106 protein-coding genes (2 of these 106 only partly in view) are annotated in these 113332 nt (G+C 61.6%); 46 read left to right on the forward strand and 60 right to left on the reverse strand.

The features are described 5' to 3' along the window. Window positions 1–245, reverse strand: partial view of an alpha/beta hydrolase gene (locus tag F8A88_RS08545; RefSeq protein ID WP_151150732.1) — the 5' end (the start) only. Its footprint begins 589 nt before the window's first position; 245 of the gene's 834 nt are visible here — the first part of the coding sequence; the start codon lies at window positions 243–245; its stop codon lies beyond the left edge, outside the window. Between the two features lie 135 nt (window positions 246–380). Between F8A88_RS08545 and F8A88_RS08550 the strand changes: the two genes are divergently transcribed. Together F8A88_RS08550 and F8A88_RS08555 are read left to right on the forward strand one after the other, a co-directional pair. After that, window positions 381–1055 (forward strand): CBS and ACT domain-containing protein, encoded by a 675-nt coding sequence (locus tag F8A88_RS08550; RefSeq protein WP_151150733.1) that lies wholly within the window; start codon window positions 381–383, stop codon window positions 1053–1055. Between the two features lie 223 nt (window positions 1056–1278). Further along, window positions 1279–1680 (forward strand): hypothetical protein, encoded by a 402-nt coding sequence (locus F8A88_RS08555; protein ID WP_151150734.1) that lies wholly within the window; start codon window positions 1279–1281, stop codon window positions 1678–1680. Window positions 1681–1752: 72 nt separating this feature from the next. On the opposite strand, the gene F8A88_RS08560 is transcribed toward F8A88_RS08555, so the two are convergent. Beyond that, the gene (locus F8A88_RS08560; RefSeq protein WP_338325289.1) at window positions 1753–2517 is read right to left on the reverse strand and encodes a flavin reductase family protein; all 765 of its coding nucleotides are present in this window, start codon (window positions 2515–2517) and stop codon (window positions 1753–1755) included. Between the two features lie 201 nt (window positions 2518–2718). Between F8A88_RS08560 and F8A88_RS08565 the strand changes: the two genes are divergently transcribed. Continuing rightward, the gene (locus tag F8A88_RS08565; protein WP_151150735.1) at window positions 2719–3609 is read left to right on the forward strand and encodes a DMT family transporter; all 891 of its coding nucleotides are present in this window, start codon (window positions 2719–2721) and stop codon (window positions 3607–3609) included. A 64-nt stretch (window positions 3610–3673) separates the two neighbouring features. Here F8A88_RS08565 and F8A88_RS08570 read toward each other — a convergent pair whose 3' ends face one another. Next, on the reverse strand, window positions 3674–5647 hold the full coding sequence (locus F8A88_RS08570; protein ID WP_151150736.1) for a methyl-accepting chemotaxis protein: 1974 nt from the start codon (window positions 5645–5647) through the stop codon (window positions 3674–3676). A 221-nt stretch (window positions 5648–5868) separates the two neighbouring features. Between F8A88_RS08570 and F8A88_RS08575 the strand changes: the two genes are divergently transcribed. Then, complete coding sequence (locus F8A88_RS08575) at window positions 5869–6276, forward strand: hypothetical protein (protein ID WP_151150737.1); 408 nt, start codon at window positions 5869–5871, stop codon at window positions 6274–6276. Continuing rightward, on the forward strand, window positions 6273–6485 hold the full coding sequence (locus F8A88_RS08580; RefSeq protein ID WP_151150738.1) for a hypothetical protein: 213 nt from the start codon (window positions 6273–6275) through the stop codon (window positions 6483–6485). The genes F8A88_RS08575 and F8A88_RS08580 overlap by 4 nt, the downstream gene beginning before the upstream one ends. On the opposite strand, the gene F8A88_RS08585 is transcribed toward F8A88_RS08580, so the two are convergent. Then, window positions 6482–7426, reverse strand: a complete 945-nt coding sequence (locus tag F8A88_RS08585) for a tetratricopeptide repeat protein (protein ID WP_161598363.1) — start codon at window positions 7424–7426, stop codon at window positions 6482–6484. The two genes, F8A88_RS08580 and F8A88_RS08585, sit on opposite strands and share 4 nt — an antisense overlap. Before the next feature lie 58 nt (window positions 7427–7484). Here F8A88_RS08585 and F8A88_RS08590 point away from each other — a divergent pair, with 58 nt between their 5' ends. Together F8A88_RS08590 and F8A88_RS08595 are read left to right on the forward strand one after the other, a co-directional pair. Continuing rightward, window positions 7485–8789, forward strand: coding sequence for a terminase large subunit domain-containing protein (locus F8A88_RS08590; protein ID WP_151150740.1), 1305 nt, complete (start codon window positions 7485–7487; stop codon window positions 8787–8789). Next, window positions 8786–9241 (forward strand): hypothetical protein, encoded by a 456-nt coding sequence (locus tag F8A88_RS08595; RefSeq protein ID WP_151150741.1) that lies wholly within the window; start codon window positions 8786–8788, stop codon window positions 9239–9241. The genes F8A88_RS08590 and F8A88_RS08595 overlap by 4 nt, the downstream gene beginning before the upstream one ends. 123 nt (window positions 9242–9364) lie before the next feature. Here the strand turns inward: F8A88_RS08595 and F8A88_RS08600 are convergent, their stop codons facing one another. Then, window positions 9365–11197: a hypothetical protein gene (locus F8A88_RS08600; RefSeq protein ID WP_151150742.1), complete on the reverse strand. Its 1833-nt coding sequence runs from the start codon at window positions 11195–11197 to the stop codon at window positions 9365–9367. A 340-nt stretch (window positions 11198–11537) separates the two neighbouring features. On the opposite strand from F8A88_RS08600, the gene F8A88_RS08605 reads away from it, so the two are divergent. From F8A88_RS08605 to F8A88_RS08630, 6 genes are all read left to right on the forward strand, one after another. Further along, window positions 11538–12368 carry a phage capsid protein gene (locus tag F8A88_RS08605; protein ID WP_151150743.1) on the forward strand — a complete coding sequence of 277 codons (831 nt, stop codon included), beginning with the start codon at window positions 11538–11540 and terminating at the stop codon, window positions 12366–12368. 60 nt (window positions 12369–12428) lie between these two features. Further along, entirely contained in the window at window positions 12429–12677 is a 249-nt protein-coding gene (locus tag F8A88_RS08610; RefSeq protein WP_151150744.1) for a hypothetical protein, read from the forward strand. 66 nt (window positions 12678–12743) lie between these two features. Further along, window positions 12744–13037: a hypothetical protein gene (locus F8A88_RS08615; protein ID WP_151150745.1), complete on the forward strand. Its 294-nt coding sequence runs from the start codon at window positions 12744–12746 to the stop codon at window positions 13035–13037. Window position 13038: 1 nt separating this feature from the next. Then, the gene (locus tag F8A88_RS08620; RefSeq protein WP_151150746.1) at window positions 13039–14736 is read left to right on the forward strand and encodes a portal protein; all 1698 of its coding nucleotides are present in this window, start codon (window positions 13039–13041) and stop codon (window positions 14734–14736) included. Further along, on the forward strand, window positions 14720–14953 hold the full coding sequence (locus F8A88_RS08625; RefSeq protein WP_151150747.1) for a Bbp19 family protein: 234 nt from the start codon (window positions 14720–14722) through the stop codon (window positions 14951–14953). The genes F8A88_RS08620 and F8A88_RS08625 overlap by 17 nt, the downstream gene beginning before the upstream one ends. Next, window positions 14946–15776: a hypothetical protein gene (locus F8A88_RS08630; protein WP_151150748.1), complete on the forward strand. Its 831-nt coding sequence runs from the start codon at window positions 14946–14948 to the stop codon at window positions 15774–15776. Before F8A88_RS08625 ends, F8A88_RS08630 begins: the two co-directional genes overlap by 8 nt. A 111-nt stretch (window positions 15777–15887) precedes the next feature. On the opposite strand, the gene F8A88_RS08635 is transcribed toward F8A88_RS08630, so the two are convergent. Both F8A88_RS08635 and F8A88_RS08640 read right to left on the reverse strand, forming a co-directional pair. Continuing rightward, window positions 15888–17222 carry a histone deacetylase family protein gene (locus tag F8A88_RS08635; protein ID WP_151150749.1) on the reverse strand — a complete coding sequence of 445 codons (1335 nt, stop codon included), beginning with the start codon at window positions 17220–17222 and terminating at the stop codon, window positions 15888–15890. Between the two features lie 11 nt (window positions 17223–17233). After that, a complete protein-coding gene (locus F8A88_RS08640) occupies window positions 17234–18934 on the reverse strand; it encodes a hydantoinase/oxoprolinase family protein (protein ID WP_151150750.1) in 1701 nt (566 codons plus the stop codon). A gap of 282 nt (window positions 18935–19216) precedes the next feature. Here F8A88_RS08640 and F8A88_RS08645 point away from each other — a divergent pair, with 282 nt between their 5' ends. Together F8A88_RS08645 and F8A88_RS08650 are read left to right on the forward strand one after the other, a co-directional pair. Continuing rightward, window positions 19217–20509 carry an alpha/beta hydrolase fold domain-containing protein gene (locus tag F8A88_RS08645; RefSeq protein WP_151150751.1) on the forward strand — a complete coding sequence of 431 codons (1293 nt, stop codon included), beginning with the start codon at window positions 19217–19219 and terminating at the stop codon, window positions 20507–20509. Next, window positions 20506–21303: an MlaA family lipoprotein gene (locus tag F8A88_RS08650; protein ID WP_151150752.1), complete on the forward strand. Its 798-nt coding sequence runs from the start codon at window positions 20506–20508 to the stop codon at window positions 21301–21303. Before F8A88_RS08645 ends, F8A88_RS08650 begins: the two co-directional genes overlap by 4 nt. 178 nt (window positions 21304–21481) lie before the next feature. On the opposite strand, the gene F8A88_RS08655 is transcribed toward F8A88_RS08650, so the two are convergent. Beyond that, entirely contained in the window at window positions 21482–22249 is a 768-nt protein-coding gene (locus F8A88_RS08655; protein ID WP_151150997.1) for an exodeoxyribonuclease III, read from the reverse strand. A 228-nt stretch (window positions 22250–22477) separates the two neighbouring features. On the opposite strand from F8A88_RS08655, the gene F8A88_RS08660 reads away from it, so the two are divergent. Then, window positions 22478–23755 (forward strand): BaiN/RdsA family NAD(P)/FAD-dependent oxidoreductase, encoded by a 1278-nt coding sequence (locus tag F8A88_RS08660; RefSeq protein WP_241667397.1) that lies wholly within the window; start codon window positions 22478–22480, stop codon window positions 23753–23755. A 97-nt stretch (window positions 23756–23852) separates the two neighbouring features. Here F8A88_RS08660 and F8A88_RS08665 read toward each other — a convergent pair whose 3' ends face one another. The 10 genes from F8A88_RS08665 to F8A88_RS08710 all read right to left on the reverse strand — a co-directional run bounded on the left by F8A88_RS08665 (window position 23853) and on the right by F8A88_RS08710 (window position 33591). Then, window positions 23853–25937, reverse strand: a complete 2085-nt coding sequence (locus F8A88_RS08665) for a methyl-accepting chemotaxis protein (protein WP_241667398.1) — start codon at window positions 25935–25937, stop codon at window positions 23853–23855. Window positions 25938–26075: 138 nt separating this feature from the next. Then, window positions 26076–26597, reverse strand: coding sequence for a cupin domain-containing protein (locus tag F8A88_RS08670; protein ID WP_151150753.1), 522 nt, complete (start codon window positions 26595–26597; stop codon window positions 26076–26078). Then, window positions 26594–26806 (reverse strand): SlyX family protein, encoded by a 213-nt coding sequence (locus F8A88_RS08675; protein ID WP_151150754.1) that lies wholly within the window; start codon window positions 26804–26806, stop codon window positions 26594–26596. The genes F8A88_RS08670 and F8A88_RS08675 overlap by 4 nt, the downstream gene beginning before the upstream one ends. 58 nt (window positions 26807–26864) lie before the next feature. After that, window positions 26865–27476, reverse strand: a complete 612-nt coding sequence (locus F8A88_RS08680) for an FmdE family protein (RefSeq protein WP_151150755.1) — start codon at window positions 27474–27476, stop codon at window positions 26865–26867. A 13-nt stretch (window positions 27477–27489) separates the two neighbouring features. After that, the gene (locus F8A88_RS08685) at window positions 27490–28311 is read right to left on the reverse strand and encodes an ABC transporter ATP-binding protein (RefSeq protein ID WP_151150756.1); all 822 of its coding nucleotides are present in this window, start codon (window positions 28309–28311) and stop codon (window positions 27490–27492) included. Continuing rightward, entirely contained in the window at window positions 28308–29378 is a 1071-nt protein-coding gene (locus F8A88_RS08690; RefSeq protein WP_151150757.1) for a FecCD family ABC transporter permease, read from the reverse strand. Before F8A88_RS08690 ends, F8A88_RS08685 begins: the two co-directional genes overlap by 4 nt. 11 nt (window positions 29379–29389) lie before the next feature. Further along, a complete protein-coding gene (locus F8A88_RS08695) occupies window positions 29390–30574 on the reverse strand; it encodes an iron ABC transporter substrate-binding protein (protein WP_151150758.1) in 1185 nt (394 codons plus the stop codon). Window positions 30575–30828: 254 nt separating this feature from the next. Continuing rightward, window positions 30829–31728, reverse strand: a complete 900-nt coding sequence (locus F8A88_RS08700; RefSeq protein ID WP_151150759.1) for a DMT family transporter — start codon at window positions 31726–31728, stop codon at window positions 30829–30831. Next, entirely contained in the window at window positions 31725–32405 is a 681-nt protein-coding gene (locus F8A88_RS08705; RefSeq protein ID WP_151150760.1) for a cyclase family protein, read from the reverse strand. Before F8A88_RS08705 ends, F8A88_RS08700 begins: the two co-directional genes overlap by 4 nt. Before the next feature lie 49 nt (window positions 32406–32454). Next, complete coding sequence (locus F8A88_RS08710) at window positions 32455–33591, reverse strand: tRNA dihydrouridine synthase (RefSeq protein ID WP_241667399.1); 1137 nt, start codon at window positions 33589–33591, stop codon at window positions 32455–32457. A 101-nt stretch (window positions 33592–33692) separates the two neighbouring features. Here F8A88_RS08710 and F8A88_RS08715 point away from each other — a divergent pair, with 101 nt between their 5' ends. Genes F8A88_RS08715 through F8A88_RS08735 form a run of 5 tightly spaced genes read left to right on the forward strand, consistent with a single transcriptional unit; the run spans window position 33693 to window position 39113 of the window. After that, the gene (locus tag F8A88_RS08715) at window positions 33693–35780 is read left to right on the forward strand and encodes a phage tail protein (RefSeq protein ID WP_151150761.1); all 2088 of its coding nucleotides are present in this window, start codon (window positions 33693–33695) and stop codon (window positions 35778–35780) included. A gap of 15 nt (window positions 35781–35795) precedes the next feature. After that, the gene (locus F8A88_RS08720; RefSeq protein WP_151150762.1) at window positions 35796–36206 is read left to right on the forward strand and encodes a hypothetical protein; all 411 of its coding nucleotides are present in this window, start codon (window positions 35796–35798) and stop codon (window positions 36204–36206) included. Next, on the forward strand, window positions 36203–37132 hold the full coding sequence (locus tag F8A88_RS08725) for a hypothetical protein (RefSeq protein ID WP_151150763.1): 930 nt from the start codon (window positions 36203–36205) through the stop codon (window positions 37130–37132). Before F8A88_RS08720 ends, F8A88_RS08725 begins: the two co-directional genes overlap by 4 nt. A gap of 2 nt (window positions 37133–37134) precedes the next feature. Further along, complete coding sequence (locus tag F8A88_RS08730; protein WP_151150764.1) at window positions 37135–38619, forward strand: SPRY domain-containing protein; 1485 nt, start codon at window positions 37135–37137, stop codon at window positions 38617–38619. Between the two features lie 11 nt (window positions 38620–38630). After that, window positions 38631–39113: a tail fiber assembly protein gene (locus F8A88_RS08735; protein ID WP_241667400.1), complete on the forward strand. Its 483-nt coding sequence runs from the start codon at window positions 38631–38633 to the stop codon at window positions 39111–39113. 49 nt (window positions 39114–39162) lie between these two features. Here the strand turns inward: F8A88_RS08735 and F8A88_RS08740 are convergent, their stop codons facing one another. The 4 genes from F8A88_RS08740 to F8A88_RS08755 all read right to left on the reverse strand — a co-directional run bounded on the left by F8A88_RS08740 (window position 39163) and on the right by F8A88_RS08755 (window position 43629). Beyond that, window positions 39163–39720 (reverse strand): thermonuclease family protein, encoded by a 558-nt coding sequence (locus F8A88_RS08740; protein ID WP_151150765.1) that lies wholly within the window; start codon window positions 39718–39720, stop codon window positions 39163–39165. Further along, window positions 39710–42253 carry an EAL domain-containing protein gene (locus F8A88_RS08745; protein WP_151150766.1) on the reverse strand — a complete coding sequence of 848 codons (2544 nt, stop codon included), beginning with the start codon at window positions 42251–42253 and terminating at the stop codon, window positions 39710–39712. The genes F8A88_RS08740 and F8A88_RS08745 overlap by 11 nt, the downstream gene beginning before the upstream one ends. Window positions 42254–42349: 96 nt before the next feature. After that, entirely contained in the window at window positions 42350–43147 is a 798-nt protein-coding gene (locus F8A88_RS08750; protein ID WP_151150767.1) for a GGDEF domain-containing protein, read from the reverse strand. 2 nt (window positions 43148–43149) lie between these two features. Continuing rightward, window positions 43150–43629, reverse strand: a complete 480-nt coding sequence (locus F8A88_RS08755; protein ID WP_151150768.1) for a hypothetical protein — start codon at window positions 43627–43629, stop codon at window positions 43150–43152. 99 nt (window positions 43630–43728) lie between these two features. On the opposite strand from F8A88_RS08755, the gene F8A88_RS08760 reads away from it, so the two are divergent. Beyond that, window positions 43729–44181, forward strand: coding sequence for a hypothetical protein (locus F8A88_RS08760; protein WP_151150769.1), 453 nt, complete (start codon window positions 43729–43731; stop codon window positions 44179–44181). A gap of 19 nt (window positions 44182–44200) precedes the next feature. Continuing rightward, complete coding sequence (locus F8A88_RS08765; RefSeq protein ID WP_151150770.1) at window positions 44201–44761, forward strand: hypothetical protein; 561 nt, start codon at window positions 44201–44203, stop codon at window positions 44759–44761. A gap of 183 nt (window positions 44762–44944) precedes the next feature. Here F8A88_RS08765 and F8A88_RS08770 read toward each other — a convergent pair whose 3' ends face one another. Then, a complete protein-coding gene (locus F8A88_RS08770; RefSeq protein ID WP_151150771.1) occupies window positions 44945–45442 on the reverse strand; it encodes an RlpA-like double-psi beta-barrel domain-containing protein in 498 nt (165 codons plus the stop codon). Window positions 45443–45719: 277 nt separating this feature from the next. Between F8A88_RS08770 and F8A88_RS08775 the strand changes: the two genes are divergently transcribed. Both F8A88_RS08775 and F8A88_RS08780 read left to right on the forward strand, forming a co-directional pair. Beyond that, the gene (locus F8A88_RS08775; RefSeq protein WP_151150772.1) at window positions 45720–46853 is read left to right on the forward strand and encodes a glycosyltransferase; all 1134 of its coding nucleotides are present in this window, start codon (window positions 45720–45722) and stop codon (window positions 46851–46853) included. Window positions 46854–46912: 59 nt separating this feature from the next. Further along, window positions 46913–47266, forward strand: coding sequence for an Hpt domain-containing protein (locus tag F8A88_RS08780; RefSeq protein WP_161598364.1), 354 nt, complete (start codon window positions 46913–46915; stop codon window positions 47264–47266). A gap of 66 nt (window positions 47267–47332) precedes the next feature. Here the strand turns inward: F8A88_RS08780 and F8A88_RS08785 are convergent, their stop codons facing one another. After that, window positions 47333–47887: an OmpH/Skp family outer membrane protein gene (locus tag F8A88_RS08785; RefSeq protein ID WP_151150774.1), complete on the reverse strand. Its 555-nt coding sequence runs from the start codon at window positions 47885–47887 to the stop codon at window positions 47333–47335. A 306-nt stretch (window positions 47888–48193) separates the two neighbouring features. Between F8A88_RS08785 and F8A88_RS08790 the strand changes: the two genes are divergently transcribed. Then, window positions 48194–49783 (forward strand): flagellar hook protein FlgE, encoded by a 1590-nt coding sequence (locus tag F8A88_RS08790; RefSeq protein ID WP_151150775.1) that lies wholly within the window; start codon window positions 48194–48196, stop codon window positions 49781–49783. Between the two features lie 229 nt (window positions 49784–50012). Beyond that, window positions 50013–50876 (forward strand): tetratricopeptide repeat protein, encoded by an 864-nt coding sequence (locus tag F8A88_RS08795; protein ID WP_151150776.1) that lies wholly within the window; start codon window positions 50013–50015, stop codon window positions 50874–50876. Here the strand turns inward: F8A88_RS08795 and F8A88_RS08800 are convergent. Beyond that, the gene (locus F8A88_RS08800) at window positions 50867–52594 is read right to left on the reverse strand and encodes a glycosyltransferase family protein (RefSeq protein ID WP_151150777.1); all 1728 of its coding nucleotides are present in this window, start codon (window positions 52592–52594) and stop codon (window positions 50867–50869) included. The two genes, F8A88_RS08795 and F8A88_RS08800, sit on opposite strands and share 10 nt — an antisense overlap. A 345-nt stretch (window positions 52595–52939) precedes the next feature. On the opposite strand from F8A88_RS08800, the gene F8A88_RS08805 reads away from it, so the two are divergent. Both F8A88_RS08805 and F8A88_RS08810 read left to right on the forward strand, forming a co-directional pair. Beyond that, window positions 52940–53152, forward strand: coding sequence for a flagellar biosynthesis anti-sigma factor FlgM (locus F8A88_RS08805; protein ID WP_241667401.1), 213 nt, complete (start codon window positions 52940–52942; stop codon window positions 53150–53152). Between the two features lie 239 nt (window positions 53153–53391). Then, window positions 53392–54564 (forward strand): methyltransferase, encoded by a 1173-nt coding sequence (locus tag F8A88_RS08810; RefSeq protein WP_151150778.1) that lies wholly within the window; start codon window positions 53392–53394, stop codon window positions 54562–54564. Window positions 54565–54653: 89 nt separating this feature from the next. On the opposite strand, the gene era is transcribed toward F8A88_RS08810, so the two are convergent. The 4 genes from era to F8A88_RS08830 form a co-directional block, all read right to left on the reverse strand. Continuing rightward, window positions 54654–55568 carry a GTPase Era gene (gene era, locus F8A88_RS08815; protein WP_151150779.1) on the reverse strand — a complete coding sequence of 305 codons (915 nt, stop codon included), beginning with the start codon at window positions 55566–55568 and terminating at the stop codon, window positions 54654–54656. A 109-nt stretch (window positions 55569–55677) separates the two neighbouring features. Continuing rightward, window positions 55678–56007 (reverse strand): carboxymuconolactone decarboxylase family protein, encoded by a 330-nt coding sequence (locus F8A88_RS08820; RefSeq protein ID WP_151150780.1) that lies wholly within the window; start codon window positions 56005–56007, stop codon window positions 55678–55680. 90 nt (window positions 56008–56097) lie between these two features. Further along, a complete protein-coding gene (locus F8A88_RS08825; RefSeq protein ID WP_151150781.1) occupies window positions 56098–56619 on the reverse strand; it encodes a cyclic nucleotide-binding domain-containing protein in 522 nt (173 codons plus the stop codon). After that, window positions 56597–59128, reverse strand: a complete 2532-nt coding sequence (locus F8A88_RS08830) for an ABC transporter ATP-binding protein (protein ID WP_151150782.1) — start codon at window positions 59126–59128, stop codon at window positions 56597–56599. The genes F8A88_RS08825 and F8A88_RS08830 overlap by 23 nt, the downstream gene beginning before the upstream one ends. Before the next feature lie 112 nt (window positions 59129–59240). On the opposite strand from F8A88_RS08830, the gene F8A88_RS08835 reads away from it, so the two are divergent. Both F8A88_RS08835 and F8A88_RS08840 read left to right on the forward strand, forming a co-directional pair. Then, entirely contained in the window at window positions 59241–61829 is a 2589-nt protein-coding gene (locus F8A88_RS08835; RefSeq protein ID WP_151150783.1) for a SpoIIE family protein phosphatase, read from the forward strand. A gap of 14 nt (window positions 61830–61843) precedes the next feature. After that, window positions 61844–62176, forward strand: coding sequence for an STAS domain-containing protein (locus tag F8A88_RS08840; RefSeq protein WP_151150784.1), 333 nt, complete (start codon window positions 61844–61846; stop codon window positions 62174–62176). A 3-nt stretch (window positions 62177–62179) separates the two neighbouring features. Here F8A88_RS08840 and F8A88_RS08845 read toward each other — a convergent pair whose 3' ends face one another. Continuing rightward, on the reverse strand, window positions 62180–63652 hold the full coding sequence (locus F8A88_RS08845) for a PP2C family protein-serine/threonine phosphatase (RefSeq protein WP_151150785.1): 1473 nt from the start codon (window positions 63650–63652) through the stop codon (window positions 62180–62182). A 6-nt stretch (window positions 63653–63658) separates the two neighbouring features. Next, window positions 63659–63838, reverse strand: coding sequence for a hypothetical protein (locus F8A88_RS08850; protein WP_151150786.1), 180 nt, complete (start codon window positions 63836–63838; stop codon window positions 63659–63661). Here F8A88_RS08850 and F8A88_RS08855 point away from each other — a divergent pair. The 3 genes from F8A88_RS08855 to F8A88_RS08865 are packed head-to-tail and all read left to right on the forward strand — an operon-like array spanning window position 63837 to window position 65701. Then, window positions 63837–64442 (forward strand): hypothetical protein, encoded by a 606-nt coding sequence (locus tag F8A88_RS08855; RefSeq protein WP_151150787.1) that lies wholly within the window; start codon window positions 63837–63839, stop codon window positions 64440–64442. The genes F8A88_RS08850 and F8A88_RS08855 overlap by 2 nt on opposite strands. Window position 64443: 1 nt before the next feature. Beyond that, window positions 64444–65334: a hypothetical protein gene (locus F8A88_RS08860; RefSeq protein ID WP_151150788.1), complete on the forward strand. Its 891-nt coding sequence runs from the start codon at window positions 64444–64446 to the stop codon at window positions 65332–65334. Beyond that, window positions 65321–65701 (forward strand): PqqD family protein, encoded by a 381-nt coding sequence (locus tag F8A88_RS08865; protein WP_151150789.1) that lies wholly within the window; start codon window positions 65321–65323, stop codon window positions 65699–65701. Before F8A88_RS08860 ends, F8A88_RS08865 begins: the two co-directional genes overlap by 14 nt. Window positions 65702–66025: 324 nt before the next feature. Here the strand turns inward: F8A88_RS08865 and F8A88_RS08870 are convergent, their stop codons facing one another. Next, the gene (locus F8A88_RS08870; protein ID WP_151150790.1) at window positions 66026–66943 is read right to left on the reverse strand and encodes an ACP S-malonyltransferase; all 918 of its coding nucleotides are present in this window, start codon (window positions 66941–66943) and stop codon (window positions 66026–66028) included. A gap of 137 nt (window positions 66944–67080) precedes the next feature. Continuing rightward, on the reverse strand, window positions 67081–67692 hold the full coding sequence (locus F8A88_RS08875) for a tetratricopeptide repeat protein (protein WP_161598366.1): 612 nt from the start codon (window positions 67690–67692) through the stop codon (window positions 67081–67083). Between the two features lie 159 nt (window positions 67693–67851). Between F8A88_RS08875 and dapF the strand changes: the two genes are divergently transcribed. Further along, entirely contained in the window at window positions 67852–68703 is an 852-nt protein-coding gene (gene dapF / locus F8A88_RS08880) for a diaminopimelate epimerase (RefSeq protein WP_151150792.1), read from the forward strand. Window positions 68704–68802: 99 nt separating this feature from the next. Here dapF and F8A88_RS08885 read toward each other — a convergent pair whose 3' ends face one another. From F8A88_RS08885 to F8A88_RS08895, 3 genes are all read right to left on the reverse strand, one after another. Beyond that, window positions 68803–70794 carry a monovalent cation:proton antiporter family protein gene (locus tag F8A88_RS08885; protein WP_151150793.1) on the reverse strand — a complete coding sequence of 664 codons (1992 nt, stop codon included), beginning with the start codon at window positions 70792–70794 and terminating at the stop codon, window positions 68803–68805. Between the two features lie 153 nt (window positions 70795–70947). Then, entirely contained in the window at window positions 70948–72222 is a 1275-nt protein-coding gene (gene serS / locus F8A88_RS08890) for a serine--tRNA ligase (protein ID WP_151150794.1), read from the reverse strand. A gap of 84 nt (window positions 72223–72306) precedes the next feature. Beyond that, window positions 72307–72774, reverse strand: coding sequence for a hypothetical protein (locus F8A88_RS08895; protein ID WP_151150795.1), 468 nt, complete (start codon window positions 72772–72774; stop codon window positions 72307–72309). A 42-nt stretch (window positions 72775–72816) separates the two neighbouring features. On the opposite strand from F8A88_RS08895, the gene F8A88_RS08900 reads away from it, so the two are divergent. The 5 genes from F8A88_RS08900 (at window position 72817) to F8A88_RS08920 (ending at window position 77509) form a co-directional block, all read left to right on the forward strand. Beyond that, window positions 72817–73302 carry a CinA family protein gene (locus F8A88_RS08900; RefSeq protein WP_151150796.1) on the forward strand — a complete coding sequence of 162 codons (486 nt, stop codon included), beginning with the start codon at window positions 72817–72819 and terminating at the stop codon, window positions 73300–73302. 250 nt (window positions 73303–73552) lie between these two features. Continuing rightward, window positions 73553–73927 (forward strand): phosphoribosyl-AMP cyclohydrolase, encoded by a 375-nt coding sequence (gene hisI, locus F8A88_RS08905; RefSeq protein ID WP_151151003.1) that lies wholly within the window; start codon window positions 73553–73555, stop codon window positions 73925–73927. After that, complete coding sequence (gene hisG, locus F8A88_RS08910) at window positions 73924–74805, forward strand: ATP phosphoribosyltransferase (protein WP_194163283.1); 882 nt, start codon at window positions 73924–73926, stop codon at window positions 74803–74805. The genes hisI and hisG overlap by 4 nt, the downstream gene beginning before the upstream one ends. Window positions 74806–74948: 143 nt before the next feature. Then, window positions 74949–75617, forward strand: coding sequence for a nitrite/sulfite reductase domain-containing protein (locus F8A88_RS08915; RefSeq protein ID WP_151150798.1), 669 nt, complete (start codon window positions 74949–74951; stop codon window positions 75615–75617). Between the two features lie 89 nt (window positions 75618–75706). Beyond that, window positions 75707–77509, forward strand: a complete 1803-nt coding sequence (locus tag F8A88_RS08920) for a 6-hydroxymethylpterin diphosphokinase MptE-like protein (RefSeq protein ID WP_151150799.1) — start codon at window positions 75707–75709, stop codon at window positions 77507–77509. A 39-nt stretch (window positions 77510–77548) separates the two neighbouring features. Here the strand turns inward: F8A88_RS08920 and hemW are convergent, their stop codons facing one another. From hemW to F8A88_RS08945, 5 genes are read right to left on the reverse strand one after another with little or no spacing between them, the layout of a single operon-like run. After that, window positions 77549–78769 carry a radical SAM family heme chaperone HemW gene (hemW, locus tag F8A88_RS08925; RefSeq protein ID WP_194163279.1) on the reverse strand — a complete coding sequence of 407 codons (1221 nt, stop codon included), beginning with the start codon at window positions 78767–78769 and terminating at the stop codon, window positions 77549–77551. A gap of 2 nt (window positions 78770–78771) precedes the next feature. After that, complete coding sequence (locus F8A88_RS08930; protein WP_151150800.1) at window positions 78772–79170, reverse strand: hypothetical protein; 399 nt, start codon at window positions 79168–79170, stop codon at window positions 78772–78774. A gap of 2 nt (window positions 79171–79172) precedes the next feature. Further along, complete coding sequence (locus F8A88_RS08935) at window positions 79173–79715, reverse strand: epoxyqueuosine reductase QueH (RefSeq protein ID WP_151150801.1); 543 nt, start codon at window positions 79713–79715, stop codon at window positions 79173–79175. Window positions 79716–79745: 30 nt separating this feature from the next. Beyond that, a complete protein-coding gene (locus F8A88_RS08940) occupies window positions 79746–81218 on the reverse strand; it encodes an Rne/Rng family ribonuclease (RefSeq protein ID WP_151150802.1) in 1473 nt (490 codons plus the stop codon). Between the two features lie 48 nt (window positions 81219–81266). After that, window positions 81267–82217, reverse strand: a complete 951-nt coding sequence (locus F8A88_RS08945; RefSeq protein ID WP_151150803.1) for a radical SAM protein — start codon at window positions 82215–82217, stop codon at window positions 81267–81269. A 190-nt stretch (window positions 82218–82407) separates the two neighbouring features. Here F8A88_RS08945 and F8A88_RS08950 point away from each other — a divergent pair, with 190 nt between their 5' ends. Further along, entirely contained in the window at window positions 82408–83286 is an 879-nt protein-coding gene (locus tag F8A88_RS08950) for a tRNA (adenine-N1)-methyltransferase (protein ID WP_194163280.1), read from the forward strand. Between the two features lie 259 nt (window positions 83287–83545). On the opposite strand, the gene F8A88_RS08955 is transcribed toward F8A88_RS08950, so the two are convergent. The 12 genes from F8A88_RS08955 to F8A88_RS09010 all read right to left on the reverse strand — a co-directional run bounded on the left by F8A88_RS08955 (window position 83546) and on the right by F8A88_RS09010 (window position 99882). After that, window positions 83546–86431 (reverse strand): DEAD/DEAH box helicase, encoded by a 2886-nt coding sequence (locus F8A88_RS08955; RefSeq protein ID WP_151150804.1) that lies wholly within the window; start codon window positions 86429–86431, stop codon window positions 83546–83548. A 28-nt stretch (window positions 86432–86459) separates the two neighbouring features. After that, entirely contained in the window at window positions 86460–87605 is a 1146-nt protein-coding gene (locus tag F8A88_RS08960; protein ID WP_151150805.1) for an ATP-grasp domain-containing protein, read from the reverse strand. Then, window positions 87602–88981, reverse strand: a complete 1380-nt coding sequence (locus tag F8A88_RS08965) for a sigma-54-dependent transcriptional regulator (protein WP_151150806.1) — start codon at window positions 88979–88981, stop codon at window positions 87602–87604. Before F8A88_RS08965 ends, F8A88_RS08960 begins: the two co-directional genes overlap by 4 nt. Window positions 88982–89054: 73 nt before the next feature. After that, a complete protein-coding gene (gene radA, locus F8A88_RS08970) occupies window positions 89055–90374 on the reverse strand; it encodes a DNA repair protein RadA (RefSeq protein ID WP_151150807.1) in 1320 nt (439 codons plus the stop codon). A gap of 566 nt (window positions 90375–90940) precedes the next feature. Then, a complete protein-coding gene (locus F8A88_RS08975) occupies window positions 90941–91231 on the reverse strand; it encodes a hypothetical protein (RefSeq protein WP_151150808.1) in 291 nt (96 codons plus the stop codon). Between the two features lie 575 nt (window positions 91232–91806). Beyond that, on the reverse strand, window positions 91807–93072 hold the full coding sequence (dsrP, locus tag F8A88_RS08980; RefSeq protein WP_151150809.1) for a sulfate reduction electron transfer complex DsrMKJOP subunit DsrP: 1266 nt from the start codon (window positions 93070–93072) through the stop codon (window positions 91807–91809). Window positions 93073–93083: 11 nt separating this feature from the next. After that, window positions 93084–93857 (reverse strand): sulfate reduction electron transfer complex DsrMKJOP subunit DsrO, encoded by a 774-nt coding sequence (gene dsrO / locus F8A88_RS08985; protein ID WP_151150810.1) that lies wholly within the window; start codon window positions 93855–93857, stop codon window positions 93084–93086. Then, window positions 93857–94234 (reverse strand): sulfate reduction electron transfer complex DsrMKJOP subunit DsrJ, encoded by a 378-nt coding sequence (dsrJ, locus tag F8A88_RS08990; RefSeq protein WP_151150811.1) that lies wholly within the window; start codon window positions 94232–94234, stop codon window positions 93857–93859. Before dsrJ ends, dsrO begins: the two co-directional genes overlap by 1 nt. 12 nt (window positions 94235–94246) lie before the next feature. Further along, window positions 94247–95905 (reverse strand): sulfate reduction electron transfer complex DsrMKJOP subunit DsrK, encoded by a 1659-nt coding sequence (gene dsrK / locus F8A88_RS08995; protein ID WP_151150812.1) that lies wholly within the window; start codon window positions 95903–95905, stop codon window positions 94247–94249. 44 nt (window positions 95906–95949) lie between these two features. Beyond that, window positions 95950–96984, reverse strand: a complete 1035-nt coding sequence (gene dsrM / locus F8A88_RS09000) for a sulfate reduction electron transfer complex DsrMKJOP subunit DsrM (RefSeq protein WP_151150813.1) — start codon at window positions 96982–96984, stop codon at window positions 95950–95952. Between the two features lie 54 nt (window positions 96985–97038). After that, a complete protein-coding gene (locus F8A88_RS09005; protein WP_151150814.1) occupies window positions 97039–97560 on the reverse strand; it encodes an RsbRD N-terminal domain-containing protein in 522 nt (173 codons plus the stop codon). Between the two features lie 237 nt (window positions 97561–97797). Beyond that, window positions 97798–99882 (reverse strand): sensor domain-containing diguanylate cyclase, encoded by a 2085-nt coding sequence (locus F8A88_RS09010; RefSeq protein ID WP_151150815.1) that lies wholly within the window; start codon window positions 99880–99882, stop codon window positions 97798–97800. 86 nt (window positions 99883–99968) lie between these two features. Between F8A88_RS09010 and F8A88_RS09015 the strand changes: the two genes are divergently transcribed. Next, window positions 99969–100568, forward strand: a complete 600-nt coding sequence (locus tag F8A88_RS09015) for a VOC family protein (RefSeq protein WP_151150816.1) — start codon at window positions 99969–99971, stop codon at window positions 100566–100568. On the opposite strand, the gene F8A88_RS09020 is transcribed toward F8A88_RS09015, so the two are convergent. The 3 genes from F8A88_RS09020 to F8A88_RS09030 form a co-directional block, all read right to left on the reverse strand. Beyond that, a complete protein-coding gene (locus tag F8A88_RS09020) occupies window positions 100565–103081 on the reverse strand; it encodes a response regulator (RefSeq protein ID WP_161598367.1) in 2517 nt (838 codons plus the stop codon). The genes F8A88_RS09015 and F8A88_RS09020 overlap by 4 nt on opposite strands. A 22-nt stretch (window positions 103082–103103) precedes the next feature. Beyond that, on the reverse strand, window positions 103104–104333 hold the full coding sequence (locus F8A88_RS09025; RefSeq protein WP_151150818.1) for an HDOD domain-containing protein: 1230 nt from the start codon (window positions 104331–104333) through the stop codon (window positions 103104–103106). A gap of 68 nt (window positions 104334–104401) precedes the next feature. Then, window positions 104402–106984 (reverse strand): PAS domain-containing hybrid sensor histidine kinase/response regulator, encoded by a 2583-nt coding sequence (locus tag F8A88_RS09030; protein WP_151150819.1) that lies wholly within the window; start codon window positions 106982–106984, stop codon window positions 104402–104404. A gap of 77 nt (window positions 106985–107061) precedes the next feature. On the opposite strand from F8A88_RS09030, the gene sfsA reads away from it, so the two are divergent. From sfsA to F8A88_RS09050, 4 genes are all read left to right on the forward strand, one after another. Beyond that, window positions 107062–107775, forward strand: coding sequence for a DNA/RNA nuclease SfsA (gene sfsA, locus F8A88_RS09035; RefSeq protein WP_151150820.1), 714 nt, complete (start codon window positions 107062–107064; stop codon window positions 107773–107775). Next, window positions 107772–108650: a DMT family transporter gene (locus F8A88_RS09040; protein WP_151150821.1), complete on the forward strand. Its 879-nt coding sequence runs from the start codon at window positions 107772–107774 to the stop codon at window positions 108648–108650. The genes sfsA and F8A88_RS09040 overlap by 4 nt, the downstream gene beginning before the upstream one ends. Before the next feature lie 140 nt (window positions 108651–108790). Then, window positions 108791–109984 carry a hypothetical protein gene (locus F8A88_RS09045; RefSeq protein ID WP_151150822.1) on the forward strand — a complete coding sequence of 398 codons (1194 nt, stop codon included), beginning with the start codon at window positions 108791–108793 and terminating at the stop codon, window positions 109982–109984. Window positions 109985–110480: 496 nt separating this feature from the next. Then, on the forward strand, window positions 110481–110900 hold the full coding sequence (locus tag F8A88_RS09050; RefSeq protein ID WP_241667402.1) for a TIGR03905 family TSCPD domain-containing protein: 420 nt from the start codon (window positions 110481–110483) through the stop codon (window positions 110898–110900). 96 nt (window positions 110901–110996) lie between these two features. Here F8A88_RS09050 and F8A88_RS09055 read toward each other — a convergent pair whose 3' ends face one another. The 4 genes from F8A88_RS09055 to F8A88_RS09070 all read right to left on the reverse strand — a co-directional run. Then, window positions 110997–112046 carry a DUF1848 domain-containing protein gene (locus F8A88_RS09055; protein WP_151150823.1) on the reverse strand — a complete coding sequence of 350 codons (1050 nt, stop codon included), beginning with the start codon at window positions 112044–112046 and terminating at the stop codon, window positions 110997–110999. Then, window positions 112043–112555 carry an acyl-CoA thioesterase gene (locus tag F8A88_RS09060; RefSeq protein WP_151150824.1) on the reverse strand — a complete coding sequence of 171 codons (513 nt, stop codon included), beginning with the start codon at window positions 112553–112555 and terminating at the stop codon, window positions 112043–112045. Before F8A88_RS09060 ends, F8A88_RS09055 begins: the two co-directional genes overlap by 4 nt. 2 nt (window positions 112556–112557) lie before the next feature. After that, on the reverse strand, window positions 112558–112800 hold the full coding sequence (locus F8A88_RS09065) for a hypothetical protein (protein WP_151150825.1): 243 nt from the start codon (window positions 112798–112800) through the stop codon (window positions 112558–112560). Between the two features lie 93 nt (window positions 112801–112893). Beyond that, a protein-coding gene (locus F8A88_RS09070; RefSeq protein ID WP_151150826.1) for a THUMP domain-containing class I SAM-dependent RNA methyltransferase crosses the window boundary here: on the reverse strand, window positions 112894–113332 show its end. 743 nt of this gene lie beyond the right edge of the window; 439 of the gene's 1182 nt are visible here — the last part of the coding sequence; its start codon lies off the right edge, out of view — the gene reads right to left on this strand; the stop codon is at window positions 112894–112896.

The raw sequence follows: 113332 nt of genomic DNA on the forward strand, positions 1-113332 counted from the left end.
CCGTTGCCGTGGCAGAAGAGCAGGGTGGCCCGAGGCTGCGCATGGGGCAGCCACCACGCGTGCAGGTGCGTGCCCTGCGATGTGATCAGTTCCACGTCCGTGAAGGGCAGGCCCATGTCCCGGGGCGTGGCCTCCATGTCCCGCGAGGGGTTGAAGACCATGGACTGCTGGGAAAAGTATACGGTGGCGGCCAGCAATCCGTAACCGATGCAGAGCAGGAGAAGGAGTATTTTGAGCACGATCATGGGGTGCAGGATACCATGCGGCCCGGCCGCGGAAAAGCTATACTAGCCAAGCAAAGAATTTATTCATATAAGGGTATTATCAGGGAACGACAACTATCCCGGTCTTTCCGGGGCACACCAAGGAGGATGTTATACATGCTGGCCAAGAACTGGATGACCAGGGACGTCATCACCCTCACCCCGGACCGCTCCATGATGAAGGCATCCAAGCTGATGAAGGACAAGACCATCAGCTGTCTGCCCATCGTGGATGAACAGGGCCGTATCGTGGGCATTGTTTCGGACCGCGACATCAAGGACGCCTCGCCGTCCAAGGCCACCACGCTGGACATGCACGAGCTGTACTACCTGCTTTCCGAGATCAAGGTGGGCGACATCATGACCAAGCGGCCCGTGACCATCCGGGACGACGAGACCGTTGAAAAGGCCGCGGCCCTGATGCTGGAAGGCCATTTCGGCAGCCTGCCGGTGGTGGATGACGAGGACCGTGTGGTGGGCATCATCACGGATACGGACGTGTTCAACGTGCTCATCGACATCACGGGCGTGCGCTCGGGCGGCATGCAGGTCTGCCTGCAGATATCCACGGAGCGTGGCAGCCTTGCCCCGGTGTTGGATGCACTTCAGGACAACGGTGCGCGCATCATGTCCGTGCTGACCCGCAACGTGGAAGATCCCGAGGCGCTCAAGGACGTATACATCCGCTTCCGCGACATGGACAAGCCCGCGCTCAAGAAGATGCAGCAGGAAATGGAATCCAAGTTTCAGGTGCAGTTCTGGGTTACGGACCACGTGCATCCCGTGGTCTAGTTCGGATTCACAAATGACTTCCAAGGGGAGGCCGCACGGCGGCCTCCCCTTTTGTTTGCGTATGGTGTCCGGTAAGTTTTCGATTTTCATATTCCCTTTGTTTTCAAGTGTTAAAAAATACAGTTTTTACGAAACCGCATGAATTTACATCCAGGGCGGCATGAACGGTAATGTAAATGCCCCAAACTGCCGAAAAGAGGTCATAGCCAGAGAAGGAGGATTCATGGGAACTGTTGTCGCGTTGGACCATTTCCGTCACCTGCGGGAGGAGTGTGTTGACGCTCCGGGATTCCGTACGCCGAAGAGGCCGCGCATCGTGGGGTCGCAGATATGGGGAGCGGATTACACCTCGGCGGACGGCATTGTCTTCGGGTTGCTCAAGGTACGGGAGATCGCATCCTACTACTTCGGCACCTATGACGAGGAGTTCGACCAGTTGCTGATGGAGGCCCTGGAAAAGGCGTATTATCACGACCTGCTGGGCCATGAGGAACTGGTTCGGGCCATTGCGCCGCTCAAGGAAATTCTGGCGGAGATGATCAATGACGACAACCGCAAGCCCCTGTCCATCGGTTTGGTGGTGCTGGACCTCATGGAAAAGGCTCCGGTGCACGTACGCAAATAGTTTTTGCCGTGGAACGAGAAAAGCCCCGCAGCCGATATGGTTGCGGGGCTTTTTTCGTTTTGTCCGGCCGGATTATTTTTTTCTGTATTCCAAACCCATGGAAAAAGCCTTGCCCACGAGCTGGCCGAGGCCGTGGTAGGTGCGGGCGCCGGGGGTAAAGATCAGGGGCTGGATTGCCTCGGGCAGGGGCGCGCTGCCCGACATCTTGTCCTCGTCCACCTTCACGTCTGCGATTTCGCCGATGAACTGCACGTGCACGCCCACTTCCAACACGTTGGTCAGGGTGCATTCCACGATCAGGGGAAATTCGTCGATGTAGGGCGCGTCCACCAGTTCGCTGCGCACCGGGGTCAGACCCGTGGCCGCGAATTTGTCGATGTCCTTGCCCGAATCTATGCCCAGGTAATCGGCTTGCGCCGCATGGGCCACGTCGGCCACGCTCACGGTAAAGGCGCGGTGCTTGAGGATTCCGGCATAGGTGTGCCGGGCCTTTTGCACGGAAACCGCGATGCTGGCGGGTTTGGAGCTGACAATGCCGCCCCATGCCGCGATCATGGCGTTGGGTTTTCCTTCCAGATCATACGCTCCCACGGCCCAGACCGGTGCCGGGGCTGCCAGCGGCTTTTTGCCGAGCGATTTTTTCATGACGTCTCCTTGGCGTTTGTATTGGGTGGCGGTGTCGCCTTCAATGCCTATGCCCCTTGGAGCACCTCCGGCATCCCTGCCAGGTGGTTTTTTGGGCTGGCGGCTGACGATCAACGAGGCCCTGATCTTGGAAAACGTGATCATGCGGTCCGGGGCGCCGTCGCCGCAGTGCGAAGTTTTTTGTTTTCGCACATTTTCTCGAGATTTTCGCCGTGCAGCTCAATCCGGATGCCGGAGGACCTTTTTGGAGGTCCCGGATCGGGCCGGCAGGGCCGGAAAAGTGCGGCCGTGACGAAAATGGCGAGCGTTCGTTCCACGAGAGAGAGTGCTTCAAAATGCTTGGAAGCAAGTGTAGTCATTGCCTTTGCCCAAGTAAAGGAGTAGCTGCCGGGAATGGACAGCGAGTTTTTCAGCGCAGGAATGTTGCCCCTCGTCGCCCTTGCCGGGCGCATCATTCTGTTGGGTTTCGAGCGCATCGTGGTCAAGCGGTTGGGGTCGGATAACGATCCCTTTGCTGCCACGGTGCTGTTTTTCGGGCTGGGTGCGCTGCTGTTGGCGCCCTTCGTGCCGTGGGACACGCCGTGGTCCCAGTGGAGCCGCATGGGCACCGCGTTCGGCGCGGGCGTGTTCTATGCCGCCGCCTTTGTGTGCTACGTGCGTTCCCTGTCCATGGGCGAGGCCTCGCTGGTCAGCCCGCTGTATAATGCCAATGTGCTGTTTCTGGCCGTGCTGGCCTTTGTCTTTCTGGGCGAACCGCTTACCGTGCTCAAGGTGAGCGGATTGGTCCTGCTGGTATACGGGGCCTCGCGCCTGAGTCCGCAGGGCAGTTTCCTGCGGTCCATGGCCGCCGTGGTTTCGGACCCGGCCTGCCGGTTCATGATCGCGGCCTCGCTGCTCATCGCCTGCGGCCGTGTGGTGGACACGGCCATGGTTTCGGACTCGGGGCGGGACCTTGACCCGGTGGCCTACTGCTTTGTGCTGTATTCGGTGATCGCCGTGTACGTGTTTGCGGCTGCCGCGGTGCGCGGTCATGCCCGGGACGTATTCCACCTGCTGCGCACCCGGCCTGCGGAGTCCTTTCTTGCCGGTGGCATCAACGGCTACTCCTATCTTTTTCTGCTCATGGCCCTGACCCGCATCGACGTGAGCGTGGCCGAACCGGCCTCCATGCTCAGCGTGCTGGTGACCCTGCTGCTGGCCCGGCGTTCCTTTGGCGAGCGCATAGGCGCGCGCATGAGCGCCGCCGTGGTCATGGTGGCCGGGGCGTGGTGTCTCGTGCTTTGAGCACGCAAAAAGGCCGCGCCCGGCACTGACGGCAAGGCGCGACCCTGTTTCATGTTGCTTCCGTTCAGAACCGGTCGAACTCGTCGTCCTCGGCATCTCCCTGCGGCAGGGCCTGCGGTGCGTGCGAGGCGGTGATCGTCCCTGTTCCGCGGTGGTGGCCGATGTTGAAGAAGGCCATGGCCTGCTGCAGGGCGTTGGCCTGATTGGCCAGCTGGTCGGCCGTGCCCGCCATTTCCTCGGAAGCTGACGCGTTTTGCTGAATGGTGCTGTCCAGTTGCTGGACAGCGGTGTTGATTTCCTGTGCCCCGGCGTTCTGCTCGTTGCTGGCCGAGGTTATTTCGCGCACCAGTTCGGCTGTGCGGGCTATGTCCGGCACCAGCTTGTCGATCATGGTTCCGGCCCTTCCGGCAATGTCCACCGTGGACGAGGACAGTTCCCCGATTTCCGCGGCCGCCGTGCCGCTGCGTTCCGCAAGCTGGCGCACCTCGGCCGCAACCACGGCAAAGCCCTTGCCGTGCTCACCGGCCCGGGCCGCCTCGATGGCCGCATTCAGGGCCAACAGGTTGGTCTGCCGGGCGATTTCCTCGATGACCAGAATCTTTTCCGCAATGGTTTTCATGGCATCCACGGTTTCCTGCACGGCACGTCCGCTTTTTTCCGCCTCGGACGCAGCAGAGGACGCGAGCGTTTCGGTTTCCTGCGCATTGGTGGCGCTGGCCTGGATGTTGGCGGTCATCTCTTCCATGCTGGAGGAAACTTCCTCCACCCCGGCGGCCTGTTCGGTTGCTGTCTGCGAGAGAGTTTCCGACGATGTGGCCATTTCCCTGCTGCCCGAGGACACGTTGTCCGTGGACGAGAGGACTTGCGAAACAATGCCGCGCAGTTTGCGAACCATGTCGTTCAATGCATGGGCCAGCTGGCCGATTTCGTCCTTCTGGTCCACGTCCAGTTCCGTGGTGAAGTCGCCGTCCGCCATGCTCTTGGCGAAATTGACTCCCTTGAGGATGGGGCCGGTGATGGCCCGGGTCAGCAGTATGCCCATGGCCAGGGCAAGTATCACGCCCACGGCCATGCCGATGATGACCGAGCTGTTGGCCCGGGTGGCCATGGCCTGGTTTTCGGCCGCGTTTTCGGCGGCCAGTTCGGTGTTGAAGTTCAGGATTTTTTCCAGTGATTCGTTGACCGCACGTTGACTTGTGCCTGCCTCGGTGTTGAGCACCTCGGTCATGTCGTTGAAGAGACCCTGCACCCGTGCCGCCTCCTGCCGCATTTCGCGGAACAGGGAAAAGACTTCTTCCTCGGCCGGCTTCATGTCCGCGAAAAAGGCGTTCATGGCCGACGTGTTGTCGTTTCGGCCCATGGCCGCCTTGATGGTTTTTACGGCCTCATGGAAACGGTCGTGAGGAACGCGGATTTTTTCCAGCAATTCCGTCATTTTCGGGTTGGAGGTGTCCAGCGAAGCCATCCATTTGCCGAATGCGCATTGGGTGGCGTCGTCGCCTCCATCGAAGGCCTCGTCTGTCAGGATGAGGTTGGCGGTCTGGGATTCCAGCTTGTAATGGTCGCCCCGGAATTGCTGAAGGTTGCCCATGAACGCGTCCGGGTTGAGGATGTCGCTTTCGCCCACCTGACGCGAAAGGCCGACGACCTTTGCGTTGGCTGCCTCAAGCTCCATGATGTGCTGTTCGTAGTTTTCCGAGAGTGCGGCCTCCTCGGATGCCTTGGGCAGTGTCTTGTATTTTTTAAATGCTTGACCAAGCGCCTTGTTGTGCTCCTCGGCCTGTGCATAGAGCCCTGTGCGCTCCTGCCGGGAAAGGGCCGGACTGAGCAGCACGCTCATGGTTTCAGCCTCACTGCCGAGGTGCTTGGTTATCTCGCACAGGGTTTCGATGGCCGGCAGGTTGCGTTCCGTGACCGCCTTGCAGGAGCGTTCCAGCTCCGAAACCGCCCAGATTCCGATGAGCCCGATGATCAGCGCGATGCACGCGCTGAGGACGAATCCGCCCACGAGCTTGTACGAAAGACGAATGTTTTTCATGGGACCTCCGCTATACTGTTTGCCGCAACCATGACCGCTTTTTCGTCTTTCCGTTATTATTATCAGAATTGCCAAGGCGTCTTTTGTTAAAAAGGTGTCAATGGGGATAAGTCTTCCTTTTTTTTGCCGGAGTCATGCCCGTTTTATTCGTGCATGCCATGCCGTGTCATACTCTGTGGACCGGTGCGCTTGTGCCCGGCATGCACAACAGGAGGAAAGGCATGGCAATACCGATCATTGCTGCCGTTGCCGGGTTGGTCGGCACGGTGGTGCAGGGGATATCCGATTATGTCGGCCAGAAGCAGGCCGTGCGCAAGGCGGTCATGGAGAACCGGCTGCGTCTGGCTCGTTCCGACCGCGAGTTCAACCATGAATGGGAGATGCGCCAGCTGGAAAATGCGGGCTGGAAGGACGACGTTCTTTTTTTCGCATGGATCGGTTTTTTCGTGTGGAGCGGTTTTTGCCCGGAACAGGCGCACGAGGTGCTGGCCTCGTGGGAGGCCCTGCCCGAGTGGTTTTTGCGCATCACCTTCTGGATCGTGGCCGCGGTGCTCGGGGTCAAGAAGGTGGGCGACTATCTGCCCGGAGCGGTCAAGGGCATCCGCGATGCGCTGGGAGGTGAGCGATGAGCCCTGCGGAAAACCGGGAGCTGCACGACCTGCTCATCCGCATCGACGAGCGCGTGTGCGCGGTGCAGGAAGACATCCGCTCCATCAACGGCCAGCGCAAGTGCCCGGAACATGCAGAAAAGATCCGCACGCTGGAGCGGCTGGTCTGGGGATGCTGCGCGTCCATGCTCGGGGTGGCCGCGCGCATGGTGTACGATGTGTTTCGCTAGGGAATCAGCGGTTCGGGATGCAGGAATCTGGCCGTGTATTCCGCGTTGAGGCGTTCCATGATGTCCACGCGGTCGGTGATGTTCCTGGCGCGGGCCAGCGCCAGTGCGCGCCTGATGGCCTTGAGGGCCGAGGCGTAGTCCTCGCGCCCGGCATAGGCGCGGGCCAGCATTTCCAGGTATTCGGGAGCGCCGGGGTCCATCTGCGCGGCCTGCCTGAGGTCCTGAATGGCTCTGCCGAACACGTTCAGGCGCAGATAGCTCTTGCCCCGCTGGGCAAAGGCCCGGCTGGACGAGGGGTCGGCGCCGATGGCGTTCGAGAAGTCCTGCGCGGCCTGATAATGCCTGCCAAGCGCCTCGTTGGCCAACCCCCGCTGATAATACGAATCGAACCGTCCCGGGGCCATGCCGATGGCCTGCGTGAAATCATCAATGGCCTTTTGGTGCTGGCCGGCCCTGTTATGCAGGAATCCGCGCTGCACATAGGCGTCCACGCGGGTGTCGTCCAGCTCGATGCAGCGGGTCAGGTCCTGCAGCGCTGCCGTGTCCTTGTTTTGCCGCAGCCGTGCAAAGCCGCGCAGGTAAAAGGCGCGGGGCATGTCCGGGTCCAGCTCGATGACCCGGTCCAGATCCAGTTCGGCCCCGGCCCATTTTTCCTGCTGTATGCGGGCCACGGCGCGGTAAAGAAAGGCGTCGGTCAGTTCCGGGTCCAGCTCCGCGGCTTTTGTCAGGGGCGTTTCCGCTTCCTCGGGGGCCAGGAATCGGCCGTCGTGCATGTCCTGCATGGCCGTTTGCAGATATCCGGCCGCCATGGAGTCCTGTTTTTCCTCCCGGGCCTGTTCCGGGGTGAGCGCTGGCCCGGGTTTGGGCGTGCAGCCGTATCCGGCCGTGAACAGGACGGACAGTGTGAGGGCAAGGGCGAGAGCGGGCAGTCGGCGCATCATCGGACACGGATACCGGGGCGGGCGCGGTCCGTCAACATGCACAAGGAGAAAATCAACCATGAATGAGTGTTATGTGCCTCGTACGCATCAGGCGGAAATCGAGCGCAACCTGCGCCGGTTTTCCGTGCTGGTCTGCCATCGGCGTTTCGGCAAGACCGTGCTGTGCGTGAACAGGCTGGTGGAGTGTGCGGCGAATTCGGCCCGCCCGGACTGGCGCGGGGCGTACATCGCGCCCCTGTACCGGCAGGCCAAGGCCGTTGTCTGGGACATTCTCAAGCACCATTGCCGCATGCGCGGGGAGAGTGGGGTGAAATTTCACGAGGGCGAATTGCGGGCCGACTTTGCCAACGGCGCGCGCATCCGGCTGTTCGGGGCCAACAATCCCGATTCCCTGCGCGGCCTGTATCTGGACGGCGTGGTTTTCGACGAGGTGGCCCAGATGCCCTACCGGGTCTGGTCCGAGGTGGTGCGTCCCGCGCTTTCGGACCGCAGGGGCTGGGCCGTGTTCATCGGTACGCCGCGGGGCAGGAACGCCCTGTACCGGCTCTGGAACATGGCCCGCAACGATCCGGATTGGTTTGCGGCCATGTACCGCGCCTCGGAAACCGGGGTGCTGGACCCGGGCGAACTGGACGCGGCGCGCCGGGAGATGAGCCCCGAGGAATTTGATCAGGAGTTCGAGTGTTCGTTCAGCGCGGCCGTGCAGGGCGCGTATTTCGGCCGTCTGGTGGCCGAGGCCGAAAAACAGGGCCGCATCTGCGCCCTGCCCCACGACCCGGATTTGCCCGTGCATACGGCGTGGGATCTGGGCATGAGCGATTCCACGGCCATATGGTTCGTGCAGATGGGGCCGGGCGGCGAGTGCCGGGTCATCGACTATTACGAGGCGCAGGGCATGGGGCTGGACCACTACGTGCGCGAACTGCAGGCGCGCGAGTATGCCTACGGCAGGCACATCGCGCCCCACGACATCCGTGTGCGCGAGCTGGGAACCGGCAAATCGCGGCTGGAGGTGGCCCGGTCGCTGGGCATCCGTTTCGATGTCTGCCCGAATATCCCGGTGCAGGACGGCATCAACGCGGTGCGCTCCCTGCTGCCGCGCTGCTGGTTCGATGAAAAACGCTGCCAAGCCGGGCTGGAGGCATTGCGCCACTACCGCCGCTCCTTCAACGAGCGGGCCGGGGACTTTGGGGCACGGCCCGTGCACGACTGGACCAGCCATGCCGTGGACGCGTTCCGGTATTTCGCGGTGGGTTTTCGTCAGCAAACAGACCGGCCCCGGCCCTGCCGTGCCGAAAATCGTTACGACCCTTTTGAACGGCTTGCCGGGCGGGATGATTATGCAGGGAGGCAGCGCTCATGAGCGTGCAACGGGTACGGGAACGCCCGGAACGGCTGCGCACCCTGCCGGACAACGGCCGGTACGTGTGGCTGCGGCTGGTGGACGCTGCCGGGGAGTATGGACAGGCCGCAGTGGCCGAGGCCGGGGATTGTCTTGAGGTGCACCTGGAAATGACGCGCTGGGGACCGCGGGCCATGCGCTCCCTGCAGCGGGACATGGGCTGGCTGCATGCCGAGGCCCGCAGGCTGGGCAAAGCGCGTATTCTGGGTATCAAGGGAGTGTCCGGCGAATCCTGCCTTGGTACGGAAAACGGTTCGGGCCGGTGTTCCCCGGACGGGCCGGACAACTCGGTGGACGGGCTGGACGTGGACCGCACATGGGTGCGTTTTACCGCGCGGCTCGGATTTCGCGATCACGGGCTGGTGCATACGGCGGTGCTGCCTGTGCCGAGCGCGGAATCGTCACCGGTATAATAGTTTGTAATAGATGAAAATAACGCGGTCGTCGGGTGCCGATAATTGTGTATAAATGTGACCCGCGACAGGGGCGGCCGGAGTTGGTGCCAAGAAGGGCGGCAGCAGTGGGGGGGGGGCGGGTCAGGCGTTGGCGACCATGATGTCGCCGCCCGAGCGTTCGGGCGCGCCCATGAAATTCACCAGCGTATAGTTGGTGGTGTTGTCGAAGTTGTAGACCGTTTCGCTCTGCTGCACCAGTTGCAGGCGCGAATCGTCCACCATGGTGGTGCGCGAGTTGTCCTGCTGATGGAAATTGTAGACCGTGCGGTCATCCACGTTGTTGCTGGTCTCGCTGACGATGGTGCGCGAAAAGTCGTTGTGCACGTTCTGGCGGTTCTGGTCCACGATGTTGGTCACGGAGTTGTCGGTCTGGATGACGTTGTGCACGTCCTGCTGGTGGACGGTTCTGGATTCGTCCACGTTCTTCACTTCCGTGTTTTCCTGCACGTTGCTCACCGCATGGTTTTCATTCAGTTCGGTGTTGTGCTCGGTCTGTTGCACCGTGGTCTGGTTGGTGGTGTTCACGGTGTTCACGTCGTTTTCCACATTTGTTTCGCTGTTGGTGACGTTGTTCACCGTGCGCTCCACGCTCATGTCGGTCTGCGGATTGCGCGAGTTGTCCTGATGGATGTTGTTGGTCTGGTTGTCCTCGAACACGGTCTGCATGTTGTCCACGTTCTGGATGTTGGTGGTTTCCTCGCGGCTGGTGATGTCGTCGTTGTCGATGGTGATCTGCGTGGACGCGTCGGTTTCGGAATTGATGGTCTGGCTGAAGTCGAGGGCCTGTCCTTTCTGTCCGTTGACCATGTCCATGAACCCGTCGACCTTGGTGTCCACGGTCATGGGCTCGGCATAGCCGTTGGATGTGGGAATCCAGCCCGGGTCTACCTTGGTGGGTTCCCATCCCTTGGATTCGCGGGTGGTGGTGTGGTTGATGGCCGGAGGATTGCTGGTATGGCCGATGCTCGGCCCGTGCCACGACGTGAGCTTGCCGGGCATGACGAATCCGCCGGGCTGTACCGGAACGAATCCGGAGAGCGTGGGCGCGGAAAGACCGATGGACGGGGCAATGGGAACGTGCGCGGATTCCACGGGCATGGAAATGCCCATGGCCGGGACTATGGGTACCGAGCCTGTGGGGTTTTCCGTCATGGCCACCCGTCCGGCCCCGCCCCCGCCGGGCAGGTTGTAGGAAACATTGCCCCCGGCAACCGGCGAAACCGGGCCGCCGCCCGAACCGGTAGCCGAAGAACCGCCGCCCGAGACCGCAGCGGGAGAGCCGCCACCGGACCCGCCGGACGTGGTCCCGCCTGACCCTGAAGACATGCCGGAAATTATGGATGTGCCGCCCCCGCCGGAAACGATGCCGCCTGCTCCGGCGCCGGAAACAATCGTGGGGCCGCCGCCCGAGACCGTTGTTCCCGCGCTGCTGCCCGCTGTTCCTGCCGGGCCGATGCCGCCTGATCCGCCTGACGATCCGCCGCCGGACCATCCGCCTGCGGCCAGCCCCGCAGAGCCCCCCACGTTGGTCGAGCTGCCCGTACTGCCGCCCACGTTGACGCTGGCCGAACTGCCGCCGCCTCCGCCGGACATGACGCCCGAGGAGCCGCCCACGTTGGCGTTGGGATTGGAGAAGCCGCCGGTGTTGGCCGCGCCCGAGGAGCCGCCCACGTTGATGTTGGGGTCCGGGCTGACGCCCGTGCCGCTGACCGGAGCCGGGCCTGTGTTGGCGGAATAGGGGATTCGGGCCGGGGAAGTGTCTATGGGAACATGGGCCGGGGTGGTGTCTATGGGCACGTGGCCCGCTTCTCCGGGCGTGACGTGACCAGCCTCGCCGGCCATGAAATGACCTGCGGGGCCTGCCGTGGTGCTGCCGGCCGGTCCGGCCACGATGAAATCGGTGAATCCTTCCATGGTGTCTCCCCAAGGCGGTTTCCCGACAGTCCCTTGCTTCCCGTGGAAACGCTGTTTCCTACCTTTTCACTCTTTATCAATACGCCTGCCGGAAATCCCCGTCAAGCCGAACCCGCGTGGGCGTTTCGCGGTTTTTTATCCCTGCCCCTGTCAACAGGGAAAAAGCGTCCTTTTGTTTCCTGCGCGGTGGTCTCAGGCCTCCGGGCCGCAAAACACGGGCTAGGATGGTGTCCGGCCCCGTTGCCCCAAGGCCGGTCCCGGCGCGATTCGCCGGGATACCCGCGTCATCCGGGTCCGGGAGACCCGCATTTGCAACGAACAACAAGGAGAACGCGAGAAAATGTCCATGTTCATCGAAGAGAGTTTTGTGACCCAATACTGCACGGATGTGCATCTTGCCTACCAGCAGCGCGGGTCCAAGCTCCGCAACACCGTGCGGCTCAAGACCGGAATCAAGGGGTCCAAGTGCGTGTTTCAGAAAAACGGCAAGGGAACCGCGGGCAAGAAGACCCGCCACGGCAACGTGCCGCTCATGAACCTCGATCATTCCACGGTGTCCTGCACGCTGGAGGACTGGTACGCCGCGGAATACATCGACCGCCTCGACGAGGTGCGCACCAACACGGACGAGCGCCTTGTAGCCGCCAATGCCGGAGCATGGGCCCTGGGCCGCAAGGTGGATGAGCTGGTCATCACCCGCATGGGCAAAGGGTCCAATGTGGTGGCCGAGGATGCCACGGGCCTGACCAAGGGCAAGATTCTGGCCGGGTTCGGCATGCTCAACGGCGCGGACGTGCCCGACGACGGCAACCGCTTTGCCGTGGTGGGGCCGCACCAGTGGAATGAGCTGCTGAACATCGAGGAATTCAAGAGCGCGGACTATGCGGGCGACCGCTACGCGTGGCTCAAGGGCACGGAATCCCGCTGCTGGCTGGGCATCACCTGGATGTTCCACACGGGCCTGCCCCTGGACGGGGGCGCGCGCCGCTGCTTCATGTACCACAAGAACGCGGTGGGGCTGGCCGAGGCACAGGAGGTCAAGGCCTACATGGACTGGGTGCCGGAAAAGGCCGCGCATCTGGTGGACCACCTGCTCTGCGCCGGGGCCTGCCTCATCGACCCGGACGGCGTGGTGGAGATTCGCTGCGATGACGATGCGGCCATCGTCTAGCTTTTGCTGGGCCGTTGCGCCTTAAAATCGATAACTTTGCGAAAATGAAAAGGAGTTCATATGGCTTATAAATCCGAAGATATGCGTCTTATGGGTGGCGTGCCGGGGCAGCAGTTGTTTCTGTACCGCTGCGAGGACGCGGCCGCCGATGTGAAGGTGGCCGGGTACTTTGACGCGGCCGTGGACGAATACCATCTGGACACCGGCGATGTGGTCATCGCCTGTTCCGGGGCTGCCCATGCCGGGGCCGTGGAGCTGTTGGTGGTGGCGGTGGACGGCGGCGTGGCCAGCGTGGTCGGCGCGGCCTAGCATTTGAACCCGGGCGGTGCGGCTTCCCAAGGGTTGCCGTGCCGCCCGCAAGCAAAGGAGTGGCCCATGGGCGGTTCCATGAGCGGCGCTGTTGTTTCCTCGGTGATTTCTCTGGTGGGGGGCGGGTCGTCCTCCCGGGGCGATTCGCTGGAAGAGGAACGCAGGCAGCGGCAAAAGGAAAAGCAGAAGGAGGAAGCCCGGGAGCGGCGCAAGGAGCGCATCCGGGTCCGCGAGGCGCGCAGCGTCGAGGCTGCGCAACTGCAGAAGAAGCAACCGGAAACGCTGGTCAACGGCGGCTCCGGGGTGCAGGGCCGGGCCACGGTGTCCGGCGCGGCGCTCAAGACCCGGCTGGGGGAATGACATGAGCGCACAACTGGCAGATGCCGTGTTGCGGCGTTTCGATTCGCTGGAACGGGAGCGCACGCCGTGGGTTCCGGTCTGGAAGGAATTGGCGGAGTACATGCTGCCGCGCAAGAACGGACGGTCCATGGACGGGGTCACCGCCGCCCTGCCCGGCGACGAGCGCATCTATGATTCCACGCCGCTGAACGCGCTGGAGCTTCTGGCCTCGGCTCTGGGCGGCTTGCTGACCAGCCCGTGCCAGCCGTGGTTCGAGTTGCGGGCGCGGCCCGGCCTTGAAGCCGGGGAGTCGCCCCAGGTCAGGGCCTTTCTGGCCGATGCCCGCGAACGCATGGCGCGCGCCTTCAATGACGACGACACCGGGTTTCAGGCCCACATCCATGAGTTGTATCTGGACGTGGCTTTGCTCGGCACCGGGGTCATGTACGTGGAGTCGGACCCGCAGACCGTGGTGCGTTTTGCGTCCCGTCCCTTGGGCGAGGTGCGCGTGGCCGAATCCGCGCGGGGCATGGTGGACACCGTGTTCCGCAAGTACGAGCTGACCGTGCGGCAGGCCGTGGCCGAATGGGGCGAGGCCTGCTCATCGGAGCTGGTGGCGCGTCTGGCCGAGCACCCGGACGATTCGGTGGAGATCGTGCACGCGGTGTTTCCGCGCCGGGACCGTGACCCCGGAGGCGTGGGCGTGGCCCATTTTCCGTGGGCCTGCGTGTATCTGGAGGCGCAGACCCGGCACGTGCTTGAGGAATCCGGGTATCTGGAAATGCCTTTCATGGTGCCGCGCTGGGCCAAGGCCTCGGGTGACGTGTATGGCCGCGGGCCGGGTTTGACCGCGCTTTCGGACGTGCGCGTACTCAACGCCATGTCGCGCACCGCGCTCATGGCCGCGGAAAAGATGAGCGATCCGCCCCTGATGGTGCCGGACGACGGTTTTCTCGGCCCGGTGCGTTCCGGTCCGGGGGGGCTGTCCTATTACCGGGCCGGTTCGCCGGACCGCATCGAGCCGCTGCCCGTGCGCTGCGACCTGCATGCGGCCGAAACCATGATGGCCCAGCGCAGGGAGGCCATCCGGCGTATCTTCCTCAACGACCAGTTGCGCACCGAGGACGGCCCGGCCATGTCCGCCACCGAGGCGGTCATCCGGCAGGGCGAGCGGTTGCGCGTGCTCGGTCCGGTGTTGGGCCGTTTGCAGACCGAACTGCTCGGGCCGCTGGTGCAGCGGGTATTCATGGTTATGCTGCGCGCCGGGGCCTTGCCGCCGTTGCCCCAAGGCCTGTCCGCCACGGACATCTGCGTGCGCCACAGCTCGGTGGTGGGCCGCGCCCAGCGCGAGTACGAGGCCCAGGGCCTTGCCCGGGTCATGGAGTATGTGACGCCGCTGGCCGGTGCGGACGAGTCGGTCATGGACAACTTCGACACGGACCGGGTGGCCCGCCATGCCGCGGACCTGTTCGGTGTGCCCGTGGACCTGCTGCGTTCGCAACAGGATGTGGCGGCCATGCGCCATGACCGTCGGCAACAGTCGGAGCAGGAGCGCTCGGCGGCCATTATCGACAGACTGGCCGGGCTGGCCCATACCCTTTCGCAAACCAAAACCGACGGTCCCAACGCCCTGACCGAGCTGGCCGGCCTTCTGGCCGCCGTTGTTCCGGACTCCGGTGCGCAGGAACCGCAGGAGGAGAATCATGCAGGAGACGGTTGAGCTGCATCGCGCCTATCGGCGCGCGCTGGACAACGAGGACGGCCGAAGAGTGCTGCACGATCTGGAACAGCGGGGCTGCCTTGCGCGCTCCACTTTTTCCACGGATCCGGGCCGCACTTTCTACAACGAGGGCAGGCGCAGCATGGTGCTGCACGTGCGGCACATGTTGGACGAGAATAACTTTAAGGAACTCATGGAGAAGAAACGCCATGGCTGAACACAAAACAGTGAATACGGACTGGCGCAGGAGTCTGCCCGCAGAGTGGACCGTGCCGTGCACGGGCGAGGACGGGGGCTGCCGCGACATTCCCCTGCGCGAGCACCCGGCGCTTGCCAAGTATGCGAGCAAGGACGAGGCGGTCAAGGCCTTGGTGCATGCCCAGCGCATGCTGGGCCGCAGGCCCGAGGGGTATGTGCGCGTGCCCGAATCGGGCGAGGACGCGGATCAGTGGGAAGAACTCTGGACCGCGCTCGGCCGCCCGGAATCCCCGGACAAATACGCCATGCCCGAACTGGAACTGCCCGAGGGCATGGCCGTGGACGAGTCGTTTCTGGCTGAATTTGCGCAGACCGCGCACGGCTTGGGCCTGAGCAGTGATCAGGCCGCCGGGCTGTACGGCTGGTTCGTGCCCCGCGTGGTGGAGCTGGACCGCGAGACCGGCCAGGCCGCCGAGGAATTGCGGCACAGCGAGTTCGAGGCCCTGCGCGGCCAGCACATGGGCCGGACCTCGGACGTGCTGGAGCGTGCTCTGCAGTCGGCCCGCGCCATTGGCGGGGACGGGCTGGTGCAGGCCTTGGACGAGACCGGAGCCGGGGACCGCGCCGCCGTGATCAGCGCGTTTGCGCGGCTGGCGCCGCTGGTGCTGGAGGGGCGTTTTCGCAACGAGCGCGCGGCCTCGGGCGTGCCGTTGGACCGTGCGCAGCTGGAGGCCATGATGCGCGACCCGCGCTATCACGATCCGCTGGAGCGCGATCCCGAGTGGGTGCGGCGCATCGAGGAGGGCTTTCAGACCCTGTATCCCGGTGCAAAGAAACGGTAGTTTCGTTTATTTGATCTATTGGCGCGGCATGTCCGAAAGGGCGTGCCGCGTTTTTCGTGGCTTGTACCGTCTTGCGCATGGAAAGCGGCAGGAACCCGGAGAGCAATGCCGCTAGAATCCGTAGCGCATGTATTCCTTGTCCAGCCGGTTGATGAGCTGCACGTAACGGTACGCGCCCTTGATCTGTGCATCCTCAATGAGCTTGTAGCCTTTTTTCCGGCAGGCCGGGCAGGCGCTCTGCGGAATTTCCACCCCGAGACACAGGGGATTGTTGCTGGAGCGCGATTCGCAGGAGAGCAGGCCCCGGCAATGGTCACACAGGTACAGGGTTTCGGTCTGGGCCTCGGTGATGCCGTCCGTATCGTAGAAGATGTCCTTGTGCCGGATGGCACGGTCGCCCGCGATCACGCCCTGCGCGGATTTTTCCGAGCCGTCAAAGGGCGGCGGATTGAAATATATCTGTGGGAGCACATCGCAAAGCTGTTCGATGTAGGCCGTGGTCCGTGCGTCCTGCTTCCATTTTTCCGGGGTGTAGTCCGGTTCGCGCACATGGCTGAAATCGGCCCCGGCCATGGCCAGACAGATGCCCAGGTTCAGGTAGGGCAGCGCGCCCTGAATGGCGTATCCGCCTTCGAGCACGGCGATGTCCGGGTTGAGCATGCTGTTGAGCTTGGCATAGCCCTGTGCGGAAACGTTCATGTTGGTGATGGGGTCGGAATAGTGGTTGTCCTGCCCCGCGGAATTGATGATCAGGTCCGGCTTGAAGTCCTCGAGGATGGGCAGCACGATGCGTTCCACGGCCATGAGGTAGCCTTCGTCCGAGGTGTTGGGCGGCAGGGGAATGTTCAGGGTGCGGCCCAGCGCCGACGGCCCGCCCATGTCCTTCGGGAAGCCCGTGCCCGGGAACAGGGTGCGCCCATCCTGATGCAGGGAGATGAACAGGGTGTCCGGGTCATGCCAGTATATGTCCTGCGTGCCGTCGCCGTGGTGGCAGTCCGTGTCCACGATGGCCACGCGTTTGGGCCCGTAATGCTCGCGTATCCATTCGATCATCACGGCTTCGATGTTGATGTTGCAGAACCCGCGCGAGCCGTGCACCACCTTCATGGCGTGGTGTCCGGGCGGGCGCACGATGGCAAAGCTGCGGTCGCGCTCGCCTTCCATGACCAGTTGCGCGGCGCGGATGGCCCCGCCTGCGGAGACGAGGTGCGAGCGGGTGACAACGGACTGGGGTTCCGGAAAACAGAAATGCACGCGCTCCACGTCCTCGATGTCGGCCACCAGCGGTTTGTATTCCGCGATGCCCTCCATGTCGAAAAGCCCTTCCTCGCGCAGTTGGTCCTGCGTGTAGAGCAGGCGTTCCTCGCGTTCCGGGTGCGTGGGCGAGATGGCCCAGTCGAATGCCGGGAAAAAGATGATGCCGAGGGATTTTTCGGATTTGAGCATGGGTATGGTTCCTATGAGGCCATGGTGCGGACCACGCCGGGGCGCACCTGGCTTTTGACGCGAATGTTGCGGCCCACGGTGTCGTAGCCCTTGACCATGTTGAAGGTCGAAGCCTCGGTGACCTGGGCCTTGTCCGGTTCAAGGTACACGCCGAGCTTGTCCAGATGGATGATCAGGTTGTTGACCGCGTCTTCGCGGGCGTTGTCCAGCGTATAGGAAGTGGGGATGTTTTCGCGGTAGGACAGGGACGGGATGAACAGCACGTGCCGTTCCGTGTCCGCAAAGAGTTCCAGTTCCCACGTGGTGCGGGTCAGGGCCGCGCCGATGGCGTTGGCCACCCCGAAGTTGGACGGCACTTCCGTGGACAGCTTGAAGCGCTGGAACATGTGGTCCTTGAGGGCCTGTGCCGGGCCGCCCACAACGTATACCTTGCGCGGGATCACGCGTTTGCCTTCCAGCAGTTCGTGGATGGTGTACACGGGTTTGGAGTTGATGTCGTGGACCAGTTCGCCCGTGGCCTTGTGGATGGCTGTGGCGGCGGCTTCTATGGCGCGCTGTGCCAGCAGGGCGGCGGGCATGGTGTGTTCGGCGGCGAATTGTTCCAGTGCCCGGCGCGAGGCGTTCACGTCGCCCAGCTCGCAGTCCCCGGTCATGTTCAGGGCGTCCGTGAGCGTTGGGTGGGTGCCGCCCATGCAGGCGGACGGGCCGAGCCTGCGGGGTCCCACGCGCACGTCCTCGCCCAGCATGGTGATGGCGGAATCACCGCCCACGCCGATGGAGCGGACCTTGAGCGCGCGCACCAGCGTGGGGTGCGAGCCGATGGCGATGCCGTCGCGCTCCACAAGGGGGGCGCCTCCGGCAAAGACCGCGATGTCCGTGGTGGTGCCGCCGATGTCCAGAATGACCGAATCGTGCACCACGTCGCACAGGGCCACAATGCCCATGACGCTGGCCGCCGGGCCGGAAAAGATGGATTGCACGGGCATGGAACGCGAGGCCTCCAGCGGCATGGTGCCGCCGTCCGCCTTGAGCATGTTCACCCGCACGTGCCCCAGCCCCATGGCGGACAGGGATTCGGAAACCGCGGTGGCGAACTGGTTGTAGACCCGCCAGACCGCGCAGTTGAAATAGGCCGTGGCCAGACGGCGGGGGAAATTGAGCGTGCCGCCCAGTTCGTGGCCCATGGTCACGAAATCCGCGTTTTCGCATTCCGTGTCCGAGTCGCAGCGGCAGATGGTGCGGCGCATGAGGTTTTCGTGGCGCGGGTTGCGGGTGGAGAATTTGCCCACGGACGCAAACACGCGGATGTTGTTTTCGCGGCAGGCGTCCACGGCCCGCTGCACCTGCGACACGGGCAGGGCGCGCACCTCGTTGCCCCGGTGGTCGATGGACCCGTCCAGCACGTGGAAATCGCGGCAGGGCCGGAAGTGGTGCGGATCGATGCCCGGCCCGGCGCTGACCAGCAGGCCCACGTCCTCGGTGCGGCCTTCCACGATGGCGTTGGTGGAAAGGGTGGTGGAAAGGTTGAGCTGGCGCACCCTGGTTCGGTTCACGTCCGCAAGGATGGTCTCAAGGGCCGCGTTCACGGAGGCGAGCAGGTTGTCGTGGTCCGTGGGCACCTTGCACGAAGCGGCCACGTCCACGCGGTCGTTTGTCAAATCCAGAGCCACGGCATCCGTGTGCGTGCCTCCGACGTCGATTCCAAGCAGCATGCGATCTCCCGGTATTTCAATGTGCCAATGCGGTTTTTTACCACCCGGACCATGACAGCGTCCATGCGCAATCCGGCCAACGGCACGATTTCATCGGGGAATGGTCGACGGCTGAGCCGCAAGGAGCAAAAAAGGCCGGAAAAGCGGCGCACGCCATGGCGAGAATGTTCCATGCGCATTGACGAGACAATGCCGGGCATGTATAGGCGGGGAGTGTATTCGTCCGTTTTTTGGGGAATTTGTGCGGACGGAGCTTCAAACAAACATTCCAAGTGGGTCCTTGTGGCACGATTCGATTTGCAACGCATTGTCGCGCTGTCCGTTCTGGCGGTTTGCCTGTGGGCGACAGGCTCGGCCGTTGCCGCGGACAAGCCGTATCCGTTCACCGACCCGTACAAGGCCACTGTTTTCGGCACCCCGCCGGATATCATGTATCCGGTGCAGCCCGTGCCCCGGGTCTCCATGCGCAGCTTCGAGGTGGAATCCCGCCCTGTTCCCGATGTGTTCTGGTATGCGGACGAGTTGGAATATTCCGTTGCCCTGCAGAGAAAGCCCGCCCCGCTCATGTTCCTGATCGCCGGAACCGGCGCGGACCACGACGCGGGCAAGATGCGTTTTTTGCGCGCCCTGTTTTATGAAGCAGGCTATCATGTGGCCTGCCTGAGCTCGCCCACACACTACAATTTCATTGTTAGCGCCTCGCGGCACGCCGCCGCCGGATACGTGCCCCACGACGTGGAAGACCTGTACCGGGTCATGCGCTGGGTGGCTGAAGACGTTCGGGACGATGCCGAAGTGACCGGCTACAGCGTGGCCGGGTACAGCCTCGGCGGCATGCACTCCGCGTTTCTGGCCCGTATGGACAGTGAAGAAAAACACTTCAATTTCGACAAGGTCCTGATGCTCAACCCGGCCGTGAACCTCTACGGCTCTGCATTGCGTTTCGATTCCTGGCTGGACCCGAACAATACGGGCGGCAAGACCGTGATGGAAGTCATGGACGAGTTCTACCGCCAGTTTGCGGAGTTCTACAAGACGCGGGAAATCGAATCGCTGGACAGCGAAGTGCTCTACCAGCTTTCGCAGTATGTGGACGCCTCGGAAGCGGACTTCAAGATTCTCATCGGCACGTCGTTCCGGGTCACGGCCGCATCCATGATTTTCACCTCGGATGTCTGTCTCAGCGCCGGATACGTTGTTCCGTCCGACACCTTCCTGACCACGACCGACCCGTTGCTCCCGTATTTCACGGCCGCTTCCAAGCTGACGTTTGAGCAGTATTTCGAGGAATACCTGTATCCGTACCTGCGGTATCTGGGGCCGCCCATGACCGAAGGCGAGGCCATCTACAACTGCAGCCTCATGAGCATCGAGGAGTACCTGCGGTCGGCAGAGAACATCTACGTGGTGGGCAACCTCGACGATCCCATCCTGAGCGGCGACGAAGTGAAATTTTTGCAGGACGTGTTCGGGGACAAGGCCTATTTCTTTGAACACGGCGGCCACTGCGGCAACATGATGTATGCGCCATATGTACGGCGTATGCTTGAATTCACGGGCGAGGTGCAGCAATGATCAATGCCGTTGTTCGTATCGCCGCGCTCGGTTGCCTGCTGATGACGCTGTGCGCCTGCGTGACCACCAAAGTGGCCCCGGAACTGACGCTGGACGACAGGAGCTTCCGCACGCAGGTGAGCCATGCGCCGTCGCCCGAGGAGATCACCTACGCCACCGAGGATTCCTACATTGGCGTGGACGATCCCCTGCACAAGTTCAACCGCACCATGTACGCGTTCAACTCCCGGTTCGACACCTACGTGTTTCTGCCCGCGGTTTCCGTGTACGAGGCCGTGTTCATCCCGCCCCTGCGCAAGGGTATTTCCAACAGCATCGACAACCTCAACGAGGTGCCCAACTTCGTGAACTCCGTGCTGCAGGCCAAGCCCGAGCGTGCCTTCAAGGTGCTGGGGCGTTTTCTGGTCAACTCCACGCTGGGCGTGCTGGGCCTCTTTGACGTGGCCACGGAGATGGGCATTGACCGGCGCAAGGAAGATTTCGGCCAGACCCTCGGGGTCTGGGGCGTCGACGACGGCCCGTATCTGGTGCTGCCGGTTCTCGGGCCTTCCAACGTGCGCGACACCGCAGGGCTGGTGGGTGACTACTTCATCACCTACTACGAGATGGAAGCCATTTACGACGTTGCGGACGTGGAAGACAGGGACACGGCCCGCAACGTGAACACGGGCGTGCGCGCCCTGAACGCGCGGTCCACCACGCCGTTCCGCTATTATTCCACGGACACGCCGTTCGAGTACGAATTCGTGCGCTTCCTGTACACCAAGAAGCGTGAGCTGGACGTAGAACGCTAGCGGACGGTTTCCCCTTTCCCGTTTTGTTTTTTCGCAGGCAGCCGGACTCTTGGTGTCTTGGCCGTGTTCGCGGTCCGGAGCGGTTGCAAAGCCAAATGAAAAACCCGGCGCGAGCATTGGCTGCGCCGGGCGGAATCGTTTTGAAGCCGCAGCAAGTCCGCGTTTGCCGGGGCGTCGGCTATATGTCGATCTCCACGCCGATGGGGCAGTGGTCCGAACCGAACACGTCCGGCTCGATCCATGCGCGCGTGACCTTGTCCTTCAATTCATCGGAAACAAAGAAATAGTCGATGCGCCATCCCGCGTTGTTCTTGCGGGCGTTGAAGCGGTACGACCACCACGAATAGTGGTGCGGGCCGGGTTCGAACAGGCGGAAGGTATCCACGTATCCGTGCTCGATGAAGGTGTCGATCCATGCGCGTTCAACGGGCAGGAACCCGGAACGGTCCGCATTGGATTTGGGGTTCTTGAGGTCGATTTCCGTGTGCGCGGTGTTGAAGTCGCCGCCCACCACGATGGGCTTGGTCTGCCGCAGCTCTTCGGCGTGGCGCAGGAAGCTGTCGTAAAAGCCCATCTTGTACTCGAGGCGTTCGTCCGACATCTGGCCGTTGGGAAAATAGATGTTGAAGAGGTGGAAATCCGGATATTCCAGATGCAGCACCCGGCCTTCGTCCCGGTATTGCGGGTCGGGCAGGCCCGTGTTCACGGCCAGCGGTTCGGGGTTGGCAAAACAAGCCACGCCCGAATAGCCTTTCTTTTTCTTGGACGAATTCCAGTAGTGGTGGGAAAAGGAGTCCGGCTCGCTGTCCTCTTGGGAAACCTGCGATTTTTCGGCCTTGGTTTCCTGCAGCATGACCACGTCGGCGCCGCAGGCATCCAGCCACGAGCGGAAATCCTTTTTGAGCACGGCCCGGTAGCCGTTGACGTTCCACGAGTAGATGATCATGACCAATCCCCGGGATGCATGGTTCATTCATGAGCAAACGGGGAACCCGCTGCAGCGGATTCCCCGTTCAAAAAAAACGTGTGTGCCGGAAGACCGGCGCAATAGCCCTAGTCTTCGTTGGGGGTGCTGGCCTTGATCATCACCAACGCGGCGATGGTCATGCCCAGACCGAGGAAAAACCAGAAATATCCTTCCATTGCAATAACCTCCCTGTGAACGTGACGCAAAATGCTCCAGAAGTGGACGATACCAGAATCCGCAGGGAATGAAAAGACGGGCGCGCGCGTATTTTTTCCTGTTGAGCCGGAAGCGGAACCGGCCTACAAACGGGCCATGACGCAACAGGACGTGATTATTCTGGGAGCCGGGGCCTCGGGCCTGTATTGCGGTCTGCATGCCGCGCGGCAGGGCCTTTCCGTAACGCTGGTGGACCACGGTCCCAAGCCCGGGCGCAAGGTGCGCATTGCCGGGGGCGGGCGCTGCAACTTCACCAATTTGCACACCTCGGCCGAGCATTTCATCTCCGCCAATCCGCATTTCTGCAAGTCCGCGCTGGCCCGGCATACGCCGTGGGACGTGGTGGCGTTTTTTGCTGAACACGGCATCGGCTATGAGGAAAAGGCGGACGGGCAACTGTTTTCGGATTCAGGCGGCGGCCGTGTGGCGGGCGTGCTGGCCGAGCAATGCCACAGGGCCGGGGCGCGCATTCTCTGCGAACGCAGCATCGATTCCGTGCAGGGAACCGGCCCCTTTATGGTGAAAACGGACCGGGAAACCCTGTGCGCACCGCGGCTGGTGCTGGCCCTTGGCGGCAAAAGCTGGCCGCAGGCCGGGGCTTCAGGTCTGGGTTATGACCTGGCCCGGCAGTTCGGGCTGCAGGTCACGCCCCTGCGGCCCGGGTTGGTTTCTTTGGTGCTGGGCGGCGAGCAGGGCGCATTGTGCAGGCGGCTGGCCGGCGTGGCCCTGCCCGCAACCGTTCATTGCGCCGGGCGGGAATTTGCGGATGATCTTCTGTTTACGCACAAGGGCGTTTCCGGTCCGGCGGTCATGCGCGCCGCATCCCTGTGGACCAAGGGGGCGTCTGTGGTGGTGAACCTGTTGCCCGGCGTTGATCTTGACCGGGACATTCAGGACAACCGGACCCGCAGCCTGATGCTCCGCAACTATCTTCAATCTCTGCTTCCAAAGCGCATGATACTGGAATTGTTGCCAAAAGATTTTTTGGAAACGCCAATCTCACAGATTTCCAACAAACTGCGACAAGATATTTCCCGCCGGATTCATCACTGGGAATTCGTGCCGCAGGCCACGGAAGGGTGGCGCAAGGCCGAGGTGACCGTGGGCGGTGTGGATACCGCGCAGATATCCTCCAAGACCATGGAGGCCAAGGCCGTGCCGGGACTGTATGTGCCGGGCGAGCTGCTGGACGTGACCGGTGATCTTGGCGGACACAACCTGCACTGGGCCTGGGCTTCGGGTCATGCCGCGGCAATGTCCATGGTCTGAGTCCATGTTGCGTGGGCAGCATGCCGAATGACGAAAAAACGGCCCCGAACCGCTGGAATACGGTTTGGGGCCGTTGTCTTTTCGGGCTTTGGGCCGTTTAGAATTTCTCGAAATCCTCGTCGCCCATGTTCAGGTTCAGTCCGCTGTCCTTTTGTGCGGATCGTGTGGGCTGGACCTGTTTTCGGGGTTGCTGCGCGGGCAGGCCGCGAGGTCTGGCCGTCCGGGTTACGGGCTGCGATGAGCGCGCGTAGGTGGCTGCGGCATTGCCCGATCCGTTGTTGCCGATGTTGAAGAAGGCCACCGTGTCCAGCAGTGTGGCCGCTTGTCCCGAGAGTTCCTGTGAGGTGGAAGACATCTCCTCGGCCGCGGAGGCGATCTGCTGGATGACCGAATCAAGTTGCTGCACGGCCCGGTTGACGGTTTCCGCGCCCTGATTCTGCTCATCGGAGGCCGAGGCGATTTCCTGTACCAGCTCGGCGGTCTGCCGGATGTCCGGCAGGATCTTGCCCAGCATTTCCCCGGCACCCTCGGCTACGGCCACGCTGTTTACCGAGAGTTCGCTGATTTCCGCGGCAGCGGTTCCCGAGCGTTCGGCCAGCTTGCGGACTTCGGCGGCAACCACGGCGAATCCCTTGCCGTGCTCTCCGGCCCGTGCTGCCTCGATGGCCGCGTTCAGGGCCAGCAGGTTGGTCTGGCGTGCGATCTCCTCGATCACGGAAATGCGGTCCGCAATGTCGCGCATGGCGGTCACGGTATCCTGCACGGCCTTGCCGCCTTCTTCGGCGTCCCTTGCCGAGCGTATGGCTATTTCCTCGGTCTTTTTTGCATTCTCCGCGCTTTGGGCGATGTTGGTGGCCATCTGCGCCATGGAGGAGGAGACCTCTTCCACGTTGGCGGCCTGTTCCGTGGCCCCCTGCGAAAGGGTTTCGGCCGTGGTTGAAAGCTCCTCGGAGCCGGCGGCCACGTTTTCCACGCCGCCGCGCACGTTCTGCACCACGGCGCGCAGCTTGCCGCCCATGGAATCCAGTGCCAGTGCGAGCCTGCCTATTTCGTCGTTCTGTTGCAGTTCAAGGTTTGCGGTCAGATCCCCGCCGGCAACCTGCTGGGCAAAGTCCACCCCGGCTCCCAGGGGCGCGGCAATGGAGCGCGCAAGGAAGAAGATGACCGCCACCAGCACGACCAGTGCGATCACGCCCAGAACGATGCACAATTTGATGATGAACGTGGACTGGGCCATGACGGTGTCCAGCGGCGCGTTGATGCCCATGAGCCAGTATTCGCCGGAATCGCCGATTTCAAACGGGGCAAAGGAGAACTGGGCCTTCAGGCCGGTGCCCTTGGCAACGCGCACCTCATGATACGGCTGGCCGTTGGTTATTCTGGAGAGCACACGGTCGGCAAAATCGGGATCAGTGACCTCGCCCAGCATTTTGCCCGCCACCTGAGCGGAAGGATGGGTGACGATGAATCCCGACCCGGTCATGATGGTGGCGTATCCTTCTTCATAGGGATGCAGGTTGTTGGTGATTTCCGCCAGCCCCTGCATGGACATGTCTGCCCCGGCAACGCCCACGACGCGGCCGTTGTGCCTGATGGGTACGCAGGCGCTGACCATGGTCATGTCCTTCCCCTTGATGGTGTAGGTCACGGGCGGGGTCAGATAGGGCCGGGCCGTGCGCAGGGGAATGGTGTAGTAATCGCTGGTGGGCGGCGGGTCCGTAAGGCCGGTAATTATGTGCACCGACTCTTCCCCGCTGATCCAGTAGGGCGCGAAACGGCCGTTTTCCAGCATGCCGGGCTGGTCCGCGAACGCCGCGTCGTTGCCGTCATAGGCGTTGGCCTCGAATCCGATCCACACGCCGCCCAGTTCGGGGCTGCTGTCGATCAGGGTTTTCATGACGCCCATGACCATGGCCCGGGAAGGGCGTTCTGGTTGGTCCAGATAGCCCTGCATGGTCTGCGAAAGGAACGAGGCGGTGTCCAGAAGGTGGTTGAGTTCCCCCTTGGCTTCCATGCCGTGGCGGTAGGCCATTTCCTCGGTGCGGTCCAATGCCTGTTGAGCGGACATTTCCGATACGCGGGAACCGAGAATGAAGAGCGTTGTGACGAGTACTGCAGCCACAACAAGGCATACCGGCAGGAGTATCTTGTTGCGCAGGCTGAGGTTTCTGAAAAGATTCATGAGTATATTTCCCTCTGTACTATAGCGTGAGTGGAGGATGTTACAGACTTCCCACCTCCAAGATAGGCAATTATCTATACTAGTTGCCGCTCCGGGAGGCAACCGTGTTAGAGGGCTCGTCTGTTTTTGCGAGGGTGTTTATGCGGTGAGCAGGCGGATCAGTTCTGACGGTTCCGGGTAGTGTTGCAACAGCGCGTCCCGGTCTGCGTGCTCGTAATCCCGGTATTCGAATCCCGGGGCCACGGTGCAGCCCATGAGCGCGAACGAGCCGCCCGGCAGCAGGCGCATGCCCTGCCAGACCCCGGCCGGGACCACCTGCTGCACGCGCTGGCCGTTGACGATGTCGTGGCCGAGGATCACGGTTTCCTGCCGTCCGTCCGGGTGCAGGTGCAGCATTTCGCAGGGATCGCCCAGATAGAAGTGGAATATTTCCTCGCTCTTGAGCCGGTGCAGGTGCGAGAACGTGTTCGGCGTGAGCAGGTAATAGATGGCCGTGCTGTGGGCGCGCGGTCCTTCATAGCGGTGCGGCAGGTGCTCTGCCTTGTGCGTTTCCGCGGCCCGGTGGGTTTCGCGGAAATGCCCGCCTTCTTCCGGGTGCGGTTCAAGGCCCAGGGTGTCGATGATCTCTTGCGCCGAGATTGCCGAGGTCGCCGTTGTCATGAGCGGCCCCCGTAATGGGGCGGCGGCGTGTCCACGAAGCCCGTGTCCTGCGCCTCGGCCATTTCACGGAATTTGGCGGCCAGCAATTCCAGCTTCTTTTCCAGCTCGTCGATCTGTTTTTGCTGGTCGAACACCACGCGGTTCAGTTCCTCGATGGTGTTGTCCTGCTGGGCCACGGCAGATTCCAGTCGTTCGATGCGGTCTTCCATGAATCATCCTCCGGTATGGGCGTTCAATACCCTTGCAGACCGGGGGAGTAAAGGTGCATCAGACCTTCTGTTCCACCTTGGCAAAGCAGGGAATGCACAGGGTCTGGCCAGCGAAACGCCGGGACCGGGATTCCATGATGCCCTCGCCGCAATGCTCGCAGGTCAGGGTTTCCAGAATCTTGGGCGGCCGTGGGATGAACTGGTCCGGCTCCATGCGTGTGAACAGCGTTTCAATGGGCGCGTCCAGTATCTGTTGGCGAGTCTGTTCGCGCAGGGCTTCCATGCGCTCGGCTTCTTGGGCGGTGATGGTTCCCTCGAGGCTTTTCTTGAGCAGGTCCGAGCTCTCGTCGTGGTCCCTGCCCAGCGCGTCGCGGTTGAGCAGCAGGCGGATGCCCTTGCCGTCCCGTTTGCGATAGAACGTGAAGGCGGTTTTGCCGTAGTCGCGCTGCATGAGGTTGCCCTTGCCCAGCGTGCAGCCGGTCATGAACTGGATGGCATCCACCCCGCACATGTCGGTTTCGCACACGCAGCAGATGGGTTCGTCGTTGTTGTGGCCGAATTCCTCGAGGCAGACCTCCGATGCGCGGATGCCGATGACAAGGCCGGGGCAGACATGGCCGTGAAAACGCACGGCCTCTTCGATGACGTGATTCGGAGTGGTGCAGCTCATGATAGTTCCCGTTTTACTGGCTGATGCCGTATTCATGGTGGTGTGCGTGATCGTGTTCGCGCAGCAGGCGTTCCTCGGTGTCGTCCATGGGGACCACCACGGGCCTTCCGGCAACTTCTTCCATATGCACGCGAACGCCGTAGACTTCTTCGATGATGGCTTCGTTGACGCTGTCGCGGTCCGCTGCCGCATGGATGCGCCCCCCGCGCAGGAACACGAACTTGTCCGCGTAGCGCAGGGCCTGGTTCAGGTCGTGCATGGTCATGATCGCGGCCACATGGTGGCTTTTGACCACGGCCCGCACAAGGCCCAGTATCTCCACCTGATTGCGCAGGTCGAGGCTGCTGGTGGGCTCGTCCAGCAGCAGGATGCGCGGCTCCTGAACCAGTGCGCGGGCAATGCAGACTTTCTGCACTTCCCCGCCGCTCATTTCGTCCAGATAGCGCAGGCAGAGTTTTTCCAGGCGCAGGCGCTTGAGCGCGCTGTCCACGATGCGCAGGTCGTTTTCGCTCACGTTCCAGCGTATGTGGGGCTTGCGGCCCATGAGCACCGCGTCGAATGTGGTCATGCGTCCGGTTTCCGCGCGCTGGGAAACATAGCCCAGCCTGCGGGCTATCTGGCCGGGCCGGAGCTGGAAAACATCGGCGCCGTCCACCATCACGCAACCGCCGGACGGCGAGTGGATGGCGTTCATGCACTTGAGCAGCGTGGTTTTGCCCACGCCGTTGGGGCCCATGATGGCCAGCACCTCGCCTTCGTCCACGGAAAAATGCACGTCGCGCAGCACGGGTGTGCTTTTGTAATGAAAATCCAGTCCGTCCACATGCAGGATCATTTTCGGTATCCCCTGATGATGAGGTAAAGGAACGCGGGCGCGCCCATGAAGGCCGTGAGCACGGAAACAGGCAACACATGGGGCGCGAGCACCAGCCGGGCAACCGTGTCCGAAAGCAGGAGCAGCAGGCCGCCGCAGACCGTGGATGCCGGCAGCAGGAAGCGGTGGTCGTCGCCAACAATGCGCCGCATCATGTGCGGGCAGACCAGCCCCACGAATCCGATGATGCCCAGAAAGGCCACGATGACCGCCGTGACCAGCGATGCCGCGAGCATGCCCAGCATGCGTACGCGCTGCACGCGCACGCCCAGCCCGGTGGCGGTTTCGTCACCGGCGTCCACGGCATTGTAGTTCCAGCGGTTGGCCATGAAAAAGACCAGCCCGGCCACCAGCGCCGTGCTCATGAAGGCCAGCTCGGCCCAGTCCGCGCGCGCGGTGTCGCCGAAGGTCCAGAAGACCATGGCCGCCAGCTGCATGTCGTCCGCAAAGTATTGCAGGAACATGGTGCCCGCGGTGAACAGGGCGGAGAGCGCCACCCCGGCCAGGATCATGACCTCGGGCGAGGTGCGCCGGATGCGCGATATGGCGATGATCACGAAGGTGGTGACCATGCTCATCACAAAGGCCGCGCCCGTGGTCAGGTATGGATTGTTGATGACGATGGCGTCCGCGCCCGTGGAGTGCATGTTGCCGGAATCGAAGAGCATGACCGAAACCGCGGCGCCGAACGCAGCCGCATGGGAGATGCCCAGTGTGAAGGGCGAGCCCAGCGGGTTGCGCAGCACGGACTGCATGACCACGCCCGCCACGGAAAGCCCGGCCCCGGCCACCAGCGCGGAGAGGGCCTGCGGCAGCCGGATGTTCCAGATGATGGCGTCCCAGCGCCGGGTGGCGGCGTTCCCGGTCAGCGTGCTCAGCACGTCGGGCAATGGAATGCTCACGGCTCCGAGGCTCACGGCCAGCAGCACGCTGGCCAGCATGCACGCGGTTCCCACAACCACGATCAAACGTTTGCGCCCGATGTGGCGCAGGTAGTCGGCGGGCATGCAGCCGTCGTCAAAATGCATTTCGTCCGCCCCTATTTGGCCAGTATTTCGCCATTGTCGCCAATGCGCAGCACGGACGGATCAAGCGGCTTGAAGGCGAGACTGCCAAAGGCCTTGTTGATTTCCCCGAACACGGGCTTGCCCACGAGGAAGGAATAGATCTCGTCGGCCTTGGCTGCCGGGTCCACGTCCGCGAACGCATCCGGGTACAGGGTCTTGCCGATGAAGTAGGCGTCCGCAAGGGTGTTGCCGTGGTTGGAGGTGTACCAGTTGTAGGGCAGCACGCCGAAGATGCGTTTTTCAAGGCAGGCCTTGAGGCCCTTGTACGACGGGTCCGTGTTCAGCTCGTACAGGGAGTTGGCTTCGGAACCGGCCCGGATGGTGGACAGGTCCACGAAGATGTAGTCCGGCTCCCACTGGACGATCTGTTCCTTGGCGATGTCCGCGTGGCGCGAGGGCTTGGAACCGTCCGTGGGCGCGGCCACGTTGTGGGCGTTCAAAAAGGCGAAGGGCGGGTAGCCCGGCTCGGTGGAGCGGAATCCGTGCGGTCCCTTGGAGGCGATGCCGCCCACGTAGCAGGTGGGGTGTGCGGCCGACTGTGCAGCGCGTTTGCCCAGATCCTCTTCGGCCGCGTCCATGAAGGCGATGACCTCTTGTGCGCGTTCCTGCTTGCCCAGCACCTCGCCCATGAGGTTCAGGGCGGTGTTCATGGCCGCACGTCGCGCGTTCAGGTCGCCGTAGTCAAGGGAAACAACCGGAATGCCGGTCTTGTCCTGCAGCTCCTGCGGGTCCGTGCCCATGCCGCGGTAGGTCTTGAAGATGACCTGTGGTTGCGGGTCCAGCGCCGCGATCAGCTCGGGATTGTCATGGCCGCGGAATTCCCCGAACAGGGGCAGCTTGGCAAATTGCGGATTGGCCATGGCATAGGGGCGTGCGTCGATGCGTGTCTTGCGCTTTTCAATGCTGTCCACGGCGATGACCCTGTCCTGCGCCTGCAGGTAGGTCAGGTAGCGCAGGCAGCCCGGTCCGGAGCAGATCACGCGGGTCGGATTGACCGGCACGGTTACGGTCCGGCCCATCATGTCCGTGACGGTCCGGGTTTCCGGCTCGGCCTGTTGGGCCTGTGTGTTCCGGTTTTGTTCCGACGATTCGGGGCCGCTGCAGGCGGCCAGACCGAGGGCAATCAGCAACACGAAGAGAAAGCTGTATTTTTTCATGACAGAACACCACCCCTTGAAGAATACATGTATGAATTTGAAGTGCGTAAGGTGTATACGATCAACAAAAACGTGTCAATGTATGCGCCGTAAATACGGGGTTGTGTGATGTGGTGTTTGTGGCTGCGCGTCAGCGCAAAAGGGAGAAGGAATTGCGGTGGATATCCTCGTTTGGCTGTCGCGTGCAAACGCAACAGTCTTTTGCCGGCACTTTTCCGCATCAGGGAGCAGGCCGCCCAACGCACTCCGGCCAGCTATCCCCTGTTGGTCACATACACCCCGGCAATGACCACGCAGCCGCCCGTGAGCAGTGAAATGTCCGGGGTTTCGCCGAGCATGAGGCAGGCGAATATGATGGCGAAGACCGGCACCAGGTTGATGAAGATGCCGGAGCGTGCCGGGCCGATGACGTTGATGGCCTTGTAGTACCACGCATAGCCCAGCACCGTGGCCAGCACGGAAAGGAACAGTATGCACAGCCAGTCCTGCATGCTGGCCTTGGCCATGTCCGCGATCAGGCCGTAGTGCAGGGCCGGGAAGAACAGGAACGCGGAGCCGAACACGCAGGCCCACATGACCGCCACCGTGGGCTTGAAATGCCGCATGGCGGCGCGCCCGCCCAGCGAATAGGCGGTCCATGAGGCCACGCACCCGAGGATGAGCAGGTCGCCGCCGTGCACGCCGTCCTTGAGCAGGGCCATGGGATCGCCGTGGGAAAGCACCACGGCCACGCCGCAGAGCGAAAGCAGGGTGCCCAGCAAGCGCTTGGGGCCGAACGGCTCACGGTAGATCAGGGCCGAGCACACCGCGATGCATACCGGGATGCAGGCCACGATCAGTGCGGCCCGGCTGGCCGGAACCGTCTGCAATCCCGTGAAAAAGAAGTAGCTGTATAAAAAGATGCCCGTGGCCCCGAGAAAGGCCGCGTGCATGGCCTGGCGCAGGCTCAGGCGCGGCAGCCCGTGCTCCGAGCGCATGACCATGAACACAAGGCAGAGCGCGGATATGGAAAAGCGCAGGAACGAGGACGACATGGGGCCGATGTGGTTGGCGATCATGCGTCCGGCGATCCATGTGCCGCCCCACAGGGCCACGGTCAGCACCAGCAGCAGGTAGATCATGGCCGAGGCGGGGTTGTCGTGTCGCTGGCTCATGAAGGCGCGTCCGCAAAGGGGAAGTGGTCTTCCGGGCTGTCTTGCAGCAGGCCCACGGCCCGGCAGGGCGCGCCGTCCGCACCGGCAATGTTCAGGGGCAGGCAGGAAAAGGTGAACGGTTCCTCGGGCAACGCATCAAGGTTGCACAGGTTTTCCACCACCACCATGCCCGCGCGGAACAGGGACAGGTGCGCTTCGGTCGCGTTCAGCCCGTCGGGCGAGGGTGTGTCCATGCCCATGCCGCGCAGGTCCAGCCCGGTGAGCAGCCGTGCGGCCGTGCGCGTGAGTTCGGGCCAGTCCTTCCAGTATGCGGGGGTGTTCCAGTGGCGGTCCCACCCGGTACGCAGCAGCAGGAAATCCAGTCCGCCCGTCTCCGTGACCAGCGCGGATGCCTCGGCCAGTTCCTCGGCCCCGAGGTATTGCCCGGCCGCGCTCACGTCGAGCACTGCGGCCCGGCCCACGAAATGGGCGGCGTCGAACCAGTCCACGCCCGGCCCGTCCGAAAGCATGTGCAGGGGCGCATCCATGTGCGTTCCCGCGTGCGCGCCCAGGTTCAGGTGCGTGGCGGAAAAGCCGTGTTCCTCATGGGTGCGGGGACGGGTGATCAGTGCGGGATCGTCCCCGGGATACACGGGCATGTCCGGTTCGAGCCGGTGGCTGAGATCAATGACCTTCATGGCTGGGTTCTCCTTGGAACCGCGAAAGTACGTACTGGCCCACCGACCGTCAAGACGTGAACATCAGGGCGTTGGGCCGCTCGGTGGTTTGCTTGTCCGGGGTTAGATTTTCGCGCGCGTTTTCGCGCATGTGGTCCATGGTGGCGCCGCGGATCAGCGGACCCTGCAACCGCAGGCCAAAGGCGTGGTTGGCCGCAATGTAGACCGCGATCTTCTTGTAGAGCTTCACGGCCCGGATCGGGTCCGGATAGCGCGTTTCAAGCTCGTCCATGAGCCGCAGGGCGTAGTGGAGGTAGTCTGCGGGCAGCCCCGGCTCGCTTCCGGTCATGTGCGCGTATATCCATGGCCGGGCAATGGCCATGCGTCCCATGGCAATGCCCGCGCACCCGGTTTCCTCGAACATGCGCAGGGCGTCGGCCGGGGTGCACACGTTGCCGTTGCCGATCACCGGGATGGAAACGGCCCCGGTCACCAGCCGGATGTGGTCCCACACGGGCGGGCGCGAACGTTTGTCCGGGGCCACGCGGGGATGAAATACCAACGCGTCCGCACCGGCCTGTTCCAGCCGTTGGGCCATGGCCACGGCCGGTGCCGGGTCCGTGCTCCAGCCCGTGCGGAATTTCACGGTCACGGGAATGGATACGGAATCGCGCACGGCCCGCACGACCGCCTCGGCCCGGTCCGGGTCGCGCAAGAGGTCTGCGCCGCGCCCCTTGCCGCAGATGCCGGAAACCGAACAGCCCATGTTGATGTCCACGCCGAAGAATCCTTCGCGCTGCACCCGTTGGGCAGCGGCCGTGAATTCCTCGGGCTGCGCGCCCACCAGTTGGCAGCTGAGCCGGGGCAGTTCGTCCCGCGTGAACGTGAACACCGGGGACGTGGCCGGGTTTTCCGAGGGCAGGGCCAGCGCGCTGCACATTTCGGAAACCATGAGTCCGCACCCGCCGTACTCTTCCAGAACGGCGCGAAAGGCCACGTGCCCCAGCCCGAGCATGGGCGCGAGCCAGAGCCTGTTGCGCGTTTCGCGGTTGCCCACGGCCAGGGGGCGGTTGGCCAGCGCGCGCAGCCGGGCCAGTTGTGCGGCGTCAAGAGCGGTTTCCATGGCAGCAGCGGATACCGTTTTTGCGCTGTGCCGTCCAGTGCGGCGCGGCGTATCCCTGTCAACAGGAGTTTGTTTCCCGGTCATGTCCTTTTGCCTTCCATTCGGTTCCGCACCCCGGAACCGGGGGTAGTCTGGTTGCCATTGCAGGGCGCACCCCTGCCGGAACCACAAGGCAAGGAGACCTCATGAGCATAGCCACACCACCCCTGACCAGCTTCACGGCCGGGGAACTCAGTCCGCGTCTGGAAGGCCGGGTCGATTTGGCCAAATATTTCAACGGCTGCCGCACGCTGCTCAATTTTCATGTGCATCCGCACGGCGGCATTTCGCGGCGCTGCGGATTCCGGTTCGTGGGTCACGCCATGGACCACGACGCTCCGGGGCTGCTGATTCCCTTTGAATTCAACCCGGACCAGACCTACATCCTTGAATTCGGAGAGCAGGACGGAACCCCGAAAATGTGCGTGTTCGCAGACCATGGGTTGGTGCAGGGTGCGGACGACCGTCCCTTTGAGCTGGACGTGCCCTATGCGGCATCGGAGCTGGAACGGCTGCGCTACGTGCAGTCCAACGACGTGCTGGTGCTGGTGCACAAGGACCATCCGCCGCGCACCCTGACCCGGCGCGGTCATGCGCAATGGGAACTTGCGGAAATGGAATTTCTGGGCAGGCCCGAGGCGTGGGGAGAAGGCAACTATCCTTCCTGCTGCTGTTTTTTCGAGCAGCGGTTGGTGCTGGCCGCCACCCCGGAGCAGCCCGGAACCATCTGGTTCTCGCGCACCGGGCATATGCATGATTTCCGGCTGCGCACCTGCGAGGCGCCCATGGAGGCATGGCGGGACCGGGTGGTCAGCGGCACCGGAACCGGGGCGTACGCGGAAAAGTTCACGGTGCGCGCGGGCGGGCTGTTCGATGCGGGCAGCGGCGTGCGCGGCAGGTCCACGGACGGCGGCGATTGCTATTACCGCTACAGGGGCGGGCGCATTTATGCGCCGGACAGCGCCAACATGGAGGTGACCTTTGTGGAAACGCCGGGCAGCACGGCCCGGTACATCGAGACCGTGCACGGGCCGGACGGCCTGTTGCGCGAGGAGTTCTGGGAGCTGGTCATGCCCGGGGACCGCATTGTTTCCGAGGCCGGGCAGGAGCCGCTGGACGACGACGCCATGGAGATCACCCTTGCCGGACGCGAGGGCAACAATATCGAATTTCTGGTGCCGCGCGCCCGGTTGTGGGTGGGCACTTCGGGCGGGGAATGGACCGTCGGCAGTTCGGATTCGGGCGTGCTGACCCCGTCCTGCGTCAAGGCGGACCATCAGGGCTCGTGCGGGTCGCAGGGTGCGCGTCCCGAGACCGTGGGCTGCGAGGCCCTGTTCATCCAGCGTTCCGGATCCAAGGTGCGCGGCATGGGCTACCGCGACGAATCCGACGCCTATGCCTCCCGCGACCTGACATTGCTTTCCGAGCACATTGCCGGGCCGGGGCTCACGCAGCTGGCCTATGCGCAGGAACCGGACTCCGTTGTCTACGCCCTGCGCAAGGACGGGGCGCTGGCCTGCCTGACCATGGAGCCGGACGAGGATGTGGTGGCGTGGTCCCGGCTGCAGACGGACGGGCAGATCACGGCCATCGCCTGCGTGCATCACGGGCCCTCGCGCCGCGACGAACTGTGGGTGCTGGTGCGGCGTGAACGCGCCGGGCAAAGCGTGTGCAACGTGGAATATCTGGAGGCGCGCACGGATATGGGCGCGGCATCCGCCTTTTTTGTGGACAGCGGCCTGACCCATGCGGGTGAACCCGTGCGAACCCTGTGCGGGCTGGACCATCTGGCCGGGCGGGTGGTGACCGTGCTCGCGGACGGGGCCGTGCATCCCGAGGTGACCGTGGATACGGACGGTTCCATCACGCTGGAGCGCGAGGCCTCCGTGATCCACGCGGGCCTGCCTTTCGAGTCCGTGGTCCAGCCCATGCGGCTGGAAGCGGGCAGCAACCGGGGCACGGCCCAGACCAAACGCAAACGCATCGTGCGCGTGGCCGTACGCTTTCACGACACGCTGGGCGGCGGCATCGGCCCTGCGCCGGACAATCTGGAGCCCGTGTATTTTCGCTCGCCCGCAGACCGCATGGACAACCCGCCCGAACTCTGGGCCGGAGACAAGCGGGTGCTGTTTCCCAAGGGCTGGAACCGTGACGGCGTGCTCACCGTGGTGCAGCGGCAACCCCTGCCCATGACCGTGCTCATGATCGTGCCCGAAGTCGTGGTCAACGAATAATCACAGGAGGAACACATGGGAGGAACTTTTCAGACAGGCGATCTGGCCGGGCTACTTGATTCGGCCATAAAAGCGGACAACAGGCGCAGGGAGCGGGAAGCGTCCGACGCGCTCAGCGGGCAGACACAGAATTACCGTGAACAGGACCGCGAGCAGCAGGAAAAGAGGCAGGCGTCCGAACAGGCGCGGCAGGACCTTCGGGACCGGGCCACGCAACGGTCGCGTTCAGGCGGCTCCGGGCTGACCATGAGCGGTTCTCTGTTGCTGGGCAATGCCGCACGCGCCGCACGGGACAGGGCCGCGGAATCTGCCGCGTATGAACAGGAAGATCAAAACCCAGATGCGCGGACCGAACAACGGACCGCACCGCGCACCAGCCTGCTGGCCCGGGGCGCGGCAACCTACGGAAACAGGAGGATTTCATGACCGTATCATCCACCCAGAACCGGGTAGAATACGTGGGCAACGGCTCCACGGCCGGGTTCGCCGTGCCGTTCATGTTCACGCGCGACAGCGACCTGCTGGTGGTGCTTCGCGATCGTTCGGGCGTGGAAACCGTGCAACAGCAGGGCACCGGGTACACGCTTTCGGGCGCGGGGCAGCAGAATGGCGGAGTGTGCACCATGGCGTCGGCCCCGCTGGCCGGGGAGCGTTTGGTCATCAAGCGCGAGCCGTCCATGGTGCAGGAGACCGACTATCTGGAAAACGACGCGTTTCCGGCCCAGAGCCACGAGGCCGCGCTGGACCTGCTGACCATGATCTGCCAGTCGCTTTCCGAGCGGCTGGACCGCACGGTGTCCCTGCGCCTGTCGTCGGCCGTGACCGGGGTGGAAGTGCCCGACCCCCAGCCCGGGCGCGTGCTGGCATGGAATGAAAACGGCGACAACCTCGCCAACCGGGAACTGGCGGCCCAAGGACTGCTGGCCCTGCCGCTGGCTGTTTCGCAGGGCGGCACCGGGGAGCAGACGCCCGGCGCGGCATTGGCCGCATTGGGCGGCGAACCCGCGGATCCGGATATCCTCAAGGCGGATCGGGCGGGCCAGTCCCTGCTGGTCAGCGTGGCCGAACCGTATGTGGCAGTGCAGGACGCGGTCGTTCCCGAGGTCGACCTGAACGCACGCGGCCGTTTCGTGTGGACCCTTGAACAGGACCGCATGTTTCCCTTGCTGGTGCCGCAGGAGCAGGGGGAATGGCATTTCAATATCTATACGCAGGGGCACGCCCTCACTCTGGACCCTGGCTATGCGGGCAGAACCGTGGGCGAGCCGGAAGCGGGCGCGGACATGCACCGGCTGGCATTGGTGCATGACGGTGTTTCCGCCACCCTGTGCGTGGACAACCGGGGGGTGTGAGCATGGGCCTGACACCCAGAAAAAGCGGCGGGCAGTGCGCCAGACCGGCGCCCATAGCGGTTTCCGCGCTGGTGGAGTCCATGACGTGCCCGGCCGATGCTGCGCCGGGATCGGCTGGCGGCACGGTTTCGGTCTGGTTCAAGCCTGCGGGAACGCCGGGCGGCGTGCTCACAGACCAGACCCGCTGGCACCACATGCACATGCAGGGCACGGCCGCAGCCATGGGCGTGACCCTGAACGGCGCGTTTCACGACACGCTGGATGTGAGCGGGGCGAACACCTATGCCGACGTGTTGGTCGAAGTGCTGACCCGGTGCGCGGGCAGCGCCAAAGGCTATCTGGCCCAACTGCACGTGCTGCATGACCAGATGCTCGGGCCGGGCTGGTTCGGGCGTACCATCAAGGGACAGTGGGTTCCCAGGAGAGTGGGTGCGGCCCGCAACTTTGCGCCGGACCCGGATTTTGCCGAGTCGGCCGCGGCCGGAGGATGGGTATTCATTCGCGGCACGTCGCTCGTTTCCGGGGGCGTGGATTTTTCCACGGGGGAACCATGGGCGGCCGTGCAGAGAAACGCATCGCAGGACTTCATGCACGAGGACCGCAGGTTGCTGATTTGCGTTACGGTGGGTTCGCAATCGTGCGGCACGCTGCGGTGCTTTACCTACCCCTTCAACACGGACGGCAGCGTGGAGGAGAATGTGGGCCGGCCTGTTACGGGTCCCGGCCATTACCGGGACGTGGTGTTCACGGATGCAAATTCGGTCAATGCGGGCATCCAGATCATCAGTCATCCGTGTGATGCGTTGCTCACGCGGCTGGATATTCTGGACATGGATTCCGGGCCTGCCTATGGGCCGGGGTCGTCGCGTTTGCTTTTTTCGGACGCGGCCGCATTGGGGACGGACGATTCCGGCAACAACGGCCATTGGACCCTGAGCGGGGGCGAACAAAGTCTGGACACGCCCACCAACAATCTGTGCGTGCTCAACCCGGCGGACAAAAGCCCGAACCTGACCCTGTCGTGCGGCAATCGCTCGGCCATGGGCACGGATTGGGCCTCGGTGCGCGCCGCCGCGCACCTGCCGCCGGATGGCCGTGCGTATTGGGAAGCGACAAGCGCGGGGTCGCAGCACGTCTACGGCATTGCCACGTCTGCCGCGCCGCTGGACAGTTTCGTGGGGTCGGACGGGTTCGGGTACGGCATCAAGCCCTATGCGGCCAAGTTGTACCACAACGGCGTGGGCACGGACTTTTCCATATCCGGGTACGCCCCGGGAAATACGCTCGGTTTTCTGTGGGACGGGCCTTCGGGAACGCTGAGCGTGATTCATGAAAATGCCGAGGTCGGTGTCATGGCGCAGGGGCTGGTCGGAACCTGGTATCCGGCGCACTCCTGCAGCAGCACGGCCGATGTCGACTACAACTTCGGGGCAACCCCGTTTGTCTATGACCTTCCCCAAGGGGCCATGCCCCTGAAACAAGCATGAGGAGCACGATAATGCAGCAGGAAATGAACGTTGATTCGTATTGGACTCTGCCCGGCGTGGATGGAACCCGCCCCTGCCTGCCGGACGAGCAGGTGGAGGGCCAGCCCATCCCCTGCACATGGGCCGGGCTTGGCCCGGACCGGGCGCGTGAACTGGGCGCGGTGTTGCACAGGCGCGAACGCCTGCCGAAATATCATGTCATTCCCGAGGGCGTGGACCCGTGGACGGTCGAAGAGCGGGACAGGGTCTGCCTGCATCGGTTGGACCGGGAACAACTTGTTCACGATGCAAAGGCCGAGGAAAGGGAACTGGCCCGGAACGCCCGCATTCGCAGGGACCGGCTGCTGGCCCAAAGCGACTGGACCCAGATGCCGGACGCGCCGTTGGGCGATGCCGCGCGCGCCTTGTGGGCCGAGTATCGCCAGATGCTTCGTGATGTGCCCGTGCAGGATGGTTTTCCGCAGCGGATCGCATGGCCGGAAATGGTGTCGTAAAAGGCGACGCAGGCCGGGGCATGCCCTCGGCCTTTCTTGCCAAAGGGGGTTACTGGCGGCGTGGATGCTTTCTGCGCCATTGCCACGGGGTCATGTCCAGCCCGCCTTGGGCCCAGAATCCGGCTTTGGCGGCCCGGGCTTCGCGTTGGGCCCGCTTCAGTGATTCATGGTGTTTTCGGTTGGGACGCACCAGTATGGACAGCGCCAGCCCGTTGCGCACGAGCTGCCGGTTGAGCATGCCCTTGTGCGTATGCACATAAGCCAGGGTGCGGCCATAGCGGTCCATGCGTTCCTGGTCGTATTCCAGCTGCAGGGGAGCCCCGTTGCAGAATGCGCGGGTAAAACGCCTGGCCCGCTCACCCCATTGCTGTCCCTTTTCCGGGCAATCCACGCCGATGAGCCGCACAGAAACAACGTCCCTGCTCGCGTTCATGAGCCGGACCATCAGGGAATCCCCGTCCTGCGCGCGCAGGAAAATCGCGTTTTCGCGTTTGTCGGGGCTGCCTGCCGAGACCTTCGTGCGTGGGGTGGCAACGAGGCATGCCGCTGTGAGCAGGAAAACGAAAGTGAAGCGCAGGCCAGCCCTGCGCAGGGATTCAGGAGACATCGGGATCAGTGATCTCGATGTTCGGGGCGGAGTTCTTTGTTGTCCCGGATTGCGCCTTTTTCAGCGAGCTTTTGGCGCGTTGGAAATGGCGTTTGCGGAAATCCTCGGGAACCGGATTGGACTCCTGCTCGGCAATGAGGTCCATGGCCGCGCTGTCGTGCAGAGGCTCATGGAAAAGGAATCCCTGTACGCATTCACAGTTCAGTCTTGAAAGCGAGTCGAGCTGCTTTCCGGTTTCCACGCCCTCGGCCACCACGCTCAGGTCCAGGCACCGTGCCATGGCCACAACGGCCTTGACGATTTCCGTGCTTTCCTGGTCGTCGCCTTCACCCAGACGGGAGATGAACGACCGGTCCACCTTGAGCGTGTCCACGGGCAGGCGCTGCAGCTGGGTCAGCGACGAATAGCCCGTGCCGAAGTCGTCGATGGAAAACTGCACGCCGTTTTCCCGCAGGATGTTCAGGGTCCGCAGTGCGGATTCGGGGTTTTCCATGACGGCGCTTTCCGTGACTTCCAGCTTGAGCCTGTCCGCGGGAACGCCTGTTTTTTCGAGGGTGGCGAGAATATCCGTATGCAGTGCGGCCTTGGCAAATTGACGTGTGGAGAGGTTGACCGCCATGAACAGGTCTTTGGCCCGTTCGCTCTGCGCGCGCCATGTGGCCAGGGTCTTCAGGGCGTTTTCCAGCACCCATTGCCCAAGCTCCATTATCATGCCGGAATCCTCGGCCATGGGAATGAATTCCGAGGGCGGGATGGGGCCGCGGGTGGGATGGTTCCAGCGGGCAAGCGCCTCGAAACCGATGAGGCTGTTGGTTCCCATGAGCAGGATGGGCTGGTATTCGATGTGGAATTCACCGTCCTTCAGGGCGCTGCGCATGTCGTTTTCCAGGTTCAGCTGTTCCACGGCGTTTTCCAGCATGCGCGAGGTGAAGACCTTGAACTGGTTGCGTCCTTTTTCCTTGGCCCGGTGCATGGCGATATTGGCATTCTGGAGCAGATCCTCGGCCCGGTGATAATTCGTGGGGCTGAGCACGATGCCGAAGCTGGCCGTGGTCATGACTTCGTGTCCCTCGAAACAGAATTTTTCGGCCACGGCAGCGCGTACGCGTTTGACGATGCGCAGGGCCTGACTGGGCGACGCCAGTTCATCCAGCAGGAACACGAACTCGTCGCCGCCGAAGCGGGCCACCGTGTCCAGACCGCGCATGTGGCGCGACAGCCTGCGGCCGGTTTCCATGAGCACCATGTCGCCGAAGCGGTGTCCGAGGGAGTCGTTGATGACCTTGAAGCGGTCGAGGTCCATGAACACCACTGCGTAATAATACTCCTCGCGCCGTTTGGCGCGTTCCATGGCGTGGCGGATGCGGTCCAGACAGAGGGTGCGGTTGGCCAGCCCGGTCAGGGGATCGTGCAGGGCCTGGTGCCGGAGCTGTTCCTCCATGTTCTTGCGTTCCGTGATGTCGCGGAAACTGAATCGCAGGCCCAGCGGCTTCATGCCGATGCCGAAAACGCTGCGCCCCACAACGCCGAGCCAGCGCCGGGAACCGTCCTTGCGTTCCAGACGAAAATCGAATTGCAGCCCCTCGCGGGTCGGGAGCATCTGCAGATAGTTGTCCCACGCCTCCCTGTCCTGTTCGGCTACGATGGAACGCAGCAGGTCCGGGTTTTCGAAAAAGGATTCCGGTGCGTACCCGGTGATGCGTTCGCAGGACGGCGAACAATAGAGCACGCCTTTGTCAGGCCCGAGCCACACTTCCCAGTCGTAGGCGAAGTCCGCAATGGTCCGGTAGCGCTCTTCGCCTTCCCTGAGCGCGCTCATCAACCGTTCTCTTTGTTTCTGGACCTTTTCGCGTCTGCGTTCGGAAACGTATATCTGCCGGGCCACGTATCCGGAAATCAGGGCCACGAGCGTCAGCAGCAGGGTAAAGGCCATGGTCACGCCCGTGCGGATTTTCTTCATGTCCGCAGCAAGGTCGTCGAGATATATTCCGGTGCCCACGACCCAATCCCAGGGCTTGAACAATCGCACATAGGAAAGCTTGGGCGCTTCCTTGTCCTTCTGGTCCTTCCATTGCCAGATGTAGCGCACGAACCCGCCGCCCTGCAGGGCCTCCCGGGTCATGTCCACAAAGGGGGCGTTTCCGGAGGAGTCCCGGTATTCGAGAAGATTCTGTCCTTCCAGTTTGGATCTGTAGGGGTGCATGATCATGACGGGCCGGGTGTCGTTGATCCAGAAATAGTCTTTGTTCTTGCGCCCGTAGCGAATGAACCGCACCTGCTCGCGTGCCCGTTTCCGGGCTTCGTCCATATCCAGCTTTCCGGCTTTCACCTGGCTGTCCAGATAGGCAAGCCTGCTGATGACCGAGGCGGTCAGGTCCTGTATGGCTTGTTTCTTGTTTTCCAGCAGCGAATTTTCAAGCGTGGGCAAAAATACCAGAAACATGGCCCCGGCAAAGATCAGCAGGGTCAGTGCCGTGGGAAGAAGGGCTTTGGCAAGCAATATGAAACGTCTGCTGAAGATGGGCTGCTTCATGGTTCTCCGCTTTCCGATTTCGAATGATTTCCATCATGATACGGTTTGGAGAAAAAAAAGCAAAGGTGTGTATTTTCTTTTGGCCGGAAGGTTGGATCAGACCGTACAGACCTGATCCCGCCCTTTGTTCTTTGCGCTGGTCAGCCCGGCCTGCAGCCGTTGCAGGAAGGATTCCATGGTGTCCGTGCCTTTGGCCTGGGTCACGCTCAGGCTCACGGTCAGGGTGATGCTGCCGGAAAACGGGGTGGCGGCAATGAGCCTTTTGAGCTTGTCTGCGGCCTGTGCGGCCTTTTCCCGGTCCGCGTGCGGGGTGAGGATGATGAATTTTCCGCCGCGCCAGCGGAAAAGGTAGTCGGTCTTGCGGATGCGTTTGTTCACGTAGCGGGCCAGATGCACGAGTACGGCATCGCCCGCATTGTAGCCGTGCTTTTCATTGATGGCCCGGAACCCGTCGATGTCGAACATCACCCCGGACAGCACGCTCTTGTAGCGGCGGATGTTTTCCAGCTCGCGGGCCATGACCGAATCGAACTTGAAACGGTTGAAGGCCTTTGTCAGGTCGTCGATGACCGTGAGTTGGGCCACTTTCTCGCTCAATTCGTCGGCCTTGCGCCGGTCCTGGTCCAGATTGGCGAGCACTCCCTTGAAGATGAGCAGGGCCTGCGCGCCCATGACCAGAATGCCGCCCAGCATGAGCAGGTAGGCCAGCCGCATGAGCCGGTCCGGCCGCATGTCCTGAGCCACCGCCTCATTGTAGAGCAACCCGAAATTCAGCAGCAGGATCAGTCCGAGCAGGGACAGGCTCAGGGAATAGAGCAGCACGGCCCGTTTGCGTGCTCCGGGCCTGGCCCGGCGGGAGCGTGTTTTCTTCGGCTGGGAAAGGGCGTCGGGCATGGCTATTTTTTCGGCTGTTTTTCAAAGGTGTAGTACAGGGCACCCGTGTCGCTGCTCGCGTTGTAGTCGATGACCATGGAAAAATCCTTCCACATCCAGCCGTATCGGCTGCCCACCTGGCGGCCCGGGCCGAAGTCGTGGATGAGTTTGTCCTTGATCAGGAACTGGTTGGCCTGTCCCTTGAAGGCCACGCCCACGCGGCTCAAGAGGCCGTCCTTGAAATAGTAGGCAACGGAAACGATGTCCGCGTCACCGAATGTGAGCGGCTCGTCCTTGCGGTAGTATGTGTTCTTGTATCCCTTGGCCGGAACAGGGACCATGCCCGAGATTTCGCTGAGCGGCGTTCCCCATTGCATGCCGCGAAAATCACGGGGCGGCTCATGCGTGGCATAGTCGCCGGCAAGGGCGGGAACGGCAAACAGTGCGGAAGCCAGAAATGCGGCAACAAGGAGCGGGAGGACGGAGGCTGTTATTCTGTTCATCGGATCACTGTAATGTTTCCTGTATGAATTGCAAGAGTTGCCCGGCGTTGTGAGGTGGTCGGCCTTGTGGTAGTGCTGGAGGCGCAAGGAGGACACGCGATGATGAAAACGTATGTGCTGTCCATGGTCATGTTGTGTTTGTTCGCCTGCGGGTGCAGCGCCCAGGATTCGGAAGGACTCTCCGCTTCCGGCCCGGGCAGCGAATACGGGCAGATGCAGCAGCGCATGGATCAACTGGAACGGAAAGTGAAAGCCTTGCAGGCCGAAAACAGGGAAACCCTGTCTGCCATCCGCCGGGATCTGGACGTGGTGCGAGCGCAGCTGACCGCCCTGAGCGAACTGCTCGGGCAGGCCGAGCTCCCGGAATCGGGGTCTGCCCCGGATGAAGATCTCGACAAATCCGCGCGCTCCTTTGCCAAGGACAGCCTGAAGCGCATGCTCGATCTTTCCAGAAAACTCATGCAAAAACTGGAAAACGAATTGGACAAGTCCCTGAACCAGCCCGAGGCTCCCTCGCAGGAGCCGGAACCGGAGGGGGAAAAGTCCATTTGAGTTCCTTCAAGGACAAACCATGAACAATAAAAGATATTTTGTTTCAATAGTGCTGGGTGCCGCCTTTTTGCTGCTGGCGGCCTGTTCGCCCAAGACCGTGGTGCCCCTGAACTATGCATTGGTCACCGCCAATGCCGGCTCCTGTGGCAACCCCATCAACGTGCTGGTGTTCAAGGACATGCGCGAAAGCCGGTCCATCGGGCGCGACAGCAACGGCAACCTGCTGCAGCCCGGATCGGACGTGGCGGACTGGGTCGGCTGGTCCCTGTATGAGGAGCTGAACGCTGCGGGGTGCAACGTGAAATACCGCAGCATGCGCCAGACCGACAATGTGCCCGTGGTTACGGGCGAAGTGCTGGACGTGCGCATGACCCCCACGGGCAACACCACGTGGAAAGGCGTGGTCAAGATTCACGTTGCCGTGGAGCGCGAAGGCGTCGCCGACCCCGGCGAGACCTTCATGAGCGAAGTGGAAAAACCCGTGGTCTTCGGCGTGAGCAGTCGGGAGGACATCCTCTCCGAAGCCCTGCAGGGAATCATGGAGCAGGTCGTCCCCAAGGTCATGGGGCAGCTGCAGTAATCCGTTTGATGCGTGCAATGGGACGGCAGGAGAGGACTTCCTTTCCTGCCGTTTTCCGTTGCCCTCCTGCCCGGCATGCCCCGCCGGTTTCCTCATGAGCAATGCGGTCCCGCACAAGCGCTGCACAAAAAAGACGCGACCCCGGTGGGGCCGCGCCTTTTCCTCATGCCGGAATGCGTCAGGCTAAATGCTCAGCAGCGCCGCCTTGAACACGCGCTTGCCGAATGCCCTGGCCTGATCCTTGTCCCACATGAACACATCCACACGCTTCTTGTAGCGCTTGTTCATGAGGTCGTTGATTTCAAAAATGCCCAGACCCTCGATGCGGATCTTCTTGCCGAAAACCCACCCTTGGTCGAACAGGTCGCGGGAAACGGCCACCGTGCCTTCGCGCACCTTGCGCATGCTGGCCGCGATGAGCGGATCGGCGTCGGTCTGTCCTTCCTCGGCGTTGTACGCGGTCACCGTGACCTTGAGGACCTGGTTGTAATCGCTGACAGCCTTCTGCAGCACCCGTGCCTCTTCCACCATGAGCTTGCGGGCTTCGGCCGTGTGTTTGGCCAGGGCAAGCTCGTGGCGCAGGGTGTCGATCTGGCGGTTCTTGAGGCCCAGAACGGCCACCATGACCACCACGGCGCTACAGAGTATTGTGATTGTTATGTAATGAAAAACGGTTCGCATAGTACTCCTTTTGAATCCAGAGGCAAGGCATATAGTGGCGCGGTGCGAATGTGTCAACCATGCGCTTCCCGGGGATGGAAATGCACTTTTTTCATACCGCACCATTCTGATATTCATTGAGAAACATTGCGTGAAACATTTGATGTTCCCGTGTATGCATGTCCGTATATGGCTGAATTTGTTTGTTTGATTTTTTGTGTGAATTTTTTGTGCTGTTGCGGGGATATCGCGGGCAGCGGCGTGGACGAAGTCGGTCCAAGAGGCTATTCTGTTACATATGGCAAGCGAAATGAAGGTGCTGCATTGCATAACCGGTCTGAACCGGGGCGGAGCCGAGGCCATGCTGCTGAAGCTGGTTTCCCGTCTGCCTGCGCTCGACTGTGCGTGCCGTGTTATCAGCCTGCTGGAACCGGGACCGTTGGCTTCTCCCCTGCGCGACATGGGCGTTGCCGTGGATTCGCTGCACATGCGGCGCGGCATGCCCGACCCGCGTGCCCTGTTGCGCCTGCGTTCGCTGATGCTTCGCTGGCGGCCCGACGTGGTGCAGACCTGGCTGTATCATGCCGACCTGATGGGCCTGATGGCTGCACGGTTTGCCGGCAATGTGCCCGTGGTCTGGAATCTGCGTTGCACGGCCATGGATCCTTCCAATCTTTCCTCTCTTTTGGTGCGTAGGGCCTGCGCCACGCTTTCCGGCCATGCGGCCGGGGTTGCGGCCAATTCCCATGCCGGACTGGCATACCACCGGGCCCTGGGATACCGCCCGCGCAGGCAGTGGGTGCTGCCCAACGGATTTGACCTGCAGGCCTTTGCGCCAAACCGGAAAAGGCGTACCGCCATGCGTCGGCATTGGGGCGTGCCCGCGGATCAGCCGGTAATCGGCATGGCCGCGCGGCGTGACCTGCTCAAGGACCATGCCTCCCTGCTGCGGGCCTTTGCCGCGGTGCTGGGGGAGTTCCCCGATGCCCTGCTTGTGCTCTGCGGGGACGGCATGGAGCCGGGGCAGTCCGCTCTTGATGCCGGGATTCGCGAGGCAGGTGTGGCAGACCGGGTGCGTTTGCTGGGGCCGCTGGAGAACATGGCTGATTTCATGAACGGGCTGGACGTGTTCTGCCTGAGCTCGAAGGCTGAAGGTTTTCCCAACGTGCTGGGCGAGGCCATGGCCTGCGGCGTTCCCTGCGTCGCCACGGACGTGGGCGATGTGCGCCGGGTGCTGGACAGCGTCGGAACCGTGGTGCGGCCCGGGGACCACGCGGCCATGGCACGGGCTGTGATCGGCTTGCTGCGCATGTCGTCGGCCCAACGCCGGGCCGCGGGGCAGGCTGGCCGGGAACGCATGGAATCGAAGTACCATCTGGATGCAGTGGTTCAATCATATATGAAGATGTATCGGGATGTGGCTTTTGCATGAGGATTATACTACCGAAGCTTGTGTGCGGGTGCTATGCCATGACAAATGGGGAGAAAAAGATGGTTGAAGACCTGTTTGATTCCGGCTCGTTCATGCAGAGTCTGGGCGGCGACGCCGGTCTGGCCTCGGAATTGTTGGAGGCCTATCTGGAAGACAGTCTTGTGCGGGCCGAAGAGCTGGGCCGGGCGCTTGATGAAGGCGATGCGCCTGCCGCGGCAAAGGCGGCCCATTCGCTCAAGGGCATGTCCGGCGTGGTGCGCGCCAGCCGTCTTGTTTCCATGGCCCTGGAAATGGAGGTCGCCTCGCGGGATGCCCGCCTGGATCAGGTGCGTGCCATGCGGCCGAACCTGGATGAAACGCTCCATGAAACCCTCGGCTTGATGCTTGCCTTTCTGCAGACCCTGAAACAATAAACGGCCCGTCCTTCAGAAGAAGGAACGGGCCGTGTGATTGCCGTGACGGCCGAGGATGCTTGCGGGCTATTCCGCTTTTGCGTCCTCTTTTTCGGGTGCGGCTTCGGGGGCCTTTTCCTCAGCCTTTTCCGGGGCCGGCGTTTCCTTGACCTCGGCCTTGGCCGCAAAGTCGATTTTCACCTTGCCCATTTCCGCAACGATGTCCTTGGTGATGTCGATGGCGTCGTCTGCATCAAGCACGGACTTGCGCGCCACGATCAGGGCCAGGCCCTTGGACTTGCGGTAGTCCTGAATCACCCGTTCGAATTCCGCGTTGAGCAGACCCACTACACGCTGCTGTTCCGCGCCCATGACGCTCTGGAGCTTGCCCATGGCTTCGCGATAGGCGGCTTCGGTGTCATCGTTCTTGTTTTCCTGCATGGCCTTGTAAGCGGTTTCGGCTTCCTTCTGGAGCGGTTCGCTTTTTTGCTTCAGGAATTCCATGGCGGCGGCTGCCGCAGGGTTGTCCCGAAAGGCCTGGGCTTCGTCCAGCACGCCGACAGAGGGGCCTTGCTGGTTGCAGGCGGCAAGGATCATCAGGCAGGCCAGAACGCTGCTCAGGGAAATAAGAATACGTTTCATCCGGTAAAACTCCGTTTTCTTGTTTTGACGTTGGTTTTGTGCCTGTTGCCGTAAAATGGACAACGTCGGGACCATACGTGGACGTTTTCCCCATGTCCAGTAGCCAGAGTGCGCCCGTGGGGTTTTTGTGCGGGGCGGCATGTTTTTCCGGGGGTGTTTCGCGTATAATTGATTAAAATTCATAAAGAAATATTTGGCACACCTGTTGCTTTATTAAGTGCGGAGAAGAATTCGGGAACGTTTTTCCGGTTGGGGGCAACCGGAGTTTCCGACCCCGCCGGCACAGCCGGCCAGGAGGATTACGTTATGGGTTACAGTTCACTGTATACGGGCGTGACCGGGCTCAAGGCCTATGGTGACAACATGCAGGTCATCGGCAACAACCTGGCCAACGTCAACACCGTGGGATACAAGCGCAGCGTTGCGCAGTTTTCGGACCTCATGAGCGTCAATGCAGGTTGCTCGGGCATCGGCTACGAGAGCGGCGACGTTTATTCCCCGCAGGTGGGCAAGGGGGTCCGCATTGCCGCGGTTCTTGCGAATTTCGAGCAGGGGAGCCTGCAAACCACCACCACGACCACGGACCTCGCCATCGAGGGGCGCGGGTTTTTCGGCGTGCGCAATGCTCTGGATGATTCCAGCCACTACACCCGGGCGGGCGAGTTCCGTTTCAACCGGGACGCGTATCTGGTGGACCCGCACGGCCTGCGCCTGCAGGGGCACGCCGTGGACCGGGAAACCGGGGAGGTGCAGGCTGCGGTTTCCGACATCCTGCTGCCCTACGAAGAAGTGGAGAACGCTGCCGGGGAAACCGTGCGCGTGATCCAGTCGCCGCCCAGAGCCACGGAGAACGCCACCATCGTGGCCAATCTCGACGAGCAGAACGGCGACAAGTTCGTCAGTTCCAACAGTCCGCTCACGGCCATGTTCAACGCATGGAACACCACGTCCGGGGCCGCGTTCGGTTCCGGAAATTCCGCGTCCATGAACGTGTACGATTCAGAGGGCAACAAGCATGTGGTCACCATTCATTACGACCCGGTGAACAAATCCTCGCTTTCGGGCGCGGACGGGGGCGCGTATTGGGAATACATCGTGACCATCGACCCGGACGAGGACGGCCGCGCCAGCGTGCAGGGCACGTCCACGGCCGGACTGCTGGCCATGGGGGTGCTGCATTTCGACACCAGCGGCAAGCTGGACGGGCAGAGTATGTATACCATGGAAGGCGGAGCCGCGGACAAGGTGCTCAGCAACTGGGGGCTGGCCACGCTCTCCGAGGACGGCGCTCCGCAACTCTCGGTGACGTTCGCCGGCTCGGGCGCGGGCACGGCCCAGACCATCGATCTCGATTTCGGGCTGACCTCGGAAACGGCTTCGTGGGAAAACGTGGGCTCCAACGCTTCGGCCGCGGATCTCGGCACCAATGTGTACGGCATGACCACTCTGGCCGACGGCCAGCGGGGCACGAGCGTGACCACCGCCTATCCGGGCCACGGCAACGCCACCATGTTCAGTACGCAGGACGGCTACTCCACCGGGTATCTGCAGGGCATGAGCGTGGACAGCGAAGGTTTTCTGGTGGGCCAGTTTTCCAATGGGGAGAGCGAGCGGCTTTATCAGGTCAGCATGTATATGTTCACCAACGATTTCGGATTGCGCCGCGAGGGCAGCAATCTCTTCGGTGCCAATGACGAGTCCGGTGTGGCCCTTGAAGGGACCGCCGGGCAGGGAGGCCGGGGAACCATCAGCCAGAATTCCCTTGAGGTCTCCAACGTGGACATGGCCGACGAATTCGCCCACATGATTCTGACCCAGCGGGCGTTCCAGGCCAACACCAAGGTGGTGACCACCTCGGACCACCTCATGAACGTGGCCTTGCAGACCAAGCGATAGCAACGTTCGCTAACGGCCTGACAACGGTTTTTGTCGTAAAAAGACCAGCCCCCCGCGTACGGAACGTGTGCGGGGGGCTGGTCTTTTGTTGTTCTGGGAGGGGCAGCCGAGCAGCCTGAAATTGAGCGGGTATTTCTTTTTTCTGGATGTAGGGTTTTCCTTGCTTCCCCTTCTTGAAGCCGCACGGGTTTGCGCGTAACAAGGCAGAAAAAAAGAGGATGGCAGCGATATGCAGGAAATGGAAAAGGCGTTGGCGGGGTTGGAGCGGGAAGCACCCATGGCCATGGAGGTGCTGTGCATGGCCGCGTTTCTGGGCGATGCGCCCCTTCCGGCCGAGTTCGGCCTGAACGTTGAGGGCGGCATGCACAGTCCGGCCCTGCTCAATCCGGCCGCAGCCATGTTTGCCGTGGCCGCCACGCTGGACCCGCTGTTCAATGCCGGGCTGGCCGAGCAGGATCCGGAAACCCTGTCGTTTTTCGTTGGGCAGGAGGTCCGCGAGGCCGTGAAAAAGGCTGTGCCCGAGGCTGCGCACGCCCAGTGGAAGGAGCGGGCCTGCTATGTGCTCAACCTGTGCCTGCCCGATGCGGAAACCGGTAACTGGCCGGCTGCCGAACCGCTCATGCCCCATGTGACGGCCTGTCTCGATCATGTGCGCAACGGCCTGTGTTCCGCGTCCGCCAACCGCCTGTTGCACCAGACCGGGTTTTTTCTGTTTCAGCAGGAGCGTTGCGAACTGGCCGTGGAAATGCTGGAAGCGGCTCTTGCCGTGGACGTGGCCCTCAAGGGAGAGGCGCATCCGGACATTGCCTCGGATCATGAGGGGCTGGGCATGGTCAACCTTGCGGGCGGCCGGGTGGCGGAGGCCGAGGGCCATTACCGGCGCTGCATCGACCTGCGCGGCGAAATTTTCACACAGGACAATCCCATGCTGGCCCCGGCCCATGACGGGCTGGCCCATGCGTTGCTGGCAGCGGGCGATTCAGCCGGCGCCGTGCAACAGTGGGATGAGGCCGCGCGCATCATGGCCAGGGCCGCCGGAGGTGAGCACCCCTTTGTGGTCCAATGTCGGGAAAACGCGGACCGCTACCGCTGATTTTCGGTTTCGATTTTCGCCAGACGACGCAACAGGCCGGAAGGGTCGCGTGCGGTCAGCGCCCGTATGAAGTGTTTTTCCTGTTCCTGTTGGCGTGCCGCCTTCAGGGCGTTGCGCAGTTCTTCCTCTCCGGCCGTGCGTCGGTATGAACGCAGGTCGGCTATGGCCAGTTCCAGCCCCATGCGCCAGTCGTCCGGTTCATGCAGGGTGAGCAGTGAGAGGTAACCGACGCGCGCCTGTTCCGTGCCCCGGATGGAGTGGGTCAGGCTCTCCATGAGCCGCAGGGCCTCCATGTGTTCCGGATGCAGAGACAGCAGCAGGATCAGGCATTCCACGGCAGAGCCGGGCAAATGGTTTTTCACGGAAAAAGGCAGGCCCGCGCGGATTGTTTTTCCGGCACGGTGCAGCAGTCTGGCCCATGCCAGCAGCAGGTTCTCGCGGCCGGGGGCCGGGGGAGCCGAGGTCCTGCCGCCTGCCTGCAGCTGGCGCAGCAGGAATGTGCGGGCCATGGCGTCCATGTTCGTGTCAGCGTCCGTGTTCGCGGCCGCATTTTTGGCCTCAAGGGCCGATCGCAGCGCTGCCATGCTCGCGGTCAGATTAAGTTCCATGTCATTGCGGAACAGGTGGTCCGTGAGCACGGTGTGCAGGATATGCATGATTCGTTGTGCGCATTCCGGGCTGTTGTCTGTTGCCAGCAACCTGAGTCTGGACGCCATGGTCGTGCCGGTCTGCGGCAGGTGTGCTGCCTGCTTTTCGACCGTGGCCGGCTGTGCAAAGATGTGTCCGGACTCCATGAGCCGGGCCAGCGTGACCGTGAACCATGCCTGTGCGTCCTGCCCGGTGGCCGCGTTGGCCGTGGCGTCCGCAGCATAGTCCAGCAGCGTCTGCGCCCGGTGCAGTACAAGATGCTCGGCCTGCACGCGTTCAAATGCGGCGCGCCCCATGGCCTGTGCCCTGCGTTCGTCCGCAAGATGCCGGGCCAGCAGATCTTCCAGATCAACCACCGAGTCGTAGATATCGATTTCCCTGCCCGGTTCGAACAGCTCTTCCAGTTCCGGGCCGATGTCCGGGTTCAGCACCACGCAACCGCGTGTTGCGGCCTCGAACAGACGCAGGTTGCTTTCGTTGAAAATGCTTTCGTTGGGCACGATTTTCGTCCTGCCGTAGAGTTCGAGCATCTGGGCGTAGCTGATGTCGTCGCGAACGGACGGGTTGGCGTGGGCAAAGCGTTGCTGGAGATGCTCGCACATCCAGCGCCGGGCCGGGCGCTGGGAGGAAAAACGGCCCACAAAGGAAAAACCGTGTTCGCGCGCGCTCCATGGTTGCCAGGTTCCGGCCGGTGCGTACCATGGCAGCCAGCGCACGTCCTGCGCGCCCAGTTGCCGGTAGGCGGGGATCCATTTTTTCTGGGTGGCGCAGCTGATGTCGAAAAGCCGGGCATAGGCTGCGTGCCAGTGCGCGTTGAGGTGCGAATCCAGCCCCCAGAAGATTTTCGGACAATCGAAACGGTCCAGGCCGGACACCAGCAACCGGCAACTGAGGTTTTCCCGCTGAACGATCAGTTCGGGCGTGAAATCCATGCCGTGCAGGCGTTTTTCAAGGTCCAGCACCTGCTGGCCGGAATCCGGCTGCAGTGTCAGGGTTGTGCACCCCAGTGCCTGAAAAGCCCTGTCCAGATCCGGAGTGGTGTGTATGAGCAGTGTCGACGGTGCGTACATTCGTTTCCCGGTGTGTTGGATTGTCGCCGATGGCGACGATACTACGGAAACAGCCCAAAGGGAAAGGGCCGCGGCAGGCCTTGCGTATTTGTTTGTTTCGTATCCTCCGCAATATCAGCCGAGTGCGGGAACAGGATGATTCCGGGGCGTTTGCGGTCTAATGATTCCACGCAGGCTTCCGATAAGACCATCAAGCGCGGCCGAAAATTATCGGGGAGACACCGCGCCGCCGGTTCTGTCCGGCATGATGCGCACGGCGCACAAAGGCGTTGAACGGGGATATGGGAGACTTGGGGGACGGGCCGGAGGCCCGTCCCCGTACCGGGGAGCATGGGAGATCTGATCGTGAGCCGCATATTTGATGAATTGGACAAGGCCATGGACGGCATCTGTTCGGAACGTTCATTGCTCCGCCAGCACAAGGAGGAAGGCCGTCTGGCCGATTCCCGCGAGCGCGCGGAAAAGCTCGCGGCCCTCAAGCGCCAGATTCGCGAGGGGGTGTATCGGCCGGACATCAAGGATGTGGCCCGGCTGCTGACCGGGGCCGTGACCCGCTAGCACGGCGGACGTCCTGTCCGCATTGATTCCCGAACCGTATCGTGGTTATGGCCGCCCCTTCGTTTCATGGAGCGTCGACGTGTGTTGCTAGGTCTTGTCGTGCTGTGGTAAGTCCTTTTGACAACACCGTATTTGCCGGGCGCGACATTCACGCCTCCCGTTGAAGCGGGTCTTTTCTCCGCAAGGGCCTGCAGCTTTGAACCGGAACCGTTTCCCGGCCCGGGAAACGAGGAATCGACATGCAGTATATCCACTCCCCCAAGGCGGTCGTCATAGCCGGTGCTCCCGCATCCGGAAAATCCACGGTGGCACGAACAGTCTGTGACCAATTCGACTATGCGTTCCTGCGTCTGGACAGCATCAATGCGCAGGTCGTCGCGACCCTTGGCATTGATGTGGAAGAACTGCGCCAGCCGCTTCCGGCCGTCTGCAGGGAATACAAGGCCCTGTTCCTGGCCGAACTGCGTCGGCTGCGGTATCGGAACATAGTCCTTGAAGGGTGCAGGATCAGTCATCCGCATATTTTTCAAGCCTTTCATTCGGCCCTGCTGGATTCTTACGGCGAATATGTCATGCTCAAGTGTTTTTATCTCAATCCCGATCTGGAAACGCGCAAGAAGCTGTATCTGCTGCGGCAGGCACAGCTGGCAAAGAAAGCGGTCAAGGATAAGAACAAGAACGCCTTGAATCTTCTCGCCGGGGAGCAGAAAAAAGGCTTTTGCGATTTTCTGGAACCGCCTTTGCGCGGTTTCGAGGTCGTGGAAGAACAGGACAGCATCATCGCCTACGTGGCCGCAACAGTGGGGGCAAAGCACCCGAACCTTCCGTCCGGTCATGAAACACTGCTGCAGGACATTGCCGAGTCCGGCACGTTCAATCCCTTTTACCAGCGGGTGGAAGTGGGGGGCGAGCTTCTTGTCACCGGGTTTACCGATTCCGTGAAGACATGGAACAACCTTCTCAGGCTGGGCATTGATTTTGATTCGAAGAAAACCTGCGACATCGGATGTATGCACGGTTATTTCACCTTCAAGATGGAGGAGGCCGGTGCAGAACCTCTGGGTATCGACATTGCCGAAGGGGCCATACGGTGCGCCCGGCTGATCGCCGAGGCGCGGGGTTCCCATGCGCGTTTTGCGGTGCTTGATTCCGCGGAGGGCTTCGGCGAAGAATTCGATGTTATATTGGCCCTGAATGTTCTGCACAGGGTCGCGGATTTCCCGGCTGTTTGCCGCAACCTGTTCTCGGCCGCACGGGAACTTGTGGTTGAAATCGGTGAGACGCAGCTCAAGGAATTTATTTCCCTTGGCCGGGAACACGGCTTCAGGGTCTGCCAGTCATCCAAGTCGCACAGGTGTTCCGACGTTGTGGGGCAAAGGACCATCCTGCATCTGGCGCGGGAGGCGCGGTAGCCCGGCGGCCCACAGCTTTTGCCGCATTCTGCAAAAAAAGCCCCGGCACCGCATGGTGCCGGAGCGTTTTTTTCGTTGTCAAACCTCGGTTATTCTCCAAGCCCCATGGCCCGGAGGAATCCCGGGTCCTCGGTCCAGCCGGAGCGGACCTTGACCCACAGTTCCAGGTGGACCTTCATGCCCAGCATCTCGTTGAGCTCCTTGCGCGCGCGGGTGCCGACCTCCTTGAGGTTCGCGCCCTGCTTGCCGATGATCATGCCCTTGTGGTTTTTCTTGGATGTATAGATGACCGCGCCGATGTTCACGCGCCCGGCCTTTTCATCCTCTTCCCAGAGTTCGATCTCCACGGCCGTGCCGTAGGGCAGTTCCTGCTGGAGCGAATAGAACAGTTTTTCGCGAATGGTCTCTGCTGCCATGAAGCGCAGGGGCACCGTGGAAACCTGATCGTCCGGGTACATGGGCGGCCCCTGGGGGATGCGGTCCACAATGGCCTGCAGCAGCGCGTCGGTTCCCTGCCCCTTGAGCGCGGACACCGGGAAAATCTCGGCTTCGGGCCATGTTTCCGACGCTTTTTGCAGCACGGGCAGCAGTGTGGGCTTGTCCTTGATGCGGTCCGCCTTGTTCAGCACCACCAGCACCGGGCGGCCCGTGTCGGCCACGGGCTTGATCAGCGGGGAGAGTTCCTTTTCGAACAGGTGCGGCTTGGACGCGTACAGGGCTGCGTCGAGCATGATGATGACCACATCGCACCCGGCAAGGGCGTTCCATGCGGAATCCAGCAGAAAACGGTTCATCCTGCCGCGCAGGCGGTGGATGCCGGGCGTGTCCAGAAAGACGATCTGTTCGGTGTCCGTGGAAAGAATGCCGCTGATGCGGTTGCGGGTGGTCTGGGGCCGGGGGGAAACAATGGCCACTTTCTGGCCCAGGAATCGGTTCATGAGCGTGCTCTTGCCTGCGTTGGGCGGGCCGAGCAGCGCCACCATGCCGAATTTATGGTCGGTCATTCAAAAATCTCTTGGGTTGCGGTTCGGTTCATGGCCGGGTTGTATACTGTTCGCGGCCAAAAGGCCACCGCGCATGCCGGGGTGCGCCCGGCCGCGCGGCAGGGTTCGGTCAATCAAAAAGTTTGTCCACTTCCTCGTACACATAGCGCATGTACATCATCTTGGGCGAGCCGCCCATGGCCACGGCCAGCAGCCCGGCGTCGATGATTTCGTCGCGGGTGGCGCCCTGCGTGGCCGCGTTCTGCACATGCAGGGAAATGCACATGTCGCACTGGGTCAGGATGGAGCAGGCGATGAGGATCAGGCTCTGGTATTTGCCCTCGATGGAGCTGCCTTTTTTGATGCTTTCGGTGAAGCCTTGGTATGCCTTGAAGATGTCGCGCCGGTTCTTGTTCATCTGGCGGAACAGTTCCACGGCCTTTTCTGCGGGTTCGGGCATGGCTGCCTCCTGATGTTGGTGTTGCACGGTGGACAAGGGCCCACTGTTCAGGAGCTACGCGCGGCAGGGCGGGGTGTCAACCCGGTGGGTTTACAGCAGGCTGACCCCGGTGGATCCGAGACTGTCCGCCGGGCATTTTCCGGCCCGGAGCAGGGCTTCTTCCCAGTCCACAATGCTGTGCGCCAGAATCTTGTTGAACGAGTTCTGTGCGCTGGGCTGGTTTTCCAGCGCCTGCAGAAAATGTTTGCGCCGGATGTTCAGGCAGACCAGCGGTCCCGCGGCTGAGAGGGTGAAAAGTCGTTTCACGTCTGCGGTAAGGGCCAGTGCGCCCACAAAGGAGCCCGGACCGAACCGGCCCACCCGGATGGTTCCGTTGTCGTTGGCCCGGGAGACCTCGGCTTCGCCGTTCATGATCAGGTAGGCCTTGTCGTCGCTGTCGCCCTGGTTGAAGATGACGGTTCCGGGATGATAGTTCATGGGCGTGCACAGGATCGCCAGTACCTTGAGGGTGTCCAGCGCAACCTCGCTGAAATGGGGAATGGACCGCAGTTGGGCCATGATCGCATCGTGTTGACAGCAGTCCGTGCCGCTATTTTCCGTAGACGAGTTCATGGAGCGCTCCTTTGCGTTCGAGCAGTTCTTCGTATGTGCCTTGTTCGATGATCTTGCCCGCCTTGAGCACGGCCACCTTGTCGTAATGCACGAGCATGTCCAGCCGGTGGATAACGGCAATGACCGTGTTGGTGCCGTGCCATTTGTTGGTGATGACGCTCTGCACCCGTTTCTGGGAGGCGTTGTCCAGTGCTGCCGTGGCCTCGTCCAGGATGACGATGCGGGGCGACTTGAGGAACACGCGGGCCAGGGCGATTTTTTGTCGCTGGCCGCCGGAAAGGCGGTCGCCCATGCTGCCCACTTCGAATTCCAGCCCCATTTCCACCACCTGTTCCAGAACGCCTTCCATGATCAGCAACTGCATGATGCGCTGGTTGATGCGTTCTTCCGCACCTGCGCTGTCATGCTTCACATGTCCGAAAACGATGTTGTCCTGAATGCTGCGTTGGCGCATGTAGGATTTCCAGCGCATGAAGTCGAATTCGCCGGGGGCGCGGGTGTCCATGAGTTTGCGGAACGGCAGGCGCGCGGCCTTGAGGCGTTCGGCCAGTTCGTCGGTCAGGTGTACCAGCTTGTGTTTGCCCGGAGATGCGGCAAGGGCCAGTTCCAGCATGAGCGCACGTTCGCCCTCGTGCAGGTCCTGGCCGCGTTCCAGGTGCTCGGCCACGGTTTTGCAGTCGTCGAAGTTTTCGGGCGTGATGGGGCTGTTCTTGAGCACGTCTTCAAGCATTTCGCCCGAATTCTTGTCCGGCATGCTGTTGAAGATGTCCACAGTGCGTGCGGTCAGGTCCGCTCCCAGGGTGATCAGCGGTTCGGTCAGTTCCTGTTCGTCAAGGAACGTGCGGAAGAATTCTTTCCCGTGCAGCGTTTCCAGTGCGTATTCCGGGTTGGAGGACGCCCCTGCCGTGATGTTGGCCACCACGCTGCTGTAGCGGGAGTATTCGTTCTTGTCGAAGGGCTCGATGTCTGCGGCGAGGTCTTCGCCGTATTGCTCGCGCAGTTCGTGGCGTGCGTGTATGACGGCTTCGGCCAGTTCCGGGTATTCCTCCGGGTCGACGGTGAAGCGCAACCCGAAGCTGAGCACGTCGAGGAACAGGCCCACCTGCTGGATGTGCTCGATGATCTTGTCCAGCGACGGGCTTTCCCCGGCAGCGCATGCGCCGCCCTGGAGTGTCAGGGCATCGCAGGAATAGAGCAGGTTTTCGCGCACGGTTCCGTTGAAGATGAACGGGTGCTGGGCCACCATGCCCACGTTGTAGGCCATGTCCTGCTTGCTCAGGATGTTCACGTCGCGGTCACCCAGCAGCACGTTGCCCGAGGTGTGCTTGTAGAGCTGGGCGATGCACAGGGCCAGCGTGGATTTGCCGCTGCCGGAAAAACCCACCAGGGCCACGTGTTCGCCGTCCTTCACTCTCAGTGAAACGTTGTCCAGCAGCTTGATGTTGTTGCCCACCACGTAGGAAACGTTGCGTACGTCGATGGAGCCATCCAGAATATAGGGGTCGCGGCCGCGGGCTTCGAGTTCGTGTTCGGGCTCGAGGTCGAAGGCGTCCATGACCTGCTGGTAGCGGACCGCGCTGTCGATGTATATCTGCCAGAACTCCATGAGGTCTTTCCACGGCTGGTAGAGCTTGTCGTATGCGGCCTGAAACGCGAACAGCGCTCCGAGGTCGAAGCGGCCCTTGATGGTCAGGTAGCCGCCGATGAGCAGCAGGGAGAACGGCCCGAGGCTCTGGAAGAAGTTGTTGGAGAATTTGATGCCGTACTTGTAGGCGTTCATGACCAGCGTTGAGCCGTACAGGCTTTGCAGCGCCTTTTGAAAGCGGTTCCGTTCAAGTGGAATGGATGCGTTGGAGTGGACTTCGTGCACCCCGGAAATGGATTCGCCGATGAGCCCGGAAACTCTCTGGGTGTTGTCGATGCGTTCTCGGTTGGCCTTGTTGAACCGTTTCTGGATCGGCGGTATGACCAGCACCTCCACCGTGTAGATGGCCACCGCGATAACGCTCAGGTACGGGTTGAGGTAGAAGAGGTAGATGAAGTAGGCCAGAAAGGTGAGCAGGTTGACCACGGGAACGGCCACGGCCGAGCCGATGAAGTTGGCCACCGGGATCAGCTCGGTGATCATGTAGGATATGACCTGCCCGGGCGAGGTCTTGCGGTAGAAATTCAGCGGCAGGGAAAGGGCGTGGGCATAGAGCTTTTCGCGCAGGGTCTTGAGCGTGCGCTCCCCGATGAAGTTCTGCATCAGGTTGATGATGTATTTGCATATGCCCGCAAGAACCACGCTGACCAGATAGATGCCGCAGTACAGGTACAGCTTGTGCAGGTCCTTCATGCCCACGGCCTCGTTGATGATCCGCTTGGACATTTCCAACGGCACCAGACGCAGGGCCACGGTGACCAGAATCACTCCGATGACGATGACCTGAAGATTGGTGTTCCGATAGAAAACCCACGAGTACAACGACGCTTTGGTAACCGGGACGGAGGCTTTGGGTTTGGGCATGTGTAATCCTAGTCTGTTTTTTCAGGATGTTTCGGGTTATAGACAAAGTCATGGCTATTTCCAAGTATAAGATGGTGAAATTCGGGACGGTGGCGGCCCGGGGAGTGTCCGCATGAGGCTCGATTTCCGTTTCAAGTTTTTTCTGGTGCTGCTGGCTTTCAGCCTGGTGCCCTTGCTGGCCGTGCGCATCTTCATGGGGACCTATAGCCAGAGATTGCTGAGCGAGGCCACGCTTTCGGCCCGGCAGGACATGGTTGACCTCATGGGCTACGGGCTGGAGGAAAGCGCTCGCGGCGCGGCCGAGGTCATCCGCAGCCAGAGCATGGCCTATGCCCAATCCTCCCGCATATTGTCCATGGAGGCCCAGCGGCTCAGGCCTGTTGCCGGCATGGGAAACCCCGAAGCTCTCGTGCCTGCGGATTCGTTTGAGTCCGGTGCGGATGCATCCGGCACGGAATCAAGCCGTCGCCACCTGCGCCGGACGCGGTCCGGCAACATACGTCCCATACCCGTGGATGAGGGACATCTGTCCCTGAACCTGGCGCCGGGCGTAAAACGCGAGGACGTGGAGCAGGACATCCGCTGGGTTTCCTCGCTGTTGCCGTCCATGCGATCCGTGTACGAAGATTTGGGAAAGGTCATGTGGCTCGACGTGCATCTTGTGTCCGGGGTCAGCGTGTCCTATCCGGCCCACGGCCTGCCCAAGCATTACGATCCGCGCATCACCGCATGGTACCAACGCATGATTCAGCGCATGGGACCTACGTGGGCCATGCCCATCGTGGACCCGGCCACACGCCGGAACATGGGCGGCGTCGGTTGCCTGATCCGCAGCGCGGACGGGCGCGTGCAGGGCCTTGCCGTGGTCAGCATACTGATTTCCGACATTCTCCAGTCCACCACGGTGGAGTCCGAATGGGGGCAGGATCAGCAGCCGTTTCTCCTGCTGCGCCAGGATAATCCGGAAACCGGGAATCCCGGCCTGCTCATTCTCGGTCAGGCGGACTACGAACAGGGACAGCGCCATTGGCTGACCCCGTTCGAGCACGAATGGCTTGCCTCGGACAATGCCACGCAGTTCGATGCCTTTTTGCAGCGGGTGCACAAGGAGCAGTCCGGGGTCATGTACATGCCCTACAAGGGGCGTGATTCCGTGTGGTCCTTTGCCTCCCATCCGGAATATACCTATACCATCATCGTTCCGGAAAAGGCGGTGACCCGCATACCGGACAGCATACTGGAGGGGGTGACCGTCCTTTTCCGGCACTGGCGCTGGTACACCGGGGCGGGCATACTGGCCGTGGTTCTGCTTTCCGGTCTGGGCAGCTGGATCATGAGCCGCTCCAGCACCCGGCCGCTTATGATCATCGCCAACGCGGCGCGGCGTCTTTCGGACGGGGATTTCGACGTGCACGTGGATCTGCATACCGGAGATGAGCGGGATTACCTGATCGGCATTGTCAACGAGATGGGGCCAAGGCTCAAGGAGCACATGCAGATCAGCCGCGACATGGAGCTTGCCCGCAGTGTGCAGGAACATTTGCTGCCAGCGAGCGATCCGGATATCGAGGGGTGGGATATTGCCGGGTGCATCCGCTATTGCGACCAGACCGGCGGCGATTATTACGATTTTCTGGGCGTGAACGGCAAGGACGGCCATGCCCATGCCGTGGTTGTGGGCGATGTGAGTGGCCACGGCCTGCCTTCGGCTCTGCTCATGTCCTCGGCCCGTGCCCTGGTGCACGGGCTTTCCGGCGCGCGCGTCGGGTTGGGCCGGCGCATGGGGATGATCAACAGTCATCTGAATGCCGATCTTGAAGGAACCGGCCGGTTCCTGACCATGTTTTATTTGCAGTTGCAGCCCGAGAGTTGCGATGTCCGCTGGGTACGCGCCGGGCATGACCCCGCGATCCTGTATGATCCTGCTACGGACAGCATGCAGGAATTGTCCGGGGACGGCCTGCCGCTGGGCGTTGTGCCGGACGTTATGTTCGAGGAGTGCAGCGGGTGCGTGCCGCCCGGCGCAATGGTGGTCATGGCCACGGACGGGGTCTGGGAAGCCATGGACACGGACAGAACGATGTTCGGCAGGCAGAGGTTCCTTGCCATTGTGCGCCAAAATGCCCATAAGAGGTCTGAGGATGTCGCCCATGCCGTGCTCCATGCCGTGCAGGAGTTCATGGGGAGCGCCGAGCAGAAGGACGACATTACCGTGGTGGTGGCGAAGCGGACCGGAAAACGGGCGATTCAAGGCGGAGAACGCGGAATGCAAGACATGTCTTTCCGGATGACCAACAAACAGCGGTGTTTTGAGATCTTCAGGCCCAAGGTGGAGGAATTCTGCCGCGCCAACGGGCTGGAACCCAGGGTCGTGTTCAGGCTGACTCTGGTCATCGACGAACTCATCACCAACATCATTTCCTATGGATATTCGGACATGGACGAGCATCCCATCGACGTGTTCCTGTCCACGGACGGGGAGCGGGTGGTGTTGCGCATTGAGGACGATGCCGAGCCGTTCAACATCCTGGAGGCGCCGGAGCCGGAATTGGACACGCCGCTGGATGAACGCGAACGGCCCATCGGGGGCATGGGTATTCATTTGGTGAAAAAAATGGCCAATTGCTTGAGTTACACGCGTGAACAGGGCAAGAATGTCATCGTTCTTGAAAAGACATTGAACGAAGACTGTACGTGTTAGAAAGGGAGGAGAATGTGGGCATAGAACAGGTGAATGAAGGCGGGGTGACCATTCTGCAGGTCGACGGCAGTCTGGATGGCGACGGCACGCAGGTGTTGGAGGAGAAGGTTCTCTCCCTGCTGGACGGTGACACGTCCTGCCTGCTGTTTGATTTTTCGGATTTGGACTACATCAACAGCTCCGGGCTTCGCGTCTTGGTGCTGGCTTACCAGCGGCTCAAGAAGTCCTCGGGCAAGGTGGCCATCTGCGGGGTCAAGGATTACATTCAGGAAGTGTTCGAGGTTTCGGGGTACGACAAGATCTTTTCCATGTTCCCCTCGCGCAACGAGGCCTTGGGCGGACTGTAATCGTCACGGTTCCGCCCGGAGGATCAGCAGGGTGACGTCGTCGTCCTGCGGCGTGCCCTCGCGGAAACGGTCCAGTTCGTCCATGACGGCCTGCAACAGGCCCTGGGCATCCCTGCGGGCGTTTTGCCGTACCACGCGTAAAAAGCGTTTCTGGCCGAAGCGCGTTCCGTTGGGCCCGGGCGTTTCCCATATGCCGTCGGTTCCGGCCAGCAGCGTTTGTCCGGGTTTCAGCCATTCGGTTTCATTTTCCGTGTATTCCCACGCATTATCAACCCCCAGCGGAATTCCCTGTCCCTGCAGGGGGGTGAACGTGTCCGTGCCGCTGTCATAGATTATGGCCGGAGGATGTCCTGCGTTGACCCAGCGCACGGTCCGGGACGCCTGATCCGCCTCCAGCAGGAACAGGGTCACGAAGCGTCCGGATTTGTCGGTGTCGCGGCACAGGCTGCGGTTCACGGCATGAACCGTTTCGGCCGGTCCGTGCAGGGTGGCGCCGCTCTGGCGCAGCATGGCCCGCACCGAGGCCATGAGCAGGGCCGCGCCAATGCCGTGGCCCACAACATCGCCCACCATGAAGACAGTACGTCCGCACCCGTCTTCGCATTCGATCCAGTCGTAGAAATCGCCTCCGGTCTCGTCGCTGGAGCGGCTGGCGGCCGCACAGTCCAGTTTCGGTATGTGCGGCGGGTTTGCGGGCAGGAAGTTGCGCTGGATTTCCCGGGCGATCTGCAGTCCCTGGCGCATGTGCATGCCGTGGCGCAGGCCCTTGATCATTTCATTGGTGTGCCCAGCGATGTAGCCGAATTCGTCATTGGTGGCCACGGGCACGAGTTTGTCCAGTTCGCCGCGGCTGACTCTTTCCAGCACTTCGGTTTCGTTGCGGAAAAGGATTTTCAGGTTGCGCGCCCATGAAATGATCAGGTTGATGATCAGCCCCATGAGTGCGGCCATGACAAAGGCGATCTCCGTCAGGATGCTTCGGGTGACGGTGCCCACGGCTTCGGGGTCGGGAATCTGCGTTCGCAGCCAGTGCATGTCGCGCGCGAGCAGCAGAAGCAGCAGTGCGGTCATGAGCAGCAGCGCCATGGTGGCGATGACCGCAAACCTGCGGGTCATGGGCGAAAGCTCGCGCGGCGGCCGGGTCGCGCCGTTTCGCTGCATGGCCTGCGCAATGACCGAACGTTCGCGGGCAAGGGCCATGTCCAGCCCGGCGAACAGGCCCACGGTGACCAGGCCGAGGGCCAGCTTCATGCCGCTGTGCAGCAGGGGAAAGCCGTGGACCACATGGAGAATCCCGGCCATGAGCAGGCCTGCCAGCGCAAACAGACTGAAATCCATGCGGAACTGCCGCCCTGGCTGCACGAGCAGCGGGGCGCGGTCCACCATGCGCTTGCGGATCAATACGCGCACGGCACCGGCGGCCAGCAGGGGCCAGAACAGAACCATTGCAAGCTCCCGGACCGGGAGCGCGTCCATGAGCGGTCAGACCTGACCGCCGTAGACGAGGCCGCCGGCAAAGGCTAAAACGTAATAGGCGAGTGCGCGCATGCGGATTCCTTGCGTGTTGATAAATTCATTTACTTCCTTTGCTTTACGCCATGTTCTGCGATAAAAGGCAAGCAGGATGAATGATTGCACATCAATCAATGGATGGTTTGCCATGAAACGCTTTGCCCTTGGTATGCTTTTTTCGCTTCTGCTCGTATCCGGCGCATGGGCCTCCGGCCCCGCCCCCGTATCCGTGGCCGGAATCCGGCTGGGCGACGATTTTTCACGCTATCAGGACATGTGCCGCATGGAGCACGCCGGAGCCATGTCCGACGCCATCTTCCTGGACGAGGCCCTGATTCGTACCGGGGCCATTCACGGGGTGCGCGGCGGCAGCATCATCTACGGCAACTGCGCCAATCCCGGCAAGATCGTGCGCATCAAGATCAAGTTCGCGGACATGAGCAAGCGCCTTTTCAAGGATCTGCTGGCACTGTACACCAAGCGTTTTGGCGATCCCTCCTCCTATCAGGGCGACTCCTTCCGCAATGTCATTGCCTGGGAATGGGACATCTCCGGCAGCGAGGGGCGCCATGTCAAGATCGTGCTCATGTACAGCACCGATTCTTCCATCCGGCCCGGCGTGTCCATCAAGATGACGGACCAGTCGCTGCTGGATCTCGAATTTTCCTGCTACAAGAAGAATTTCCGCAGTCTGTACAAGGCCACGGAAAATGCCGGAAAGATCACCGATCTCGACCTTTTCGTGCCGCGCTAGAATGAGCGACGCAAAGCTGGCATGGAACGGCGTCAGCCTTGTCGTGCCCGGCTTGTGGGAACCTGCTGCCATCGAGCGCCGGTACCTGCGGCTTGAGGAGCGCGGCATGCCCCGGGCCGACATCCAGTGGCGGCGCGTGCGCGGCCCGTTCGATGCCGGACGGCACGTGCGCAGACTGGCCAAGCGGTTTCGCCGGGACGAGGTGCGCATGGTCGAACCCGAAGGGCCATGGCTTCGTCCTTTTGAACGGCTTCGGGAAAGCGGGCTTGCCGCAGCGCACGTGCAATGGCAGGGCGGCTGTGGAGGCGTGGTGCACAATCCGGCCACCGGACTGGCCGCAACCCTCCAGTTTCACGATCTGGCGGACCACAGTGGATCCGTGGACATTGCCGCCGGCGTGCTGGCCTCGTTTCGCGATCATTGGGCGGGCGCGACCCTGCCGTGGCGCATGTTCGGCATGCGGGCGCGGACTCCTTCCGATTTTCTGCTGCACGGATTTTCCTTTATGCCGGGCAAAAGCCTTGTGACCCTGCGCCGCCCCAAACGCATGCCCGCCGTGGACGCGCCCGACCGTGACATCGGACGGGGGCCGGGTGTGCTCCTTGAGCTGGAACGGCTCGTGCCCGCGGACGTGGTGCTCGGAGACCGGCCGGTTTCCCTGTGGGCGGCCGAGTATTGTTCCGAACGCATACAAGGGGAAACCCGGGAGCAGGGACAGGGCATTGCCTGGAATTCGCTCCGCAAGCGTTTTTTGCGCAGGCCCGTGCTTTCCATGGGCCGCATCTGGCACGATGCCTCGCGCAACGCTCTGCTCGGGGTGTATGCGTCGGGCGACATTCCCTTGGACAACCACCAATTCGACGAGGTATGTGCGCAGTATGGGGCTGTTTAAACGCAAACCGAAGCCGGTCATGAACCGGGAACAGGCGTTGAACATGGTCGTTGTGCGCAACGAAACCGTGCGGCCGGAGACCGGCGCGGGCGGACTGGTGCGCCTTCATTACGAAGTGGCTTCCCGGCCATGGTTCGGCCGCCTTGCCGAGCGCGTGGGCATGTGGGACGGCTCGCCCGTGCAACGGACCCTTGAACTGGACGAACTCGGTTCGTTCGTGTGGAATACCATCGACGACAAACAGACCGTGCGTGCGCTTTCCGAACGATTCGTGCAGCGCTACAGGGTGCAGACCCGCGAGGCCGAGGTGGCCGTCACTGAATTTCTTCGCCAGCTTGGGCGGCGCGGTTTGATTGCTTTACTCTAGGGTGGCTGGGAACAGCGGTCTGCGGCGTTGCCTCGTTTCCCCTCCGGGGGGGGCAGGGCTCTGCCCTGCACCCGCAAGGGACACGTCCCTTGACCCTTTTCTGTTGTGCATTCTTCGAATGCACAACAGGGTGGAGAAAGGGGCGGAGAAAATGTTTGGACAGCTTCTTTCCTGTTTTTTCAAGTAGTTTTTACGTCAGCCCCAAACGACTGCGGCCCGTCCTGCAAAAGCAGGGCGGGCCGCAGCGCCAAAAGGTTTTGGTGGAGGGGTTTGGGGAGGCCCCTTTTTCAAAAGGGGCCTCCCCAACTCTTTCCCGTAAAAATTTTACAGGTCGGCCAGCGAGCCGATGGCCGCGCCGGTCCAGTCCTCGTTCTTGCCCTTGAAGTTGGGCTTGAGCATCTTCTGGAGCACGCCCTTGGGGCCGATCTCCGTGAAGGTGCGGATGCCGTCGTTCCACATGGAGGCCAGCGTCTGTACCCAGAGCACGGAAGAGGTCATCTGCTTCTGCATGATTTCGGCGATGGCTTCGGGGGCCTGCTCGGGGAGTCCGGTGGCGTTGCAGTAGACCGGGAAGGCGGGCGCGTTCCAGTCCAGCTTTTTGAGCAGCCCGGCGAACTCGTCGGCGGCCTCGTTGATGAGCGGGGAATGGAATGCGCCGGATACGGCCAGCTTGATGCAGCGGCCCTTGTTCTGCTTGGCCAGATCAGCGGCCGCGTCCAGAGCTTCCTGTTCGCCGGAGATGACGAACTGGCCCGGGGTGTTGTAGTTGGCGATGCGCAGTTCCTTGCCGGAAGCGTCCACGGCCTTGTCCACGATTTCGGCCACGGCGTCCTGTTCCAGCTTGAGCACGGCGGCCATGCCGTGTCCCTCGCGTCCGGCCTCGGCCATGAGCCTGCCCCGGATGCATACGGCCTTGACCGCATGGCGCGGGGAGAGCACTCCGGCGGCAGAGAGCGCCGCGAATTCACCCAGGCTGTGTCCGGCGGCGGCCAGCGGTTCCAGCGAGCCTGCGCAGGCCTGCCACAAGGTCAGGTTGACCACGGTCAGTGCCGGCTGCAGGGCGCGGGTGTCGGCCATGTCCGCGTCGGTGCCGTCCCAATAGATTTCCCTGAGCGGCAGCCCGGATTCCTGTTCCGCGTATTTCCAGAGGTCCAGCGCTTCGGCGGACGCTTCGGCAGCGTCGCGGCCCATGCCCTGTTCCTGCGATCCCTGACCGGGAAAAAGCAGTGCTGTCTTGGTCATATTCATTCTCCTGAGTGGAATTGATGCTGTTTGATGGCGGGAACGTATGCACAAAAAAGGATCGTGTAAAGTGGGGGGCGGGCAAACGCCCGTTTGAACGCTTGCCCGCCCCGCATGACGTACTGCAACAAAAACGATTACTGGCCGCGTACTTCCCGCACAAGGTCGCTCAGGGGTTGTCCGCCGGGCGTGGTGGCTTTGGGGTTCTGTTTCAATATGCCTTCCCAGACGGCCAGGGCCTCCTGCTTGCGGTTCAGGTCGTGCAGCAGCACGATGCCCTTGTTGAAGCACGCGGTCATGTGGGCGGGGTCCAGCGCCGTAGCCTTTTCAAAGGATTGCACGGCCTTTGCAAATTGCCCGGTGCGGCGATACATGACGCCCAGATCGGACCACAGGTTGGCGTTGCCCGGGTCCAGCGCAAGGGCTTTCTCATAGGTGCCCACGGCCTTGGCGGGCATATTGTTGTCAAAATAGTAATGACCCAGCCGGGCCCATGCTCCGGGATCGTCCGGGTGTGCGGCCGCCGTCGATTCAAGCCGCGCCTGAGTGGGGTCGGGCCGTGTCTGCGGCATGTCGGCGGGCGCTGACGGGGGCGGAGCCGACTGCTGATGACGGTTTGCCTGCATGATCAGGGTTACGGCGTTGCCGGCAAACACGCCGATCATGAGCGCGGCAAACACCAGCAGCGCGCACGTGGAGCGGCGGACCGTTTTCTGGCTGCTGTGGCCGGATTCGTGCTGTGATTCCATGAAACTCTCCGCGTAAAGTATACTGACAAAGTGTGAAAATGTCATTTCGCATGGAACCCGGCAAAAGGCAATACGGGGCCGTTTTTTTATGCTTGCCGGGTTGCGTTGAAATGCTTATCGTTTTTTTTGAGCCACCGCCACACATGTATGGAGATAGTCATGAGCGAAATGTTCGGCACCAATGTGCCGTTTTACAAGATGCAGGGATGCGGCAACGATTTTGTTGTCATCGATAACCGGGAGCTGGGCCTGAGCCGGGCGGAAATGCCGCGCTGGGCCGAGAAAATCTGTGCGCGGGCCTTTGGCATTTGCGCGGACGGCCTGTTTTTCATTGACGAAGCCCCCGAGGATTCCGGGCTGGATTACTGCTGGCATTTCTATAACAACGACGGCAGCCGCGCCGAAATGTGCGGCAATGCCTCACGCTGCGCGGGCAGGCTGACCTATACGCTGGACATCGCCCCGGCCGAGCATGTTTTCGGCACGGACGCCGGGCCGATTCGGGCCAAGGTCATTACCGAAGGACCGGAGCGCGGACAGGTCAAGGTGCAGCTTACGCCGCCCAAGGACACGCAGACCGGCATCGAACTTTCTGCGGACGGACGCGACCTGACCGTGCATTACGTGGACACCGGCGTTCCCCATGTTGTCGTGTTCGTGGACGACGTGCAGGCCGAGGACATCAAGGCCCTCGGTGCGGCCATCCGCTACCATGAACGGTTTGCTCCGGCCGGGACCAACGTGAACATCGCGCAGGTCAAGGACAAGGAGACCATCCTGTTGCGCACCTACGAGCGCGGCGTGGAGGACGAAACCTATGCCTGCGGCACGGGCGCGGCCGCCACGCAGTTCCTTGCCCGGGAACTGGGCCTGACCGATTCTGCCGCACGCCTGACCACCAGCGGCGGCGAGGTGCTGACCGTTTCCGTCGAGGATGGACAGGTCTTTTTGCAGGGCGCTGCGGAGTTGACGTTCAGCGGCGATTTGTATCTGGACGCGGTTGGTTTGTAGTTTTTTCCCCTTGGAAGAACGAGGGAAGGATTTGATCCTTCCCTCTTTTTTTGTGCCTTGGGTATGGATGAACCATGGACGGGCATGGCTGGGATGCGCCTATGCGGGGGCGGAAGACGTGCCGTCGCAGCATCCTGATTCGGAAAGGATACAGAAGGCTTCGCGTGCCTCGTCGCTGCCGATGATGGCGATCCTGTCGCCGCCGCGGAAAACGAAACCGGCACCGGGGTTGGTCTGCAGGACGCCGTCCCGGACAACGCCGACAATGGTGGCGCCGGTGTGTTTTCGGATGTTGGCGTCGTCGATGGACAGGTTTGTCAGCCCGCCCTGTTCAGGCAGCCGGACCCATTGCAGGTCGAATTCGCGTTCTGCGCTCCGCAGCTGGGAAAGCTCCCGGTAGTCCTGATCCTTGCCGCACATCTGGGAGTAGATTTCCTGCCGTATGGCGTCTGTCCTGCGCAGGATTTCCATGGGCGACATGTTCAGGTGGCGCAGGGACTGACGCGCCATTTCCAGACTCCCTTCCAGTTCCGGCAGCGCTGTTCCCGAGACGCCCAGCGCATGCATTTTCACGACTTCGTCATGCCCGGAAGAGCGTGTGACGATTCCGACGCTGGCGTGTTCCTGTTTGATCATGGTTATGATGGAGCGTGCGGTCACAAAGCCCGGCACGGTCACCACCGCCAGCGCAGCGGTGTCGATCCCGGCCGCCTCAAGCACTGCGTGTTGCGTGGCGTCACCGAAAAGCACGGGCAGTCCGTCCTGCTTGAGTTGTTCGAAACGCCTCTGGTCATGTTCCACCACCACGAACGACTTGCCCAGTCGTTTCAGGATTTCCGCCACCTGAAAGCCGATCCGTCCGCCGCCCAGTATGACGGCGTGGTTGCGCAGTCCTTTTTCCGGAATGTTCACGGATTCGTGCTGCTCATGGCGGAACCAGCGTTTTCTGAGCCTGTAGAGCCGTTCGGTCTGTCCCGAAACAATGGGGGTCAGGGCCATGGACAGGATGGTGATGGTCAGCACCAGCGAATACATTTCCTGGCTGATGGATTGCGTGGAAACGCCCAGCCGGGCGAGGACGAACGCGAATTCCCCCACCTGGAAAAGGCCCAATCCCACGGCCAGCGGCACCACGTTGCGGTATTTGAACAGGGCCGAGATCATGGCCATCACGAGGCCCTTGCCCACGCAGACAACCAGCAGCAGCAACAGTACCGTGGAAAGGTGGTTCACCAGGAATTCGGGGTCAAAGAGCATGCCCACCGAGGAAAAGAACAACAGGCCGAATATGTCCCGCAGCGGCATGATGTCGCTCAGGGCCTGATGCCCGTAATCCGATTCGCTCAGCACCAGCCCGGCCACGAAGGCGCCGAACGCAAATGAAAGCCCCACCAGATAGGTCAGGTAGCCGACCCCGAGGCCGATGGCGGCTATGGCGATGAGGAACAGTTCCCGCGACCCCACGCTGGCAATGCGGCCAAGGAGCCAGGGCAGCAGCCGCGTGCCCAGAACGATCATGCAGGCAAGGAAAGCTCCGGCCTTGAGCGCGGCAATGCCCAGCTTGGGCAGGCCCACCATGGGGTCGTTGAGTTCGGGCAGGGCGATCATGAGCGGCACCACGGCCAAGTCCTGCACGATGAGCATGCCCACCATGACCTTGCTGGAAAGCGTGCCCATCCAGCCCTGGTTCATCAGCGTCTTGAGCAGTACCATGGTGCTGGAAAAGGAAATCAGGCCGCCCAGCCATATGGAGGACCTCCAGTCCAGCCCCATGACCTGTCCGGCCCCGTAGCCGAGCAGTATGGTCAACAGCATCTGCAGGGGCGTGCCGATGAGCGCCACCTTTCGGACCGGCTTCAGGTCCTTGAAGGAAAATTCCAGCCCCAGTGCGAAGAGCAGCAGGGCGATGCCGATTTCCGCGAGGAGTTCGATCTCATGGACGCCCGAGACCGTGTATCCGCCGGTGTTCGGTCCCAGCAGCACACCGGCCAGAATGTAGCCCAGAATGAGCGGCTGCCCGATCCGCTGCATGATCATGCCGCAGAAGAATGCAAAGACAACGATGAGTATGATGTCGGTGGCTATGCCCATGAACCGGATTCTCCGTGTTTGCCGCGGTGGTTTTGTTCCCTTGAGTGAATACTTGGCAGGATCGCTTGTTCCGTCAAGGATTTGATTGCATGGAAGATACAAAAAAAGGCCCGTGCCGTGAGACACGAGCCTTGGTGGTCGATTGCGCTTTGCCTAGCCCTTGATGACCTCAAGCCCGCCCATGTAGGGGCGCAGGGCCTCGGGCACCACGATGGAGCCGTCTTCCTGCTGGTAGTTTTCCAGCACGGCCACCAGCGTTCGGCCCACGGCAAGGCCGGAGCCGTTCAGGGTGTGCACGAATTCCTTTTTCTTGGAATTTTCGGGCTGGAACTTGATGTTGGCGCGCCGGGCCTGAAAGTCCTCGCAGTTGGAGCAGGAGGAAATCTCGCGGTATTTGTCCTGACCGGGCAGCCAGACTTCAAGGTCGTAGGTCTTGGCCGCGGAAAAGCCCATGTCGCCGGTGCACAGCTCGATGACCCGGTAATGCAGGCCGAGCTTTTGCAGGATCTTTTCGGCGGCCGCGGTCATGGCCTCCAGCGCCTCGTAGGAATGGTCGGGATGGGCAAGGTTGACCATTTCCACCTTCATGAACTGGTGCTGGCGGATCAGGCCCTTGGTGTCCTTGCCGTAGGAACCGGCCTCGGACCGGAAGCACGGCGTATGCGCGCACAGGCGCATGGGCAGCTGGGATTCCTCCAGCACTTCGCCGGAATACAGGTTGGTCAGCGGCACTTCGGCCGTGGGAATCAGGTAGTATTCGGTGCCGCGCAGCTTGAAGAGGTCTTCCTCGAACTTGGGCAACTGGCCCGTGCCGGTCATGGTGTCGCGGTTGACGATGAACGGCGGGATGATTTCCAGATAGTCGTGCTCGTTGAGGTGCGTGTCGAGCATGAAGGCGGCCAGGGCGCGCTCCAGCTTGGCGGCCCAGCCCTTGCTGACCACGAAACGCGCGCCCGTGAGCTTGGCCGCGCGCTCGAAATCGAAGCCGCCTAGTTCCACGCCCAGCTCCCAATGCTCTTTGGGAGCGAAATTCAGTTCGGGCTTTTCGCCCCAGTAGCGGCGCACCGGGTTGTCGTCCTCGGTGGCGCCCACCGGGGTGTCTTCGGCCGGAATGTTGGGAACGGCCATGATCCATTCCTTTTCCGCGGCCTGCACCTCGGCCAGCTCCGCGTCCAGCGTCTTGACCCGCTCGGCAACCTCGCCCATGCGCGCCAGCAGGTCGGAGGCGTCTTCCTTGGCGCGTTTGCGCTTGGCGATTTCCGGACCGACCTTGTTGCGTTCGGCCTTGAGCTCCTCCACCTCGGCGATGAGGGCCTTGCGCTTTTCGTCCAACGTGGCGAATTCCTGCACGTCGATGGCCGAGCCGCGTTTTTTCAGGCTTTCCCGGACCACGTCCGGATTGTTCTGCATGCGTTTCAGGTCAAGCATATGTAAAACTCCTCGAAATGTTCGTTTTGTTCCCACGCTGATACCCGAACTCGGCGTGGAATGAAAGTCCGGACGGGCCGCTGCTCAGGGGTCAATGCCTGTGGTCCGGTTGTAGCGGTAGGCCAGATACACGGCCCACATGCATACCAGCATGCCCAGCACGGCTATGTCGCGCATCCACAGTGCCCAGAACGTCACGGACACGATGCCCAGCAGCACGGCGGTGCGCAACAGTTTGCGCCAGCCCATGGGCGCATTGAGCCAGCCCACCTCGGCAGCCAGCACGCGGTCCAGAAACGTGTGCCAGCGCCCCGGGCGCATGGGCGCAAGGCGCAGGTTCATGAAGCCGACCCCCACAAGCACCAGCCCCATGGAGGCCACCAGCGCGCCGTGCAGCAGCAGGGCAAGGGCCAAAAGCGCGCATCCGCCCAGCTGCAGGGTCATGTTCCACGGCTGGCGGTGGCGCGCAAGGGCAAGGTCCATGAGTTCGCGCGGGGTGATCATCCCTGCAACATAGGCCCGCACGCGGCTCATTGCAACCGGGGCGGCCATGGGGTAAAACGCGTGAAACCGAAAATTCGGAGGAATATGCCCATGGACAGACATCTCATATCCCGCGCCGTGCAGGAAGTGGGCGAACTGCTGGCACTGGAAGACCTGACGCTGGGAACCGCGGAATCCTGTACCGGCGGACTCATCGCCAGCACGCTCACGGACGTTTCCGGCAGTTCCAACTGGTTTCGCGGGGCCGTGGTGGCCTATGACAACGAAATCAAACGCGATGTGCTGGGCGTGGAACAAGGCGTGCTGGACGAGCACGGGGCCGTGAGCGAACCCGTGGTGCAGGCCATGGCCCAGGGCGCGGCAAAAGTGCTGGGCACGGACGTGAACGTGGCGGTCTCGGGCATTGCCGGACCCACCGGCGGCACCCCGGACAAGCCCGTTGGTACGGTCTGGGTGGCCTTTTCCTGGCCGGGGGGAACCCGCACCCGGTCCTACCGCTTCAACGGCGACCGCGACGCGGTCAAGGCGCAGACCGTCATGGCCGTGGTCAACGGGCTGCTCTCGGTGCTGCGCTGAGGGGCTACACGCCTGCAAATCCTTGACATCCGGCCCCTGTGCACACCACTGTAACAGGATTGCGGAGCCGCACCGCGCGGCGATGATACGTTTGCATCGTTTGCCCGTTTCTGCGCCGCATGGTCGATTTTCACCGGATTGCCGCGAAATCCCTGCCTTGAGCTATTGCGAATCCCGGAACAGTCGGCTATGAAATCCGTCCCGGCCGCACGAATTGGTTGGGAAAATACAATTTTGTCATGGAGAAATGATGATTCGACCCGATTTCAAGAAAATGAATGGCCTGATCCCGGCCATTGCTCAGGATGCCGAAACCGGTGAAATCCTGATGATGGCCTACATGAACGAGGAAGCCTGGGACAAGACCCTGGAGACCGGCGACGTGCATTACTACAGCCGTTCCCGCCAGTGCTTGTGGCATAAGGGCGGTACCTCGGGCCATACCCAGACGGTGAAGTCCATCCGCATTGATTGCGATGACGACACCGTGGTCGTGCTCATCGATCAGATCGGCGGAGCCGCCTGCCACAAGGGCTACCGCAGCTGTTTCTACCGTGAACTCAAGGATGGCGAGGTCAAGGAATGCTCGCCCATCGTTTTCGACCCCAAGGAGGTCTACAAATAATGTCCGACAATACGCTTCGACTCGGTGTGCCCAAAGGTTCCCTGCAAGACGCAACCATCAAGCTCTTTGCCAAGGCCGGCTGGAACATCCGCCTGCACCACCGCAACTACTTTCCGGACATTGACGACAAGGAGATCTCCTGCTCGCTGGCGCGTGCGCAGGAAATGGCCATGTACGTGGAGCAGGGCACCTTCGACGTGGGCCTGACCGGCAAGGACTGGATCATGGAGTATGATTCCGACGTGGTCGTGGTTGACGACCTGATCTATTCCAAGGTCTCCAACCGTCCGGCCCGCTGGGTGCTGTGCGTCAACGGCAATTCCCCGTACAAGCGGCCCGAGGACCTCGAAGGCAAGACCATCGCCACCGAGCTGACCGGGTTCACCAAGAAGTACTTCGAATCCATCGGCGTGAACGTGGATGTATCCTTCTCATGGGGCACCACCGAGGCCAAGGTCGTGGAAGGCCTGTGCGACGCCATCGTGGAGATCACCGAGACCGGCACCACCATCAAGGCCAACGGCCTGCGCATCATTGCCGAGCTCATGCAGACCAACACCCAGCTCATCGCCAACCGCAAGGCGTGGGAAGACCCGTTCAAGCGCAAGAAGATCGAACAGATCAACATGCTTTTGCAGGGCGCCCTGCGCGCGGAAAAGCTGGTGGGCATGAAGATGAACCTGCCCAAGGCCGCGCTGGACGCTGCCCAGGCCATCATGCCCGCCCAGACCTCGCCCACCATTGCCGAGCTCAAGGACGAGGCATGGGTTTCCGCGGAAATCGTGGTGGACGAGAGCGTGGTGCGCGACATCATTCCCCAGCTCAAGCAGCTCGGGGCCGAGGCCATCATCGAATATCCGCTGAACAAGGTCATCTAGCCGTTTGCGGCAAGTGGAACAACAGGCGCGCTCTTTCGGGGGCGCGCTTTTTTCATGCCCGCGAAAATACCGGCGTTTACGTGAAGGCGTAGTCTCTCTATTATGGCCGGACGTCAGAAAACGTGAACCACAAGGAGCCTTTCATGACCGCCAAGACCGATCCGCTGGACGGAGCCATCCTGCAACGGGACAAGAACACCTACGCCATCGTGCCCAGAACTCCGGTGGGGCTGATTTCGCCGCAGCAGTTGCGCGCGCTGGCCGACGTGGTGGAAAAATATCAGGTGCCCATCGTCAAGATCACCTCGGGCCAGCGCATGGCTTTGGTGGGCATGGAAAAGGACACCATCCCCAAGATATGGGCCGACCTTGAAATGGAAATAGGCAGGGCCACCGAGCTCTGTCTGCACTATGTGCAGGCCTGCCCGGGAACGGCGGTCTGCACCTTCGGCAAACAGGATTCTCTGGGGCTTGGCATGGAACTGGAAGAAGAGTTCATGGGCATGGATCTGCCCGCCAAGGTCAAGATCGGCGTGTCCGGCTGCCCGCTCTGTTGCGGGGAAAGCCGCGTGCGCGACATCGGGCTGATCGGCAAGACAAAGGGCTGGACTGTGCTCATGGGCGGCAACGCGGGCAATCAGGTGCGCATTGCCGACGAGATGGCCAGCAACCTGAGCGCGGAAGAAGCCAAGGAACTGCTGCGCAAGCTCATGGCCTTTTACCGCGAGAACGGCAACAAGCGCGAACGCACGGCAAAATTCATGAAACGCGTGGGCGTGGAAGCGGTCAGGCAGGCCGTGGGGCTGGAATAAACGGCATCGTCATGGTTGTCCGCAGGTTCTGGCGAGTGGCGGACGATTGTGATACCCACGGAACATAGCCAATAACCGCGAGGGTCTTCATGTCCGAATCCGTTGCCATTGATGTGCTTGTCGAGATGGGCGTGCTGGTTGCTGCCCAGCCGTTGCCCGAACCGGCCGCCCCGGTGGGTGAAGAGCACGTCTTTTTTGATCATACCCCGTGCTGGGCATATGAAAAGCCCCTGCTCGCCACGCCATACGCGGACAGGAACAAAAGGCTGTTCGAGGAACTGACCCCGGAAACGCCGTTGCCCGAGGTCGTGAAAAAGGCGGGCATCGTGGCCTTTCTGGGGGCGGCGGACACCCCGCTCTTTCGGTTCTTCCTGCAACAGCAGGACGTGACCGTGCTGATCTTCGAGCCGGACATGGCCCGGCTGGAGCGGTTCGCGGCGTCGGTTCCTGCCAAGGAGCTTTCCTCCAACGGGGTCTTCATCTTTCAGGGCGATTTGTTTTCCATGCCGTTTCACCTGCCGCGCCTGTTTCCGCCCGCCCTGTTTGAGAATGGGTTTCCGGTTTTCTATGCCCTGCCGGGCATGGACGAGGCCTGGCCCGAGTACACGCACGACGTGGTGGAATATCTGGAACTGCTGTTCTACCGCTATCGCATCTATCAGGTGGCGGGCCAGTTCAATGACCGCGGCCGTCCCCTGCGGCCCATGACCCGTTCGCTTTTTTACGACCAGTTCCTGCACACCTATGAGAATGTCGTGGACTACGCCACGCGTCGGAGCATCCGGCCCCTGCGCAACCTGTTCCGGGGCAAGACCGCCATTCTGGTGGCGGCCGGCTATGATTTGACCAACCGCATCGAATTCATCCGCGCCAACCGGGACCGTTGCGTGGTCGTTGCTGTCAACAGTGCGCTCAAAACGCTGCTGGCCCACGGCATCGAGCCGCATTTCGTGGTCATCAACGACAGCTCGCTGGCCACGGAAAAGAGTTTTCAGGATGTGCCGCCGCTCAAGCGCACCGCGCTGGTGGGGCATTGCATGTCCTATCTCGGGGGACAGGCCACCCCGAACCGTTTTCTGTTCGGTTCGTATCTGCCGGAAGTGTTCGGGCCGCGCCCGGCCTTGCGGCTGTATGCCTCGGTGATTTCCACGGCGTTTTCCGTGGCCCGGTATCTGGGCTGCAGCAAGTGTATCCTGGCCGGGGCCCAGCTTTGCTCGGTGGATCCGTACAAAATCGGTTACGTCAAGGGGAGCGTTTATGAACAGGTGCCCCGGAGCACAAGAGAATTGGTCAATCGCTACCCGCAGTTGTATCCTGTCAAAACGCCGTGGGGACGGACCCTGTATACGTCATTGAATTTCCGGGATGCCGCGCTCTGGCTGTGTGAGGAAATCCGGCTTTCCGAGGTCGAGGTCATCAATCTGACCCGTGATAGCATCATCTTCGGCCCGAATATTCATTTTGATGAGAATCCGCAGCTCCCCGAAGACCCGGACGTGGAACGCATTTTTGCCACGGTGCTGGCCATGCCCGGCCGCACGGATGCAGACATGGGACGCATCGTGCAGCATGTACGGAACGAGATGCGCACGTGGACCAACACGGTGGAGCCCCTCGGCGTGCTCGCGAACATGGAGGGCGACGAGTTTTTGCGCGTGGGCGCGGACGTGGTGGCCCAGTTGGACCGGGGCAACGTGTCCTACCTTGTGCAGCGCTTCGAGGATTTCGATAACGCCCGTTTTCATGAGGGGTTGTGGGGCGAAGAATCCACCCCGGATGATCAGGAACAGGCCTTGCGGTATTATCTGGAGTATGTGGAGCGCATGGCCCGGCATTTTCTGGATGTGCTGGCGGACCAGCACCGGCAGCTGCGCGCGCTGGCGCAGGTCTGAGCCGTTTGTCGCCGGGCTGTTGGGCAGGAAAAGCGGTTTTTATTCGTCGAAAATCAGGCGGCGGACAATGGGATTGGAAACGAGCATGCCGTTTTTGGTCAGCTTGAGCCTGCCCTGATTGATGCGCACCAGATTTTCGCGGTGCAGGGCACTGACCAGCCGATGCCGCCGCTTGACCAGATCGTACCCCGCGCGTTTTTTGAAATCCTTGAGGTCCAGCCCCTTGGTGGTGCGCAGGCTGAGCATGACCATCTCCTGCAACAGGTGCTCTTCGGTGAGCTGCTCGAAATCCTGCCCGGCAAAGTCGCCGCGCACGGCCGCATCGTATTCGTCCATGTAGCGCGGGTTGGTGAAGCGCCGTTTGCCCAGCGTGGACACGGCGGACGGTCCCAGTCCGAGATAGTCGCGGCCTTCCCAGTAGCCCGAGTTGTGCGCGGACATGAAGCCCATGCGCGCGAAGTTGGAAACCTCGTAGTGCAGGAATCCGTGCGATTCCAGATATTCCGCGCCATAGATGAACATGCGTCCGGCCTCCTGCTCCGAGGGCAGGGCCAGCTCGCCCGCGTCGTGGCGTTTGAACAGCACCGTGTACGGCTCAAGTGTCAGGTTGTAGGCGGAAATGTGTTCGGGCTTCATTTTCACGGCCTGCTCCAGCGTGTCCAGCCATGTCTTGAGCCGCTGGTCCGGCAATCCCCAGATGAAATCCACGCTGATGTTGTTGAACCCGGCGGCGCGCGCCGCGCCAAAGGATTCCACGGCCTGCGCCGCGGAGTGCGGCCTGCCCATCATGATCAGGTCCTGGTCGTCGAGGCTCTGGATGCCCAGCGAGAGCCGGTTGAACCCGATGCTGCGCAGGGCGCGGAAATAGCTCACGTCCGTGGCTGAATCCGGGTTGGCCTCCAGCGTGGCCTCCATGTTGGGGTGCAGCGAGAAATGCTTGCGCAGGGCCTTCATGACGTCGTCGAGCTGGTGCGGAGCCATGAGGCTGGGCGTGCCCCCGCCGAAATACACGGTGGCCACCCGGGGCTTTTTGAGCCGTTTGCCCCACAGTTTGATTTCCTGCAGCAGGGTCTTCAGGTACCAGGCAAAGGTGACCTGATTGTAGGCCTGGGAGTGAAACGTGCAGTAATGACAGCGTGATTTGCAGAACGGCACGTGGATATACAGCAGCAGTCCTTCGGCCTGTTGGGAACAGCGCTCTTTGGCTGCTCCCGGAAAGGCCGGGCGTATGGCCGGGGAATCGCCGCTGTGCACGGGCATGGTCACTCGCCGTCCGTAGTGGCGGCCGGACCGCCCGGGCGGTTCAGGAACAGGACCACCCCCCCATAGAAGAAATAGCCGCCCGCCACGAGGTTGGCCAGCTGCATGCCGGAGTTGCCCTGATTGGCCAGCAGGGCAGGAAACGCGACGGTCATGGTGCTCAGGCCGTTGAGGATCATCAGGCAGCAGAGCACCCATGTGCAGACGCGCGAGCGCTTGTAGGTGAACCAGCCCAGCACCGAGTACACGAACACGGACACGAGCCGGATGCTGACCGGGTCGTTTTCCGTGGGGGTGGCCGCGGCCAGCAGGGTGTTCAGCACGGCCAGCAGCACAAAGCCGATGATGAAGGCCGCGGGCCGGAACAGGAAGCCGAATCGGGCCGATTGCAGGCTCGGCATGGTCAGCCCCCCAGTTCCTTGGAATAGCGTTCGTTTTCGCTGTACAGGCAGCCGCAGTACTGCTGCCGGTATATGCCCCAGTCCTTGCTCAGTTCAATGCCTTCCTTCCAGCCGTCGCGGAAATCCTGATACCAGAACGAAGTTGCCTTTGTGCCCATGTCGCGCCCCAGTTGGGCGATGGAGTCGTGTTTCTGGAATTTGCTGTACAGCAGGGTGGTGGTGAAATGGTCGAATTTGCCCCGCTTGGCTATGGACGCGGTGCGTTCCAAGCGGTCTGCGTAGCAGTGAAAACAGCGGTTGTTCTCGCGGTAGGCCACGGCCCGGAACCAGTCCTGCGGACGGTATTCGTTGTCCTTGACCAGCACGGGAATGCCGAGCTTTTCCGCGGTTTCGAGGCAGCCGTCCCGGCGTTTGGCGTATTCCGTGAGCGGGTGGATGTTCGGATTGTAGAACAGGCCGGTCACGTCCAGCCCCTGATCGAGCAGGGACCGGACAACCGTGATGGAGCAGGGACCGCAGCAGATGTGAAGCAGTATTTTCTTCATTGCACGTCTTCCCGTGGCCCGTTGTGCGCCCTAGTCCTCGTATTCGTAGGCAAAGTCCACATGGATCCTGATGCCGAAGCGGCGTTCAAGATCGCCCAGCATGCCGCGCTTGTTGTTCAGCAGGTACAGGGCCAGCTCCTCTTCGGCCTCGTAGACCAGCGGGTCCGGGCAGTTGCCGCGCCTGAGCTGGCGATAGATGTCCTTGAGGGCCTGCAACGACTGCCACTCCATGTTGCGCCGCATGCCCGTGCCGCCGCAGCAGGGGCAGGGCTCTGTGCTCACGGCAATGGCCGAGGACCCCAGACGCTGGCGCACCAGCTCCATGAGTCCGAAGCTGGAAATGCGGCTCACGTCCGTGCGTGCGCGGTCGTTTTTCATGGCCTGGCGCATGGCTTTTTCCACCTCGCGGCAGTGCTTGGGGTCCTTCATTTCGATGAAGTCGATGACCACCTGTCCGCCGATGTCGCGCAACCGGAGCTGGCGCGCGATCTCCACGGCCGCTTCCTTGTTGGTCTTCAGGGCCATTTTCTGGAAATTGCGCTCTCCGCCGATCTTGCCGGAGTTGATATCCACGGCGGTCAGGGCCTCGGTCTGGTCGAACACCAGACGCCCGCCCGAGGGCATGGAAGCCTCGCGGGAATAGATTTCCTCCACCTGCTTGTGCAGGTTGAAGCGTTCCACAAGCGATTTGTCGTGCTGGTTGTGCAGCTTGACCAGGCCGGGCTTGCGCGGAAAGGCCAGGCTCACGAATTTCTTGACCTGCTCATAGGTGTCCGGGTCGTCCACCCAGACTTCGGTGACGTTGGTGGTCAGGTAATCGCGCACGGCGCGGGCAGCGAGCTGCATTTCCTTGTATATCAGCTTGGGCGGTTTTTCCTCGCCCACGGAATCGCGCACATCCTTCCAGAGCCGGTTCAGGTACTTGAAATCGCGCTCCATGGCGGCCTTGCTCTGGCCCACGGCCGCGGTGCGGGCGATGAGCCCCACGCCTTCTTCGGGCTTGAGGCTTTCCAGCACGCCCTTGAGGCGTGCGCGTTCCTTTTCGTCCTCGATCTTGCGCGAAACGCCCATCTGGTCGCGGCCCACGGTGTACACAAAGCAGCGGCCGGGCAGGGAGAGATAGGTGGTCAGGAACGCGCCTTTCTTGCCGGTGGGTTCCTTGACCACCTGCACCAGCACTTCCTGACCGGGCTTGAGCACATGCTGCATCAGGGGATAGCGCGCGCCCTTCTTGAGCTTGTAGCTGCCCTGATAGTATTCGGGATGGACTTCGTCGATCTGCAGGAATCCGTTGCGTTCGGCTCCGTAGTTGATGAACGCGGCCTGCAGGCCGTTGTCGATGTTGTGGATGTAGCCCTTGTAGATGTTGCCCTTGGTTTTTTCCTGGTGCAGCATCTCCACGTAGTATTCGTTAACGCAGCCTTCCTCGGCCAGGATCACTTCCACCTGTTCCCCCGGCAGAACCGAGATGAACATTTTCTGACGCTTTTTCTTCGCGGTCATTCAATCCTCTCAATGAGATAAAAATTTTTCTGCGCATGGCGTGCACGGCTAGCCCTCGATGATGTGGCGGCTGGAGTGGTAAAATGTTGTGCCGCTTTCATCCCGTTTGGTCACGTGGCCCTGTTCGACAAGCGTATCAATGGCCCTGCGGGCCTGATCCGGGTCCAGACCCAGCGCGTCGACCAGTTGCTGCACGGTCTGGGGCCGGCGTTGCAGGGAGGCGCGGATCATCTCGATCATGCGCGCTTCGTCAACCTGCCGCGTTTCGGCCCGTTCCTGTCGTTTGGCCGGTGCGGCCGCGTGCAGTGCCTTGCGCCAACGCTCCAGCACGTCCTTGTCCACCGGGCCCGTCTTCTTGAGGGTGCCCGGCCGGGTAAGGGTGACCACGTCCACGCGGTCCGGCTGCAAGCGTTTGCAAAATGCCTCGAGCCTGCCGAGGTTCTCGTCAGAGTCATTGACTCCCTTGGCAAGCAGAATTTCCAAAAATATTTTGCCGTCGTACATGCTGCTGAATTCGAGCAACCCACGGGCCACCTCGTCCGGCCCGATGCCCGGGCACGGTCTGTTCAGGGCCAGGAATTCCTCGAGCACCAGCGAGTCCAGTGACGGCAGCACGATGTCCGCCAGTGCCAGTTCGTTGCGGGCCTGCTCGTCGAGCATGAGCGTCGAGTTGGTGAGCACGGCCACGGGCACGCCGGGCAACAGCTCCCGCGCTCCCTGAATGACATACGGCATTTCGCTGTTCAGGCAGGGTTCGCCCAGCCCCCCCAGCGTGACCACGTCCGGCCATTCGTTGCCTTCCTCGATCCAGGTTTCCAGTTCGTGGAGAATGTCTTCGGCAGAGACGTAGGGCGATCGTTCCAGCGTGTGCACGCGGGTTGCGCCCACCTCGCAATAGATACAGTCCATGCTGCAGATGCGGTCTCCCAAAAGGTCCAATCCGAGGGAGCGTCCCAGTCGGCCGCTCAGTACCGGTCCGAAGATATAGTTGTATTTCATGTCATTCACTACTTGGCGCATACGGTTTTTCCGCAATATACGCAAGGAAATCTATCAACTATGAACATGATTCTCAATGATTCCGTACAGAAAATCAGAAAAACGGGTCCGCAGGGGCGTGTTTCGCGGCTTGACTTGCGGGCCTGCGGGCCGTAGGGGAGTGTTTCCTGAATTTCATATGGAGGCCCACATGATTGAAACCGGAGATCTCGTACTGCTCATCAGCCCCAAGGGCAAGCGGTACATGTACAAGTTCGACCCCGAAGGGGAAATTCATACCAATGACGGCAAAATTCTCATGGCCGACGTTGGCGAAGCCGGTTTCGGCAGGCAGGCCAAGACCCATCTGGGCCGCCCCTATCTTGTGCTCAAGCCGACCCTGCATGACCTGATCAAGGGCGTCAAACGCCAGACCCAGATCATGTATCCCAAGGAGATCGGCTACCTGCTGCTCAAGCTGGGCATCGGCCCGGGCTGCACGGTCATCGAATCCGGCACCGGATCCGGCGGCCTGACCACGGCCCTGGCATGGTATGTGGGCGACACCGGCCGCGTCATCACCTATGAGCGGCGCGAGGATTTCTACAAGCTGGCGGGCAAGAACCTGCGTCGCGTGGGGCTGGACCATCGCGTCACGCAGGTGAACAAGAACATCGAGGACGGGTTCGACCATTCGGGGGCGGACGCGCTGTTTCTGGACGTGCGCACCCCGTGGCAATACATCCGCCACATCCCGGCAGCCGTGAACCCCGGTGCCATGTGCGGTTTCTTGCTGCCCACCACCAATCAGGTTTCCGAGCTTCTGCATGCGCTGGAAGACGCGGGTTTCGAAGACCTCGAGGTCATGGAAATCCTCGTGCGCCACTGGAAGCCGGTTCCCGACCGCCTGCGCCCGGACGACCGCATGGTGGCCCATACCGGTTTTCTGGTCTTTGCGCGCTGCATGCAGCCGCTTCCGGATGAAGAGCCGCAGGCCGACGAGCCCCCTGTCGAGGAGCCCGTGGCCGAGGAACCTGCAGGGGAAGAGCCTGAGGGTGAAGAATCCGGGGCTGCCGAATCCGGGGAATAATTGATTTGCCTTTGGCGACCAAGGAAGTTCTTGAGAAAGGTTCTTTGGGATTTTGAAACTTTCTGGAGCTGTAGCCCGTCCTGCCGAGGCAGGACGGGCTACAGCTTTTTGGGTCAGGCAGCATTTTTCAGTCCCCCCTGTCCCGCATTCGCGGAATGCAGGACAGATTGGGGATGCAAGGGAGGTGTCCCTTGCCGGCCGGAGGCGAAGTTCTGTCAGTCACGCCGCCAAGAGCGGCTTCCGGCTTTTCTTTTCCTTGTTACCAGTCCACGGGCAGCTTGACCTTCTGGCCCGCCTTGTTGGTGAACAGCACGTGCCCGTTTTCACGGCCGTAGAGGTACACGTCGCGGGTGACGATGACGTCCTGACGGCAGTATTCGGTGATCAGGTCCAGCCGTCCCTGCTTCCACCATTCAAGGGCCATGAGCCCGTCGGCGGACTTGCCCACGTCCAGCGTGGCCTGTGCGATGTTGTCCAGCTTGAGCCGGTACCCGAGCCGTTCGTGGACCTTGATGAGCAGGTCCAGACTGGGCAGGGTGTTGAACGGGAACGGGTGCAGCCCCGAGAGCACGGCATAGTCGAATTTGATGTGGTTGAACCCGATGACCGTGTCGAACTGCTTGAGATGCGCCACCAGTTCGTCCATCTGGTTCTGCTCATAGTCATGCATGGTGTCCGTGCCCGAGTCGTAGAGGCAGGCAATGGAAACGCCCATGCGGTCCGCCCGGTTCCAGCCGCCCACTTCCTGGGCGGAATACCGGGTTTCTATGTCCAGCACGCCGAAGCGGCCGTTGTCTTCCGGCCTTGCGTAATCCAGCAGGTTCACGTCGATATCCTTGGGCTTGATGGTTTTGGGATCGCCCGAAAGCACGGCCTCCAGCACGAAGCGGGCCGCGTTCTTGTCGATGGGCCGGTTGCCCGAACCGCATTTTGGCGAATGAACGCACGAAGGGCAACCCAGTTCACAGGGGCACTGCTCGATGGTGCGCAGGGTGGTGCGCACCAGTTCGTCCGCCTTTGTGAACGCCTGCCGTGTCAGGCCCGCGCCTCCGGGCATGCCGTCGTACACGAACACGGCCGGGCTGTTCATCTGCTCGTGCAGGGGCGTGGATATGCCGCCCAGATCGTTGCGGTCGGTCATGACCAGCAGCGGCAGGATGCCGATGGCCGCGTGCTCAACGGCGTGGATGCCGCCCATGAAATGCAGGAAATCGTCTTCGCAGGCCCGGCGGATGTCGTGGCCGACCTCGAGCCAGATGCCCTCGGTGGTGAACACGTTGGGCGGCACGTCCAGCGAGATGATGCCCAGCAGCTTGCCCCCGCGCACCGAGCGTTTTTCATAGCCCGTGACCTGCTCGGTGACGCGCAGCCTGCCGAAAAAGACCCGCGTGCCGTAACAGGCCTTTTGCCCGAGCACTTCCAGAATTTCCGTGGATTTGCTGCTGCGCACACGGGTGTAGTAGCCCACGCGTTTTTTTTCGGCCTGCACCGAGCCGGTGGCCGTGTGCACGTCTTTGATGACGTAAGTCTGCCCCCGGTGCAGGTAGACCGCGCCCGGATGCGTTTCTGTCCAGACCCGGTGCTGGTCCGTGGTGCCGATGACCGGTGCCTTTTCCTCGCCGTGGGTCACGTCCTCGATGTGCAGGCCGCGCCCGGCGCTGCGCAGGTCCACGTCCCGGTGCGGTCGCTTGCGGTTCGAGACGATCTCGCCGCCACGGCCCTGCGCGGGGGTATCCTCCACCACCTCGAACAGTTCGCCGCGTTCCATGAGATGCTGCACGCGGTCGGCCATGCCCTGCTCGGCAAGGAACGGCTCGTCCGTGCGCAGGGTCAGCTCGGCGGCCGCGCAGACCAGATGCCGGTCCGTGACCACGGGGTTGTAGGGGTTGAGCATGACGCTCTCGGGCGGGCGGGAAAAAAAGTCGTCCGGGTTGCGCATGAAATATTGGTCCAGCGCGTCCTCCTGCGCCACCAGCACCACCGCGGATTCCTGCTGCGCCCGGCCCACGCGCCCGCCGCGCTGCACCGTGGCCATGACCGTGCCCGGGTAGCCCACCATGATGCACAGGTCCAGCCCGCCGATGTCGATGCCCAGCTCGAGTGCGCTGGTGGAGATCACGGCCAGCAGGTCGCCCTGCGCCATGCGCTGTTCCACCTCGCGCCGCTCTTCGGGCAGGAATCCGGCCCGGTACGCGGAAATGCGGTTCTTGTACTGGCCGGAACGCTCGGCCGCCCACAGGGATATCAGCTCGGTGAGTTTGCGCGACTGGCAATAGACGATGGTGCGCATTTCGCGCGCCAGCGCGGATTGCAGGAGCATGATGGCCGCCTGCGCCGGGCTTTCGTGCGGGTTCAGGAAGATCATGTTGCGCTCGCCCTGCGCGGCCCCGGTTTCGCGGATTTCATGCACTTCGCGCCCGGTGAGCAGGGTGCAGAGTTCGCCGGGATTGCCCACCGTGGCCGAGCAGAACACCAGCACGGGCCGCGAGCCGTAGAAATGGCACAGCCGCAGCAGGCGGCGGAAGACCATGGCCATGTGCGAGCCCATGACGCCCCGGTAGGTGTGCACCTCGTCCACAATGATGTGGGTCAGGTTGGCCAGGGTTTCGGCCCATTTGTCGTGGTAGGGCAGCATGGACAGGTGCACCATCTCGGGGTTGGTGAGCACCGCGTTGGGCGGGGTGTTGCGGATCTTGCGCCGGAAATGGGGCGTGGTGTCGCCGTCGTAGATGGCGGCCGTGGGGCGGCGCTCTTCGGGCAGGAGCGCGGCCAGCGAATTGAAGGTCTTGAGCTGGTCCTGCGCCAGCGCCTTGAGCGGGAACATGTACAGGGCGCGGGCGTCCGGGTCCGCAAGGCACTGCTCCATGACCGGCAGATTGTAGCACAGGGTCTTGCCGCTGGCCGTGGGCGTGGCGATGACCACGTCGCGCCCGGCCCGGATGTGGTTGGCGGCCTCGGCCTGATGCGAATACAGCCGGTCTATGCCCATGGTCTCCAGCGCGTGCTGGATGGACGCGGGCCACGGGCGTCTGGGCTCGTCGAACCGCGCGTCGCTGCCGGGCAGCACCCGATGGTGCGCCACCTGATGGCCCAGCCGCTCGGATTGCAGCAGGGCCTCGATGTATTCGGCAACGTTGTTGGGCAAGGAGTATTGTCCCGCCGCCCGAAGCGGCTTATTTCACGAAGCGCGCAAAGTCCGCACGGAGCGCGGCATCGAGCATCATGGTGTTCTCCCGGGACGTGGCCGCAAACACAAAGGCCAGCACCGGGAATTCGCGGTAGTCGATTTTCCTGAGTTCCAGCACGTCCTCGAACAGGTCGGCCACCCCGTCCCAGTCCACTTCGGTGATGGCCTGCCGGTCCACGCTGGCGGGCAGGTCGGCCACGCACATGCTGAAGATGCGGCCCTCGCGCTCGGGCAGAATGGCCTGCCAGTCCGGGCGCAGGTCGTTCAGGTAATATTCGTAGGGGTCGAAGCCCCATGCCATGCGGGTCATGTCTGCCACGCACCAGCCCGCAAAGCGCAGGGGGTTGGCCTCGATGGGGATGATCGATCCCTGTTCGTCGAGACGCAGTTCGATGTGCGCGGGAAAGTCCCGAAATCCGCAGGCCTGCCCGATGTCCTGCATGAGCGCGGAAAAACGCTCCAGATGCTCGTTGAGGATGTCGGCCGAGGTCAGATACAGGCGGTCGCTCACGTCGTCGCCCGAGGAAAAGATGTGGTGCAGCACGTTGAGCACCACGGCGTTTCCGTCATGGTCCCAGTATACGTCCACGGCGTATTCCTCGCCCGCGGCGGCCTGCTCCACGATGAACGAGCCGGAATCCACCACGTCCGCCGGGTAGTTGGCGTTGAAATCCGCGATTTCCTCGCGCAGGGCCGCAATGGCGTGGGGCCAGCCTGCGGCCTTTTCCACCATGTGCACGCCGAGGCTGAAGAATCCGCGCGCGGGCTTGACCACCAGCGGAAACGACAATCGTGCCGGGTCCATGGCTTCCAGCTCTTCCAGCGTGGCGCGGCAAAAGAAATAGTCCGGGAACAGGGGCGCGGTCAGTTCGCGAAAGCGTACCTTGTCCTTGCAGGCCTCCACCTGCCGGGGGATGTCCGTATGGCCCAGCAGGCGGGACACGGCCTCCAGCGCGTTTTCCGAGTTGGTGTATACGCGGCCGTTAACGGGGGCGAACTCCTGCGCCGGGACGTATTTCAGGTCGCCCCCGGCCAGAGCGCGGGCCTGTTCGGTATCGAGCACCGGAATGTTTTGGCGTTGTATGGATTCTTTCAGGAAATCGGAAACATAGGGAGCGTCGAGAATGATCATTTGGCCTTGCCCAGCAGTCCGTATTTTTTGAGTTTGTATTGCAGGTTGCTCTTGGAGAGGCCCAGCATCTCCGCAGCCTTGACCTGCACGAATTCGGCGCGCACCAGCGCGCGGCGCACCAGCGCGGCTTCGATCTTGTCCATGGTGTCCGCAAGGTTCAGGCGCGCGGGCAACAGGTCCACCGCGCTCTTGAACTGGGATTCCTCGTCCTTGATTTCCGGGGGCAGGTCGCCGGTGTCGATGGTTTCGTTCTGTCCGAGCACGGTGCAGCGTTCAATGACGTTTTCCAGCTGGCGCACATTGCCCGGCCATTCGTAGGCGCTGAGGTAATCCATGGCCGCGGCAGTGAATCCTGTGAAATTCTTTTCGTTTTCCTTTGAATACTGATCCAGGAAATGGTCGGCCAGGAACGGGATGTCTTCCCGGCGCTCGCGCAGGGGCGGCAGGAAGATGGAAACCACATTGAGCCGGTAGAACAGGTCCTCGCGGAATTCGCCCTTGGAAACGGCTTCCTGCAGATTCTTGTTGGTGGCGGCCACGATGCGGATGTCCACGTCGATGGTCTCGGTGCCGCCCACGCGTTCGATCTGGTGCTCCTGCAGCACGCGCAGCAGCTTGACCTGCAATTCCGGGGTCAGTTCGCCGATCTCGTCCAGAAAGAGCGTGCCCTTGCTGGCCTGCTCGAAGCGGCCCTTGCGCAGGGCCGTGGCCCCGGTGAAGCTGCCCTTTTCATGGCCGAACAGTTCGGATTCCAGCACGCCCGGGTTCAGGGCCATGCAGTTCACGGAAACAAAAGGCATGGACTTGCGCGGGGAATTGTCGTGGATGGCGCGGGCGATGAGCTCCTTGCCCGTGCCGGATTCACCCATGACCAGCACCGTGGATTTGCTGGGCGCGGCGCGGTTGACCATTTCCAGCACCTCGCGCATGCCCTTGCCGCGGGCGATGATGTTGCCGGACCCGAATTTTTCCTGCAACTGGCGGCGCAGGCGCAGGTTGTCCTGCTGGGTTTCGGCAAAACTCACGGCCTTGGATATGGAGAGCAGCAGCTCTTCGTTGGCAAACGGCTTGGTGATGTAGTCGAACGCCCCTATGCGCATGGCCTCAACGGCCGATTCCACCGAGCCGAACGCGGTCATGATCAGCACAGGGATGTGCGGGTATTTCTTTTTCACGTGTTCCAGCACGTCGTTGCCCGTGAGCTTGGGCATCTTCATGTCCGTGAGGACCACGTCCACCTCGGAGTCTTCAAGATAGGCCAGTCCCATTTCCGGGTCGGACAGGGCCGTGACCTCGTATCCCTCTTCCTCGAGGATGCTTTCCAGAATCAGCAGGTAGTTCTTTTCGTCGTCGAGAATCAGTATATTGGCTGGCATTGCGGCCTCCGGGCGAGCAAAGTCGTTTTGTTGAATCAGGCTCGAGCCTGTATAGCCTGATGCGCTCCGGGCATCAACCCGCCTTGCCGAACAGCCGCTGCTGCAGGGCCGCCAGCGTGTGGCAGGTGTCCGGGTGCACGGGACTGTAGCCCAGCCGCTCGGCCTGTTTGAGCCGGGTCTCATGCGCACTGACCGGGCGTACCTGTCCGTTCAGGTCGATCTCGCCCCAGAATACCGAGGCTTCGGGCAGGGGTCTGTCGAGCAGCGAAGACAGGATGGACGCGGTAATGGCCATATCCAGCCCGGGGTCGCGTGTGGCCAGCCCGCCGCTGATCTTGGCGTAGATGTCGTAGTTGCTCAGGTTCAGGCGCAGCCTTTTTTCCAGCACGGCCAGCAGCAGGTGCAGGCGGTTGGTGTCCAGCCCCAGTGCGGTGCGCCGGGGAATGTTCAGGTAGCTCTTGCTCACCAGCGCCTGTACTTCCACCACAAACGGGCGCTGTCCATCAACGGCCATGGCCACGGCCGTGCCCGAAAGCCCGGCGTCGCGTTTGCCCAGAAAGAATGTGGACGGGTCTTCCACCACTTCCAACCCGGAATCGCGCATGGTGAAGACCACCAGCTCGTCGCTGGGGCCGAAGCGGTTCTTGAGCACGCGCAGCACGCGGGAGAAATGCTTGCGGTCTCCTTCCAGATACAACACGGTGTCCACCATGTGTTCCAGCAGCTTGGGACCGGCGATCTGGCCGTCCTTGGTCACGTGGCCCACAAGGATCAGGCTGGTGCCGCATTTCTTGGTGCGTTCCACAAGGTCCTGTGCCACGGCCTTGACCTGGCTCACGCTGCCGGGGATTCCCTCGACGTTGGGCGAGGCCAGCGTCTGCACCGAGTCCACGATGAGCAGGGCGGGCGGGTCGTTTTCCAGAATGTGCAGCACGTCTTCCACCCGGTTGGTGGCCAGCGCGGGCAGTCCCGGCCCGAGCAGCCCGAGGCGATCGGCGCGGGTTCGCAGCTGGGGCAGGGATTCCTCACCGGAAATATAGACCGAGCTGCCGCCCAGCGCGGCCTGTTTGCCGGCCAGCTGCAGCAGCAGCGTGGATTTGCCGATGCCCGGCTCGCCCCCAAGCAGGATGGCCGCGCCCGGCACAAGTCCGCTGCCCAGCACCGTGTCCAGCGCGTCGATGCCCGTGGGCCGCGCCCGGTGGTTTTCCGGCTGCAGGTCCTCAAGCGGGGTTATGGCGTTGCCCGGTTCCGGGCTGCGTACGGACCGGGAGGCCTTCTTGTCCACGGTCAGGGGAACCAGCGTGTTCCATTCCTTGCATTGGGGGCATTGGCCCTGCCACATGGGCGAGTGCGCACCGCATTCTTTGCATTCATATATCTGTTTGGTTTTCATGGCGATGTCCGTGCTGTCGAGTCGCGACTGTTACGGGTTGGAGGCACAGTGTACAGATATGCCAGACTTTGCCCACGGGGTCGAGGGTGGGGGGATAGGGGGGCGCTGCGCTTGGCCCGCAACAGCCCGCGTTTCTTCTCGGCAAATGCCGCAAATTCTTGCTTGGTTGAGCGGGGTCCGGGGGAAAGCGACCAATCAACCGACGAACAGGCGTCGAGTTAATTGATCAAACGGACGCATAATGCTGCCGAACAATTCCGACGGATTTTTCCCTCTATTCCGAGTGTCGACTGGAATCGAGCCATCGTATGGCTCGGTGCGATGCTGTACGCACGAGGTCGGTGGTACAGGGTCTAGAAAATTAGCGAGGCACTTCAAATTGCCGACGCAGGGATTGGTTCGTGGGGAGGGCGAGGAGGGTAGGTCGCAGGAAGGGAGGAGAGGGAGGGGGGACGCCCCCCTCTCTTCCCTCCCTTCCTCAAATGGTTCTCAACTGACTGGTGTAAAATATCACTGTGCTACTGCGCGTAAGCGCAACCACAAGGCTGAAATGCTTTTCAATTTCATTATTGCGCTGACGCGCAGTTGCACACCGCAAAAGCACATTTATTGAAGGTTTCGCCCTCCAGGGCGACCTTCTTTTTTTGCTGGCGCAGAAAAAAAGAAGGCAAAAAACTGCGCTTGGCCCGTAACCTCCCGCGTTCCCTCTCGGCAAGTGCCGCAAACCTTCGCTCCGGGCCGAGCCTTGCTCGGCTCAGGCTGCCGCCAAAAGCCTGATTGCTGCGTTGATGCAAAAAGACCAAATCCTCGCGTACCTGAAGTACGCGTCGGCCTTGGTCTTTTTTTTCGCCTTGCACTCAAACTTTTCTCAACAGCCTGTAAAATTGAGCCATCCTCCGCTCGTTTGAGCGGCACTAGGCCTCGTGGGTTTGAGCGGGGTTCGGGGGAAAGCAATAGCCTGACCGACGAACAGGCAACGAGTTGATAGGTCGAGTGGACGCGGTATGCCCTCGCACGGAGTAAGAGCACCCACTTACGGCGACAGAAAGCATTGGGCTGACCCCGGAAGTATGTTTAAAGCGCGAGCCACGAATCGGGCCAATCGCCGAAGGGAGTACCGGAACACCCGGAGCGTAGCGACTGTGTGACGGCCCGCAGGCGATTGCTGCGGGTTGCGGCGAGGGCTTTCAGGGGCGACGGGAATAAAGGATTTTTTGCCTCCTTTTTTATCCTTAAAAAAGGAGGTCGCCCGAGGGGGCGAGACCCCTCAAACAAAAAAGCTATGCCTTTGTACGACTGCGCGTCAGCGCAACAAACCAAATGCGGCGTAATACCAGAAAATTCCCCACCGCGCGTCAGCGCAAATGAAAAGGCCCGCCCCCAAACGGGGACGGGCCATGTACTCGTTTTCGCCGTGCCTGCGAGGTGACGCTTAGGCAGTGGCTTCGGCAGCTTCGGCCGCCGGTGCTTCTTCGGTCTCCGCTACGGAGCCGCAGTCGCAGTCGTCGTCTTCGGTGGAGCAGCCGCAGGGCAGAGCCTGGGAGTCTCCGAGCTCTTCCTTCACGCTGGTGGCGATCTTGAACAGGATCGTGACCACCAGTGCGCCGGAAGCGTAGATCATGGCCGAGACCATCAGTTCCTTGCCCGTGGGCCAGTAGGGAGTGATGGTGTCGAACGGCGTGGGGTTGAAACCGCCGATGAGCAGTCCGAGGCCCTTGTCGATCCAGGTTGCGATGACCAGAATGACCAGTGCCCAGGGCAGGATCTTCTGGTTGTTGCGCAGCTTGGGCGGAATGAGCAGGGCCAGCGAGATGGCTGCAAAGGCGATGAACGTCCACATCCAGGGCACCAGTTCATGGTGTCCGTGCGCGCCGGAGAACAGGTACACGATGGGGTGCATGTGTCCGGGCAGGTTGGAGTAGAAGGAGGTGAACACTTCCAGCAGGAAGAAGAACATGTTCACGACCATGGCGTAGGCGATGATCTTGGTCAGGGTGGCCACGGCCCTTCTGGGCATCTTGAAAGTGGTCACCTTTTCGGTGATCTTCAGCACCAGCAGCAGGATGGCCGGTCCGGAGCAGAACGCGCTGGCCAGAAAGCGGGCAGCCAGAATGGCGGTGAGCCAGTAGTGGCGGCCGGGCAGGCCCTGGTACAGGAACGCCGTAACCGTATGGATGGAGAACGCCCACACGATGGAGATGATGATGAACGGCTTCACCCACTTGGGATGCGGCAGGTGCATGCGGTCATGCTCCAGGCAGACCCAGCCGCACATCAGGTTCAGGAACAGGTAACCGTTGAGAACGATCATGTCCCAGAACAGGATGGAGTTCGGCGTGGGGTGGAAGATCATGTTCATCATGCGCTGCGGCTGCCCGATGTCCACAATGATGAACAAGAGGCACATTATGCATGCGGCAATGGCCATGAATTCGCCGAAGATGACCATGTGCTTGTTGGGTTTGTACTTGTGGAAGTAGTAGGGCAGCACGATCATGACGCCCGAGGCGGCCAGACCGACCAGGTACGTGAACTGGGCGATGTAGAATCCCCAGGAAACGTCGCGGTTCATGCCCGTGATTTTCAGACCAACGGTGAGCTGGTTGATCCAGACCAGGGCTCCGGCGCCGATGATCACCAGCAGGAAGCCTATCCAGGCCCAATATCTGGGAGAACCTTTCAGAGCTCTTTCAAGCATATTCGCCTCCTCTAGATGATGTAGTAGACGCTCGGCTCGGTGCCGGCGGTCGGTTTACGACGAATGGTGAAGTTTTCGCGCAGAACCTTGCGGACGTCGGAGTCCTTGTCGGCAAGGTCGCCGAAAACGATGGCACCATCGGAGGCCTCAACACACGCGGGTTGCAAGCCCTTGGCCAGGCGTTCCACACAGAAGTTGCACTTCTCGACCACGCCGCGCATGCGGGTGGGGAACTCGGGATTCAACTTGGTCGGGTCCAGGTATTCCCGGGGTTCGCCGAAGTTGAAGGAGCGGGAACCGTAGGGGCAGCCGGCCATGCAGTAGCGGCAACCGATGCAGCGATGGTAGTCCATGGCCACGATGCCGTCCGGGCGCTTGAAGGTGGCCTTGGTGGGGCACACGCGCACGCAGGGCGGGTTGTCGCAGTGGTTGCACAGGAGCATGTAGGAACGTTCCTTGACGTCGTCGTCAAGGTACGGGTTGTGCTGCTCCGGGAAGCATTCTTCGTACGGAGCGGACCAGATCCACATGATGTTCTGGTTGGTGGGCACGTCGGGCACGTTGTGCACGGCGTGGCAGACGTCCTGCAGGGCCTTGATGTCCTCGTCGGTATTGATCCTGCGGGTGTCCACGACCATGGCCCAGCGCTTGGCATTGCGGGCATTGGCTCCCGGCTTGACCGGGGAATGACCGCCGCCCGAGGCGAGGGTCGTCTTGGGCGCAACGCACAGTCCGGCAGCCGCCAGACCGGCCAACTTGATGAAGTTACGTCTGTTGTTTTTCATTATTTCAACCCCTCCGGCTGAATGTGGCAATCCCAGCAATAGGGGGTGACGCCTGCATCGTTGTGGCACTTGTCGCAGAAGTCGGCCTTGCTTTTGTGGCACTTCATGCAGGTGTTCTGCAGGCTGATCTCGAATTCCTTGCCTTCGTGGTTCACGTAGACACGCTTACCGTCGCGCAAGGCCCAGTCTCGCCATTCGTTCAGGAGTTGCATGTGCTTGGTGCGCATGAACTCAAGGGATTCGACACATTTTTTCTCATTGGCAGGCAACTTCAGCTCGGGCTGCTTGTACGCTTTTCCGACGTTGAACACGAACGGGGAAAGCAGCAGTCCGACGAAGATTACGATGCCGATTATGATTTTACCGCCGTAATGCATTCCTCAATCCTCCTACATGTTCGGGGGAGTCCAGTCGTCATCCTCGTCCTCGAAACCGGGGAGGGATTCCTGACGGAGGTTCATGGTGCGTTCCTGCTCGCCCGGCATGATCAGGGCGTTGCCCACCAGTTCGTGCACGCCGCAGATTTCCACGCCCGGGGCCCAGTAGTCCGCGAGCGGAATCAGGGTCGCACGGTCGATGGCGCAGATGCAGGACATCATGTTCACGCCGTGCTTGTCCTGCACGTATTTGAGCGCGTTGCCGCGGGGCAGACCTCCGCGCAGGCGGATTTCCATGATTTCCTCGGTATTCAGCCCGGAACCGCCGGCGCAGCAGAAGGTCTCTTCGCGGATGGTGCCCTTGGGCATCTCGTAGAAGTTGTTGCAGACGTGATTGAGCACGTAGCGCGGTTCGTCCAGCAGGCCCATGGCCCGTGCCGGGTTGCAGGAGTCGTGGAAAGTGACCTTGTACTGGTCGTTGCGGCTGGGGTCGAGGTCCAGCTTTTTGTGCTTGATCAGGTCGGCGGTGAACTCGGTGATGTGCACCATCTTGGTCACGGCGGCGTTGTGGAACTCGGTTCCGGTGATGGGGCTGCGGGGCAGGCCCATCTGCGAACCCTGAAGGTCGCCGTTCATGGTGTCCATGTACTGGTTGATCACGCGCCACATGTGGCCGCACTCGCCGCCGAGAATCCATTTGCAGCCGAGGCGGTTGGCCTCGTTGTACATCTTGGCGTTGAGTTTCTTCATGGCCTCGGAGTTGGTGAAGAGGCCGAAGTTGCCGCCTTCGGAGGCGTAGGTGGACATGGTGTAGTCCAGATCAAGGAAGTGGAAGAGCATCAGGTAACCCATGAAGGTATAGATGCCCGGGTCGGCGAAGACGTCGCCCGACGGGGTGATGAACAGGATCTCATGGCCCTTTTCGTTGAGCGGGGCCTTGACCTTGATTCCCGTGACTTCCTCGATGTCGTCGACCATGAAGTCCACGATGTCCTTGAACGCGTGCGGCTGGATTCCGAGGTGGTTGCCTGTGCGGTTGCAGTTGGAAACCGGCTCCAGAACCCAGTTGATGTTCAGACCCACCAGATGCATGAGTTCGCGCGCCATCATGGTCACTTCCGCCGTGTCGATGCCGTAGGGGCAGAACAGCGAGCAGCGGCGACATTCCGTGCACTGGTAGAAGTAGATGAACCATTCCTTGAGCACGTCTTCTTCCATCACGCGGGAACCGGTCAGCTTGGTCAGGATTTTTCCTGCCAGGGTGAATTCACCGCGGTAGATGGAGCGCATCAGCTCGGCGCGCAGAACAGGCATGTTCTTGGGATCGCCGGACCCGATGAAGAAGTGGCATTTGTCCGCGCAGGCGCCGCAACGCACGCAGATGTCCATGAAGACCTTGAGGGAACGGTACTTGTCCAGCCGTTCGCGGAAACCGTTCATCACGATTTCGCGCCAGTTGGAGGGCAGTTTCCAGTCCGCGTCTTCCGGGGACCATTCGCGCGGGTTGCCGAACGCTTCCGGAAGGTAGTTCATCATGTACTCGGTCTTGTCTTCTTTGGCCGGGTAACACCAGTTGCCCGGGGAGAAGTCCACCGGGGTCTCCATCCAGCCCGAAGCCGGAGGATTGTAATCTATGCTTTTGAAGAGTTCGTCAGCACTGGGCGTAGACATATTCTTCTCTCCTGTCGTTTGAATCTAACCGTATGTCCGACCAGCTAGGCTTCTTCGGGAGCCTTTGCGTTGTCAGGATTGTCCAGGGGCAACCCGGCCTCAGCCATCATCGGGCCGAAGTCCTTTTCGTATGCTTCATACGAAAGCGGCTTGATGTCCGGGTTCCACGGATTCTCGTGATGACGGAAACGGGTGTCGTTGGGCATGTTCCTCGTGGGAGACATGAAAACGCCGGGCATGTGCATGAGCTTGCTGAAGGGGAAGTACATCAGCAGCACGCTGACCAGGAACACGTGTACGAAGAAGGACACGTCGATGCCTGAGGGAACGTGCGGATTCAGGGAAACCAGACCCATGGTCAGTTCCTTGATGGCGATGACATCCACCTTGGCGTAGTAGCGCATCCAGATGCCGGAAAGCGCGATGCCCAGAATCAGGAACAGGGGGAAGTAGTCCGCGACCAGCGAAATGTACCGGATCTTGGCGTCCACCAACCTGCGCATGAGCAGGAAGAGCAGGCCGCCGACGATCAGCAGGTCGGACATGTACATCACCGGAGCGCCGATCTGCAGGATGCCGTCCATGAAGTCCAGGCCGTTCACGAAGAACGGGATGGGCTCAAGGAACAGGCGCAAATGGCGCAGCACGATGATCAGGAAAGAGTAATGGAACAGGAGGGCGAACAGCCACAGCCACTTGGACGAGGCGAACGCCACCACGGGACCGTTTTTGGTCTCGTGCAGGGAAGTGGAGGTGTTGCGGAACAGGGTCCTGAACGCACAGACTTCCAGAATCATGCGGATCACGGTCTGGATGCCGTTGGACGGGTTGTCCCATTTGTTCTGCTTGAACATCTCCGGGTCGTAAGAAAGTTGTTGGCCCGCCGTGGTGGGAATGCGGAAAGGTACGGGACTTCTGCCCCACCTTATGATTTTCACCACGGAAAAGACCAGAAAAATGCCGATTGCCGTCATCGGGATACAGATACCGAAAATGGTACTCAGGTGCGCCGCACCAACCCCGAAGAGCGGAATCAACACTAAAATAAAGACGAAAACGAGTGAGTACAAAGCATTCATCTACCGTCACCTCGCTTATGGTTTGGCCCTGCGAATCACCCGCAGGACCCGCCACTATTCCTCGACCTTGTCGGTCGTAACGTCCACGATCATGCGCGCCTTTTTCAAAAGCGTATGTTGCGATCGCTTCAGCTCCTCCACGCGCATTTTGTAAACTTGCTCCTGGTTTTTGAAGAGTATGTCCACGGCCATGAGCATCAGGTTGTCAACCTTGGCCTCGAACCGCAGGAGAACATCCAACTCCCCCTTCTCCTGCATCTCCTTGAAAAATTCGTCCCGCAGCAGTTTCTTGAACAGAAAAACGAAACTCAATGCCTGCGATGGACTGAAACTCTGCACGCCCCGGATTTTGATCAGCTTGTCCAGCGATGCGCAGATGGCCTCTGCGTTCTCCCATGTAAGGAGATGGTCCACCAGTTCCTCGGTGGATTCGCGAATGGTCGCTCCCACCGGGTTGCTGAACCGGTTTTTATTGTTTTTCCAGATTCGCTGGGTCTCGACCGGATAGGTCTCAAGCACCAGCATCCCCCACTTTTCGGCCAGTTCGGCCTTGCGATCGGCAATGCGCCGTTCCATGATTGTTCCTGCGTCCGCAAACCCGACACCGCAAGCCCGACGAACCGCATCCGGGAGGACGGGTCGGGATTGTTTTGCCGGGGTTCGGTTATATGTGAAAAACGTCACGTAAAACTGACAAGTCCTATTCCATGTGGTCTAGGAAAGGTCAAGGTTTTTCCACAAAAACCCCGGTTGGTAAAGGCTCTTTTTCCGGTGTTTTTTTCTTTGGGGAAAGCGGTTTCAGATGCGGGATTCTCAGGCTTTTTCCACCCGGTTCCGGCCTTTGCGTTTGGCCGAATACAGGGCCTTGTCCGCCCGGTGCATGGTTTCTTCGGCGTCGTGGTCGTCCCGGGTCATGGCCGCAAGCCCGATGCTGACGGTTACTGATTGCGGGCCCTGGGGCGTTTGCACCTGCAGTTCGCGAATGCTTTTGCACAGCCGGTGGGCTGCCTTGGCTGCGTTGGCCGAATCCGTTTGGGGCAGGGCCACGGCGAACTCCTCGCCGCCGATGCGTCCGAGCAGGTCGGAATCCCGCAGGGCTTCGCGGCAGCAGGCCGTGACCGCCTGCAACACCTCGTCGCCGATCTTGTGGCCGTGGGTGTCGTTGATGGTCTTGAAGTTGTCGAGGTCAAGCATGAGCAGGCTGAGCGGCGTGCGGTAGCGGCGGGAGCGGGAGAATTCCTTTTCGCACAGACGAAGGAATTCGCGCCGGTTGTACACACCGGTGAGCGAATCTTCCGTGGCCAGACGTTGGAGCTCTTTTCCCAGACGTCTTCGTTCGGTAACGTCGTGAATAACGGAATAGAGCAGCATGCGTCCGTTGACCATGACCGGACCGGAGTATACCTCCACGTCGCGTTCCCTGCCCCCGGCCGTCTTGTGGCGCAGCAGGAAATGGTTGCGGTTTTGCTGCCCTGCCCTCACCATTTCGCGGAACACGTCTTCCTCGGAATCCTGCTGCAACTGGTTGATGTTCATGGACAGCAGGGTGCCGCGCTCGTGGCCGTAGAATCTTTCGGCCGCGGGGTTGGCGTCGATGATATTGCCGTTGTTCGGGTCGTGCAGCAGCATGACCGCGTGGTTGTTCATGAAGAAACCGCGATACTGCTCCTCGCGTTCGCGCATTTCCCGTTCGGCTTCGATGCGGTCCGTCACATCGCGGAAAATGCCTTCCAGTGCCACGGGTTCGTTTTGTTCATTGTAGACGAGGTTGACGTTCAGTTCGCCCTTGACGGTGGCCCCGTCCTTGTCCTTGAAGTCTACCAGATAGCCGGAAAGGGCGCCGTCTTCGGTCAGCTTCTCCAGCATGGCTTTTCGGTCCGCCGGGTTGGCGTACAGCAGCGGGGTCACGTCCTTGCCGAGCACTTCGTGTTCGGCAAGCCCTATCTGCCGCAGGGCCGAGGGGTTGGCCATGAGCACGGCGCCTTCCATGCTGGTCAGGATATAGGCGTCCTTCATGGTTTCGAAGATTCGGCGGAATTTCTCTTCGCTTTTTTGCAGGGCCTTGCGCTGGGTCTCCATTTCGCTCATGTCCCGGGCCGAACTGAGGATCAGGGGGGTGTCGCCAGAATCGACCACGCATGAACGGATTTCCACGGGAAAGATTTCCCCGCTTGAGGAAACGTGCGCGGTGCGGAACCGGCAGGAGCCGTTTTTCAGTATGGTTTGCACGGTTTTTTCCAGGGAGGGGGCCTGCAGGGGCTTGTCGATATCCGATACGCACATGTTCAGGAGTTGCTCCCTGCTGTAGCCGAGGCGTTCGCAGGCTGCGCTGTTCACGTCCAGAAAGTACCCGTCCAGTGTGTGCAGGAATTGCGGGTCGGGTACGGACTCGAACAGGCTTCTGGTCCACTGCTCGGCATGGTGCAGCCGCTCGGTGCGGGCCTTGTCCCGCAGGTCCCGTTGTTTGGCCACGGCGATTTCAAGGCGGTCGAAAGCGTGCAAAATGCGTCTTCCCCAGTCTGTTCGTTTGGCGGCTTGTGCGTCCTTGTCCAGCAGCTCGAAATACAGGTCGCGGGCGAACTTGAGCAGCTTTGCCAGAGCGGCGTGGTCGCTGGTGAGTGTGGCGAGGCTCGCGGCGCAGTCCCGCATGGCGACGTTCGTCTGCCGATCTGTTTCGGCCGATTCGATGCCATGGGCCACGGCCCTGCATATGAGGCTGCCCGGTATGTCCGGGTTGCCGATGCACAGCTTTCGGGCCTGCCTTTCCACGTCCTGACAGAGGGTGTGGCTGGCAGACCGGAGCAGCAGTAACAGGGTTTCATGCTTCATGACGGCCTCGAGTATTGCGGAAAGGGGTATTCCGTAATCATAATGAAGCAGTTCCTGGCGTATTGCCATAGCGTTATTCTGTGTATAATCGGTCCGACCCGCACTTGTGCATGGGCCACCGGTTGCATATGTTGCCGGGAAAAACGGAGGAAGGCATGGTTCGGTATACAGGGGTCAACCATCTGGCCATGGTCACGGGCGACATGGATGCCACGGTTCGGTTCTGGCGCGATCTTCTGGGGCTGCGTCTGGTGGTCGGGCTGGGGCATCCGGGCTATCGGCACTATTTTTTCGAGCTCACGGAGAACGACATGATCGCGTTTTTCGAGTGGGATGGAGTGGAGCCGCTGCCGGAGCGGGATCACGGGTTTCCGGTGCGCGGTCCCGTTGCATTCGACCACTTGTCCATGGGCGTGGACTCGGATGACGACCTGTGGGAACTCAAGGACCGCCTGGAAGCCGCGGATATGTGGGTTTCCGAAGTGGTGGACCATGGGTTCATCCGCTCCATATACGCCTTTGATCCCAATGGCATTCCCATCGAGTTCAGCGTTGCCGAACCCGGGGTGGACGTGCGCCGGTATCCGGCCATGACAGATTCCCGACCCACGAAGACGGCACAGCAGGGGGCGGAGCCCGTGCCCGGCGTATGGCCGGAGGTTCGTACCCCGACCCCGAAGCGAGATCGGGCCGTTTACGAAGGAGAGGGCGCCGCCATTGTGGATGAGGTCAGGCGGCGCATGGGCAGGGGCTAGACGTCGGGCTTTGAAAGAACCCTGTTCATGACCCGCATCAGTGTGTCCATCTCGAAGGGCTTGGGGATGTATGCGTTCATGCCCGCCCGAACAAAGCGTTCGCGGTCGCCTTCCATGGCGTGGGCGGTCAGGGCGATGATGGGGATATTCCTGTTGGCCTCGCCTGTTTCGCCGTTGCGGATGCGTTGCGCGGCCTCCATGCCGTCCATGCCCGGCATCTGAATATCCATGAGCACGCAGCCCATGTCCGTGTCCTGCAGTTTTTGCAGGGCCTGTTCCCCGGACTCGGCGCAATGGACCGTGACCCCGTTTTGCTCGAGGATGCGCCGCGCCATGATCCTGTTGACACGGTTGTCTTCCACCACCAGCACCTGCATGTTCTCGGGCAGGGCGCAGGCAGAGCCTTCGCCCGTATTCCGGCGTACGCACGAGTCCGGCGGCAGGCCCACGTCGAGGCGGAAGCAGATGGTCGTGCCCCTGCCTTCCTCGGTGTTCAGGGAGATGGAGCCGTTCATGAGGTCCAGCAGCCGGCGCACGATGCCCAATCCCAGTCCCGTACCGCCGTATTTGCGGCGGTAGGAGCCGTCCACCTGCGTGAAGGCTTCAAAGGCATGATCGATGCGGTCGTCGGGAATGCCGATGCCCGAGTCCTCCACAGTAAAAAGCAGCCGTGCCGTGCCGTTGTCCGGCCCGGGCAGGATGGACACCGAAGCGTGCACGAATCCTTTGGGCGTGAATTTCATGGAATTGCCCACCAGATTGAAAAGAATCTGGCGGATGCGCCCGCCGTCGCCCATGGCCACTTCGGGCACGCCTTCGCCCACGGAATAATCGAGCTGCACTCCGCAGTTCCGGGCGTTGTGGGCAAAGGTCTGAATCACGGTCCTGAGCAGTTCCCGCGGCTCGAAGCGGGTTTTCTCGATTTCGAATTTTCCGGCCTCGATCTTGGAAAGGTCCAGCACGTCGTTGATGACCGTGAGCAGGCTGCGGCCGGATTCCAGGGCGGTTTCCACATAATCCCGTTGGTCCTCGTTCAGCTCCGTGCTCGAGCAGAGCTGGAGCATGCCGAGCACGCCGTTGAGGGGGGTGCGGATTTCGTGGCTCATGTTGGCCAGGAATTCGGTCTTGGACCGGCTTGCCAGTTCGGCCTCTTCCTTTGCCTGCTGCAGGGTTCGGGTGGCTTTTTTCTGCTCGGTGACGTCGATGCCCATGCTCAGCAGCCGCCGGGTGCCGTCCGTGTCCGTGAACGGATAATCGTAAAACTGGTAGACGCTTTCCCCGACGTCTTTTTCGTGAATCCGGGGCGTGCCCGAGGCCAGCATTTCCGAGGCCGGGCAATTGCGGCAGGGAGCGGTTGGGCCTGCGCCCCTGAAAAGTTCAAAGCAGTTTTTGTCCTGCGGGTCGCCGTAGATTTCCCGGAACCTGCGGTTGGCATAGTCGATGGTGTGGTCCATGTTCAGGACGTACACCGTGGCGGGCAGTTCCTCGAGCAGGGAAAGGAAGCGCTCGCGTTCCGCCCGGATCATGCGTTCGGCCATTTTTTGTTCCGTGATGTCGCGCAATACGCTGACCAGAATGCTTTCCCCGGTGTCCGGGTGGGAGAGCAGCGCCGTTTTTATGGAAAACGTGGATACCCGTTTGCCCGGTTTGGCCATGTCGAATTCGATGACATGGTCCTTGCCCGTGTTCAGCACCAGCGCGTCGGTCCGCTGCAGGGCGTTGGCGTCGTTGCGGGGCAGCAGGTCATGCTGGGTTTTGCCCAGCAGGGTTTCGCGCGGCAGTTCCATGGCCAGACAGAAGGCGTCGTTGACCATGATCAGCCTGTGGTTGGCGTCCTTGACCATCAGCGGGTCCGGGACCGTGTTGATGACCCTGTCCAGAAAATGGCGCGTCTTTTCCAGTTCGGCTTCGGCCCGCTCGCGGCTGGCCACCTGCTCGCGCAGTTGGGCGATCTTGACGGCCAGTTTCTTGTTGGCTTCCCTGTTCAGTTTCAGAAGCTGCAGGTTCTCCAGGGTGTTGGCACTGTTGAGCAGGATGATGGACAGCACGGACAGGGACGAGTCCATGACGGTTTTCACGTCTTCGTCCAGAATGCCGAGGAACAGCCCCATGGTCTTGTTGTTGGTGGCCACGCTGTGGATGAGCACGGAATCGTGACCCTGCTCTGACGGCGCGAACGTGTGCTTCTTGCGTTGCAGGGCCCATGCGATGGTCTTGTTTTCCGTCAGCCGCTCGAATTCCCTGTCCAGTTCGCCGCCGTAGATCGGGTCGCTTTCGTAATATTTTTCGAATTCGAGGGTCAGTTCGTTGACCAGATACATGCTCATGCCCTTGAAGCGCATGAGCTGGCTGATGCGCTGGCAGGTTTCCGCCAGTATGGCTGTCGGGGTGGCCAGATCGTTTTTGCCGCGGTTGAAATCGCCAAGGCGAGCCGCCATCTCCAGGGCTTCGAGGGTATGGCGTCCGGCCTCCTCCAGATGTTCGATGCGCCGGGCCAGGAGGTGGGTGTCCATGAATAGTTCCCGGGATTTCTTGTCAGTCATCGAAAAAGGCCGCCATGATGGTTTCGCCCTGTTGCCGGGCCTGGTTGACGATATCCATGAGGTCGTTGGCGGAAATGCCGAGCATGTCCCATGCCTCGGTGCTCAGGGGCGGCACGAACGGCGTGCCGTTGTTCCGCGGGAAAATGGCGTGGGATGCGACTTCCGCCACATGGGTCACGGCTGCCTCTTCCGGTCGCATCGCCCTGAGCGGGGCGTGGTGGTGCCGCACCTGATGTTCGATGAAGAACGGGAGCTTCCACTGCTTGAGCAGGGCGGCCCCGAGGTCGCCGTGGTCCCAGCCCCAGCATGTTTGTTCCAGTTCGTGCAGGGGCAGTCCGCAACAATGGGCCTGTTTCAGCACGGTCCGGATCATGCCCGGCTGGCTGCGCAGCAGGACCAGACGCCCCACGTCGTGCAGCAAGCCGGCCACGAAGAATCGTTCGTCGCCCGGGATGTCCGTGCGTATGGCCAGCAGGCGCGCAAGGGTGCCGCAGGTGACGCTTTGCAGCCAGAAATCCTGCATGCGGATCTGGTCTTCGGGTATGTCGTCGAATGAAGACATGACGGTGATGCCCAGGGCCAGGCTGGTGAGCTGGTTGGTGCCCACGATGGCCACGGCGCGCGAAAGCGTGTCGATTTTGCTGGGGAATCCGTAGAACGGCGTGTTGACCAGACGCAGCAGCCGGGCGGAGAGGCTCACGTCTTTGCTGATGATTTCAGCGACATAGGCTGCCGAACTGCACGGATTGCTCAACGCTTCGCTGATTTCGTGAAATATCGAGGGCAGGCTGGCCAGTTCGGCTTCGTTTTTGAGGATGTCGCCCATGTCCCGGTGTCGGGAGGCCACCGGAGCACTGTTGCCGGCATGGTATGGAGCCAGCATGGATTCGGCCTGTTCCGGGGAGAGAAGTTCGGATGCCCTGACCGCAAAGCTGCGCGCAAGGGCGCGCATGGCCGGATGCCGGGTGTCGTTCAGGCGAAATCGGTTGACGGCCAGTTTTTTGAACGGCTCGGCAAGAGGGGGCGCGGTTTCCTCGGCCTCGCAGCCGGAGGCGGTCACTTCACGTACGTCGGCCTCGTTGACGCCCCAGACCATGCAGGCCCGGATGGCCAGTTCGGTAAGCGGTTGCCCGGCCTTGAGAATGACCCTGCCCTCAAGTGTGCAGAGGTCGGAAGCCAGCGTCATGCCCGTTTTCAGCCGGTTAATGCCGAGAATGCCCATACGCGTTGTTTCCCCCCATGGAATTGCAAGGGTTTTCTATCCCATGCGGAGAAATAGGACAAGGTTTGTCAAACATGCTTTTCAAGCGTTTTTGCCAGTTCTGCATAGGATACCGGTTTGGCGAGGTAGGCGGTCATGCCCTGTTCCAGAAAGCGTTCCCTGTCCCCGGCCATGGCGTGGGCGGTCATGGCGATGATCGGAATGGCGGGATCGAAGTCGCCGCTGGTGTCGCTGCGGATCAGGCGGGTGGCTTCCGTTCCGCTCATTGCCGGCATCTGTACGTCCATGAGCACGCCGTCAAAACGTTCGGCGCGCAGGCGTTCGATGACTTCGCCGCCGTCGGCCACGCAGGATGCCTCGTACCCGATTTTTTCCACGAACCGTTTGGCCGCGATGCTGTTGATGCGGTTGTCTTCGGCAATGAGTATTCGTTTTTGGCGGTTCTGCTCCGCCGGGGGAGACAGGACCGCTTCGGGCCTGCTTTTTTCCCGCGGCCGGGAAAAGGGCAACACCACATGCATGGCGGTTCCGCTGCCGGGCCAGCTTTCTGCGGCCACGCTGCCGTTCATGAAGGACGCAAGGCGCCGCACGATGCTCAGGCCCAGCCCGGCCCCCTCGTATTGCCGGGTCATGGAGCCGTCCGCCTGCGTGAACGGTTCGAACACTTGGTCCAGTTTTTCATCGTCAATGCCGATGCCGCTGTCCTCCACGGTGAACATGACCCGAAAATCGGATTTGCTGTGGGTTTCGAGGCTTGCGGCCCGGATCGTCACAGACCCGCTGTCCGTGAATTTCACGGCGTTGCCCGTGAGGTTGAAGAGAATCTGGCGCAGCCTGCCCTTGTCGCCGTGAACGTGGCCGGGGACATCGTCGTCGATTTCCAGCCCCAGCCGGATCTGTTTTTCAAGGCATTGGCGCCGAAAGACCATGGTGATGTTTTCCAGCAGGTGGCGCAGGTCGAAGTCCGTGCTTTTCAGGGGCAGCCGCCCGGCTTCGATCATGGAAAAGTCCAGCAGGTCGTTGAGCAGGGTGTTCAAACCGCGTCCGGACTGCATGGCCGCGTCCACGAGGTCGATCTGTTCACTGTTCAGGCGTGTGTCCAGCAACAGCTGCAGCATGCCCAGCATGCCGTTGAGCGGCGTGCGCACCTCATGGCTCATGTTGGCCAGAAATTCGTTTTTCATCCTGCTGGCGTCTTCGGCAAGGTTCTTGGCCAACAGCAGGGCATCCTGCGTTTTCTGGCGTTCGGAAACGTCGTGCACGGTCATGTGGCGTACCCGTTTGCCCTGCATGTCGAAGTCTTCGGCGCGGGTTTCCAGAACCCGTTCCCGTTCGTCCGGGCCGCAACGGAACTGGGCCGTGCCTCCGGCCCGGGCCGTCTGTTCAATGGCGCTGTTGGGCGTGGTCCCGTTGGCGCGCAGAAGGCCGTCCACATTCATGCCCGCCAGTTTTTCGTGGGGCAGGGCAAAAAAATCGGCTGCGGCCCGGTTGGCGTCCAGTATCTCGCCGGTCTCCGGGACGAGCAGCAACTGGGCCACGGAACTGTCCCGGAACAGCACCTCGCGCAGGGTGCGGGTTTCCTTTTGGGCGGTCCGCAGGGCGGAGAGGTCCTGCACCGTGAATATGAGACCGGCGTCCATGTCCCCGCGCTTGATGGTGCCGGAGCTGAGCAGCACCTCCAACACCTTTCCCCGGCTGGTGACCATGCGGGTTTCCACGCTGCCGAATTCGTTTTTGGCGATCTGGGGGTGTTTGACCTCGCCCACGCGGCGGAATTCGTCCTCGTCCTCGTAGAGCTGGCGCGCGGGCATGTTCATGAGCTGTTCACCGCTGTAGCCCAGCATGGTCTGCAGGGTCCGGTTGGTCCAGCCGACAACCCGGTTGCGGACCATGCCGATGCCCAGCGGCGCGGCCCTGAGCACCGAGTCGAACAGCGCTTCACGCTCACGCAGGTCCTGTTCCGCCCTGTTGCGGGCTTCGATCTCGTAGTGCAGGTCGCGGTTGGCCGCGCTCAGCTGGTCGTTGGCAGCGGCCACCTGCTCATACATGCCTGCCAGTTCCCGGTTGGCGTCTTCCAGCTTGATCCGCGCCCTTTCCGCCTCGCTCAGGTCGTGGATGAGGATCTGCGTCAGCGATTTGGAGATGTGCTTGACGCTGACCTCCACCGGCACGTAGGACCCTGTTTTGGTACGGATTCTGCGGGTGGCGCGCATGGCCATGCCTGCGTCGAGCCGAAGGCGCTGTTCGGGCGTGATGGCACCATCGTCCGGATGGATGATGCTTGCGCCGGAAACACCCTGCACCTGGTCGGGGACAATGCCGAGAATGGCGCTGGCCCGTGGGTTGATGTCCTGGATCCGGCCGTCCCTGTCCACCAGCACGATGCCTTCCGAGGCGTGCCGGAACAGGTCGGCGTATTTTTCCGTTTCCGCCTTGAGCTGCAGCTCGGCCTTTCGGGTGCGTTTGCTGGCCAGCCAGAGGAAAATGATCGTTCCCAGCAGAGCCATGAACAGGACAATCATGATGAAAATGGCGTCCAGATGCGCCTCGAACAGGCCGTGCGGTTCTGCCGCAACCTGTGCGAAGGCGTTGGTGTGCAGGGCGGTCACGAACCACCATGAGGCAATCGATATGCTCAGCGCCGTGTTCACTCGCAGGTCTCTCCTGTCCGGCGTGGATGTACGATGATATAAAAATATATGATTAATGAAAGACGGGAACCATTATTATGATCGATTCGTGCATGTTGCCGTATCCCGAGGGCATGGTCGCGGCATCCTTTGCGGAGCGGCGCAAGCGCTTCACCGTGTACGGGGAGCTCCCGGACGGCACTTCGGTGGCGGCGCACACCAACAATACCGGGTCCATGGCCGGGCTGTTGCGTCCCGGGCGCGACATGCTGCTTTCACCGGCGGCAAACCCCGCACGCAAGCTCAGGTGGACGCTGGAGGCCGTGCGTGTGCACGGGAGCTGGGTGGGGGTGAACACGGCCACACCCAACCGTATGCTCAGACGGGCCTGGGAAACGGACGCCCTGCCCGAAATGCGCGGCTATGACGCGTTCCGGGCCGAGGCGCGGTACGGCCAGAGTCGGTTGGATGCCCTGCTGACCGGGAAACAGGGTGAACTGTGGGTGGAGTGCAAGAACGTGACCCTTGTGGAGGACTGCGTTGCCGCGTTTCCCGATGCCGTGACCGAACGCGGGCAAAAACATCTGCGCGAACTCATGGGGCTGGCCCGGACCGGGGTGCGCGTGGCTCTGTTTTTTCTGGTACAACGCATGGACGGTCAATGTTTCGGACCGGCCGACTATGTTGACCCGGTCTATGCCGAGCTGTTTTACGAGGCCATGAGCGCGGGGGTGGAAATGTGGCCGTGGGTGGCCCGCGTGGACGAGCGCGGCATTGCCCTGGATCATCGTCTGGAGGTTGTCGGAGCATGATGTCGTTGTTTACGGGCGCAGCCCTGATCAGCTTTGCCGCGGTGTTCGTGCGGCTGGCGCAGGTGGGGCCGGACACCTCGGCCCTGTACCGCATGGTTTTCGGCTCACTGGCCCTTGTGGCCCTGTTGTGGCGCGACGGCTGCCTGCGGCGCATCAACCGCCGGCTGGTCGGGTACGCCTTTGTTTGCGGGCTGTTGTTCGCGCTGGATATCATGTGTTGGCATCGGGCCATTCATCATGTGGGGCCGGGGCTGGCCACGCTGCTGGGCAATTTTCAGGTCTTTGCGCTGACCGCGGTTTCGCTGGTGCTGCTGGGCGAGCGGCCGGGCAGGCTGTTCTATGCCGCATTGCCGCTGGCTTTTGCCGGGCTGTACCTCATGGTGGGCGTGAACTGGGACTCGGCCGGGGTGGATTATCGCGCCGGCGTGGGCTGGGGGTTGCTGACCGCCATGTTTTATGCGGCCTACGTGACCAGTCTCAAGGTTTCCATTCCCCGGCTGGGCGAGCCGTGCCGCAAGGCGCTCATGACCTGCGTGCCCGCGGCCACGGCCCTGTTCATCGGCGCGTGGATGCTTTTTTCCGGCGAATCCTTTGTCATTCCCTCGGCCATGGATTTTCTGTGGCTGGCCTTGCTGGGCGTCATGTGCCAGGCCGCGGGCTGGCTGTTCATTACCCGGGGCATGGAGGGCGTGAGCGCTGCATTGGTGGGGCTGGGCCTGTTGCTGCAACCCGCGCTTTCCTATGTCTGGGACGTGCTGTTTTTTCACAAACCGCTGGGTGTGGCCGAGGTTTCCGGGGCCGTGCTGGCCCTGTGCGGCATTTATCTGGGGGTGGTGGCAACGCGGCCGGCACCCGGGCCTCGGAAGAATGTATAATGGACTGTTATGGAATGGTTTGGCATGAGGCGACATCCTGCCCGGAGTTTCGGATCCTGAATCCGTTTGTGCCCTAACGGCGGACGTTTGTGTTCTCCGGGTGCGTTTTTCTGTCCGCCCGAGTGAACATGGAGAGTATCATGAGACGCCTGCCAGCCTTTTCCTTTCTGGTTTTTCTTTGGATGTTCATGGGAACCGCCCCGGCTCATGCCGGTTTTTCCAGCGCCGACCTCGAAGGTCACTGGCGCGGCGGATGGATGGAGACAACAGGAACCGATTCCGTCCGCTACTGGCTCAACGTGCATGCGGACGTCGGTTCCGACGGTTCGGTGACCGGCGGCAGTTGGTGGTCGTCCGGCGGGCTGAGCGGTTCGGTCACGGGCGGAGACCTGTCCATTGAGCCGGACGGCTACATCGACGGCACCATGACCTTTGACGATTCTGATACCGGCGACGTCTTTTCCGTGAGCATCGAGGAGGGGCAGATGGACGAGTCCGGCGGGATCGTCTATCTGGCGTTTCGCAAGCCGGACCCCGGCGGGGAACGCGCTGCCGGGACCATGGTCAAGCGCGAGCCCAACGCCGATCATGCCCAGGCCGAGCTGGCGGGTTCATGGCAGGTCATCATTCTGGAGACCGACCCCTCGGAGAGCTACGATACCTACTGGATCGACACCACCCTGACCGTGGACGCCAGCGGCCAGACCTCCGGCACATGGAACTACGAGGACATCCTGTCCGGTGACATCCTGTCCTCTTCGCAGGTCAATCTGGAATCCAAGGGCGGGCTCGGGGGGGTACTGAACATCGACAACGGCGTGCAGGTACCCATCAGCTACGGCCAGCTCGATCCGGATCTCAACTTCGGCTATGTGACTTCCACCAAGTCGGACGGACATTTTTGCGCCGCATTGTTCCTGCGCACCGGCGGTTCAGGGTTTGCAACGGAAATGCTCGCCGGGGAATGGAGCATCGTTCATACGCTGGTGCAGGACGGCAGCAGCCTGACATGGGTTTTCGGGCAGGTCATGCTTGACGGCGACGGCAACGTGTTGCGCGGCCTGTGGGACGGTCCCAACGGCGAGAGCGGCACCTACACGGCCGGCTCCCTGAGCGTGAACGACGCCGGCAAGCTGACCGGCTCCATCACGGACAGCGAAGGCCGCGTCCACGCCATCAGCAACGGCCATCTGGGCCTGACCGGGAGCTATGGCGCGGCAGCCACCCGTTATGCGGACGGAGGAAACCACGACCATACGCTGGGCGTGCTGTTCATGGCCCGGCCCGCGCGTATTGCCGGGACCATCCCGAGCACGTTCCTTTTGTTGCAGTAAACCTTTCCCCAAAAAACACTGCGGGCAGCGTGACCGGTTCACGTTGCCCGTTTTTTTGGGATACAGTTTGTTTTTTTGGGTGCTGTTTTTTCTGTAATCATATGTTATATTTGAATTAAGTTCTTTTTGTGCCATGTTTCACAATTAAATTGACACAGCGTTTTTGTTTTTGTACTTCAGTTTCTCGGCGCAGGGATACATCCCCCCTGTGCTGCAGGCAGAGTGAGTTCCCGTGCGTCCAGCACGTCTGTTCCCGCCATGTTCCGGGCCGGAGGATTTACCCGGGACCATGGGCGCGAAACTCTGCCGGGGGACGTGTTTTTTCGCTCCGCCACGGTTTGACGATGGCTTTGCGGCAATGAGGCCTGACGGCCTCGCATCAGTCGACCGTGTTGAGTGGAAGTGTTAAATATCGTGGTTGCCCCGAGGTTACGTCCTTGTCCTGAGTGACGACCTGCAATCATTTCCGACAGCCCAGAGGAGCGGGCCATGCCGGATGGCAGAGAACAGCCGTGGTGCGCGCATTGCGTGCGGCACGGGAGGACGCATAATATCGTTCGGCCCCCTGAACCGGGCCGGACCAAAAACACAATGGAACAATACAATGGATAACGCACAGCTTCACCGGGCCTCCGGCCCCGCTCCCAAGACCCATGTGGAACACTTCGTGCCTGCAGAGACCGTCTGCCCCAAGAAAATCGATTTCGTGGTGGACAACGGCAGCATCGACTACGTCAGCTTTGACGGCGGCTGCGAAGGCTCCCTGACCGCCATCGCCACCATGATCGAAGGCATGCACATGGATTTCGTTATCGACCGCTTCAGCGGCATCACCTGCGGCAACAAGTGCACCTCCTGCGTGGACCAGCTCTGCTGCGCCCTGCGCCAGTACAAGGAAGAAAACGAGGACGCGTAAGCGTTTTTTGATTTTGCGCATGCCCGGGCTTTTGCCCGGAGCATGGAAAAGAAAAGGCTCGGCGGGCAACCGCCGGGCTTTTTTTGTTTTTTCGGGTCAGGGGAGCAGGCTGGGCGGGGCTTTCCCGGCATGCATGGCCGCATTCAGGCGCTGGATGTTCTTGCGCGCGGTTTCGGGCGATGCCGTGGCGTAGCAATAGAGGCAGCCGTGGGCGCAGGTGTGGTATTCGCCGATGTCGCGGCTGGTCGTGCAGTTGCAGCCCGGCCGCTGGCCGGAATCCCTGGGCGGGGGCGTCCATTGGGCGGGTTGGGGTTGCAGTCCCGGCAGTGTCGGGCGTGCGGGGTTCAGCCGCAGATAGGCCGCGAGTTTCTTGTTTTTCGGGGAGCAGATGCGCGCCAGCAGTGCATCGTCAATGCATTTGCCGGGCAGGATGCCGGGGTGGCGCTCGCTGTCCGGCCCGGCGCAGTGCATGACGGTCAGGCCGTGTTCACGCCCCATGGCTGCGGCGGCCTCCAGAAAACGGGCGCGTTCCGGCTGCGTTGGTTCGCGCATGGGACAACTCGCGCCCCCTTTTGCAGCGCGCTTTATGGCGGCGCGGACCTTGGCGTATTGCCCGATTTGCACGAAGCTGAAGATCAGGCGTTGTGTGGTTCCGTGCAGGGCGCGGCCGAGGGAGCGCATGCGTTTGATCACGGTGACCATTTCCGGTTCGGGGTCGGCCACGCAGACCGGATCGAACCGCCAGACAACGCGCTGTGGCCCGATGCGCTGGGCCAGTTGTCGAAAGATATCCACGCGCTCGGCAAGGGCGGGCAATCCCGGTTCCCAGCCTTGGTTTTCATAATCGTTGAGCGTGAACAGGAAATAGAAATCCGGGCAGTGGTCCGCGATTTCCTCAAGGTGTTCCATGAGCGGGGCCGGGTTCTTGGTCCAGAACACCAGTGCACCGAGATTTTCGAAGCTGATCCAGCCGGGCTTGCGGTTGACCGGGTTGCGGCGCATGGCGCAACCTGCGCGCAAACGGTGCATGAACCACTCGGCGTGAAAGGCGGGAATGTCCGTGGCCCGGCTGGCCGAAACGATCACCGGGGCCGCAGCCGAAACCGGGCCGTTTTCCGTGTGCAGCGTGACCCGGGCGCGCCTCAATCCTGTTCCTGACGTTCCTGCGCCTTGAGCTGGCGGCGGGCCTTGAGGCGGTTGATGGCTTCGCGGTGGCGGCGTTCGGCAATGCCTGTCTCGATGCGCAGGGGCGGAACCTGCAGGGGTTTGCCTTCCGGGTCCAGCGCCACATAGGTGAGGTAGGCCGAGTTGGTGTGGCGCGAGTGTCCGGTCTGGAGGTTTTCGGCTTCCACGCGGATGCCCACTTCCATGCTGGAGCGGCCCACGTAGTTGAGGCTGGCCTTGAAGGTCAGCAGTTCGCCCACGTAGGCGGGTTCCTCGAAGTCCACGCGGTCGATGCCCGCGGTGACCACGTTGCTGCGGCTGTGGCGTTTGCAGACCACGCCGCCGGCAATGTCCATGTGCTTGAGGATCACGCCGCCGTGCAGGTTGCCGGCCGGGTTGGTGTCGCTGGGCAGCACGAGGTGGGTCATGATGACCTCGCTCTCCTTGGCGCACTTGGATTCGAGTTCCCGAGGCGTATCGGATGCAACCATGTTCAGTCTCCTTTTGACTTGCCGAACTGGACCCGCGCCTCCCAGACCAGCAGCCCCACGCGTTTGCCCAGGTCGGACTGGCGTGTCTTGATCAGAGCTTCGGCTGCTTCGCGGTTGCCCTGCTGCTTGAGCAGGGTGGCGGATTCCAGATCGCGCAGATAATTTTCGCATTCGTGGATCACGCCGGAGAGGTTGAGAGTTTCCAACTCCTTGGGGACCCGTACCGAACGTACTTTCTTGCTCATGACACCCCCGTGGCAAAAGGTTTTCATCCCGTCATTCAAAATGTTTTCAGAATGAATGTCGCAATGTCAAGTATATGCCGGGGGAAAGCGTGGTCAGGAGCGTGTTTTGCGGGTGCCCGCGTACAATTCGTATTCCAGCAGACGGCATTCGATCTTGGCGTTGTGCAGGATGATGCGCCGTTTGGTGCGCAGGCCCACGGACTTGGCCAGCGACATGTTGCCGGTGAAGATGTAGCCCATGTAGCCGCCGCAATGCTGTTTGAAGAAATCCCCGATGTCCTTGTACACGGGCCGCAGGATTTTCTCGTCCCCGAGCCGTTTGCCGTATTCGGGGTTGAGCATGACCGTGCCCGGCGTTTCCGGGATTTCGGTTTCGCGGAAGTCGCAGACTGCGAATTCGATGCGGTCCTCAACCCCGGCCATGCGCGCGTTGGTCTGCGCGGCCCGTATGGCCTCGGGATCAAGGTCCGTGGCGATGATGCGCCCGGCGAAATTCTTGTTGGTGCCCTTGGTGGCCTTTTTGCGCAGCCGT

Origin of the sequence: Pseudodesulfovibrio senegalensis, assembly GCF_008830225.1 — a bacterium.
In the GTDB taxonomy this organism is placed as follows: Bacteria; Desulfobacterota; Desulfovibrionia; order Desulfovibrionales; family Desulfovibrionaceae; genus Pseudodesulfovibrio; species Pseudodesulfovibrio senegalensis.

Bases quoted from the DNA above. Each gene is read 5' to 3' on its own strand.
- dsrJ (WP_151150811.1), bottom strand. From the start codon at position 94,234: ATGCATTACGGCGGTAAAATCATAATCGGCATCGTAATCTTCGTCGGA.
- F8A88_RS08700 (WP_151150759.1), bottom strand. From the start codon at position 31,728: ATGAGCCAGCGACACGACAACCCCGCCTCGGCCATGATCTACCTGCTG.
- F8A88_RS08875 (WP_161598366.1), bottom strand. From the start codon at position 67,692: ATGGAATCACAGCACGAATCCGGCCACAGCAGCCAGAAAACGGTCCGC.
- F8A88_RS08650 (WP_151150752.1), top strand. From the start codon at position 20,506: ATGATCAATGCCGTTGTTCGTATCGCCGCGCTCGGTTGCCTGCTGATG.
- F8A88_RS08635 (WP_151150749.1), bottom strand. From the start codon at position 17,222: ATGCTCAAATCCGAAAAATCCCTCGGCATCATCTTTTTCCCGGCATTC.
- F8A88_RS09015 (WP_151150816.1), top strand. From the start codon at position 99,969: ATGGTTCGGTATACAGGGGTCAACCATCTGGCCATGGTCACGGGCGAC.
- dsrK (WP_151150812.1), bottom strand. From the start codon at position 95,905: ATGTCTACGCCCAGTGCTGACGAACTCTTCAAAAGCATAGATTACAAT.
- F8A88_RS08790 (WP_151150775.1), top strand. From the start codon at position 48,194: ATGGGTTACAGTTCACTGTATACGGGCGTGACCGGGCTCAAGGCCTAT.
- F8A88_RS08720 (WP_151150762.1), top strand. From the start codon at position 35,796: ATGGGAGGAACTTTTCAGACAGGCGATCTGGCCGGGCTACTTGATTCG.
- F8A88_RS08570 (WP_151150736.1), bottom strand. From the start codon at position 5,647: ATGAAAAACATTCGTCTTTCGTACAAGCTCGTGGGCGGATTCGTCCTC.
- F8A88_RS08595 (WP_151150741.1), top strand. From the start codon at position 8,786: ATGAGCGTGCAACGGGTACGGGAACGCCCGGAACGGCTGCGCACCCTG.
- F8A88_RS09025 (WP_151150818.1), bottom strand. From the start codon at position 104,333: ATGGGCATTCTCGGCATTAACCGGCTGAAAACGGGCATGACGCTGGCT.
- F8A88_RS08555 (WP_151150734.1), top strand. From the start codon at position 1,279: ATGGGAACTGTTGTCGCGTTGGACCATTTCCGTCACCTGCGGGAGGAG.
- F8A88_RS08885 (WP_151150793.1), bottom strand. From the start codon at position 70,794: ATGGGCATAGCCACCGACATCATACTCATCGTTGTCTTTGCATTCTTC.
- F8A88_RS09010 (WP_151150815.1), bottom strand. From the start codon at position 99,882: ATGGCAATACGCCAGGAACTGCTTCATTATGATTACGGAATACCCCTT.
- F8A88_RS08745 (WP_151150766.1), bottom strand. From the start codon at position 42,253: ATGAAGCAGCCCATCTTCAGCAGACGTTTCATATTGCTTGCCAAAGCC.
- F8A88_RS08930 (WP_151150800.1), bottom strand. From the start codon at position 79,170: ATGCCGAGCCTGCAATCGGCCCGATTCGGCTTCCTGTTCCGGCCCGCG.
- F8A88_RS08940 (WP_151150802.1), bottom strand. From the start codon at position 81,218: ATGACCGCGAAGAAAAAGCGTCAGAAAATGTTCATCTCGGTTCTGCCG.
- F8A88_RS08935 (WP_151150801.1), bottom strand. From the start codon at position 79,715: ATGAAGAAAATACTGCTTCACATCTGCTGCGGTCCCTGCTCCATCACG.
- F8A88_RS08825 (WP_151150781.1), bottom strand. From the start codon at position 56,619: ATGAACTCGTCTACGGAAAATAGCGGCACGGACTGCTGTCAACACGAT.
- F8A88_RS08665 (WP_241667398.1), bottom strand. From the start codon at position 25,937: ATGAATCTTTTCAGAAACCTCAGCCTGCGCAACAAGATACTCCTGCCG.
- F8A88_RS08625 (WP_151150747.1), top strand. From the start codon at position 14,720: ATGCAGGAGACGGTTGAGCTGCATCGCGCCTATCGGCGCGCGCTGGAC.
- F8A88_RS08725 (WP_151150763.1), top strand. From the start codon at position 36,203: ATGACCGTATCATCCACCCAGAACCGGGTAGAATACGTGGGCAACGGC.
- F8A88_RS08580 (WP_151150738.1), top strand. From the start codon at position 6,273: ATGAGCCCTGCGGAAAACCGGGAGCTGCACGACCTGCTCATCCGCATC.
- F8A88_RS08845 (WP_151150785.1), bottom strand. From the start codon at position 63,652: ATGGACGCGCTCCCGGTCCGGGAGCTTGCAATGGTTCTGTTCTGGCCC.
- F8A88_RS08765 (WP_151150770.1), top strand. From the start codon at position 44,201: ATGAACAATAAAAGATATTTTGTTTCAATAGTGCTGGGTGCCGCCTTT.
- F8A88_RS09040 (WP_151150821.1), top strand. From the start codon at position 107,772: ATGATGTCGTTGTTTACGGGCGCAGCCCTGATCAGCTTTGCCGCGGTG.
- F8A88_RS08735 (WP_241667400.1), top strand. From the start codon at position 38,631: ATGCAGCAGGAAATGAACGTTGATTCGTATTGGACTCTGCCCGGCGTG.
- F8A88_RS08605 (WP_151150743.1), top strand. From the start codon at position 11,538: ATGTCCATGTTCATCGAAGAGAGTTTTGTGACCCAATACTGCACGGAT.
- F8A88_RS08865 (WP_151150789.1), top strand. From the start codon at position 65,321: ATGGGGCTGTTTAAACGCAAACCGAAGCCGGTCATGAACCGGGAACAG.
- F8A88_RS08730 (WP_151150764.1), top strand. From the start codon at position 37,135: ATGGGCCTGACACCCAGAAAAAGCGGCGGGCAGTGCGCCAGACCGGCG.
- F8A88_RS08575 (WP_151150737.1), top strand. From the start codon at position 5,869: ATGGCAATACCGATCATTGCTGCCGTTGCCGGGTTGGTCGGCACGGTG.
- F8A88_RS08710 (WP_241667399.1), bottom strand. From the start codon at position 33,591: ATGACCGGGAAACAAACTCCTGTTGACAGGGATACGCCGCGCCGCACT.
- F8A88_RS08855 (WP_151150787.1), top strand. From the start codon at position 63,837: ATGAAACGCTTTGCCCTTGGTATGCTTTTTTCGCTTCTGCTCGTATCC.
- hemW (WP_194163279.1), bottom strand. From the start codon at position 78,769: ATGCCCGTGCACAGCGGCGATTCCCCGGCCATACGCCCGGCCTTTCCG.
- F8A88_RS08680 (WP_151150755.1), bottom strand. From the start codon at position 27,476: ATGAGCTGCACCACTCCGAATCACGTCATCGAAGAGGCCGTGCGTTTT.
- F8A88_RS08850 (WP_151150786.1), bottom strand. From the start codon at position 63,838: ATGGCAAACCATCCATTGATTGATGTGCAATCATTCATCCTGCTTGCC.
- F8A88_RS08960 (WP_151150805.1), bottom strand. From the start codon at position 87,605: ATGATCATTCTCGACGCTCCCTATGTTTCCGATTTCCTGAAAGAATCC.
- dsrO (WP_151150810.1), bottom strand. From the start codon at position 93,857: ATGAAAAACAACAGACGTAACTTCATCAAGTTGGCCGGTCTGGCGGCT.
- F8A88_RS08835 (WP_151150783.1), top strand. From the start codon at position 59,241: ATGAGGCTCGATTTCCGTTTCAAGTTTTTTCTGGTGCTGCTGGCTTTC.
- F8A88_RS08900 (WP_151150796.1), top strand. From the start codon at position 72,817: ATGGACAGACATCTCATATCCCGCGCCGTGCAGGAAGTGGGCGAACTG.
- F8A88_RS08705 (WP_151150760.1), bottom strand. From the start codon at position 32,405: ATGAAGGTCATTGATCTCAGCCACCGGCTCGAACCGGACATGCCCGTG.
- F8A88_RS08695 (WP_151150758.1), bottom strand. From the start codon at position 30,574: ATGAAAAAATACAGCTTTCTCTTCGTGTTGCTGATTGCCCTCGGTCTG.
- F8A88_RS08715 (WP_151150761.1), top strand. From the start codon at position 33,693: ATGAGCATAGCCACACCACCCCTGACCAGCTTCACGGCCGGGGAACTC.
- radA (WP_151150807.1), bottom strand. From the start codon at position 90,374: ATGAAAACCAAACAGATATATGAATGCAAAGAATGCGGTGCGCACTCG.
- F8A88_RS09050 (WP_241667402.1), top strand. From the start codon at position 110,481: ATGGCAGAGAACAGCCGTGGTGCGCGCATTGCGTGCGGCACGGGAGGA.
- F8A88_RS08565 (WP_151150735.1), top strand. From the start codon at position 2,719: ATGGACAGCGAGTTTTTCAGCGCAGGAATGTTGCCCCTCGTCGCCCTT.
- F8A88_RS08740 (WP_151150765.1), bottom strand. From the start codon at position 39,720: ATGTCTCCTGAATCCCTGCGCAGGGCTGGCCTGCGCTTCACTTTCGTT.
- serS (WP_151150794.1), bottom strand. From the start codon at position 72,222: ATGCTTGACCTGAAACGCATGCAGAACAATCCGGACGTGGTCCGGGAA.
- F8A88_RS08915 (WP_151150798.1), top strand. From the start codon at position 74,949: ATGACCGCCAAGACCGATCCGCTGGACGGAGCCATCCTGCAACGGGAC.
- F8A88_RS08660 (WP_241667397.1), top strand. From the start codon at position 22,478: ATGCTCCAGAAGTGGACGATACCAGAATCCGCAGGGAATGAAAAGACG.
- F8A88_RS08630 (WP_151150748.1), top strand. From the start codon at position 14,946: ATGGCTGAACACAAAACAGTGAATACGGACTGGCGCAGGAGTCTGCCC.
- F8A88_RS08945 (WP_151150803.1), bottom strand. From the start codon at position 82,217: ATGAAATACAACTATATCTTCGGACCGGTACTGAGCGGCCGACTGGGA.
- F8A88_RS08610 (WP_151150744.1), top strand. From the start codon at position 12,429: ATGGCTTATAAATCCGAAGATATGCGTCTTATGGGTGGCGTGCCGGGG.
- F8A88_RS08615 (WP_151150745.1), top strand. From the start codon at position 12,744: ATGGGCGGTTCCATGAGCGGCGCTGTTGTTTCCTCGGTGATTTCTCTG.
- F8A88_RS08795 (WP_151150776.1), top strand. From the start codon at position 50,013: ATGCAGGAAATGGAAAAGGCGTTGGCGGGGTTGGAGCGGGAAGCACCC.
- F8A88_RS08600 (WP_151150742.1), bottom strand. From the start codon at position 11,197: ATGGAAGGATTCACCGATTTCATCGTGGCCGGACCGGCCGGCAGCACC.
- F8A88_RS08770 (WP_151150771.1), bottom strand. From the start codon at position 45,442: ATGCGAACCGTTTTTCATTACATAACAATCACAATACTCTGTAGCGCC.
- F8A88_RS09005 (WP_151150814.1), bottom strand. From the start codon at position 97,560: ATGGAACGGCGCATTGCCGATCGCAAGGCCGAACTGGCCGAAAAGTGG.
- F8A88_RS08655 (WP_151150997.1), bottom strand. From the start codon at position 22,249: ATGATCATCTACTCGTGGAACGTCAACGGCTACCGGGCCGTGCTCAAA.
- F8A88_RS08550 (WP_151150733.1), top strand. From the start codon at position 381: ATGCTGGCCAAGAACTGGATGACCAGGGACGTCATCACCCTCACCCCG.
- F8A88_RS08620 (WP_151150746.1), top strand. From the start codon at position 13,039: ATGAGCGCACAACTGGCAGATGCCGTGTTGCGGCGTTTCGATTCGCTG.
- F8A88_RS08780 (WP_161598364.1), top strand. From the start codon at position 46,913: ATGGTTGAAGACCTGTTTGATTCCGGCTCGTTCATGCAGAGTCTGGGC.
- F8A88_RS08820 (WP_151150780.1), bottom strand. From the start codon at position 56,007: ATGCCCGAACCCGCAGAAAAGGCCGTGGAACTGTTCCGCCAGATGAAC.
- F8A88_RS08685 (WP_151150756.1), bottom strand. From the start codon at position 28,311: ATGATCCTGCATGTGGACGGACTGGATTTTCATTACAAAAGCACACCC.
- F8A88_RS08640 (WP_151150750.1), bottom strand. From the start codon at position 18,934: ATGCTGCTTGGAATCGACGTCGGAGGCACGCACACGGATGCCGTGGCT.
- hisI (WP_151151003.1), top strand. From the start codon at position 73,553: ATGATTCGACCCGATTTCAAGAAAATGAATGGCCTGATCCCGGCCATT.
- F8A88_RS08755 (WP_151150768.1), bottom strand. From the start codon at position 43,629: ATGAACAGAATAACAGCCTCCGTCCTCCCGCTCCTTGTTGCCGCATTT.
- F8A88_RS09060 (WP_151150824.1), bottom strand. From the start codon at position 112,555: ATGGTTGCATCCGATACGCCTCGGGAACTCGAATCCAAGTGCGCCAAG.
- F8A88_RS08585 (WP_161598363.1), bottom strand. From the start codon at position 7,426: ATGATGCGCCGACTGCCCGCTCTCGCCCTTGCCCTCACACTGTCCGTC.
- dapF (WP_151150792.1), top strand. From the start codon at position 67,852: ATGAGCGAAATGTTCGGCACCAATGTGCCGTTTTACAAGATGCAGGGA.
- F8A88_RS08675 (WP_151150754.1), bottom strand. From the start codon at position 26,806: ATGGAAGACCGCATCGAACGACTGGAATCTGCCGTGGCCCAGCAGGAC.
- F8A88_RS08870 (WP_151150790.1), bottom strand. From the start codon at position 66,943: ATGACCAAGACAGCACTGCTTTTTCCCGGTCAGGGATCGCAGGAACAG.
- F8A88_RS08950 (WP_194163280.1), top strand. From the start codon at position 82,408: ATGATTGAAACCGGAGATCTCGTACTGCTCATCAGCCCCAAGGGCAAG.
- F8A88_RS08775 (WP_151150772.1), top strand. From the start codon at position 45,720: ATGGCAAGCGAAATGAAGGTGCTGCATTGCATAACCGGTCTGAACCGG.
- F8A88_RS09045 (WP_151150822.1), top strand. From the start codon at position 108,791: ATGAGACGCCTGCCAGCCTTTTCCTTTCTGGTTTTTCTTTGGATGTTC.
- dsrM (WP_151150813.1), bottom strand. From the start codon at position 96,984: ATGAATGCTTTGTACTCACTCGTTTTCGTCTTTATTTTAGTGTTGATT.
- era (WP_151150779.1), bottom strand. From the start codon at position 55,568: ATGACCGACCATAAATTCGGCATGGTGGCGCTGCTCGGCCCGCCCAAC.
- F8A88_RS09065 (WP_151150825.1), bottom strand. From the start codon at position 112,800: ATGAGCAAGAAAGTACGTTCGGTACGGGTCCCCAAGGAGTTGGAAACT.
- F8A88_RS08860 (WP_151150788.1), top strand. From the start codon at position 64,444: ATGAGCGACGCAAAGCTGGCATGGAACGGCGTCAGCCTTGTCGTGCCC.
- F8A88_RS08760 (WP_151150769.1), top strand. From the start codon at position 43,729: ATGATGAAAACGTATGTGCTGTCCATGGTCATGTTGTGTTTGTTCGCC.
- F8A88_RS08785 (WP_151150774.1), bottom strand. From the start codon at position 47,887: ATGAAACGTATTCTTATTTCCCTGAGCAGCGTTCTGGCCTGCCTGATG.
- F8A88_RS08920 (WP_151150799.1), top strand. From the start codon at position 75,707: ATGTCCGAATCCGTTGCCATTGATGTGCTTGTCGAGATGGGCGTGCTG.
- F8A88_RS08590 (WP_151150740.1), top strand. From the start codon at position 7,485: ATGAATGAGTGTTATGTGCCTCGTACGCATCAGGCGGAAATCGAGCGC.
- F8A88_RS09020 (WP_161598367.1), bottom strand. From the start codon at position 103,081: ATGGACACCCACCTCCTGGCCCGGCGCATCGAACATCTGGAGGAGGCC.
- F8A88_RS08750 (WP_151150767.1), bottom strand. From the start codon at position 43,147: ATGCCCGACGCCCTTTCCCAGCCGAAGAAAACACGCTCCCGCCGGGCC.
- F8A88_RS08810 (WP_151150778.1), top strand. From the start codon at position 53,392: ATGCAGTATATCCACTCCCCCAAGGCGGTCGTCATAGCCGGTGCTCCC.
- sfsA (WP_151150820.1), top strand. From the start codon at position 107,062: ATGATCGATTCGTGCATGTTGCCGTATCCCGAGGGCATGGTCGCGGCA.
- F8A88_RS08670 (WP_151150753.1), bottom strand. From the start codon at position 26,597: ATGACAACGGCGACCTCGGCAATCTCGGCGCAAGAGATCATCGACACC.
- F8A88_RS08830 (WP_151150782.1), bottom strand. From the start codon at position 59,128: ATGCCCAAACCCAAAGCCTCCGTCCCGGTTACCAAAGCGTCGTTGTAC.
- F8A88_RS08800 (WP_151150777.1), bottom strand. From the start codon at position 52,594: ATGTACGCACCGTCGACACTGCTCATACACACCACTCCGGATCTGGAC.
- F8A88_RS08965 (WP_151150806.1), bottom strand. From the start codon at position 88,981: ATGCCAGCCAATATACTGATTCTCGACGACGAAAAGAACTACCTGCTG.
- F8A88_RS08895 (WP_151150795.1), bottom strand. From the start codon at position 72,774: ATGGCCGCCCCGGTTGCAATGAGCCGCGTGCGGGCCTATGTTGCAGGG.
- dsrP (WP_151150809.1), bottom strand. From the start codon at position 93,072: ATGCTTGAAAGAGCTCTGAAAGGTTCTCCCAGATATTGGGCCTGGATA.
- F8A88_RS08690 (WP_151150757.1), bottom strand. From the start codon at position 29,378: ATGCATTTTGACGACGGCTGCATGCCCGCCGACTACCTGCGCCACATC.